At 58.4% G+C, this 115343-nt stretch carries 111 protein-coding genes and 3 pseudogenes (2 of these 114 cut by a window edge); 49 read left to right on the top strand and 65 right to left on the bottom strand.

Annotated features, from left to right (window positions below; genetic code table 11):
• The 3 genes from AB4Z25_RS14805 to AB4Z25_RS14795 form a co-directional block, all read left to right on the top strand.
• Window positions 1–369, top strand: partial view of a response regulator gene (locus AB4Z25_RS14805; protein ID WP_112386810.1) — the 3' portion only. The gene continues 30 nt to the left of window position 1, outside the view; only the last 369 of its 399 coding nucleotides appear in the window; the start codon falls outside the window, past its left edge; it ends in the stop codon at window positions 367–369.
• 723 nt (window positions 370–1092) lie between these two features.
• Complete coding sequence (locus AB4Z25_RS14800; RefSeq protein ID WP_112386811.1) at window positions 1093–1344, top strand: hypothetical protein; 252 nt, start codon at window positions 1093–1095, stop codon at window positions 1342–1344.
• Window positions 1345–1436: 92 nt separating this feature from the next.
• On the top strand, window positions 1437–1868 hold the full coding sequence (locus AB4Z25_RS14795; protein WP_442208359.1) for a hypothetical protein: 432 nt from the start codon (window positions 1437–1439) through the stop codon (window positions 1866–1868).
• Between the two features lie 916 nt (window positions 1869–2784).
• On the opposite strand, the gene AB4Z25_RS14790 is transcribed toward AB4Z25_RS14795, so the two are convergent.
• From AB4Z25_RS14790 to AB4Z25_RS14735, 12 genes are all read right to left on the bottom strand, one after another.
• A complete protein-coding gene (locus AB4Z25_RS14790; protein ID WP_112386813.1) occupies window positions 2785–3084 on the bottom strand; it encodes a PRC-barrel domain-containing protein in 300 nt (99 codons plus the stop codon).
• Window positions 3085–3246: 162 nt separating this feature from the next.
• Complete coding sequence (locus AB4Z25_RS14785; protein WP_112540854.1) at window positions 3247–4500, bottom strand: arsenic transporter; 1254 nt, start codon at window positions 4498–4500, stop codon at window positions 3247–3249.
• Between the two features lie 21 nt (window positions 4501–4521).
• Window positions 4522–7659 carry an efflux RND transporter permease subunit gene (locus AB4Z25_RS14780; RefSeq protein ID WP_442208317.1) on the bottom strand — a complete coding sequence of 1046 codons (3138 nt, stop codon included), beginning with the start codon at window positions 7657–7659 and terminating at the stop codon, window positions 4522–4524.
• Entirely contained in the window at window positions 7659–8816 is a 1158-nt protein-coding gene (locus AB4Z25_RS14775) for an efflux RND transporter periplasmic adaptor subunit (protein ID WP_112540856.1), read from the bottom strand. Before AB4Z25_RS14775 ends, AB4Z25_RS14780 begins: the two co-directional genes overlap by 1 nt.
• An 83-nt stretch (window positions 8817–8899) precedes the next feature.
• The gene (locus AB4Z25_RS14770) at window positions 8900–9406 is read right to left on the bottom strand and encodes a hypothetical protein (RefSeq protein WP_112540857.1); all 507 of its coding nucleotides are present in this window, start codon (window positions 9404–9406) and stop codon (window positions 8900–8902) included.
• 563 nt (window positions 9407–9969) lie between these two features.
• Complete coding sequence (locus AB4Z25_RS14765) at window positions 9970–11676, bottom strand: adenylate/guanylate cyclase domain-containing protein (RefSeq protein WP_112540858.1); 1707 nt, start codon at window positions 11674–11676, stop codon at window positions 9970–9972.
• A gap of 225 nt (window positions 11677–11901) precedes the next feature.
• Window positions 11902–12648, bottom strand: a complete 747-nt coding sequence (locus AB4Z25_RS14760; RefSeq protein ID WP_112386818.1) for a ribonuclease activity regulator RraA — start codon at window positions 12646–12648, stop codon at window positions 11902–11904.
• Window positions 12649–12671: 23 nt separating this feature from the next.
• Window positions 12672–13835, bottom strand: coding sequence for a mandelate racemase/muconate lactonizing enzyme family protein (locus AB4Z25_RS14755; RefSeq protein WP_112386819.1), 1164 nt, complete (start codon window positions 13833–13835; stop codon window positions 12672–12674).
• A gap of 30 nt (window positions 13836–13865) precedes the next feature.
• Window positions 13866–14963, bottom strand: coding sequence for an ABC transporter ATP-binding protein (locus AB4Z25_RS14750; RefSeq protein WP_112540859.1), 1098 nt, complete (start codon window positions 14961–14963; stop codon window positions 13866–13868).
• 10 nt (window positions 14964–14973) lie between these two features.
• Entirely contained in the window at window positions 14974–15864 is an 891-nt protein-coding gene (locus AB4Z25_RS14745; RefSeq protein WP_112386821.1) for a carbohydrate ABC transporter permease, read from the bottom strand.
• Window positions 15861–16820 (bottom strand): carbohydrate ABC transporter permease, encoded by a 960-nt coding sequence (locus AB4Z25_RS14740; protein WP_112386822.1) that lies wholly within the window; start codon window positions 16818–16820, stop codon window positions 15861–15863. The genes AB4Z25_RS14745 and AB4Z25_RS14740 overlap by 4 nt, the downstream gene beginning before the upstream one ends.
• Window positions 16821–16895: 75 nt before the next feature.
• Window positions 16896–18374, bottom strand: coding sequence for an ABC transporter substrate-binding protein (locus tag AB4Z25_RS14735; RefSeq protein WP_112386823.1), 1479 nt, complete (start codon window positions 18372–18374; stop codon window positions 16896–16898).
• 203 nt (window positions 18375–18577) lie between these two features.
• Between AB4Z25_RS14735 and AB4Z25_RS14730 the strand changes: the two genes are divergently transcribed.
• The 4 genes from AB4Z25_RS14730 (at window position 18578) to AB4Z25_RS14715 (ending at window position 23140) form a co-directional block, all read left to right on the top strand.
• Complete coding sequence (locus tag AB4Z25_RS14730; protein WP_112386891.1) at window positions 18578–19288, top strand: GntR family transcriptional regulator; 711 nt, start codon at window positions 18578–18580, stop codon at window positions 19286–19288.
• 42 nt (window positions 19289–19330) lie between these two features.
• Window positions 19331–20497 (top strand): mandelate racemase/muconate lactonizing enzyme family protein, encoded by a 1167-nt coding sequence (locus AB4Z25_RS14725; protein WP_112386824.1) that lies wholly within the window; start codon window positions 19331–19333, stop codon window positions 20495–20497.
• Between the two features lie 64 nt (window positions 20498–20561).
• Window positions 20562–21923 (top strand): mandelate racemase/muconate lactonizing enzyme family protein, encoded by a 1362-nt coding sequence (locus AB4Z25_RS14720; RefSeq protein ID WP_112446056.1) that lies wholly within the window; start codon window positions 20562–20564, stop codon window positions 21921–21923.
• A 17-nt stretch (window positions 21924–21940) separates the two neighbouring features.
• Window positions 21941–23140, top strand: a complete 1200-nt coding sequence (locus AB4Z25_RS14715) for a mandelate racemase/muconate lactonizing enzyme family protein (protein ID WP_112386826.1) — start codon at window positions 21941–21943, stop codon at window positions 23138–23140.
• 694 nt (window positions 23141–23834) lie between these two features.
• On the opposite strand, the gene AB4Z25_RS14710 is transcribed toward AB4Z25_RS14715, so the two are convergent.
• From AB4Z25_RS14710 to AB4Z25_RS14690, 5 genes are all read right to left on the bottom strand, one after another.
• On the bottom strand, window positions 23835–25019 hold the full coding sequence (locus AB4Z25_RS14710; protein ID WP_310300502.1) for a low temperature requirement protein A: 1185 nt from the start codon (window positions 25017–25019) through the stop codon (window positions 23835–23837).
• Window positions 25020–25139: 120 nt separating this feature from the next.
• Window positions 25140–26444, bottom strand: a complete 1305-nt coding sequence (locus tag AB4Z25_RS14705) for a PQQ-dependent sugar dehydrogenase (protein ID WP_442208358.1) — start codon at window positions 26442–26444, stop codon at window positions 25140–25142.
• A gap of 34 nt (window positions 26445–26478) precedes the next feature.
• A complete protein-coding gene (locus AB4Z25_RS14700) occupies window positions 26479–26916 on the bottom strand; it encodes a DUF2231 domain-containing protein (RefSeq protein ID WP_112386829.1) in 438 nt (145 codons plus the stop codon).
• A 421-nt stretch (window positions 26917–27337) separates the two neighbouring features.
• Entirely contained in the window at window positions 27338–27565 is a 228-nt protein-coding gene (locus AB4Z25_RS14695; protein WP_112386830.1) for a DUF6894 family protein, read from the bottom strand.
• 78 nt (window positions 27566–27643) lie between these two features.
• Window positions 27644–28369, bottom strand: a complete 726-nt coding sequence (locus AB4Z25_RS14690) for a Crp/Fnr family transcriptional regulator (protein ID WP_442208316.1) — start codon at window positions 28367–28369, stop codon at window positions 27644–27646.
• Window positions 28370–29557: 1188 nt separating this feature from the next.
• On the opposite strand from AB4Z25_RS14690, the gene AB4Z25_RS14685 reads away from it, so the two are divergent.
• Entirely contained in the window at window positions 29558–29851 is a 294-nt protein-coding gene (locus AB4Z25_RS14685) for a DUF982 domain-containing protein (RefSeq protein WP_112386831.1), read from the top strand.
• 197 nt (window positions 29852–30048) lie between these two features.
• Here the strand turns inward: AB4Z25_RS14685 and AB4Z25_RS14680 are convergent, their stop codons facing one another.
• From AB4Z25_RS14680 to AB4Z25_RS14665, 4 genes are all read right to left on the bottom strand, one after another.
• Window positions 30049–30381 (bottom strand): sunset domain-containing protein, encoded by a 333-nt coding sequence (locus AB4Z25_RS14680; protein ID WP_442208315.1) that lies wholly within the window; start codon window positions 30379–30381, stop codon window positions 30049–30051.
• A gap of 959 nt (window positions 30382–31340) precedes the next feature.
• Entirely contained in the window at window positions 31341–31697 is a 357-nt protein-coding gene (locus tag AB4Z25_RS14675) for a hypothetical protein (RefSeq protein WP_112386834.1), read from the bottom strand.
• Between the two features lie 727 nt (window positions 31698–32424).
• A complete protein-coding gene (locus tag AB4Z25_RS14670; RefSeq protein ID WP_112386836.1) occupies window positions 32425–32613 on the bottom strand; it encodes a hypothetical protein in 189 nt (62 codons plus the stop codon).
• A 175-nt stretch (window positions 32614–32788) separates the two neighbouring features.
• Window positions 32789–32971: a hypothetical protein gene (locus AB4Z25_RS14665; protein ID WP_112446054.1), complete on the bottom strand. Its 183-nt coding sequence runs from the start codon at window positions 32969–32971 to the stop codon at window positions 32789–32791.
• 846 nt (window positions 32972–33817) lie between these two features.
• On the opposite strand from AB4Z25_RS14665, the gene AB4Z25_RS14660 reads away from it, so the two are divergent.
• From AB4Z25_RS14660 to AB4Z25_RS14625, 8 genes and pseudogenes are all read left to right on the top strand, one after another.
• On the top strand, window positions 33818–34351 hold the full coding sequence (locus AB4Z25_RS14660) for a 2Fe-2S iron-sulfur cluster-binding protein (protein ID WP_442208314.1): 534 nt from the start codon (window positions 33818–33820) through the stop codon (window positions 34349–34351).
• A complete protein-coding gene (locus AB4Z25_RS14655; protein ID WP_112386838.1) occupies window positions 34348–35337 on the top strand; it encodes an FAD binding domain-containing protein in 990 nt (329 codons plus the stop codon). Before AB4Z25_RS14660 ends, AB4Z25_RS14655 begins: the two co-directional genes overlap by 4 nt.
• Window positions 35334–37619, top strand: a complete 2286-nt coding sequence (locus AB4Z25_RS14650) for a xanthine dehydrogenase family protein molybdopterin-binding subunit (RefSeq protein WP_112386839.1) — start codon at window positions 35334–35336, stop codon at window positions 37617–37619. Before AB4Z25_RS14655 ends, AB4Z25_RS14650 begins: the two co-directional genes overlap by 4 nt.
• Window positions 37620–38180: 561 nt before the next feature.
• Window positions 38181–38516 carry a hypothetical protein gene (locus tag AB4Z25_RS14645; protein WP_112386840.1) on the top strand — a complete coding sequence of 112 codons (336 nt, stop codon included), beginning with the start codon at window positions 38181–38183 and terminating at the stop codon, window positions 38514–38516.
• A gap of 747 nt (window positions 38517–39263) precedes the next feature.
• A complete protein-coding gene (locus tag AB4Z25_RS14640) occupies window positions 39264–39446 on the top strand; it encodes a hypothetical protein (protein WP_112386841.1) in 183 nt (60 codons plus the stop codon).
• Window positions 39443–39670 (top strand): hypothetical protein, encoded by a 228-nt coding sequence (locus AB4Z25_RS14635; RefSeq protein ID WP_112386842.1) that lies wholly within the window; start codon window positions 39443–39445, stop codon window positions 39668–39670. Before AB4Z25_RS14640 ends, AB4Z25_RS14635 begins: the two co-directional genes overlap by 4 nt.
• An 80-nt stretch (window positions 39671–39750) precedes the next feature.
• Window positions 39751–40389, top strand: a complete 639-nt coding sequence (locus AB4Z25_RS14630; RefSeq protein WP_112540863.1) for a glutathione S-transferase — start codon at window positions 39751–39753, stop codon at window positions 40387–40389.
• A gap of 147 nt (window positions 40390–40536) precedes the next feature.
• A pseudogene (locus AB4Z25_RS14625) lies at window positions 40537–41234 on the top strand (SDR family NAD(P)-dependent oxidoreductase).
• A 31-nt stretch (window positions 41235–41265) separates the two neighbouring features.
• Here the strand turns inward: AB4Z25_RS14625 and AB4Z25_RS14620 are convergent.
• Both AB4Z25_RS14620 and AB4Z25_RS14615 read right to left on the bottom strand, forming a co-directional pair.
• Entirely contained in the window at window positions 41266–41715 is a 450-nt protein-coding gene (locus tag AB4Z25_RS14620) for a hypothetical protein (protein WP_112386844.1), read from the bottom strand.
• A gap of 190 nt (window positions 41716–41905) precedes the next feature.
• Window positions 41906–42109: a cold-shock protein gene (locus AB4Z25_RS14615; protein ID WP_112386845.1), complete on the bottom strand. Its 204-nt coding sequence runs from the start codon at window positions 42107–42109 to the stop codon at window positions 41906–41908.
• A gap of 325 nt (window positions 42110–42434) precedes the next feature.
• Between AB4Z25_RS14615 and AB4Z25_RS14610 the strand changes: the two genes are divergently transcribed.
• From AB4Z25_RS14610 to AB4Z25_RS14600, 3 genes are all read left to right on the top strand, one after another.
• Window positions 42435–42698 (top strand): hypothetical protein, encoded by a 264-nt coding sequence (locus tag AB4Z25_RS14610; RefSeq protein WP_442208313.1) that lies wholly within the window; start codon window positions 42435–42437, stop codon window positions 42696–42698.
• A 28-nt stretch (window positions 42699–42726) separates the two neighbouring features.
• Window positions 42727–43071 (top strand): SDR family oxidoreductase, encoded by a 345-nt coding sequence (locus tag AB4Z25_RS14605; RefSeq protein WP_442208357.1) that lies wholly within the window; start codon window positions 42727–42729, stop codon window positions 43069–43071.
• A gap of 97 nt (window positions 43072–43168) precedes the next feature.
• A complete protein-coding gene (locus AB4Z25_RS14600) occupies window positions 43169–43921 on the top strand; it encodes a sulfite exporter TauE/SafE family protein (protein WP_442208312.1) in 753 nt (250 codons plus the stop codon).
• 20 nt (window positions 43922–43941) lie between these two features.
• Here the strand turns inward: AB4Z25_RS14600 and AB4Z25_RS14595 are convergent, their stop codons facing one another.
• The 3 genes from AB4Z25_RS14595 to AB4Z25_RS14585 all read right to left on the bottom strand — a co-directional run bounded on the left by AB4Z25_RS14595 (window position 43942) and on the right by AB4Z25_RS14585 (window position 46229).
• Window positions 43942–44565, bottom strand: a complete 624-nt coding sequence (locus AB4Z25_RS14595) for a hypothetical protein (protein ID WP_112386894.1) — start codon at window positions 44563–44565, stop codon at window positions 43942–43944.
• Window positions 44566–45115: 550 nt separating this feature from the next.
• On the bottom strand, window positions 45116–45343 hold the full coding sequence (locus AB4Z25_RS14590) for a DUF6894 family protein (protein WP_442208311.1): 228 nt from the start codon (window positions 45341–45343) through the stop codon (window positions 45116–45118).
• 532 nt (window positions 45344–45875) lie between these two features.
• On the bottom strand, window positions 45876–46229 hold the full coding sequence (locus tag AB4Z25_RS14585) for a response regulator (RefSeq protein WP_442208310.1): 354 nt from the start codon (window positions 46227–46229) through the stop codon (window positions 45876–45878).
• Between the two features lie 527 nt (window positions 46230–46756).
• Here AB4Z25_RS14585 and AB4Z25_RS14580 point away from each other — a divergent pair.
• Complete coding sequence (locus tag AB4Z25_RS14580) at window positions 46757–46924, top strand: hypothetical protein (RefSeq protein ID WP_310300447.1); 168 nt, start codon at window positions 46757–46759, stop codon at window positions 46922–46924.
• A gap of 59 nt (window positions 46925–46983) precedes the next feature.
• Here AB4Z25_RS14580 and catE read toward each other — a convergent pair whose 3' ends face one another.
• From catE to AB4Z25_RS14550, 6 genes are all read right to left on the bottom strand, one after another.
• Window positions 46984–49134, bottom strand: coding sequence for a catalase C (gene catE, locus AB4Z25_RS14575; protein ID WP_442208309.1), 2151 nt, complete (start codon window positions 49132–49134; stop codon window positions 46984–46986).
• 87 nt (window positions 49135–49221) lie between these two features.
• Window positions 49222–49725, bottom strand: coding sequence for a YciE/YciF ferroxidase family protein (locus tag AB4Z25_RS14570; RefSeq protein ID WP_442208308.1), 504 nt, complete (start codon window positions 49723–49725; stop codon window positions 49222–49224).
• A 663-nt stretch (window positions 49726–50388) separates the two neighbouring features.
• Window positions 50389–51264 carry an alpha/beta fold hydrolase gene (locus AB4Z25_RS14565; RefSeq protein WP_442208307.1) on the bottom strand — a complete coding sequence of 292 codons (876 nt, stop codon included), beginning with the start codon at window positions 51262–51264 and terminating at the stop codon, window positions 50389–50391.
• Window positions 51265–51280: 16 nt separating this feature from the next.
• A complete protein-coding gene (locus AB4Z25_RS14560; RefSeq protein ID WP_112517612.1) occupies window positions 51281–52549 on the bottom strand; it encodes a cation:proton antiporter domain-containing protein in 1269 nt (422 codons plus the stop codon).
• The gene (locus AB4Z25_RS14555; RefSeq protein ID WP_442208306.1) at window positions 52546–54939 is read right to left on the bottom strand and encodes an FdhF/YdeP family oxidoreductase; all 2394 of its coding nucleotides are present in this window, start codon (window positions 54937–54939) and stop codon (window positions 52546–52548) included. The genes AB4Z25_RS14560 and AB4Z25_RS14555 overlap by 4 nt, the downstream gene beginning before the upstream one ends.
• Before the next feature lie 77 nt (window positions 54940–55016).
• Entirely contained in the window at window positions 55017–56093 is a 1077-nt protein-coding gene (locus AB4Z25_RS14550) for a catalase family protein (protein WP_442208305.1), read from the bottom strand.
• A gap of 373 nt (window positions 56094–56466) precedes the next feature.
• Between AB4Z25_RS14550 and AB4Z25_RS14545 the strand changes: the two genes are divergently transcribed.
• The 6 genes from AB4Z25_RS14545 to AB4Z25_RS14520 all read left to right on the top strand — a co-directional run bounded on the left by AB4Z25_RS14545 (window position 56467) and on the right by AB4Z25_RS14520 (window position 61909).
• Window positions 56467–57516 (top strand): alpha/beta hydrolase, encoded by a 1050-nt coding sequence (locus tag AB4Z25_RS14545; protein ID WP_442208304.1) that lies wholly within the window; start codon window positions 56467–56469, stop codon window positions 57514–57516.
• 11 nt (window positions 57517–57527) lie between these two features.
• Window positions 57528–58055 carry a DUF4142 domain-containing protein gene (locus AB4Z25_RS14540; RefSeq protein WP_112386857.1) on the top strand — a complete coding sequence of 176 codons (528 nt, stop codon included), beginning with the start codon at window positions 57528–57530 and terminating at the stop codon, window positions 58053–58055.
• A 167-nt stretch (window positions 58056–58222) separates the two neighbouring features.
• On the top strand, window positions 58223–59098 hold the full coding sequence (locus AB4Z25_RS14535; protein WP_442208303.1) for an SDR family oxidoreductase: 876 nt from the start codon (window positions 58223–58225) through the stop codon (window positions 59096–59098).
• A gap of 43 nt (window positions 59099–59141) precedes the next feature.
• On the top strand, window positions 59142–60305 hold the full coding sequence (locus AB4Z25_RS14530; RefSeq protein ID WP_442208356.1) for a zinc-dependent alcohol dehydrogenase: 1164 nt from the start codon (window positions 59142–59144) through the stop codon (window positions 60303–60305).
• A gap of 969 nt (window positions 60306–61274) precedes the next feature.
• A complete protein-coding gene (locus AB4Z25_RS14525) occupies window positions 61275–61397 on the top strand; it encodes a hypothetical protein (protein ID WP_310300418.1) in 123 nt (40 codons plus the stop codon).
• 62 nt (window positions 61398–61459) lie between these two features.
• Entirely contained in the window at window positions 61460–61909 is a 450-nt protein-coding gene (locus AB4Z25_RS14520) for a hypothetical protein (RefSeq protein WP_442208302.1), read from the top strand.
• A 57-nt stretch (window positions 61910–61966) separates the two neighbouring features.
• On the opposite strand, the gene AB4Z25_RS14515 is transcribed toward AB4Z25_RS14520, so the two are convergent.
• The 9 genes and pseudogenes from AB4Z25_RS14515 to AB4Z25_RS14475 form a co-directional block, all read right to left on the bottom strand.
• Window positions 61967–62758 (bottom strand): SDR family NAD(P)-dependent oxidoreductase, encoded by a 792-nt coding sequence (locus AB4Z25_RS14515; protein ID WP_112386861.1) that lies wholly within the window; start codon window positions 62756–62758, stop codon window positions 61967–61969.
• Between the two features lie 28 nt (window positions 62759–62786).
• Window positions 62787–63535: pseudogene (locus AB4Z25_RS14510) on the bottom strand (SDR family oxidoreductase).
• A gap of 346 nt (window positions 63536–63881) precedes the next feature.
• Window positions 63882–64469, bottom strand: coding sequence for a DUF4143 domain-containing protein (locus AB4Z25_RS14505; protein WP_442208355.1), 588 nt, complete (start codon window positions 64467–64469; stop codon window positions 63882–63884).
• The gene (locus AB4Z25_RS14500) at window positions 64466–64819 is read right to left on the bottom strand and encodes a hypothetical protein (RefSeq protein ID WP_442208301.1); all 354 of its coding nucleotides are present in this window, start codon (window positions 64817–64819) and stop codon (window positions 64466–64468) included. Before AB4Z25_RS14500 ends, AB4Z25_RS14505 begins: the two co-directional genes overlap by 4 nt.
• A 694-nt stretch (window positions 64820–65513) precedes the next feature.
• Entirely contained in the window at window positions 65514–65924 is a 411-nt protein-coding gene (locus AB4Z25_RS14495; RefSeq protein ID WP_442208300.1) for a hypothetical protein, read from the bottom strand.
• A 7-nt stretch (window positions 65925–65931) separates the two neighbouring features.
• Window positions 65932–66819 (bottom strand): TIGR02587 family membrane protein, encoded by an 888-nt coding sequence (locus AB4Z25_RS14490; protein ID WP_442208299.1) that lies wholly within the window; start codon window positions 66817–66819, stop codon window positions 65932–65934.
• Window positions 66816–67679, bottom strand: coding sequence for an SDR family oxidoreductase (locus tag AB4Z25_RS14485; RefSeq protein WP_442208354.1), 864 nt, complete (start codon window positions 67677–67679; stop codon window positions 66816–66818). Before AB4Z25_RS14485 ends, AB4Z25_RS14490 begins: the two co-directional genes overlap by 4 nt.
• Window positions 67680–67832: 153 nt before the next feature.
• Window positions 67833–68930, bottom strand: a complete 1098-nt coding sequence (locus AB4Z25_RS14480) for a nucleotidyltransferase family protein (protein WP_442208353.1) — start codon at window positions 68928–68930, stop codon at window positions 67833–67835.
• A 214-nt stretch (window positions 68931–69144) separates the two neighbouring features.
• Complete coding sequence (locus tag AB4Z25_RS14475; RefSeq protein WP_442208298.1) at window positions 69145–69777, bottom strand: SDR family NAD(P)-dependent oxidoreductase; 633 nt, start codon at window positions 69775–69777, stop codon at window positions 69145–69147.
• Between the two features lie 452 nt (window positions 69778–70229).
• Between AB4Z25_RS14475 and AB4Z25_RS14470 the strand changes: the two genes are divergently transcribed.
• The 10 genes from AB4Z25_RS14470 to dhaL (AB4Z25_RS14425) all read left to right on the top strand — a co-directional run bounded on the left by AB4Z25_RS14470 (window position 70230) and on the right by dhaL (AB4Z25_RS14425) (window position 80201).
• The gene (locus AB4Z25_RS14470; RefSeq protein WP_112517606.1) at window positions 70230–70463 is read left to right on the top strand and encodes a BrnA antitoxin family protein; all 234 of its coding nucleotides are present in this window, start codon (window positions 70230–70232) and stop codon (window positions 70461–70463) included.
• Window positions 70399–70815, top strand: a complete 417-nt coding sequence (locus AB4Z25_RS14465; RefSeq protein WP_442208297.1) for a helix-turn-helix domain-containing protein — start codon at window positions 70399–70401, stop codon at window positions 70813–70815. Before AB4Z25_RS14470 ends, AB4Z25_RS14465 begins: the two co-directional genes overlap by 65 nt.
• A 333-nt stretch (window positions 70816–71148) precedes the next feature.
• Window positions 71149–72627 (top strand): sugar ABC transporter ATP-binding protein, encoded by a 1479-nt coding sequence (locus AB4Z25_RS14460; RefSeq protein ID WP_112517604.1) that lies wholly within the window; start codon window positions 71149–71151, stop codon window positions 72625–72627.
• 54 nt (window positions 72628–72681) lie between these two features.
• A complete protein-coding gene (locus AB4Z25_RS14455) occupies window positions 72682–73686 on the top strand; it encodes an ABC transporter permease subunit (RefSeq protein WP_112386870.1) in 1005 nt (334 codons plus the stop codon).
• A gap of 84 nt (window positions 73687–73770) precedes the next feature.
• Window positions 73771–74757, top strand: a complete 987-nt coding sequence (locus AB4Z25_RS14450) for a substrate-binding domain-containing protein (protein ID WP_442208296.1) — start codon at window positions 73771–73773, stop codon at window positions 74755–74757.
• 62 nt (window positions 74758–74819) lie between these two features.
• Window positions 74820–75593, top strand: a complete 774-nt coding sequence (locus AB4Z25_RS14445; RefSeq protein WP_442208295.1) for an SDR family oxidoreductase — start codon at window positions 74820–74822, stop codon at window positions 75591–75593.
• A 33-nt stretch (window positions 75594–75626) separates the two neighbouring features.
• Window positions 75627–76619: a dihydroxyacetone kinase subunit DhaK gene (locus tag AB4Z25_RS14440; RefSeq protein ID WP_442208294.1), complete on the top strand. Its 993-nt coding sequence runs from the start codon at window positions 75627–75629 to the stop codon at window positions 76617–76619.
• A gap of 11 nt (window positions 76620–76630) precedes the next feature.
• Window positions 76631–77278 carry a dihydroxyacetone kinase subunit DhaL gene (gene dhaL, locus AB4Z25_RS14435; RefSeq protein WP_442208293.1) on the top strand — a complete coding sequence of 216 codons (648 nt, stop codon included), beginning with the start codon at window positions 76631–76633 and terminating at the stop codon, window positions 77276–77278.
• Between the two features lie 201 nt (window positions 77279–77479).
• A complete protein-coding gene (locus tag AB4Z25_RS14430) occupies window positions 77480–79504 on the top strand; it encodes a bifunctional sugar-binding transcriptional regulator/dihydroxyacetone kinase subunit DhaK (protein WP_112386895.1) in 2025 nt (674 codons plus the stop codon).
• A 55-nt stretch (window positions 79505–79559) separates the two neighbouring features.
• A complete protein-coding gene (gene dhaL / locus AB4Z25_RS14425; RefSeq protein ID WP_442208292.1) occupies window positions 79560–80201 on the top strand; it encodes a dihydroxyacetone kinase subunit DhaL in 642 nt (213 codons plus the stop codon).
• Between the two features lie 196 nt (window positions 80202–80397).
• Here the strand turns inward: dhaL (AB4Z25_RS14425) and AB4Z25_RS14420 are convergent, their stop codons facing one another.
• From AB4Z25_RS14420 to AB4Z25_RS14385, 8 genes are all read right to left on the bottom strand, one after another.
• On the bottom strand, window positions 80398–80619 hold the full coding sequence (locus tag AB4Z25_RS14420; RefSeq protein ID WP_442208291.1) for a hypothetical protein: 222 nt from the start codon (window positions 80617–80619) through the stop codon (window positions 80398–80400).
• A 97-nt stretch (window positions 80620–80716) separates the two neighbouring features.
• Window positions 80717–80911 carry an MlrC C-terminal domain-containing protein gene (locus AB4Z25_RS14415; RefSeq protein WP_442208290.1) on the bottom strand — a complete coding sequence of 65 codons (195 nt, stop codon included), beginning with the start codon at window positions 80909–80911 and terminating at the stop codon, window positions 80717–80719.
• Between the two features lie 321 nt (window positions 80912–81232).
• The gene (rsgA, locus tag AB4Z25_RS14410; protein WP_442208288.1) at window positions 81233–82255 is read right to left on the bottom strand and encodes a ribosome small subunit-dependent GTPase A; all 1023 of its coding nucleotides are present in this window, start codon (window positions 82253–82255) and stop codon (window positions 81233–81235) included.
• 63 nt (window positions 82256–82318) lie between these two features.
• The gene (locus AB4Z25_RS14405; RefSeq protein ID WP_442208287.1) at window positions 82319–82495 is read right to left on the bottom strand and encodes a hypothetical protein; all 177 of its coding nucleotides are present in this window, start codon (window positions 82493–82495) and stop codon (window positions 82319–82321) included.
• A gap of 190 nt (window positions 82496–82685) precedes the next feature.
• Window positions 82686–83435 carry an N-formylglutamate amidohydrolase gene (locus AB4Z25_RS14400; RefSeq protein ID WP_442208286.1) on the bottom strand — a complete coding sequence of 250 codons (750 nt, stop codon included), beginning with the start codon at window positions 83433–83435 and terminating at the stop codon, window positions 82686–82688.
• Window positions 83432–84751 (bottom strand): glutamine synthetase family protein, encoded by a 1320-nt coding sequence (locus tag AB4Z25_RS14395; RefSeq protein WP_442208285.1) that lies wholly within the window; start codon window positions 84749–84751, stop codon window positions 83432–83434. The genes AB4Z25_RS14400 and AB4Z25_RS14395 overlap by 4 nt, the downstream gene beginning before the upstream one ends.
• A complete protein-coding gene (locus tag AB4Z25_RS14390; RefSeq protein ID WP_442208284.1) occupies window positions 84748–85392 on the bottom strand; it encodes an isochorismatase family cysteine hydrolase in 645 nt (214 codons plus the stop codon). Before AB4Z25_RS14390 ends, AB4Z25_RS14395 begins: the two co-directional genes overlap by 4 nt.
• The gene (locus AB4Z25_RS14385) at window positions 85385–86281 is read right to left on the bottom strand and encodes a MurR/RpiR family transcriptional regulator (RefSeq protein WP_442208283.1); all 897 of its coding nucleotides are present in this window, start codon (window positions 86279–86281) and stop codon (window positions 85385–85387) included. The genes AB4Z25_RS14390 and AB4Z25_RS14385 overlap by 8 nt, the downstream gene beginning before the upstream one ends.
• A 423-nt stretch (window positions 86282–86704) precedes the next feature.
• Between AB4Z25_RS14385 and AB4Z25_RS14380 the strand changes: the two genes are divergently transcribed.
• From AB4Z25_RS14380 to AB4Z25_RS14355, 6 genes are all read left to right on the top strand, one after another.
• The gene (locus tag AB4Z25_RS14380) at window positions 86705–87688 is read left to right on the top strand and encodes an ABC transporter permease (RefSeq protein ID WP_112540879.1); all 984 of its coding nucleotides are present in this window, start codon (window positions 86705–86707) and stop codon (window positions 87686–87688) included.
• Between the two features lie 49 nt (window positions 87689–87737).
• A complete protein-coding gene (locus AB4Z25_RS14375) occupies window positions 87738–88754 on the top strand; it encodes a sugar ABC transporter substrate-binding protein (protein WP_442208282.1) in 1017 nt (338 codons plus the stop codon).
• A gap of 73 nt (window positions 88755–88827) precedes the next feature.
• Window positions 88828–90951 carry an ABC transporter permease gene (locus AB4Z25_RS14370; RefSeq protein ID WP_112517600.1) on the top strand — a complete coding sequence of 708 codons (2124 nt, stop codon included), beginning with the start codon at window positions 88828–88830 and terminating at the stop codon, window positions 90949–90951.
• A complete protein-coding gene (locus AB4Z25_RS14365) occupies window positions 90948–91997 on the top strand; it encodes a hypothetical protein (RefSeq protein WP_442208281.1) in 1050 nt (349 codons plus the stop codon). Before AB4Z25_RS14370 ends, AB4Z25_RS14365 begins: the two co-directional genes overlap by 4 nt.
• Before the next feature lies 1 nt (window position 91998).
• The gene (locus AB4Z25_RS14360; RefSeq protein WP_112446035.1) at window positions 91999–93507 is read left to right on the top strand and encodes a sugar ABC transporter ATP-binding protein; all 1509 of its coding nucleotides are present in this window, start codon (window positions 91999–92001) and stop codon (window positions 93505–93507) included.
• Window positions 93508–93525: 18 nt separating this feature from the next.
• Entirely contained in the window at window positions 93526–93927 is a 402-nt protein-coding gene (locus tag AB4Z25_RS14355; protein ID WP_442208280.1) for a carboxymuconolactone decarboxylase family protein, read from the top strand.
• Between the two features lie 633 nt (window positions 93928–94560).
• Here AB4Z25_RS14355 and AB4Z25_RS14350 read toward each other — a convergent pair.
• The 3 genes and pseudogenes from AB4Z25_RS14350 to dnaE2 all read right to left on the bottom strand — a co-directional run.
• Window positions 94561–95103 carry a GNAT family N-acetyltransferase gene (locus AB4Z25_RS14350; protein ID WP_442208279.1) on the bottom strand — a complete coding sequence of 181 codons (543 nt, stop codon included), beginning with the start codon at window positions 95101–95103 and terminating at the stop codon, window positions 94561–94563.
• Window positions 95103–95411 carry a type II toxin-antitoxin system TacA family antitoxin gene (locus tag AB4Z25_RS14345; RefSeq protein ID WP_112386889.1) on the bottom strand — a complete coding sequence of 103 codons (309 nt, stop codon included), beginning with the start codon at window positions 95409–95411 and terminating at the stop codon, window positions 95103–95105. The genes AB4Z25_RS14350 and AB4Z25_RS14345 overlap by 1 nt, the downstream gene beginning before the upstream one ends.
• A 244-nt stretch (window positions 95412–95655) precedes the next feature.
• Window positions 95656–96184 (bottom strand): annotated as a pseudogene (gene dnaE2 / locus AB4Z25_RS14340) (error-prone DNA polymerase); the annotation flags it as partial.
• Between the two features lie 122 nt (window positions 96185–96306).
• Between dnaE2 and AB4Z25_RS14335 the strand changes: the two are divergent.
• Entirely contained in the window at window positions 96307–97680 is a 1374-nt protein-coding gene (locus AB4Z25_RS14335) for an ISNCY family transposase (protein WP_442208278.1), read from the top strand.
• Between the two features lie 267 nt (window positions 97681–97947).
• Here the strand turns inward: AB4Z25_RS14335 and AB4Z25_RS14330 are convergent, their stop codons facing one another.
• Window positions 97948–98319: a hypothetical protein gene (locus AB4Z25_RS14330; protein ID WP_112386521.1), complete on the bottom strand. Its 372-nt coding sequence runs from the start codon at window positions 98317–98319 to the stop codon at window positions 97948–97950.
• A 205-nt stretch (window positions 98320–98524) separates the two neighbouring features.
• Here AB4Z25_RS14330 and AB4Z25_RS14325 point away from each other — a divergent pair, with 205 nt between their 5' ends.
• On the top strand, window positions 98525–98791 hold the full coding sequence (locus AB4Z25_RS14325) for a hypothetical protein (protein WP_112386522.1): 267 nt from the start codon (window positions 98525–98527) through the stop codon (window positions 98789–98791).
• Complete coding sequence (locus AB4Z25_RS14320; protein WP_112446099.1) at window positions 98788–99444, top strand: nucleotidyl transferase AbiEii/AbiGii toxin family protein; 657 nt, start codon at window positions 98788–98790, stop codon at window positions 99442–99444. The genes AB4Z25_RS14325 and AB4Z25_RS14320 overlap by 4 nt, the downstream gene beginning before the upstream one ends.
• A gap of 473 nt (window positions 99445–99917) precedes the next feature.
• On the opposite strand, the gene AB4Z25_RS14315 is transcribed toward AB4Z25_RS14320, so the two are convergent.
• The 5 genes from AB4Z25_RS14315 to AB4Z25_RS14295 form a co-directional block, all read right to left on the bottom strand.
• On the bottom strand, window positions 99918–100532 hold the full coding sequence (locus AB4Z25_RS14315; RefSeq protein WP_112386524.1) for a DJ-1/PfpI family protein: 615 nt from the start codon (window positions 100530–100532) through the stop codon (window positions 99918–99920).
• 61 nt (window positions 100533–100593) lie between these two features.
• Entirely contained in the window at window positions 100594–101544 is a 951-nt protein-coding gene (locus tag AB4Z25_RS14310; RefSeq protein ID WP_112386525.1) for a substrate-binding domain-containing protein, read from the bottom strand.
• Between the two features lie 57 nt (window positions 101545–101601).
• Window positions 101602–102594: an ABC transporter permease gene (locus AB4Z25_RS14305; protein ID WP_112386526.1), complete on the bottom strand. Its 993-nt coding sequence runs from the start codon at window positions 102592–102594 to the stop codon at window positions 101602–101604.
• Window positions 102591–104168 carry a sugar ABC transporter ATP-binding protein gene (locus AB4Z25_RS14300; protein ID WP_442208277.1) on the bottom strand — a complete coding sequence of 526 codons (1578 nt, stop codon included), beginning with the start codon at window positions 104166–104168 and terminating at the stop codon, window positions 102591–102593. The genes AB4Z25_RS14305 and AB4Z25_RS14300 overlap by 4 nt, the downstream gene beginning before the upstream one ends.
• Before the next feature lie 10 nt (window positions 104169–104178).
• Window positions 104179–104880, bottom strand: a complete 702-nt coding sequence (locus AB4Z25_RS14295) for a GntR family transcriptional regulator (RefSeq protein ID WP_112386528.1) — start codon at window positions 104878–104880, stop codon at window positions 104179–104181.
• A gap of 88 nt (window positions 104881–104968) precedes the next feature.
• On the opposite strand from AB4Z25_RS14295, the gene AB4Z25_RS14290 reads away from it, so the two are divergent.
• From AB4Z25_RS14290 to AB4Z25_RS14275, 4 genes are read left to right on the top strand one after another with little or no spacing between them, the layout of a single operon-like run.
• A complete protein-coding gene (locus AB4Z25_RS14290; protein ID WP_310295946.1) occupies window positions 104969–106003 on the top strand; it encodes an Ldh family oxidoreductase in 1035 nt (344 codons plus the stop codon).
• Window positions 106000–107226, top strand: coding sequence for an iron-containing alcohol dehydrogenase (locus AB4Z25_RS14285; RefSeq protein WP_442208352.1), 1227 nt, complete (start codon window positions 106000–106002; stop codon window positions 107224–107226). The genes AB4Z25_RS14290 and AB4Z25_RS14285 overlap by 4 nt, the downstream gene beginning before the upstream one ends.
• Before the next feature lie 16 nt (window positions 107227–107242).
• The gene (locus tag AB4Z25_RS14280; RefSeq protein ID WP_442208276.1) at window positions 107243–108730 is read left to right on the top strand and encodes an NAD-dependent succinate-semialdehyde dehydrogenase; all 1488 of its coding nucleotides are present in this window, start codon (window positions 107243–107245) and stop codon (window positions 108728–108730) included.
• A gap of 16 nt (window positions 108731–108746) precedes the next feature.
• Window positions 108747–109583 (top strand): alpha/beta hydrolase, encoded by an 837-nt coding sequence (locus AB4Z25_RS14275; protein ID WP_442208275.1) that lies wholly within the window; start codon window positions 108747–108749, stop codon window positions 109581–109583.
• A gap of 154 nt (window positions 109584–109737) precedes the next feature.
• Here the strand turns inward: AB4Z25_RS14275 and AB4Z25_RS14270 are convergent, their stop codons facing one another.
• The 7 genes from AB4Z25_RS14270 to AB4Z25_RS14240 form a co-directional block, all read right to left on the bottom strand.
• Window positions 109738–110280: a hypothetical protein gene (locus AB4Z25_RS14270; protein ID WP_442208274.1), complete on the bottom strand. Its 543-nt coding sequence runs from the start codon at window positions 110278–110280 to the stop codon at window positions 109738–109740.
• 284 nt (window positions 110281–110564) lie between these two features.
• Window positions 110565–110933, bottom strand: a complete 369-nt coding sequence (locus tag AB4Z25_RS14265; RefSeq protein ID WP_442208273.1) for a DUF1330 domain-containing protein — start codon at window positions 110931–110933, stop codon at window positions 110565–110567.
• Between the two features lie 46 nt (window positions 110934–110979).
• Window positions 110980–111756: a helix-turn-helix transcriptional regulator gene (locus tag AB4Z25_RS14260; protein WP_442208272.1), complete on the bottom strand. Its 777-nt coding sequence runs from the start codon at window positions 111754–111756 to the stop codon at window positions 110980–110982.
• A gap of 500 nt (window positions 111757–112256) precedes the next feature.
• On the bottom strand, window positions 112257–112475 hold the full coding sequence (locus AB4Z25_RS14255; protein ID WP_112386536.1) for a hypothetical protein: 219 nt from the start codon (window positions 112473–112475) through the stop codon (window positions 112257–112259).
• Window positions 112476–112794: 319 nt separating this feature from the next.
• On the bottom strand, window positions 112795–114654 hold the full coding sequence (locus AB4Z25_RS14250; RefSeq protein ID WP_442208271.1) for a glycoside hydrolase family 15 protein: 1860 nt from the start codon (window positions 114652–114654) through the stop codon (window positions 112795–112797).
• Window positions 114655–114690: 36 nt separating this feature from the next.
• A complete protein-coding gene (locus AB4Z25_RS14245; protein ID WP_442208351.1) occupies window positions 114691–115158 on the bottom strand; it encodes a CBS domain-containing protein in 468 nt (155 codons plus the stop codon).
• 109 nt (window positions 115159–115267) lie between these two features.
• Window positions 115268–115343, bottom strand: the 3' portion of a protein-coding gene (locus tag AB4Z25_RS14240; protein WP_112386538.1) for a cytochrome b. 431 nt of this gene lie beyond the right edge of the window; only the last 76 of its 507 coding nucleotides appear in the window; its start codon lies off the right edge, out of view; its stop codon occupies window positions 115268–115270.

The raw sequence follows: 115343 nt of genomic DNA, 5'->3' as shown, positions 1-115343 counted from the left end.
GACGAATTTCTCATCAGGATGATGTTGGCAGACACCCTTAGGGATGAGGGTTACGACGTTGTCGAAGCCGAAAATGTCCTTGAGGCAATCGCGGCTCTCGCTCGGCGCAAGATCGACGCCGTCGTTACGGACATTGATATGCCCGGTGGACTGAGCGGGCTCGATCTGGCCGGGATGATCTCGTTGACCAGCATGCCCGTTCCAGTGATCATCGCTTCCGGAGGTCATTGCCTGCGCCCTGACGAGTTGCCTGGCGGAGCAACCTTCATCGCAAAACCCTATCGGCTGGAAACCATTGTCTCGATGGTTGGCGACATGACGGCAATCCTTGATTGCAGGGTAGGCGGAATGCGAAAACGGGCTTTCTGAAGCGCGTCAGAGTATGAGCATTGGGATTGAGCAAACCGGTGCCAATTGATAATCTATGAAATTATTTAGAACCTGAGCGTGGAATACTCTGCATGCAACCCTGAGACTGCGCACTGGGACAGCACCTGCGAGAATGGATGGATAGCCGCGTTCGGCCGGAGTTTTCAGAGCGAGTTATACCGATCGATGGCGCTATCCCTACGCGGTGGGCCCACTTACATATTCCTGATCGCCGCAATGTAGCTGATGCGATCGCCGTCCACCGCGCTCGTTCAGGGATTAGCAGTTGTGGCGCGTAACATTCAGGATTTTCAGGGAACGGTACTTGTCGGTTCGTGGCGAGCCTAAGGAACTGCCATAAAGATTTGTGAGAGGCGGCGGCAATCACAGTATAGCCCGGCTGGGATGGAGACTCGCATGCCCAATCCCCAGCATCTGCCTAGAGAGAACTGATGAATACACAAGGAGCACCCGCTCCCAACGCATCCGGTGTCACACGATCACTTCGACGGAATCGGAATGGTCTAAATCGGCGCTTGCAAGCAAGTACGCGACCTGCCAATCACGCTGGATAGCTCCTCCAGTTGCTGGCAGCCAGTCGGGTGGAAGTTCGAGGGCTGATGCATAGACGGTTGAACGGCTGGATAACCCCTAACCGCAAATCTCAGCGCGCAGCCATTTTCTCGCCGAAGTCTCTTGTGATCTTTTCCGCTGGAGGATGTCATGAAAGAATACGACCACCGATACGTCGAGCTCACGGCCCACCTCAGATCGGTCGAGGCGTTTTGCGATTTTCTTTCTCAAGGAGGCACGGTCCGCATTGCTGAGCGAGATGGCGGCCCGCTTATTGACGTGACAAATCACGTGGTCGAGAAGCATCGACGCCAAGCTGACGGCCTGCGGCAGACCCGGCGGCACTTGTTCCCCGAAAGAGCGGATGAGGATTTCCGCTCCGAGCTCTACAGCAGCCATTAACTCACGGGTCGGGACGGCTCGAGCCTCGCGGAAGGTAAAGAATGATGCCAGGATGGGTGGGCGCCTTTGCAGTGTTTACAGCAATAGCGCTGATGGTTACACAGCGTCCTGCCGCAGCAGAGAATGTGCTGGAGCGAGCGATCGGTGACGCACAGCCGTGGCGGGCGCTTAAGGTAAACGCATCGAGCTTTGGCATCAGCGTTGAAGTTGGCGTCGACAAGCTAGATTATGTGAAGATCGAGAGACTCGACGTGTCCGTGAACGGTGACCTTGCCGAGGCAAAAGCCCGGGGAACCTTGGCTTGCAAGACATCAGACAATACTTTGGTGCAAGGCGGGTTTTCGGCAACAGCTGATGTCAGCCTGCATTTCGATCTATCCACCTGCAAAACCACGGAAAGCTCGTTCGAGATCATCCGCACCAGTGGCCCGTTCGGCGATATCGTCCAAGGTTTAAAAGATGAAATCGCTCAAGCGCTGCTTCGGGGTCTCCAACGCAACGTGTCCAAACTCTGCCAAAAGTAGTTGTGACGACGATGGCGGTACGGAGCGGGGGGGATCCTCATATCGCACCGCAGATCAAGAACCTCAGGTGAGGCGTGCTAATCCCGCTGGCTCCTTTTGGACGCGTTGCGACAGAGGGCATGGCCGATCCGCAGAGGCATTGCCGAAGCTGCCCTTAAGGCCGCCGTTTCGGAGGGCCGTAAAGGCATAGCGATCAAGGGCGATTTCGCCTGGCTCGGTGGGTACCTGCAACCAGGCGCCAAGCGCAGTTGCGTGGACGATCGAGGCAGACTGGCCCCTCGAGCTTGCTATATAGATAGTGTAAAGTGCGAGATTGGTTAGCCACACGCGTCTCGGACGATGGCTAGTTTTCCAGAAGTTAACCGGGTGGATTCGCTCGAGAGGACAAAGTGCAAGATATTGAGCGGGGAGCGGCCGATTCTGGAAGATCTGCGGCGTGAGCTTCGCTAGCCGCCCAACCAAAAATCGGGAGATTAACGCGTTGAGAGCGATAGTCATCGAATGGGAACCATTGAATGCCGGCGAAATTTATGTCGCGCATTTTCCGGAGCCATTTCCCATGTCCGATGCTGACTATGCAGCGTTCGAGACCTTGTTCAAAAGCTGGCAGCGCCGACACTGGGACGGTATCGGAGAGACTAGAGTGGATGAAAAAGAGGGACCACTGGCGCTTGTCCGTGGTTTGCGGTTCCTTGGCTATAGCGTCGTCAATAGGGGCAGGCTCCCGCCCGGCCTATAAGACCCAGTCGACGTATCGTTCGCGCCTGCCTCCGTCACTTGCCCGTTAAGAAAATACAAACTCACTAAGCCGGAGGCTAGTCGCCGAACTGTCGAGCATGGCCCGAGATACAGTTAGATCGGGTGCGATCTCTCCAGCACCGCCAATTGCGGTGCTGGAGAACAGTTCGAGACGATCTCAGTCTCGGTGTTCAGGCATTTGCTTGAGCTGATCCTTGGTCCAACTGGTGACGGCGTGAACATCGCCGTCCTCGTCTCGCATAAACTCGAGATCCGAAATCGGAACTGCGACCGGCTTGGCGCCAATGCCGAGGAACCCGCCAACATCGATCACTGCGGATCCGCCGGCGCCGCCAGCAGCATGGATGTGATCGATCTTGCCGACCTTATGATCATCGACGCCATAGATCGTGGCACCTTCGAGAACGGCGGGCGTCAACTCGGATGCCGTCAGCCGTACGTGGTTTGTATGGTCCATGATTATTTCCTCCTTAGTGGAGGATAATCAAATCGGTGACCAAATGTTCCGGCATCAGTTGAAGATTGGCGACCAGCGGAGAATTCATTCTTCAAGTATCCCTGAACATAAATTTTTTTCAGAGATGCGACTGCAGCACGGTGTTGATGGGACCCCTCTCGATCAGGCCAAGAGAACGGCAAGCGACAACAACAGTGCGGGGAACATCACGACGCCGCCAATTTTCAGAAACGATAGCGCGCTGACTTCGATGCCCTCCCGGCGCAATGACGTCAGCCAAAGGATTGTCGCAAGGGAACCAGTCACCGAAAGGTTTGGGCCGAGATCCACGCCGATCAGCACCGCGCCAGCGATGCGATCGGAGACCTCCGCGGCCTGGACAGCGCTTCCGGCGAAAAGACCGGCAGGCAGATTGTTGATGAGATTCGAAAGCAGGGCGACACCGGTCCCTGCAACTGCGGTTGCTTGCACTTCGGAATGTGCGCCGAGCGTCCTGAGATGGTCCGCAAGTATGGTAGCGACGCCCGTATGATTGACCGCCTCAACGACGACGAACAATCCGCCGACCAAAGGGATGACGCCCCAACTGACATCGCGTAAGACGTTGATTGGGTTTTGCCGGATAACGGCGAGCACGGCCAGCGTCGTTATCATGCCGGCTATAAACGTAGGCCGCCCCAGGCTGACATGCATCGCTGAGGCCCACAGAAGAATGGCCGCTGTGACGACCAACCCAAATCCGGCAAGCTGTGCAGAGATGCTGAGATGCGGGCGCGCGATCGCGGTGTCCACGGTGTCAGCGACGAGCGTCCGGCGTTGCGACCAATAAAGCGTCAGATAAGTCACGACGATAGAAGCCATAGACGGGAGCATGAACGTACTCATCCAGCGAGACAGCGATGGCATGTCGCCGCCAGCGAAGATCACCAGATTTGCAGGATTGGATATCGGCAAGACGAAACTTGCGGCATTGGCAACAAAGGCACAGATCAGCAGGTAAGGTAACGGATCCCTGACCTTTGCCGCGCGGCATGCGGCGTAGACAGCGGGCGTGAGAACAACAGCCGTCGCGTCGTTGGACAGGAATGCGGTGACGAGAATGCCGACACCATAAACAAGAGCGAAGAGCCGCGTTGGCGATCCTCTTGCATAGGACGTGGCAATGGCTGCAAGCCAGTCAAACAGCCCTTCTTTCCGGGCAAGCTCGGATAGGAGCATCATGCCGATCAGAAACAGATAGACGTCGGTACCCTTTGCCACCCCGGCCCAGACTTCCATAGGGTTGAGGATGCCGGATAGAAGGATGAGCAAAGCTCCGCCAACGGCCCAGATTGCCTCAGGCAGACGAAACGGCCGGACAACAACACCGGCGGCTGTGACGCTCGCGATGGCACAGGTGTAGAAGGATGTGTTCATATCTTTCCCCGTGCTTGGAAGCTATGCGGCTGAGGCGCTGCTCTGACTGCCCGCCGTCTCTGTACGATTTTTGCGTAGCTTGTCGAGCAGCAGATAGATGACGGGTGTCGTATAGAGGGTGAGCAACTGGCTCACAAGGAGACCCCCGACAATTGCGTAGCCGAGCGGCTGCCGCAATTCGGAGCCAGATCCGTGACCGATGGCAAGAGGCAACCCTCCAAGCAATGCGGCCATCGTGGTCATCAGGATCGGACGAAACCGCATCTGTGCTGCCTTGACGATCGCGTCCTCGCTTCCGAGACCTTCTTCCCGCTCTGCCTGGATCGCGAAATCCACTAGCATGATGCCATTCTTCTTGACGATGCCGATCAGCAGGATGACCCCTATCATTGCGACGAGGCCGAAGTCGAAACCTGCCAGTTTGAGTGCAAGCAATGCCCCAAGACCCGCTGATGGCAACGTCGAGAGGATCGTCAACGGATGGATGAGGCTTTCGTACAAGACGCCGAGAATGATGTAGACAACGACGAGCGACGCCAGGATCAGCAAGGGGACGGTTCCGAGCGAATCCTTGAAAGCCTTGGCGCTTCCGGAGAAACTTGTCTGCAGCGAAGCCGGCGGATGCATGTCGGCCACTGCCGTTTCGATTGCCTGCGTCGCTTCGCCAAGCGCGACATTCGGGGCAAGGTTGAACGAGATCGTGACCGCCGGCGACTGACCCTGGTGCGATATGGAGACGGGTGAGACGCCGTCCGTCGACCACTTCGCCACCACGGAAAGCGGAACCAAGGTGCCGTTGCTGGCACGAATGGAAAGCCGGTCCAGCGTTGCAATGTCGCGCTGCAGGTTGGGAAGAACTTCGAGGATCACCCGGAACGTATCCGTTTGCGTCGAGTAGGACGCGACCTGCCGCTGACCGAAGGCATCGTAAAGCGTGTCGTCGATGCCGGAGGGCAAAACCCCGTAAAGCGTTGCTGCGGCGCGATCGATCTTGATCGACAGATTGGGCGCTTCAGCTTGCTGGTCGCTGCCAACATCCCGCAGTTGCGAGACGCCTTGAAGGCGGCTGGTAACCTTCGATGCCCAGGTACCAAGCTCCTCGATATCGGCGTCCTGAAGGGTGAACTGATATTGGGTCTTGGCAGGCCGCGCGCCGATATTGATATCCTGGGCGGACTGCATGAAAAGCTTGATGCCTTGCTGCGCATTCAAAGCCTGGCCGAGCCGTTCGATGACTTGCCTGGCGCTCACGTTCCGGCTCTCCAATGGCTTCAGTGTAATGTTCACGTGGCCCTGATTGAGCGCGTTGCCGCCATTGCCGCCGCCGATGTCCATGAACACGCTGTAGACCGCCGGATCCTTCAGGATGATGGCGCTAACCCGCTCCTGCAGTTTTGACATCTCCGAGAAGGAAATATCCGGAGAGGCTTGCGATAGCCCGCCAATGAAACCTGTATCTTGCTCCGGAAAGAAGCCCTTGGGGATAACAATGAACAGATAGGCTGTTCCTGCGATCGTCGCGATGAAGACGCCAAGCGTCAATATCCTATGGCGGATCACCGGCCTCAGGCTCGCGATATAAAGCGACGTGAGGCGATCGAAGAACGCTTCTCCGAGGCGGTAGAACCGCCCCCGTTGGCGTTCATCGATCGGGCGGATCAGCTTGGAAGCCAGCATCGGGGTCAACGTCAGCGACACGATGGCGGAAATGACGATCGCGACCGTTAAGGTGATCGCAAATTCGCGAAACAGGCGTCCAACGATGCCGCCCATCAATAGGACCGGGATGAGAACAGCGATCAGCGACAGGCTGATCGAGACGATGGTAAAACCGATCTCACGCGCGCCTCTGCGGGCGGCATCACGGGGATCGACGCCGTCTTCGATATGGCGGGTGATGTTTTCCAGCATGACGATCGCATCATCGACGACAAATCCGACAGCCACGACGAGGGCCATGAGAGACAGGTTGTCGAGACTGAAACCGAGCACCCACATCGGCGCCAACGCACCGACGAGCGCAATCGGCAGCGTCAGCACCGGAATGATCGTCGCGCGGAGGTTTCGCAGGAAAAGGAATATCACCACGACGACCAGACCAATCGTCAGCATCAGCGTGAATTGAACATCATTGACTGATGCCCTGATCGTTGTCGTGCGATCAGTGACGAGCTCGAGCTTGATCGACTTGGGCAGTGACGCCTGAAGCGCCGGGAGCTGTTCCTTCACGGCGTTTACGACAGCAATGACGTTTGCGCCCGGCTGACGGAAGACGTCGAGCGCGATACCGCGCTCGCCATTGGTCCAATGCGCCATCTTGTTGTCTTCGGCGCCATCGACCGCCTGACCGATATCGCGGATACGAACGGGACCGCCGCTGCTATACGCGATGACTGCGTCGTTCCACTGTGCGCTGCTACCGATCTGGTCATTCGTGTAGATCGGAAAGGTCCTGGTCGGATCGTCGATGTTTCCTTTGGGCGCGCTGAGACTGAGATTGCCGATCGCCGTTCGCACGTCCTCGAGTGTGATATCCGCCTGCGCCAGCCGCCCGGGATCGACCGCGATCCGGATCGCGGGCTTCTGCTTGCCGCCGATGTTTACGAAAGCGACACCCGATACCTGACCGATCTTGGATGCCACATTGCGTTCGATAAACTCATCCAGTTCAGGCAAGGTTAGAACATCGGAGCTTGCCGACAGTTGCATGATGGGGGCGTCGGCGGGGTTCGCCTTATGCACCGTGGGCAGAGACGTCATGTCCTTCGGAAGCTGACCAGCCGCTTCGCTAATTGCCGTCTGAACGTCGCTTGCGGCCGTCTGGATATCCTGGTCGAGTCCAAACTGCACCGTGATCGAGGTCGTACCGAGCGAACTGTTCGAGGTCATTTCGGATATGCCGCTGACGCGCGACAACGCGTCTTCGATCGGCTGGGCGACGCTGGCAGCCATGGTCTCAGGCGAGGCGCCGGGAAGGTTTGCTGCGATCTGGATCGTCGGGAAGTCGATCTGCGGCAAAGCCGAGACCGGCATAAACGGATAACAGATGGCCCCGAGAAGGAAGATGCCGCACATGATCAGCCCGGTCGCGACCGGATGAACGATAAAGAAATCAAAAAATCCTGCTGGTTCTCCGGGCTTACGCTCGCGATCGATCATTATGGCGTTGCCTTGTCTGCGAGCTCACCTGCCGGGGAGCCGGTCCATGGGGTGACCGAAACCAACGCGCCGTCGCCGATGCGTGACTGACCGTCCATGACGACCTGATCGCCGTCACTGATACCTTCTGTAACCAGCGCCATCGCATCGGTGACGAAGGCGGTCTTGACCGCGCGGCGGACCGCTTTTCCGCCGGCGCCGACGACGTAGGCGTAGAGTCCGTCGCGACCGCGGGCGAGCGCCTTGTCAGGAACGATGACACCAGTGCGTTTCTCGACCGTCAGCGTTGTTGCGACGGGCAGACCGGGCCAGAGCACCGCCTTGGCATTGTCGAATGTCGCCTTGAGATGGATGGAGCCGTTCGAGGCATCGACGGAGTTGTCGAGAGTGGTCAGTTTCCCGGTGGCAAGTGTGCGGCTGCCGTCGGTGCTCGTCAGTTTGACCTCTGCTATACCCTGATTCAGAGCGTCCCTGATCTCGCCAAACTTGTCGCCCGGCGCCACGAACGATACCCCGATCGGATCCATCTGCGTGATCGTCACGATGCCAGTCGTGGAGCTCGCGTTTACGACGCTGCCGACATCGACCTGCTTGAATCCGGTGCGTCCTTCAAAGGGGGCGGTGATCGTGGCAAACCCGAGCTGGGTTTCCGCGCTTTTGATAAGCGCGTCGTCATATTGGACGGCCGCCGCATATTGTTGACTCGACGCGGTCTTTTGCTCAAGCGTCGAAGCCGACGCAACGCCCTTCTCGGCGAGTGCCGCATACCGCTGTGCGTCTGTCCGGGCACTGTTTAGCTGCGCCTCGTCCTGGGCCTTTTTCGCCTTTGCAGACGCGAGAGCGGAAATCAATTCGCGATCGTCCAGCTTGAGAAGAACACTGCCTTTTTGCACCATCTGCCCTTCAGCAAAGGAGATGTCGACGACTTGCCCGTCGATCCTGGGCCTGACCGTCACAGACTGCAGGGGTGCAACGGTTCCGATGCCATTGATGACGCGGTCGATCGTTCCCGTCCGCGCAGCGATTGCGGTTACCGGCACTGCGGCGGCATCCGCTGCGATTGTTGAACTGCCTTGAAAGGCCGCGGTGACGACGCATGCCGTGAAGAAGACGGACTTGCCAGGAGAGGCAAGCAATCGAACAATAGGTTTGATCATGCGTGCCACTCCCGGAAATCCGCCAGATAACGCGCGCCGTTGATTTTGGTTCAACGGCGCGCCAGGCGTCGTTTTTGGAAGCTTCAGGGCTTCATCTCGTGCGACATATTGCCGAGCGGTCCGCCATGCGGGGGAGGTCCAGGCGGCGGGCGAAGGGCGTCGGTCTTGCCATCCTGATGAACAACGTAGCTCGCATGCAGGAACCCGTCGTCGAAGCGGCCTTGGACACTGATGGGTTCGCCGACAGCAACGAGCTTGCCGTCATCGCCGGCCGGACCGGTCTCGATCAAGGCCTTGCCGGTTTCGTCTTGAACGATGAACTTGTTACCGTAGATCTCCGTGACCTTGCCTTTGAGCGTCACCACGCCCCAATCGTCCTTGAGGCTGGAGATCGAGGTGGGTGTCAAGGGTGCAAGCTCGATGCCGGGCCGGGTGAATTTCATTGCCGCGGCACCGCCGGCCGCACCGATTGCAAGGACCGCAAAGGCCGCAATTCCAAAAGCCGCCAGATGCGTTGCCGGCCGGCGAGGGCGGCCCCTGCGGACCGGCCGCTCAGGCGAGGTGCCGGGAGCGTCGTTTTCCATGGACATGATGCTGTCTCCAGTTCGTTGTGACTGGAGGATGATAGGCGTGTCCGGATCGACGCAGGCTGAACGTCGCGGTTCAGTTTCAGTTAAGCAAACGCGCCCTAGTTCTCATGAAGACATCAGAGAAACTGGGTTCACGATGCGCATATTGCTGGTCGAAGACGACGGATGATGGGCCGGGCATCGACGCTGGCTTTGACCCCGAGGCGGTCTCACCTGGCGTGCGGCTGGATGAGACTTCCCCGGACACGGTTTCGGCCTTTCGATAGCACGGGAGCTTGTCGGGCTCTTCGGCGGACCGCTTCATCTCAAGCAGAGGGAAGGTGGGGGACTGGCAGCGACCGTTGAATTTCCGGCATCCTCTGGCCTGCTCAAGCCGTCACAGCGTTGTGTTGCCGCAACGTTCTTGGGTGCGAACGGACCGGCGCTCAGGAAGTTCGCCGGACTTGTTCAATTCGAAACAGCGGACGGCCTCCGCGGACTCCGCAAGTATGCCGCCTGGGCACGTTAACTCGGTGTCCGTGGCGACAAGATCGCATTGTTAGTGGAGTTGCTCAACTCTTCTGTCATCCCTCCGGAAGGCCTGCCTTGCGGAAACCGTCGACAAAATGGTCTCCAACAGATGGATCACGCAGCGGTTGGGAACTGAGCCAATGGTTGATCGTGAAATGGGGGTGGGCGATCAAGAACAGCTCTGCCTCGCGACGAGCCTCTTCTAGGTCGTCCAATTGTGCAAGCGAGGCAGCAAGAAATTTACGTGAGTTGGTTCGGTAGGTTTCATCCCGGCGGAGAGTGGCCTTCGCCCCGTCATAATTGCGGGTAGCGTATTGGGCCTGTCCAAGATGACAAAGATACCAGCAGGGTGGATGCGGATTGAGCCGCAGCGCCTTCTCGATCTGTGCCAGTCCGTCGGCGACCCTGCCGTCGAGAACTGACATGTCCGACATCGCAGCCCAGGTATCAGCATGGTTGGGATCCAGCTCCAAGGCCTTGGCGAAGGCCGCCTCTGATTCCTCCCATCGCCGCTCGTAAGCTAAAATGGTCCCCAGAACATAACGGCACCCGGCATCGTTTGGATCGAGGCTGACTGCTCTCTGCGCGAACGTCGTCGCTGTCCGGCGATTGAGATCTTCCGGTTCTCCAAAATGAGTCCAGGCGAGCCACCGATTATAGGCGAGCAGCCCAAGCGCCTCGGCATATGATGGCTCAAGCTCAACAGCACGTTGGAGCAGCATATAGGCCTCGCGCGCGGTATGCGGCGACTCTTCCGTCAAGCGCCGAGCGCGGACACAAAGATCGTACGCCTCAAAGTGCTTCGGCCGATTACGTTGTATCGGCACAGCCAGCCGTCCGACAAGCGCCTCAACAATCTTGGCATTAACTTCGTCCTGTAGCTCGAAGACATCTTCCATCGTTCTGTCAAAGCGATCAGCCCACAGGTGCTGGCCGGCACGGGCATCGAACAGCTGCGCATTGATGCGAACACGGCCCGCTGAGCGTCTCGCGCTCCCTTCCAGGACAAAGCGGACACCGAGGTCCTGGGCCACCACCCGCACGTCGATCTGCTTGCCCTTGTACGCGAACACCGAGCTGCGCGCGATGACGAACAGTCCAGGCCTTCGAGAGAGGTCGGTGATCAGATCCTCTGTCAAGCCGTCGACAAAATAGCCGTCCGCTTCATCCCCGGTTATATTGGTGAAAGGCAACACCGCGATCGAGGGGCCATCGGGCAGCGGGAATATGCTTTGCAACTGATCTGGCCAGTGCCAGACGTGGACCGGGCGGATAAGGTTCTTCAGGTGGCATTGGCCTGCGTCGAAGAACCGCTCGTCGATACTGCCGGCGATCTCGCCATGAACGTCCGCTGAAATGCAAATGCCGCCCGGTACGGCCGCCGTTTGAAGGCGCGCCGCGACATTTACCCCGTCGCCAAGCAGATCTGAACCGTCATGAATGACATCCCCCAGGTTCACGCCTATCCGCAAGAGGAGGCGCCGGTCTCCGAGATCCTCAACAGCAAGGGTGGCTCGTTGAATTTCCAACGCTGCTTTGACCGCATCCATTGCGCTACCGAACTCGATCAGGAATCCGTCGCCCAGAACCTTGAAGATGCGACCTTTGTGGCGCGTCGCAGCAGGCTCGATAATTCCAAAGCGCAGCTCCCTGACGTTCGCCAAGGTTGCGGCTTCATCGGCTTCCATAAGGCCCGAATATCCTACCACGTCAGCAACGACAATGGCAGCAAGGCGGCGTTGAAGAGATTGATCTGTCATATGAGGACAAGCCTAACGACCTGCCTCGTAAGGTACTGTTCACCCGCAGATCAGTCAACAAGCCGAAAAATACGATCGTTTCGCAGACCAGCGAATAGAGATCTGCGCCTTTGGAGGTCTCGGTTCACCAGGCTAGACATCGAGTTATAAAAAAAGCCCATATCTCGTTTCTTGGAGATCGCACAGGTATCACACAGATCATTGGATACCCGTCCCGCCCATTGCCTACCTTCTTCCAGGCGGATTGGTCCTGCTCCATTCCTCGTATTCACTGCGGGCATCGTCGTGCAGTGGATAATAGCGTTGCAGAGATCCGCCCTGCATGAGTTTCATCCGCGAAAATTCTTCCCAGTCGTGATGCGTTTGCGATTCTTCGATAACCTTGCGGGCCATCGCGACGGGAAGCACCACCACGCCGTCATCATCAGCCACGATGATGTCACCTGGAATTACCGTGACACCGCCACAGGCAATCGGAACATTGACAGCGTTAGGGTAGATGCTCGTCTGGACGTGATAATTTGGCGTCCAGCCGCGAAGCCACAGGGAAAGATCTAGCTTTTCGACATTGGGCCTGTCTCTCATGCATCCGTCGATGACGATGCCAGCACCGCCGCGGCCTTTGAAATAGGTCGACATCATGTCGCCGAAGACGCCGGAGCTCATGTCGCCACGTGCATCGACGACGACGACATCGCCTTCCTGGACGTGGTAGAGGACGTGGCGATGCAGCTGCGTTTCAGGATCAGCATACTCTCCTTCGCTAAAGAGATCCGGCCGCTGGGGCATGAACTGGAGCGTCAGTGCCGGTCCGACGATCGACTTGCCTCGCCTCTGTGAAGTGGGACCGACCATGTGCGGATAGCGAAACCCCATATGCCCGAGTGTGCCGGCAATCGTCGCCGCGCCAATCTCCTTTAATGCATCGATCAATTCCTTGGGCGGTCGCGTAATGTCGGGCGTCTGCGTCATGACAAGCTCCAATGTTGAGTGGATTACCAGTTGGTGACGGAACCATCACGGCGCCTGAGGTGAGGGGCTTCCCAGAAGCGGAAGCTTTGTGCCGCAATTGCATCCTCGTTTACCTCAACGCCGAGCCCAGGCAGGGCGTTGACCGGGTAGTCGGTCCCGTCGAGCCTCGGCTGCACGGGAAAGAAGTCAGAGTTATCAAAGCCAAGTTTCGTCTCAGGAGCTCTGGTCTCCAACCAAGCAAAGTTGGCTACAGCAGCCGCAAAATGGATCGTCGCGGCCGTGCATACAGGACCAAGCGGATTGTGCGGCATCAGATCGACATAATGCGCCTCACTCCAACCGGCGACCTTCATAGCTTCGGTAAGGCCGCCGACATTGCAGACGTCGATCCGGTTGAACTGGTGAAGATCTTGCTCGATGAAGGGTAGAAACTGCCATTTGCTGGCGAACTCTTCCCCTATGGCAAATGGAATGTTGGTCATCTTGCGTAAGGATTCATATGCGCTTGGGGTCTCATCCCTGATTGGCTCCTCAAGAAAATCCAGTACGCCACTCCCGAGCTTGCTGCAGAAGCTTGCAGCTTCCGCAACCGATAGCCGGTGATGATAGTCGATGCCGAGGACGACGTTGTCGCCCAGAACCTCGCGGGCCTTGTTCAGCACCGCCGCAGTCGCGCCAATCGACTCTCGTGGTTCGAAGACCTCGCGGTTGCTTTGTCCGGCCGGAAAGAAGCGGATCGCCTGCCAACCCTGTTCGCGCAGCTCGCTCGCACGGTCAATCGCAGCATCGCCCTCCGCCTCATCGCCGGTAGAGGCAAAGGTCGGTATGCGCTCGCGCTGTTTGCCACCCAGAAGGTCGTAGACCGGTACGCCCAGCGCCTTACCCTTGATGTCATGGAGGGCAATATCGATCGCGGAAATCGCTGCCTGCAAAACGCGCCCGCCTTCGAAATACTGGCTGCGATAAAGCTCTTGCCATATCCGCCCTATCTGCATCGGATCGCGGCCGATCAGGAATTCGCGATAATGTTCGATTGCGCCCGCAACTGCTTGCTCTCGTCCGCTTAAGCCGCTCTCGCCCCACCCGAAGATCCCGCAATCTGTTTCGACTTTGACCAGCATCTGATTGCGGATGCCGACCCAGATCGGATATGGCTTGATCGCCGTGATTTTAAGTTTCGTCGTCATCGACGCCTCGTGTTGCGCATGCGCGTCATCTCAATCTGCCTTGAGAGCCATTTCTGTTTCGCCGTCGAACAAGTGGATCCGCTCCTGATCGAACTCCAGCCAGATCGGTTCATCTGGAGCGACGACAACGGCTGGCGGCACGCTGATATTGACGATAGCGCCGGACAGGAAGGCCTGTACGAAAGTGACGTCTCCTGTCGGTTCAACCGTGTAGGCTTTGGCGGGGACAGTTCCTGGGATCGCAGTCTTATGCAGTTTGATGGTCGAATGACGCGCACCGAGCACGACCTTCTTGGATGCCGCTTTGGCGACCTTCCTGGCATTCTCCGGCGAAAGTTCCAGTCGCCAACCTTCCGCGCTGGTCAAGACCGTATTGCCTCCTGCGGTGGATGCTTCCAGCGGAACGAGGCTCATCGCCGGACTGCCGACGAAGCTTGCCACGAACATGTTCACGGGATTGGCAAAGACTTGTGCCGGCGTATCGTATTGCTGCAGATAGCCACCGTTCATCACCGCCATCCGGTCGGCCATCGTGACCGCTTCAAGCTGATCGTGCGTCACGTAGATGATTGTGGCTTTCAGATCTTGGTGAAAACGCTTGATCTCCGAACGCATCTGCACGCGGAGCTTGGCGTCGAGATTGGAGAGCGGCTCGTCCATCAGGAACACGGCCGGATCGCGTACGAGGGCGCGGCCGAGCGCCACGCGCTGCTGTTGGCCGCCCGAAAGCTCCCGCGGCTTGCGCTCCAGCAACTGCGTCATGTCCAGGACGCGTGCAGCTTCCCTGACTTTCCTGTCGATCTCGTCCTTTGGCAGTTTGCGCATCTGCAGCGGGAAGGCCAGGTTTTTATAGACCGACTTCTGAGGATAGAGAGCGTAGTTCTGGAACACCATCGCGATGTCCCTGTCCTTGGGGTCGAGATCATTGACCACCCGGTCGCCGATGACAATATCGCCAGACGTCACAGACGTCAGCCCCGCCACCAAGTTGAGCGTTGTCGTCTTGCCGCAGCCTGACGGGCCGACGAGTGCCACGAACTCGCCGTCGTTAACAGTCAGCGTGACGCTCTTCACAGCATTGAAGCTGCCATAATTCTTGATCAGATCTTTGAGGACCACATGGGCCACGAGCAACTCCCTAATGCTTGACTGCGCCTTCGGTGAGGGCGCGTACGAAGTATCGTTGCAGAAGCAGAAAAAGGACGACGACCGGTACGCTCATGATGAAGCTGGCCGCCATGAGACCGGGAAAGTCGGTGGTGTTCTCCGAGAAGAAACGCTGGATGCCAACGGGTAGGGTCAACTGTTCATTCTTCGACAGGAACGTGTAGGCATAAATGTATTCGTTCCATGCGCCGATAAACGAATAGATCGCTGTAGCGATGATCCCAGGCGTTGAGAGTGGCACGACAATCAGCACGAAGGCCTGGAAACGGGTCGCCCCGTCAATGCGTGCGGCCTGCTCCAGTTGGATCGGAATATTGTCGTAGAAGCCTTTGAGGAGCCAGATTGCGAGCGGCAAGCCAAATGTAAGGTAGGTCAGGACGAGGGACCCATGGGTGTTCACCAGCCCTAATGCGCGCATGAGAATAAACAGCGGCACGAGGAAGATGACTGCCGGGAACATATTGCGAAGCAAGACAGCGAAAAACAGGAAGTTCCGTCCCGGGAAGGTGAAGCGGGAAAACGCGTAAGCAGCCGGTACCGCCACGACAACCGACATTATTGTAGTCGCCGTGGACACGAAGAGGCTATTCCAAAAGAAACGCAGGAAGTCTTGGCCGACGCTGTTTTGGGGATCAAGCAGCTTTTGGTAGCTGGCAAGAGTGGGTTGGTCCGGCCACCATTGGGGCGGGAACTGCATTGCGGCAAAACCAGATTTGATTGATGTCAGCAGCATCCAGACCATCGGCAAAGCTGTGTAGAGCAGCATGAAGAGCAGGAACACCCGGCCGCCCCACCGCCATCCGTCGATGGTTGTGCGGCCGCGTGCCTGCCTGGTCTGCGCGGTCCCGGGAATTGTGCTCATTCGCTTCCTTCCTTTTGCCCATTGGCGCTTAGCGCGCGAACATAGAAGTAGCCGAAAGACATCAGTATCAAGAACAGCAGGACCGAGTAGGCCGATGCCACACCCCACCGCTGGCGTCCGAACGCGAGTTCATAGATATGCGTGATCCAGATGTGCGATGCGTTCGATGGTCCCCCGCCCGTCATGATCCATGGGATGATGAAGGAATTGAAGTTGGCCACCGCCAAGAGCAGGATCGTTACCGTGGAGACATTTCTGACATGCGGGAAGGTGACGTGCCAGAACCGCTGCCAGGCATTGGCGCCGTCAACTTTCGCCGCACGCAGCAGTTGATCGGGCACTGTTTGTAGGCCAGCCATCATCATGATCATGGCAAACGGGAACTCTCTCCAGATGTTGACGACGATAAGCGAGGGCAGCACCGTATCGACACTGTCGATGAAATTCGGTGGCCGGTCGGCAAGGCCTACGCCGACCAATACCGCGCCGATCACACCAAAGTCCGAATGGTAGATCCACTTCCAGATGTAGGATGCGGCGACTGCACTGATAACCCAGGGGATGATCAGGATGGCTCGCAGGATTGCACGGCCGGCGAAGTCACGATGGAGCGCCAAAGCACAGGCGAACCCAAGAACGAAGGAGATGAAAGTTGACCCGAGGGTCCAGATGAGGGTGTTTTTGGTCACAGTCCAAAACACCGAACTTTTAAGGATGGCAGTGTAGTTGTCGAGGCCGACGAAAATCTTGTCTTTGAGCTGTAGGCCGGGCGGCGTGTTAAAGAAAGACAGCTCGATCGTATAGTAGATCGGGTATGCTATCACGATGAGCATCACTGCGATCGACGGCAGAACGTATGCGTAGTCAGCACGATGGTCCCAGATCTTTCGCAACAAACCGGGCCTGTATTGTTCAAGCGGCCGGGAAACGTCTGCCTTTCCAGTCAAGATCGCCACTACGCTAGGCCCTCATCCTTTGAGACAAAGCCGGCTGCGGGAATCTCAGCAGCCGGTTAGATCGTCGGATCTGGGCTAGAGCCCACCGTCCATTATTTCTTTAACTTTCTTGGCGGCATCGTCGGCTGCCTGGTCGACCGTCATCGCACCAGTCAAAGCGTTCTGCAGCATGTCCGGTACGATGATGTTCATGATCTCGGGAGACTGCGGTAGTGCGGGGAACGGAATGCCAAACGGCAGCATCGATGTGGTGACGTCAAGGAATTTGATCTTGTCCAGACGGTCCTTCATCCACTTGGTCTTGAAGCCGTTGAGGTTGCCTGGGTTCGAGCCGACATAGGCCAACTTCAAGGACCATTCAGGGCTGGACCACATGCAGACGATAGCCTTCGCGGCTGGTTCGTCCACCTTGCCTCCTTCCACGTATTCGGGTTTGAGGATATGAATGTTTGAACCGCCAAAGACAACGGCACGCTTGCCGTCGGGGCCGGTCGGAATGAGTCCGTAACGCATATTGTCGATGACCGTCTGCGCCTTCTCCTTATCCGTAGCGGTCGCCTTCTTTTGCAGATCCAGCATGACGTCGTAGTCAGACGGATGAGAAACCATCATACCAAGCTGGCCAGCCAGGAAAAGCGGCTGATTGTCTGCCTGCTGGTTTGTAAGAGCTGAGACAGGTACGGATTTGTCACGAACATACATGTCATAGGAAGCCTGCAATGCGGCCTTGCTTTGAGGGCTGGCAAGTTCAACCTCTTTGTAGGTCGGATCCTTGGATGCCTCGTCAAAGACACCTCCGCCATAGGCCCAAAGCTGCGGCATAAAGCGGTAAGGCGTATTGCCGGCGTTCTTGCGAGCCACGAGGCCGTAGCCCGAGATTCCAAGCTTGTCGTGGATCTGCTTGGAATACTTGACAACATCGTCCCAGGTTGCTGGAGCCTTGTCGGGGTCGAGGCCAGCTCTTTTGAATATGTCGGCATTCCAGATGAAGGCCATCGTTTCGTTATTGGTCGGAATGCCGTAGGGCACACCGTCCCAGCTGACGGCCTTCATGGCGCCAGGCCAGAAATCATCCGTTGAATAACCAACATCCTCTGGCTTCAGAGGCTGAAGATAGCCCTTGGCAGCAAACTCGACGCCTCCCAGGATCTGCAGGCGAACCGCCATCGGAGCGGCATTGCCGAGCAGTGCGGTGCGGAATTTATCGAGCAGGTCGTTGTAAGTCAGCCCCTGTTCCTCGAGCTGAATATTCGGGTAGGTCTTGCGGAAGGTCGCAAAGAAATCCTTGTAATATTGCCGCAGCGAGTCTGGATCGCCTTCGAAGATACCCTGGTACCAGAACGTCAGACGTCCTTTGTAGTCCAGGGGCGTAACCTTGCTGCAATCGGCCGCGGTATCGAAGTCCTGTGTGCCAGCAATAGAACGAACGTAGTCCGGTGACCACTTGCTCAGGTCCACCGACGCGCCAAAAGCGGAAGTAGACAGCATAGACACCAGCATAGCAGTCGAGACGGTGCTGCGCAGGACGGCACCTCCGAGTGAAATCCTCGTCATAGGTATCCTCCAGGTTCTCCCAAGCCGCTCTGCTCAGGGCAGGCGGTCCACGCTCGTGGGACTGACCTCCTCAAGCCAGTGTATCCCATGACGCAGATTATACGTTTTCAGATCAAGGAATGTATGTCAATCGACAAAATCGTACATTGTTTGGCTGAGATTTGCATGATAATTGGGAAAATACAGTATTCATGGGGAACATTTTGACCGAGACGACTGAGTTCAGAGCCATGCCACCCGAAGGCATCGACGCAGATGGCGCATCGAGCGAGGGAGCCACCCTCTACAAACTGATCAGAGATGACATCATCGAGGGTCGGCTTGCAGCAAACGAGCGGCTGGTTGCGACCGATCTCGCCCGACGCCACGGCACATCGACCAATCCGGTTCGCGAGGCCTTGCAGCTGTTGCGTGGCGAAGGTTTCGTTACCTTCGTGCCAAACCGCGGTGCGCGTGTGCGGCCTATCGATCAGGACTTCGTTCGGGATGTCTACGAGATTGGCGTGTTGATCGAGCCGGCACTGACGCGATGGTTCGTCACCATGGCGACCGTGGAAGACATCGCAGAACTCGAGCGCATTCAGGATTTGATCGAGCAGAACAACTTCAGCGACCCATTCAAGCATAGTGAGCTGGATACCGCTTTCCACACGGTGATGTATCAGAAACACTATAACCGTCACGCCGCCGAGCTTTGGTGGAAGCATCGTGAAGTTCTGAGGGCGGTCGGCCGGCGTTTCAACTTCACGCTCGCCCGGCGCGCAGCCATCCTCAGCGAACACCGTGAACTTATTGCGCTCGTGAAGGCCGGAAATGCTGATGCGGCAGCCGAACTCATTGCGCGCCACGTCGAGGGTTCGGGCCGACATCTCCTGGAACATATGAGGGCACGTAGCGCGGCCCGCGCGGGATAGGACAAGCCGGCAAACATCTGCTCAGTTCAAAAGGTAGCCCAGATGAAAATCACAAGCGTACGGCCGTGGCTCATCAAGTCCGATGCGTCTTACTGGGGAGAATTCCTTTTCGTGGAGGTAACGACAGACGAGGGGGTGAGTGGCTGGGGCGAAATAACAACCACGACGAAGCTCGCCAATCGCGCGCTCTGCACAATCCTTCGCCAGATCGGTCAGGCTCTCAGAGGCGAAGATCCCGCCCGTATCGAATATCTGTGGCACAAAATATTCCGCAGCTTCACATACATGGGCAGCAGGGGTGCTGCGGTCGAATGCGTAAGCGCCATCGACATCGCTCTGTGGGATATCCGCGGCAAGGTCCTCGGCAAGCCGATCTACGAGTTACTTGGCGGGCCTGTGCGCGACGAGATCGCCCTCTATACCCATCCCAACCAGGCGAAATTCACCAGCAAAGAGGCTGTCATCCGCGAAATTCGGGATATTGTCGATTCCGGCCACACAGGACTGAAGTTCGATCCGTTCCCTCATCAAGGCCGCGGTGCCGATGGAATCGCGCGTGAACAGCGGGACGGTTATCTCGACGGCAGCATGACCCGCAGGGACGAACGCGAAGCCGCCGAGCTGACGGAACTGATCCGCGAGACAGCAGGCCCGGACGTCGACATTCTCATTGACGCCCACGGCCGGTTCGATGTCCCAACCGCCATCCGTCTTTGCCGCAGCCTTGAAGAAGCAGGCCAGATCGACTGGTTCGAAGAGCCTTGCCCACCCGAGAGTCTAAACGCGCTCAAACAGGTCCGGGAAAAGGTAAATGCTGCAATTTCATGGGGGGAACGTGGTCATACCAAGTGGGACTTCGTTCCCGTGCTCGAAAACAAGCTCGCCGACTACATCATGCCGGATGTCACCTGGACCGGCGGCATTACCGAGCTCAAAAAGATCTCGGCGCTGTGCGAGGCCTATTATATCCCGGTCTCCCCGCATGACGCCGCCGGCCCGATCAACGTGGTTGCGGGCGCGCAGGTGATGATGACCGTCCCGAACTTCTACAAGCTTGAGACGTCGGAATGGAACCTCGGCAAATATGATCACCTTATCGACCGGCCGCTGGATGTCTCGAACGGCAATCTCAGGCTTGCCCAAAAGCCGGGCCTCGGCGTCGAGATGAACCGCGACTACCTTCAAGACCACGAGATTGAATTGGACTGACCGACGTTTTCGGCTGTGTCGGCCGTGCGGCGACAAGCCCTATCGACTAGCGAGGAATCAAATCATGCGAGAGGTAGATGGAGCGGAAGAAGCGCTCAATCGGATAAACTTGAATTCAAAACCGTCCGAACTTCGCATCACGGATATGCGGGTCGCCGAGATCAACGGTGCCCCGTTCACCTCTGCGCTTCTCAAGATCTATACGAACCAGGGAATTGTCGGGTTCGGCGAGGTTAGAGACGGGGCTAGCGCGACCTACGCTCTTATGCTGAAAAGCCGCTTGCTGGGGGAGAACCCCTGCGACATCGATCGCCTGTTCCGGCGTATCAAGCAGTTTGGTGGACACGGGCGCCAGGGCGGTGGCGTGTCGGCGGTTGAAATTGCTTTGTGGGATCTTGCCGGCAAGGCCTATGGCGTTCCGGTCTACCAGATGCTTGGCGGACGATTTCGCGAGCAGGTGCGCGTCTATTGCGATACCGACGCCACCGTGCCGAGCGGCACGGAGACCGGAAAGCGCCTGAAGCAGCGCATGGAACTCGGTTTCACGTTCCTGAAGATGGATCTCGGGCTGATGCAGATTGCTGATGTGCCAGGAGCTGTCGTGTTTCCCGCAGGATCGCTCGAGGGATACCGCAAAAGCCCGGTGCGTGGGCCGCTGAAAACCATGGATGAGCGCCGTCTGCGCAATGCCGCCTACGATCTGCACAACGTTCAGCACCCGTTCACCGGCCTCCACTTTACAGACAAGGGCCTTGACCTGCTTGAGAAGTACATCGCCGAAGTTCGTGAAGTCATCGGCATGAATATCCCGCTGGCAATCGACCATATTGGCCATATTTCGATGCAGAACGGCATTCGCCTCGCCAGGCGGATCGAGAAATATGTCCCGGCCTGGCTCGAAGACGTGATCCCCTGGCAATATGCGCAGCAATATCGTCAGCTGCAGGATTCGACCACCGTCCCGATCTGTACCGGCGAGGACATCTACCTGAAGGAGGGGTTCAAGCCGCTTCTCGACGGCGGCGGCGTCTCCGTTATCCATCCGGATCTGCTGACCAGTGGGGGGATACTGGAAACCAAGAAAATCGGCGACATGGCACAGGAATACGGTGTCGCGATGGCAATCCACATGGCGGAGAGCCCCATCGCCGCGATGGCGGCTGCCCATGTTGCGACCGCGACCGAGAATTTCATGGCGCTCGAATATCATTCGGCCGATGTCGACTGGTGGGACGACATCGTCACCGGCCTCCCAAAGCCTCTCGTCAAAGATGGCTTCATCACCGTACCGGACAAGCCGGGCCTGGGGATAGACGACGTCGTCGATGAAGTCATCTCACGTCATCTGCAGCCGGGCGTTGCCGGGATTTGGGAGCCTACCGACCGCTGGGACAACGAGTATTCCTGGGATCGTACCTGGAGCTGAAGCGAGGAGGAACGAAGATGAAGATCACCGATCTGCGCTGCGCCGTTATCGGCAAACATCCTATCGTCCGTGTCGTGACGGATGAGGGCCTCTATGGGCTTGGCGAAGTCGAATTCACGAAGTCCTACCTAAAACCGTTTGTGCTGCATTTCCGCGATGCGCTGATTGGCGAAGACCCGACCGACGTCGAAAGAGTGATGCTGAAAATCCGCCAACGCGGGTCTTTCAAGCCATATGGGGCTGCGGTCAGCGCAATAGAGCATGCGTTGTGGGATATTGCCGGCAAGGCGGCGAGCGTCCCCGTTTACAAGCTGCTCGGTGGCAAGGTACGCGACAAGGTGCGCGTCTACAATGGCTCTATCCGCCAGAAGCGCACCGGCGATCGGCCGGAGGATTACGCTGCCGACGTCAAATGGATGATGGAGCAGCCGCAGAACTTCTTTATGGTGAAGCAAGGGATCTCGTTCCATTCGAATATGAAAGACAGCATCGAGGGCTTCCACTACGGCGTAACGCAGAAGAAGGCTGGCTATCACGGCGCAATGGATCAGGGCGTAATCAGCGAGCGCGGCTTCAACCACATGCTCGACTGCGTGATCGCGATGAAGGAGGTGCTGGGCGATAAGGTCAGTCTAGCGCTCGACTGCGGGCCGGGCTGGATGCTGCCGGATGCGATTAAGTTCGCGCGAGCGGTGGAGAAGTACAATTTGATGTGGCTCGAGGATATGTTGACCGGGGACTATGTTCCCTGGGTCAATCCCCAGGCCTATCGCGAACTGACCACCTCCACCTCGACACCGATCCATACCGGTGAGCAAATTTACCTGCGGCACAATTTCAAGGAATTGATCGAGACGCAGGCAGTGCGCGTCATCGGGCCGGATCCAGCTGACATTGGCGGCATTGCCGAACTCAAATGGGTTGCCGAGCATGCGTACATGCACTCGATCCTGATGGCGCCGCATGGCACTGCCAACGGCCTTTTGGGCCTAGGAGCGCTGATCAATGTCTGCGCCACCTTGCCGGCAAATTATGTCGCATTCGAATATCCAAGCGCCTCCGACGCCTGGTGGGAGGATCTGGTCATTGGCCTGCCGCCGAAGATCGTAAAGGACAGCATGGTGGACGTGTTAGAGGCTCCGGGCCTGGGCGTCGATATAGATGCTGAGCGTGCTAAGAAATATCTTATGGAAGAGGATGCGGATTTTTTCGCCTGAACGTCCTCGCCTGACGTGGAAGCTCCTTTCGTAGCAAAGAGATCGCCATCGCGGAGAACTTCAAACGAAGTGCGGGCGCAAGTTGGCGTCCACGCCATTGACTGCGATCGACCCGTGCGAAGGTTGGACATCGCACGTGCTGGGCCGATAACCAAGTCTTTTCAGCAGCGCGTTTTGATCGATGATCTCCGCGTTCAGCTCTGGCTGTCCTTGAGTGCCCGACTTGCTGTGGTCCCCGATATGTCTTGCGAGAGCGCGTAAGGTCGCTCTAGGCTGCTGTTGCATCATTTGTTGATTTTGCTGCCCACGTCTGATGGTCAAAGTGTCAATTCAAACCTGGAAAGCCAAAAACGCAATCAAACAACTGTCACAAGCCGCACTATAGTGCGCTATTTCGTGCCCTGAAGGGCGACTTAAAGGCCTGCAGAAGATGACCTTAGCTTGCGGGACATACAGTTAGTTCTGAGCGCAGAACCACTTTTGCGGGATTTAAAATGCAAGGTTGAACAAGATCCTGCCCCATTGCAAGGTGCCGCAATTTCATCGCGCCATTGTGGCAGCCATTGCCCTACCGACGCTCGGGAGCCTGCCCACCGGAAGTCACCAAGCTCGCGGACAAGCGATCGCGGCTTCCGCTCTAACGCCACGGATCTCTTTGCTCATCGCACGGGTGTTGCGCAGCGCGAGGCGGTTTTTATGCCGATTGCGCAGATGGCCGGCGAAGCGCAGCATACTCCCAAGCGCCTGTGGCGAGCAGTGCCGCCGTGGCGGCGATGTTCATACCGTAGAGCGGCAGCAGCGGCGTAGCGATTGCGATTGCCAGAAGTCCAACGAGGCCTGCGGCATGCGAAAACGGTATCCGCTCCGCCGCGGCCAGTTTTAGCCAAATGTTTCCACATAGGAACAGGAATGGCCCCCCGGCGATTGCTGCAGTGGCCCTCAGGTCAGCTTGCTCGTGAGGGTGCGAGAGCGCAAAGTCTTCGCCAACCGCTGTCAATATGATGCCGGCGACGATCGGCAGATGACCGTAGGTGAAAAGATTGTGCGCCACAGCTTCCGGCTTGGATGTCACCTCGGCCTTTTCCGCGGCCTCTTCTTGGCCCTGGTGAAAATAAATCCACCACATGGCGACTGTGGTTAGAAAGGCCCCACAAAATACCAAAAAAGTTAAATCTGTGCCCATGTGTTCGGCAGCGTTACGCCCGGTTGTCAAAATGGTCTCGCCGAGGCAGATAATGACGAACAAAGCGCAGCGCTCAGCAAGGTGCTCACCGTTCAGGTGCAGCGTTTCCTTTTCGGATCCTCCCAGGCCTGGAAAGCGAAACCGCAACAATGGCGCACTATATTCCAGCCCCAGAGCAATGCTCCAGATGGACAGCCGCCATTCGAATGAAGCCAGCCCGCCTCCGATCCAGAGCGTTCCGGCAGCGCATGCCCAAACGGTGATGCGAAGGAAGGTGGAAGCCGACTTGGGATCATGACGGCGAAATGCGAACCATGCAAAAAGTGACCTTCCGATCTGCATGCCAACGTAAATGACGGCAAATGGCAGAGGATGGTCACCGAAAGCTTCAGGAAGGGCGATAGCCAAGAGAATACCCGCAAACATGAGCGCGAACAAAAGTAAGCGGACAGGCTCGCTGTCGGTATTTAGAAGGTTTGTGACCCAGGTCGTATTGATCCAAAGCCACCAGATCGCCAGGATGAGCAGTAGGGCTTCTCCTGCGGTCGCTGAGGTGAAATCCTCCGCAAGAGTGTGGGACAACTGGATCAGCCCGAATACAAAGACGAGATCGAAAAACAGCTCTGGGAAGCTTGCTTTCGACTTTTCCGCGTCCTTGTCACGGAGCCAGGCCCGGCCAGATTTTCTCGCCTTCATTGAGATGTCCATCGACCAGGGTTAGCGTTGCCAGCGGCCCTCATTGTTATGTGGTTCTCCTTTGGTCGCAGCGAAACGCCAATGTGGGCAACTCTTGCCCTCGCAAACCAGTGACGCGCTTCAAGGCTTGGCCGTCACTCGCCACACCTTGTTTCCGACATCGTCGGCAATGAGTAAAGCGCCGGTTTTATCGAGCGTCACGCCGACCGGCCGGCCTTGCGCCTGTTCCTGATCGTTCAAGAACCCGGACACCACATCCTTCGGCGCGCCACTGGGCCTTCCCTCTGAAAATGGCACGAATATCACCTTGTAGCCGTTGAACGCATTGCGGTTCCAGCTGCCATGCTCGCCGACAAAGGCGCCGCTTCGATATTCTTCAGGCAAGCTCGTGCCGTTAGAAAACGCCATGCCGAGTGGGGCGACGTGGGAACTGAGCGCATAATCGGGGACAATCGCTTTGGCGACGAGGTCAGGCCGTTGCGGCATGACGCGCGGATCGACGTGCTGGCCGTAGTAACTGTAGGGCCAGCCATAAAAGCCGCCCTCTCTGACGGAAGTCATGTAATCAGGCACCAAGTTTGGTCCGAGCTCGTCACGCTCGTTGACCACCGTCCAGAGAGCCTTTGTCTGCGGTTCGATGCTCAGCCCATTTGGATTGCGCAAACCGCTTGCGAAAACGCGGTGCATTCCCGTCTGCCGATCGATTTCCCAGATCGCTGCCCGGTCTTTCTCCGCCTGGATGCCGTTTTCCGTAATGTTACTGTTTGAGCCGACACCCACGTAAAGCAGCGAACCGTCCGCGCTCGCCGTCATGCTTTTTGTCCAGTGATGGTCGATTGGCCCTCCAGGAAGATCTGTTAGTACCGTGCCAGGCTCGGTAATTTTTGTCTCGCCCGGCGTATAGGCATAGCGCACAACCGCGTCGGTATTGGCGACATATAGATCGTTTCCGACAAGAACTACGCCGAAGGGCGAGTTCAAATGATCGAGGAAAACGTCTTGAATTTCGGCCGTCCCATCGCCATCGGCGTCTCTCAGCAGCGTGATGCGGTTGCTTTTGCCGCTGCTTCCGGTTCCTCCAGTCGCGAACGACTGAACTATACCCATGATCAAGTCTTTTGGACGCTTCGCTGACACCTCGGGAGGCGCCACTGACTCCACCGCCAATATATCACCGTTGGGCAACGTATACACTGAGCGCGGATGCTGTAATCCGGAGGCAAGCGCCTTTACTTCAAGACCGCTCGCGACAGTCGGCACTTTGCCGTCCTTCCATCCTACGACCTTGGCTATATGCATTGGCGGAATCAGATATTGGGATTGATCGGGAAGCTTTGGATCTGGCCCGATCTCTGCGTTTGGATCGGGCTCATTGTCGCTGCAGGCGGAAACCAAAAGGGCAGTCGAGGCGAAAAGTGTTGCCATAACAAAAAGGCGGGAACGTTGGCGCGCCATCATATCAATATCCTCTGGCGAACCGCCGCTCGGTGATGGAGCCGCAAATCGAAACCACCACGATGAGCACAAACGCCACGATCGACAAAGCTAGACCGAGGGGAACGACCGACGTCCAGGCATCGCGGCTATGGATCAGCGCGTTTACAAATGAAATAGCGAAAATCGCGATGCCACCAAGAACGTAGAGCGCTGAGGCGAGCCCGGCGAAGCGAAACCGACCACGCGCGAGATCAACAAGACCGGCAAGGAGGGCAACACCGCCGGTGACCAGCCCGGCTGCCAGAAGCCATGCAGAGAAATTCGCCCAGGTCATTTCTGCCGTCTGCCAATACGCAGTGTCAGTGAACAACGCACCAATGAAGCACGCCGCTGAAAAATGAAGCGGGATTGAGCGAAGGGATGGTTTGTAGATGGGGATGGAGGCTTCTACGGGGATCATGGGTCTATCCTGAGGAACGTCTTCGCGTTCTTCACAAACCACCACCGGTCGCAATTGTTCCCGCCCGTCATCGAACCGAGAAGCCAGCACGCAAGTTAGCTACGGCCACATAGACACGCTGTTTCGCGTGGGGGATGTTACAGCCCGGATCTCACAGGACGCAAACCAAGCCAGACATTTCTTTATCAGGCAAAATTTATAGTTCACTGGCCGCAGCGCGTGCTGCGAGAAGTCATTTTTCAAGGTGCAATAAGATCTTGGCGATCGGCCGCAATTTGCTACTATCCGATGATAGGTTCCACGGAGCAATGTGCCGGGGCCTCATCACCGCGCAAACGCACTGCCATTGAACGGGAAGCCGCTCTGTGGCCTCGCGAGGTCGATTTAAGAACTGATCCATCCGGTGTTTAAGCGGTACCGATCAATGCAGAACATCTTTGAAGTCAATGCGGGCAACAATGTCACCTGACTCATTCGTCAATTCAAACACCTGGTCTCGAAGGGCGGCACCGGTCCTCAAGCGCTCGGCAATCATTTCCCGCGCATTTGCTTTTGCCTCATCGATCGCGGCTTCAAGCGAACCGAGGTCACTACCTTCCGGATCTGCAATAAATGTTTCGCCATCTCGAATATTAAAAAAATAGCGCATGTTCTGCTCCGCGGGTCAGTGTCTTTTCTTGGAAATATCTCTTTTCCGAATGATGTGCGCTTCAGATTGTTCCGAGTATTATTCGGTTTCCCTATGCGCGCGGCCGATCAGCCTTTCGAATTCCTGTTCAGGGATACCATAGGATCCAGCAGCGAATTCCTCCAAGCCTTTCCGATCGAGGACAATGATCAAGCCACGATTTGAGCGGATCAGCCGCTCGCCCTCAAGCACGTGCAACGCCGTCGTCACACTTGGGCGACGTGTCCCAAGCATGAAAGCGATATATTCGTGCGTGATATCGAGTTCGTCTGAGCGGAGACGGTCGTGACACATCAAGATCCACCTCGCTAGGCGCTGCTCGATCCTATAGCGGGCATTTGCGAGCGCCGTATAGGCGACCTGTGTTGCGAACACATGCATGTACTTGATGAACGGGATCTGCAGTGAGGAACTCCTTGCCGTCAACTCCCGCATTACTTTGATTGGAACACGGTAACCCAGGCCAGCAACATGCATCTCAATCAAGTAGGGGACGATGTCATCGCCGATGATCGTCGAAGTTGGAACAAAACCTTCCGATCCGAACATCCCTGCCTCCGCCGACCTGTCATTCGGTGAAACGGTCATCACCGCGCCGATGCCCGACTCCGGAAAGTAAAGATACTCAAGTCTGCTGCGCGGCCGGGCGATCTCGAAATGTGCAGGCAGCTTAACCTTCTCAAGATACGGTTGCAGAAGCGTGAAGTCCGCGGGCATCAATGCGGCGAGCATCCGGTTGCCGACTTCGTCCTGGCGAAAGGTCAATTCAAACTCCTCAAGGCGTTATCGACGAACGAACGCGGCTTAATGTTAGCAAGACGCATTGTCTCAAAAAGCCACCGCTTCTTCCGCCAGTGACCCGGAAAACGGCCCGTTGACCTTTAAGAGCGCGATGGCGCAACCAGCGAGGTCCGACTGTCTTTTCCGGCGGCGATCGATACGGGTTGCATCTGACGTGCTTCGCAATCAACGAACATCCTAATATTTCCACTGTTCTGCTTGAACACAGCAGATATTCAACGAGTAAACAGCAGGCTGCGACAAATGTTCCAGTTTCGCGGCGTTGCAATCTCCGCCCAACGCGAAGAAGGTGGACTATCGGCAAATTTCGATCATCGTAATTTCCTTATGCCAGCGTCACGATAATACCCTTGACACGCCGGGGGACATCGCTGCGGTTAAAGTATGCCCTTGATCCGGTGTTCAGAGATCCATCCGGCTTCCTCCGCGCAGTCCATCAGCGGCTTCAGGATCGACAGCGTTTTGTTGCCAAAACGATGTCCCTTTTACTCTGTCGTGCGATTGTGTACCGCCTATCGCAGATGCAGTCACCCGGCCAGCAGTCGCAGCGGAAGTAGCCGCGACCGTTACAAGCCAAGCATTTCGAAAGACGATCAGTCATTCGCGTGCTCCCCATTGATTGCAGGAAGTGCCGAACGCTCCAGCGCTAGCAAGGAAGGCATCGTACTGCAGGCCGCCGCGGGATGTCTTACTCAAGAACTGCCGCGATCTTTTCGGCCGCCGACACTAGGATCTGGTGACAATGTGGAGGCGAGGGCCGGATAGCTGAGATTGGCATATCCAAACACGCTCGCCATACCTTGGCGGATTACCTGAAAGACGCCTTAGAGGATTTGGCTGTGCATCGGGGCTTTCATCCGGGGTGTTGTCCCGGTGAACATTCTACAGTGCGTAGTGGATATTGTGGTGATTTGCACGAAGCGACCACCAAATCAGGCCGCCTTCGGGTTGTCTTTTTCGTTTCAGAGATCGGGCCGCCTTCCGTTGCAAAAATACGGTCTTGCGAAGATGAGCCTGATGGCCAAACTCGCTTGTGACCAGCGAGAACGCTGCGGCCCACCACCCATTAGGTGCGTTAAAACAGGTCTTGATTTTCCGCCGCCTTCTCCTAAATCTTGCGCCGTCAAACACGCAACGAGGAAGGAGATGGCCATGGCGAACACCTCGTTTGACGCTCCGTTGTTCCTGAGGAAGCGGCATTATATTCAGGAACTCGCTAGCCTCGAAGATGTCTTTGACTTCCTCGACGAATGGGCGGAAGAGCAAAGAGATGCCACCTATGAGGTTATTGAAAAGGCTTGCCGCATGGCGGCCCAAGGTATCTTTCCTTTGCCAGCGTTCAGGGAAAACCTTCGTCGGTTCCTGATAAAGCACCACATGCTCGCAAACATTGAAGAGGTGCCCGTTGTTGCCAAGCGCCAGAGCGATCGGAACATCGGCTCGTAGGCGCCTTCATAGACACAGCGCAAATTCCACGCCCGCCGCCCTTTCATTCCGGTGGCGGCTTTTCACATCAGGAGATGCCTAGCTTCGTCATAGGATATGGACGCAACGATAGCGGCCTCATCGCAGCGTGGACGGCGCACTAGGCTTTATGTAGTGGACATGGCGGTGATTTGCGCGAAGGGATCCTAGGTTTGCGTCTAACTGCGCGCGCGTCTCCAGCCCGCCGCGCGCGCCTCGGCCTCTGAGCAGAACCACCGTTCTCCATACTGGGGATAAATCTTGGTCTCTTCGTAATATTCCTGGCCTGGCACATGGTAAATGTGTTCTCGGCTTTGGATGCTGATGTTGCCCTTGATGTTGCAAGCACCACTGAGCGCTGATGTGGGGGTGAGAAGATTGACCGCATCGACGGCACCGTAACCAATCACGCCTGCGCCGATGACAGCCAGATAGAACGCCTTCATCGAGAAGAGCGGTGGCGCCTGCTTCACTCGGTATCGTGGGGCCGGAAATGAGCGGTGTGTCGGCATTCCAGAAGGATGCCGTGACCATGCGGGAACGCAAGGAAAAGTTGAGCTCCGGGTAAACTGAAGGTTGGCAATATCATTAAAAAGCCAAGCTTCGGGCGGCATAATCACAGAAGTGCTACGGCGCTAGATGGTAGCTCTCGGGCCGGTCAAGCACATTGCCGCGATGGTGCACCAACCGACCTACTAGGCGGTTCGCTTTCGTCTAGGCTTAACGGGCTTGACGGGCTCAAGCAGGACCGTAGCGGCTCTCTCCGCGTCGCGGGCTAAGCGCAACTCCCGCAGCTGCGATGTCTTCTTATCGCGAGCGGCATCCTGTGCAGCGATGATCGACATGGATTCCGTATGGGTGGCTTGTGCTTTGGTCGCTGGCTTGTTCATCACCTATAAGTAGTGCGCAAAATGAATCTTTCAATGGTTGGTAGGGACTAGGCGGGCGCGGGAAGCCTCACTGAGGCCATAAGGAAACGTTTCCGCCACGCCTCGTGAGCGAGGGGCGCTTACTATACGCTTCGGGGCCACCCATCAGACCCAAATGAGAGACCAGCGTCGAAAACAATTCCGAGCGCTCCCGTTAAGCCGCCCCTTTTAGCTTCGGCCTTGAAGATCGAGAAAAAGGCCCGCTCTAAGGCGGGGCGGGTGTGCGTATTGGAGTGTGTTGAGGCGATTACAACGCAGCCGTCAGAGAACACACCTGCGTTTACAGGCCAGGGATAGTGAACGGCGTCAACCTTCGCACTGCCACCATTGGGGATCTCAAAGCAATGAACCAGATGCTTGTGATGCTTGTCGCGGTGGGAAGACGCTCGGCGCGATCTGACGCTGCCTTCGTTCATGACAACTAAGAGCCCGATCAAGCAGCCATCCGATGTTCGGTGGAGCTAGAATGATGGTAGAACTAGATGCCGTGAGGCGACACTCGCCATTCGATGAGACGGACCACACTGACGCTATCCCTTGACCTACTGGATCTTCTCTGTACCCGATGGCGATGTGACCTGGGTTGGCCCGCCCCCACTGCCGCTAGGCGACGGCGATCGGTCTGTTTTTTCCGGCGGACGTGCACTGCCATCGGCCGCGTTATTATCGAATGTGCCTGCTCCGGATGGCTGTGTGTTTATAGGATCGTTCGATGTCGAGGCCGTTGGTTTGGCATCCGTGTCAATGCTTTCGCCCCATATACCGAGGCCAGCCCAGGCGATCAGCGCAAGCACAAGACCACTGATCAGCACGATCAGGACTGGCCTGCCGCGGTTTCCCTGCCTTGCTTGCGTGGCGGTTTCCGTCACATCTCTTTGGTCGCCATCGTTTCTCGTCATTCTGAAATCCTTCGAGCGAGCTGGAATTTCGCGGCCACCACATCGGAAGGCGCTATGTCCTAAGCTAGTCGTTGCCTGAAGGTTCCCGATATCGCACCAATGCTGTACGGGTTTCCGCTAGATCGGTGGGATTTCCTCCGGCGACATTATGGACCGCCCTGAATATCTAAACCGTGGGGATGGTCGGCCCGGCCGTCGAAGGTTGATCTATCCAGTGAGTCCGCGACCGGCATCGTGCGTCATACGTCGACGTAAATTGTCTTGAGTTCAAATTTTGAACGGCTAGCGTCAACGATCGCTGATGGACGGCAGGTGTACTTCAACTTGGTGCCGATCTATTTCGCTAAGCGTTAATATCTTTTCCTTCCAGAACGCCTCCGCCTCCGGAGTGTCCTTGTCCCAGGAACGGACACTAACTATGTTGTCGTCGATATTCGCAAGTCTGCGTCCGCCTAAGCGCACATATTCCTCTGCAAGTTTCCGTGATGTGCTTGTCATTAACTTTCTCCTTCACAAGGAAACACACGTGCGCATCAACAGTTCCTGCTCCGACCTATAATTGCATACCGACCACCTATCATAGCAAAGATCATGCCGGCATCGATCGGCTGTCCGAGACGCTGGACTGCGGGGTGTCTTACTCGTCGCCTGCACTCATCTTCCAATATTGATCGAAGCCGCGAAATGTTTCGCTGCCCCAACCGTTACCGAGAAGAAGTCGAGACTGTCAGCCGGAAGACGATCGGCCCGCAGCCTCACGCTGAGCTTTCAGCCGTTCGGTTTTCTCGCGGCGCGCGTCGATTTCCGCCCCGATGGTCGCCATCGCCAGATCGTTCGTGGTATCGAAGCGATCGCGGCGTTCCTGTGCCGTTAAGGTGTTCCGGCGTCGGATGTGTTCTGGATCTTGTTTGGACATGCCATCGAGCTAGGCCGCCGTCAGAAAGCGGCAAGCCGCGGGTCGGCAAGCGTCCTATACCGTACAGTTGATTAATCGGTAGTGGATAGCCGTAAGATAGTTGCCGGTCGGCGTCTAAGGGCCACGTCAACAGGCCGAGGCGAGTACGACCAGCGGCATAAGTTCGTGTGCTAGTTCACCCACTACCCGGTGACACGCTCTCATCCCCCTTATCGGGTAACGAACCTGCTCCAGGCGTCTTGGTTTCATCCTGAAGATGCGGTTTGTCATGGGGTCCGGCTGGCGGATTATCCACCCCATTGACCGGCTTCTTTCCAGTCTCCTCTATTGCCTGCTGGGCCTTCGTGTCCTTATTCATCTCGCAATCCCTTTCATCGGCCTGATTAAATCCCTGGTCGCTTGGATAGTTCCGCGCTTAGCCCGTGCGCGATCGCCACGCATTCCGCTTCGGCGTAATTTCGGATGCCGGGATTCATAGCAACCGTGAACGCGAACTTTATGATTTTAATCAGCCGATCAGCAATTTTAACAGTGAGCGCGCAACATTCTCTGGCGGCGGGAACGCTGTGCAGGAAATGCGACACCGCCGTTCACCCGTGTTCAGGCCTCCGCCCTTCAATGTCCTCCTTGCCCCGAGGTCTGGCGCGCTGGCCACACCTCGTAGGGGCCACGCTCGCAGAGTTCCAACGTCTTGGCATCGACGGCTTGGCCCGCTAGGTGCAACCGTGCCCAGTCGCTAATCCACTCGATTTTGGGACGAACGTGTTGTCTTTCGGGCAGGTCGGTGTTCGTCTTACGCTAAAGCCGTCGGCGCACCATGCCCTGGCGGCCTTGACTATTGCCTTGCTCTGAGCCTTCGTCAGGCCATGATCTGCCGTAATCTTATCGTTGTTATTTTCTCCCCATAGATCCCCCTTCAAATTCCTGCCGTCCGTCTTTCCCGCTGTCATTGACGTGCTGCGGCACGATCAGGCTCAAGCTTCAGATTTCCACAGTTTGTGAGATCAGCAGCGCGGAGCTAATCGAAACAAGGCTGTTGAGGTCTGTTCTCCTCCCTCGAGGATGGAATTGCTTTACCTAGGATTTTTTTGAGGCTGCGGCTGAAATTGAACGAAGATTGGCTGATGGCGTTTGAAACGGGCAGCGTTCCCCCTAGCTTGTACCAGCGGGGGTCGACCGAATCCGGCACAAGGGAGATGAGCCTATGCATTTCATTGTCAACGGAGAACAGATCGATGTCGAGGCAGACATCCGGACGTCGCTCCTCGATCTGCTCAGAAACTGCCTCGGACGTACAGGCACGAAAAAGGGATGCGACCAGGGCGCCTGCGGCGCATGCACCGTGCTTGTTGAAGGCGAGCGCATTAACTCCTGCCTTGCCTTGGCGGTGCAGTATCAGGGCCGCAAGATCGTCACTGTCGAGGGGTTGGCTCAAGACGGACATTTCAATCCGCTGCAGCAGGCATTCGTCGATCATGACGGGTTTCAATGCGGCTATTGCACTCCCGGTCAGCTCTGTTCCGCCATCGGCATGGCAAGCGAGATTGAGCGGGGCATGCCGAGTGCCGTTACAAAGGATCTGACGTCGCCGCGCATCGCTCTCGATCAGACGGAAATTCGTGAGCGGATGAGTGGCAACCTCTGTCGATGCGGCGCCTACAACGGGATCGTCGAGGCGATTTCCGAGACCCTTTCCGCCGGCAATCACCCTACAATCGGAGAGGGGGCCCGCGCATGAACATCTTCACCTACGAGCAGCCTGGCAATACTGCGAGCGCCATTGCGCTCGCCAAGACGAACGGTCGGGCAAAGTACCTCGGCGGCGGCACGAACCTCATTGATCTCATGCGCGAAACCGTCGAGCAACCTGATGTGCTGATCGACGTGACCGGGCTTGATGACCGGATCGAGATGCGTGCTGACGGCAGTCTCTTCGTCGGGGCGGCGGCCAAAAACTCGGCGCTCGCGGCCAACGCGCACGTTCGCGACAGATATCCGTTCTTGGCGCGCTCGATCCTTTCCGGCGCCAGCGCCCAAATCCGCAATATGGCGACCGTCGGGGGCAACATTCTGCAGCGGACGCGCTGCCGGTATTTCTACGACAACGCGGCAAGCTGCAACAAGCGCGTCCCGGGTGCCGGCTGCGATGCGCGCGATGGCTTCAATCGCTATCATGCGATACTGGGCGCTTCGCCTGCCTGCGTGGCGACCCATCCGTCCGACATGTGTGTCGCGCTTGCTGCACTGGATGCGACCGTTCATCTCGGCGGACCTCTCGGTACACGAATGCTGCCTCTGGAGTCGCTGCATCGGCTGCCAGGTGACCACCCTGAGGTGGAAACCGAACTGCTTCCGGGCGAATTGATTACGGCAGTCGAAATACCGCCGCTCGGTTTTGGTCGACGTTCGACCTACAGAAAGGTTCGGGACCGGGCAAGTTACGCCTTCGCGCTGGTTTCCGTTGCTGCCGCCCTCGATGTCGATAACGCCGGTGTCGTGCGCGATGTGCGTCTTGCTCTCGGGGGCGTTGCTCACAAGCCCTGGCGCGCCGCCATCGCCGAGGCGAGCCTGAAAGGTAATCCGGCCGGATCCGACGCTTTTCGCCGCGCCGCGGAAGCCGAACTCGCCGCAGCGGTCGGGCTCAGGGACAACGGTTTCAAGATCGAACTGGCGAAGCGCCTGATCACCGTCGTGCTTGAAGAATTGATGGGAGAGGAAAAATGAGCGCTGGTCAGGATACAAAACCGCAGAAGCCCGGATACTGGCAACCCGCCGTTACCCGCGATCCGCTCCTTCGAAAACACGGCGCCCTTGGCCAACCCGTATCGCGTATCGATGGACCGCTGAAGGTGCAGGGCGCGGCACGCTTTGCTGCCGAGTTTCCCTATGACAATATCTGCTACGCGGCCCTGGCTTTCAGCACGGTGGCCCGCGCACGCATATCGCAGCTCCATGTCGGCGATGCGGAAAAAGCGCCCGGCGTCATCCTGGTCATGACCTATCGCAATGCACCGCGCATGAAAGCGCCGTCATTGATGATGTCGTCACCCAATGCGGCTGGCGCCAGCGACCTGCCGGTAATGCAGACTGACGAGATCCACTGGAACGGCCAGCCGATTGCGTTAGTTCTGGCCGAAACGCAAGAAGCGGCAGATTATGCCGCTTCGCTGATCGACGCCGACTATGATCTCTTACCGGCCGTGACATCCTTCGCCGAGGCCAAGGCAAATCCGCGTCAGCTCGAAACCCTCCTTGGCCAGCCGCCCGTTCTTGAGATCGGCGATGCCGAGAGCGCATTGCGAGCCGCCGCAGTCCAGGTCGACAACCTCTATCGGACGCCGCGTCACAATCATAACGCCATCGAGCTTCATGCGGCAACAGTGGCCTGGAGCGGCGATAACCTCCGTGTCCATGACGCCAGCCAGCTTATCGACCTCACGACCGGCCAGCTTGCAGAGATCTTCGGGATCGATCCGGCAAACGTCCATCTTACTTCGCCCTTCGTCGGTGGCGGATTCGGGGGCAAATGCCTTTGGGATCATCAGATCCTCGCCTGCGCGGCTGCAAAGCTCGCCAGCCGCCCGGTGCGTATTATGCTATCGCGCGAAGGTGTTTTCCGTGTCGTGGGCGGACGCACGGTGACTGAGCAGCGCGTCGCCCTCGGGGCCGACGAAACGGGGAAGCTTGGCGCTCTCATCCACACTGGCATCGTCGCCATGACACCGCACAATTCCTGCCCGGAACAATTTACCTTTCCGGCACGCCACCTTTATGCTGCGGGAAGCTTCCGGCTTGCCCAGGAGGTGGCGGATATGGACATGCTCGCCAATACCTTCATGCGAGCGCCCGGCGAATCCGTTGGAACCTTCGCCCTCGAATGTGCACTGGATGAGCTCGCCGACAAATTGGGGATCGACCCAATCGAGTTGCGGCGGAGGATTGAGCCAGAAACTGACCCGACGAGCGGGAAGCCGTTCTCCTCGCGCATGTTGGTCGAAGCTTACGAGCGGGGCGCCGAGAGGTTCGGCTGGCGCCACCGTAACCGGAAACCGGGACAGGTGCGCGATGGCGAGTGGCTTATCGGCTTGGGATGCGCGACTGCGACCTACCCGTATCACCGCTTTCCAGGGGGGGCAGCGCGCATCAAACTGACAGAAGATGGTTCCGTTGCGGTCTCGACAGCCGTTCACGACATGGGCATGGGCACCGCGACCGCCCAGGCTCAACACATCTCGGCGCGTCTGGGCGTGCCACTCGACAAGGTGAGCTTCGAATACGGAGACAGCCATCTTCCGCGCGGCGTCATCGCGGGAGGCTCGACGCAGACGGCATCGATAGGAGGCGCGATCATTGCCGCCTCCGAAGTGTTCATCGAGGAGCTGCTTAAACTCGCCGGCAACGACTCTCCCCTTGCAGGCCTGTCGTTTGCAGACGTGGAAGCACGCAATTCCGGCCTTGGTCACGTGCAGGATCAGAGCCGCTTTGAAACCTATCAGTCGATCCTGCTCCGGGCGGGACGCACAGAGCTTGTCTGTCAGGCCGAAGCACCGCCGCCTGCCGAAATGGAAGCCTTTTCCATGCATTCCTATGGGGCGCAGTTCTGTGAGGTCGGTGTCAATCAGATTACCGGCGAGACCAGGGTCCGGCGGTTTCTGGGCTCGTTCGACGCTGGCCATATACTCAATGGCAAGATGGCGACCAGCCAGTTCAAGGGCGGCATCATCATGGGAATAGGGCTTGCCCTGACGGAGGAGACTAATTTTGACGAGCGTACAGGTCGCATTGTGAATGCTTCGCTGGCTGAATACCATGTTCCAGTGCAAATGGACGTTCCTCAGATCGACGTCATTTACCTCGACGAGGCCGACCCTCAAGCACCAATGGGAGCGCGCGGTATAGGCGAGATCGGAATAACTGGGGTAGGGGCGGCCATCGCCAATGCTGTCTATAACGCGACGGGCAAGAGGATCCGTGACCTGCCGATCACATTAGACAAGCTCCTCTGAACGAATGTTTCCTAGGCGGCGAAGTGCCCATCGCCGATCGGGCAGGCTGCCGCTAACGGCTCCCTTGTTTTACCCAGTTGGGTTGCAGATTGGTGTTTCGGCGAGCGGCGTGAAACGAATTAGCGAGTGATAGTAAAGATTGGATCAGTTGGCAGCTGACGAGCTTCTCCCGTTCGATCACGGGGTGATTTACTGCGCCATCTACTGGAAGCGATTGCTGCATCCGCGCCGCCGCAGCAATCGTTGCTGTTGTCGGCGACCTTGACAAGCCCGGCGCCTGAACGCTCCAGATCTTGTCTGAATGACCTCGCAGACCGGGCTCTTACCGCATTGGTATTATACGTCCGCGAGCCGCTTCCCGCGCCGGCCATGCTTCGTTCAACCCCGACGTTTACAGGCCACGGCGCGCAACCGTTACCAGCAGTTAACACGTTGAGGCGCGCATCGGCGGACAAAAAAATGACAGGAAATGCCTTGGCCCGTCATTGCAGACGAAGACCTCCGTAAGAAGGCATCTTTTGGAGATCCTGTGCGTTGTTATTGGAACGACAGGAGGATCCTATGGCAGGAACACATACACGGACGAATGCGCGCGTCGTCAAGTCTGAGCTCGATCGCTACGCGCTCGAAATGGAGGAAGCTCGCGCAGAATCTGAAATATCGGGCACGGAGCATATTGCGGAAGCCAAAACTGCAGCGGAAAAGGAGCTCGCATGGCTGAAAAGTGAAGCGACGAACCTTCGCTCACGTTTGGCGATCATCCAAGGCCGAAGCACAAGCAGCAGCGCAAGCGGCCCGAGGGCCTCCTATCGCGTGCTGAAAACGATTTCGGTATTTGCGCTCACTATGATCGTTTCCACGCTTTTACAGCACTCACGATCCGGTGGCCGCGGATAGGCAGAGAGCTCTCATGATGCTCGCCGGTCCAAGCGAAATGCTAAAGGCCGCAGGAGAGGCGGTTTTAAGGGCCTCCTCCGATTTGTATGCGGCGGTTGTAGCGATAGGCCGGTGTCACTTCTGCGCAGGGACGTCTCATCAATATCGCCGTTATTCTTGCTCATGGGGCGAGGGGCCATCGCCCTCGACCCAGTAGTGCATAGCAGGCAAAAGTCTATCTTTCTCAGATGATTGGATAGATCCTAAAGTGTCATGGTCGACATTTTTCTTCTCTGCCTATAATTGTGCGAAAGAAGCGCCCAGCGCGGCCGAAGGTTCCCGAACCTCGCCTGTCGGTAAGGTTCCCAATGCGGTGCGGGAATTAGCACCTTGCAAAAGGAAATCAATGGCAACTCAACCTACAAAGTTCGCAGCTGCGGACATGACGCTCGCCGGCCATCGGCTCGCAAAGCTCGACGATAGCGAGATCAGGACGCGGTTAAGCAGCGGTACGACGTCGAGATCCATCTGTCTTCATCGCGGGTGTAGCCATGGGCGCATAACGCCGCTGCAGCACCCTTATCGCGATGTCGCCACCGTTAAACGTCAGGTAACCATTGACCCGGCCTCAAACGTGAAATGAATCAGGTGCTGGAGATCGGATTGGCAAAGCTTTAGAAAAGTGGTGAAGCTGCCCCCCTTAAGGTAATCAAGAGAAATGAATCTGGCAGGTAAAGCGGGCATAACGGCCCTTTTTAGGAGGATATGATGGCCACGAATGACACCAATGCTACACCCGAGCAACGACGCCCGCGCGATGTAAAGCCGGTTCGCAAGAAGCCCCACATTGCCGACAAGGAATCACTGGCGCCTGCCACGGTGCAGCCTGCAGGCAGCGAGGACGAGAGCGAACGTCCAAGCATTGATCCGGTTACCGGCGTTGCACTATGACCGAGAATGCCGACCTCCAGCTCGAGGTGGAAGCTCTCGCCGTGGCCGCGGAAGCCGAGCCTGAAACGACCGTAGATCTTAGGTCGCTTGCTGTTCAGCTCTGGGCAAATTTCGATGAGTTTTCCGTTGAAGAACTGCAGGACATTTTGCGCCAAGCGTGGCGTATTCGCGGCTTGCCGTTTAACGACAACGCGGGCGGCGATGGCGCCATGCTGTTAAGCTAATCGGTCTTGCACTGATCCGTACACCTGTACTGTTCGTAACAGCGCGAGACCGCATATGGACGCGGCCCGCCGGAGGTTCAATGATCATTTTACATCATCTCAATAACAGCCGATCTCAACGTGTGATCTGGCTGTTGGAGGAGCTCGGCCTCGAATACGACGTCCGTCACTACAGGCGCAATGCCGACATGAGTGCTCCGGATGAACTGAAGCGCGTTCATCCGCTCGGAAAGTCGCCCGTGATTGAAGATGCCGGCCACGGGGACACACAACCCATACTGACCGAGACCGCGGCGATCTGCGAATACCTGGTCGCAAAAGCTGACGGCCAGATGGGCCCGCCGGAAGGCCCCTCCGGCCTGCTTCGCTACCGCATGTTTCTCCACTATGCCGAGGGTTCTGTCATGCCGGTGCTGTTTGCGCTCCTTGCAGTGTCCCGTGTACCGCTTCTGGGAAAGGTCGCCTTCAAAAGGCTTCGCCTTATGCTCGACGTGCACCTCGACTATATCGAAACTGAGCTCTCGACGCGCCCCTGGTTCGCTGGCGAGAGCATTTCGGCCGCCGACGTCATGATGAGCTTTCCTCTTGAGGCTGCAGCCAAGAATGCCCGCCTGAGCGGTTCCCGGCCTGCAATCGCCGAGTGGCTCAAACGCATTCATGCTCGCCCGGCCTATATCCGGGCGCTCGAAAAGGGCGGGCCTTACAGGTTTGCACAGTGATCGAAGATGTTATCTCGGACAACTGTCGCAAGCTGCACGGGAACAAGGATCGTCAGCGGCGCATTGTCGGTCGACGAGGCTGACGAAAGGCATATCGTCGAACTAAGGTCGCCATCGCACACCTGTCTCTATAGGTGGGGTCTGAAGATCATTGCCAGGCCTGTCGCTTTGGTTACAGGCGCCGCATCTGGAATAGGATTGGCGACGGCGTTCAGGATGGCGACCGACTTCGATCTCGCACTGGTCGATTCCGATAGTTAGGGAACCGGTCCGCTCGAAATTTTCCAGTGACCGTTGCCTCACTTTCTGTGCGGATATCGTCGTCGGACGAAGAGATTGGAGGTGCTCGCGCGGCCCTTTTGGCCAGGGTCGGCCGCCTGGATGCCATTGTCGACAACGCCAGCATTAATGGGGTGTGGGCCCCAATTGACGATCTGATGCCGAACGAGTGGGACAGGATCGTTCGCGTCAACCTGCGCGGCACGTACCTCACGCTGGCGTTCGCACTTTCACCTCACCCGGTGCGATTGCTTTACAGCGCGACAAAAGGCGCCCAGGTCGCGATGGCTCAGCAGCTGGCACTCGAACTTGGCCGTCATTCAATCCGATCAACGTTCTTTGTCCGGGCGCGATCGCTACCGAAATACAGCCTCGACGCATATCAGGCATCGCGAGGATGTGGAGGTCCCCGTCGTGTGTCCGGAAGGTAGCGTTGCTCTCACGAAAGGCGAGCCAGGAACAGCGCTGATGCAGCTGACGCTATCCATTTTCTGCTGACCGCTAGCGCGAGGAGCATAACCGGCCCGCCGCTATTTATCGACGGAGGTCAGGGACTTCTCCGGTAAAGACGGCTACGGCGGTTTTAGCCGTTCGGCCTTAGTCGTCCTGCGTTGGCCGTATCGTATCGACCGAAATCTTGCCATCGACCAAGCCACGCTCAAGATCAGTGCGTCCGTGGTCGATCTCGGTCACCGAATAAAGCTTGTCGTCGCGAAATGAGCTGGCATTCGTCGTGGTCACGCCCTCGGCCGGAGCTGAGTCGATCTCCATGAAGTCGAGCTCGCGGCTGGTCGCAACGATACGGGCGTCTCCTGAGCTGCGCGCAGCAACAACAACAGTCCCATGCCCAGGCGAATTGACCCATCTGGGATCGGTCGGCGCCGCGATTGGCTCCAGCCTGTAAAGATTCAGGGTTTCGCCACCAAAGTCGGCACCGGCCGCAGCCGCATCATCAATCTGAGCTTTGCTCTCGACAGACCTTCCGAAGCGGACCTGACTGGTCGCATTGTTGGGATCTTCTCCGCCTGCTCTCGATACATTCGACATTAATGATCTCCATCGTGCTGGTGTGTCAGTCGTAACGACGGGAGGTCCTAACGGTTCCGTGCTGATGCGCGGTTTCACCGGGCGATGGATGATCGGTCAGTCTGGAGGGGAGATTATCGTCGCTTGTTACTGCGATTCGGTGCCCGCAGCAGCCGAAACACCCCGGCCACAGAGGCCGGGGCGCAAAAGCTTAGGCAGGTCTGACATTCTCAGCCTTGGATTTTCCAGTCTTGCGATCCTGGCCAACGTCATAGCTGACCTTGTCGCCGTCGCGCAGTGAGCCCTGACCACCGAGCGCGCTGACATGAACGAAGACATCAGGTCCGCCGGCATCGGGGGTGATGAAGCCGAAACCTTTTTCCTGATTGAAGAATTTCACTGTGCCAGTTGCCATGTTTATCCTCGTGAGAATTGCGGCCTTAACTACCGCTGCCGACCTTAAGCAGCTGCCAGCCAGTCCGCAACCTTCCTGTCGCACTCGGCGGGCAGGACCTTCAAATTGATCCCCAGCGGAGGCCTGCTCCCAGTGAGTTTTTTGTCCGTCACATGTTTTCTTGCCTGAGGATCTGTCCACTGATGCGGAGGGCTCAGTCTTCATCCACGTTCCTGGGCGCCAATTGCGAACGCAATGGTTTGACTGGGAACATATGCAGCCCCTGGAACTGTTGGGCGATCCGCCGCGTTTTTCGAGGTATGCTTCATTAGTTTCGGAGACTGAAATGGATGATGAACTCATATTTTCGCGGCGTGACTGGCTCGCTACTGTCAGCGGCGTCTTGACACATAAGGCCACCGGATCAAACGTTGAAGGCGCACCCTGCAATATGCTCCTCGGCAATGCTATCCATCATCTCGCTAGCCTCGAAACTTTGAAATGCGACGAGCACGAGGCTTCGGTCGCACTGGCAGGCATCGTACTCAATTGCAAGGACTGCCGCCGTCTCGCTTCGAAGTTCGGCGAAGCATTGAGAGTAGCCGAATAGGGAAACCTCCGTTTGCTCGCGTTCAACCATTTTCGGCTCAGCCGGCAGTGATACACGGTGCAGCTATATTGCCCGCGAGGGCGTCGTCACACGCGGCCAGGACGGCATCGTCTCTGGCTCACGAAAGCACTGGAACAGGGCCGGGACCTCTCCTCGCTGTCCGGAACGGACCAGAGCGGTCTCGTCATGTCGCTTTGGTGGTAGCCAGGGGCAACACGTTGACGCGCATGCCGCGATTGCCAGCCGCTCAACTCTCAAGCGCTGGGGCACAGCCGACGATTCTGGTGGGTCCAATCTTGTTTTGTGCTCGCCGGCTGCGGCCTTTGTCACGGGTGTGACGTTGCCCGTCGATGGCGGTTATGGCGTCGGCTAGCGCTCTCCAGCCAATAACACCCACGCGGCCTCGCTTCGACGCGCTGACAATGTTAGATCGTCAGTGATGCGGTCATATGCGAACCCCGGCAGTCCCAATGAATGATATGTTGCTCCTGTTGCTCGCAGGGATGCTGGCAGGCAGCATGAACGCCTTGGCGGGCGGCGGGTCCTTCGTGTCCCTGCCGGCGTTGATCTCCGTCGGCGTGCCGTCTGTCGCGGCCAACGCGACGAGCACATTTTCTCTTTTCCCAGGTGGGTTGGCGAGCTCCTGGGTGTATCGCGATGGTTTCGGTAAAGTCTGCGGCGTGCCGGTTTTGCCGATTTCGCTTGCAACCGTCCTTGGCGGACTCTGCGGCAGCATGCTGCTGTTATTGACGCCTTCCCGTGTCTTCGACGCCATGCTGCCATGGCTGCTTCTGATTGCTACGGGCATGCTTGTCTTCGGTCGGCGCATCAGTGCGGCCTTTCGGAGCCGCGCTTCAGCCCGAACCGCGACCATCGTCCCAATCCAATTCCTTCTGGGCGTCTATGGCGGCTATTTTGGTGGAGCCGTCGGCCTGATGATGCTGGCCACCTGGAGTATTTTCGGCGGAGGCGAGATCAAGGAACTAAACCCGATGCGGATGTTGATGGTGACTGCGGCAAACGCAGTGGCTGTCATTGTTTTCGTCGCCGCCGGGGCGATTGCCTGGTTCCAATGCCTGCCCATGTTGACGGGGGCGCTTCTCGGCGGCTGGGCAGGTGCGCATGTTGGCTTGAAATTGCCAGCTTCCGCGGTCCGTGCCCTCACGATTGCGCTCGCGGTGGCGACGACGGCGCTGTTTTTTGCCCGGGCCTATTTTTCTTAGAAGCTGGCGTATAGCCAAACCTATTTCAAGAAACCGTCGCGTCCGAACTCGTCCCAGCCATCCAATTTTGAAGCGTCGGCGTCAGCCATGGTCCGGACCTTAGCGGGCTTACTCTTTTTGAGGGATCGCGTCAGCTTCGCCTGATATGCGGCGCGCCGCCGGTTTTCGGCTTTGGCAATCGCGTCTTCATCGCGCCATTCGTCCACCACACCCCGGTCCAGAATGTCCTCGACCACCTTGGGATCGAACACGTGGAAGGTGATCCGGCGTGCCCTGCCATTCAGCCGGACGGTTCGCGTACCTGCGCTCGGCAGGCGGCCGTCCGCCAGCCAGCGATGGCGTTCGCTGGTTGTGATCGTCAAGATGTCCTGGATCTCGCGCGGGATCACCGGCAATCGCTCAATGCCATCGAGTAGATTGGCGACGATCGCCGATATCGCATGAAACTCGGCCTTCTGGCTGGCAGGCATCACCAGAGTGATTTCGCCTCCATCAAGGTCAAGCGACTTCTTCGCCGGCGCTGGCACCCTGGCGCGAAGCTCCATGAGAATGCCTTTCGCACGAACCGTCGATCCCATCGTCGCTGCCGGCACGAGTCGCCATGTCTTCAGGAGTTCGACATCATTCTTCTGTTCTTTCCGCATGGTGACGAAATGGGTTGCCGCGCGCTCTTCGTCAACGAGGCGAGCGTCGCTCAACCTGCCAAAGCCACAATTCTGTCGCGCGGGTCATCGCGAAGGATCGAACTGCCAGGTCAATCCTCCATGCACCGTGGAAAATTACAGTCGGCACAGCGCGATCGCCTTAGAAACAGCACGCCGGCGGATCAGGAATTGCATCTACGCAGGCACCCTGCACCAATGACGCGTCATCCGTTGAATGACTGACGCATGATATGGGCGGAGCCACGAAACTCTGGGCAGCCGGGACTGGGTTCGCGAGTGCTTGGCGGCCGGCGCGCGACCCCTGCAGCGCCGGAGCGATTTTCGATCTGCGGAAGTCTTGGAGCATGGGTTAAGAGGCTGTGACCAGTCGTTGTGAACCCTGTGGCTCGGTGGTCGCGACCGACACTTTACGGACTTCAGATGGCATGCGCACGGAACCGCAGGATCAATAAAGCGGATCCGCCCCACAGCCAGTGACCGGTGGGCCGACCTTGATCAGCCCATCCGATCGAAGCTGAGTTTCAGGTTCTCACTTTATGACCGACAAAAAGGGTACTGTCGCGATGAGGGTGCCGCCTTCGTCGCGGACCTCAAATGTCTTTCCGTCGATAGGTTCGCCGCTTAAAACAAGCTCGGCAACCATCTCCCTTGCAGCCTTGACGGCTTCATTGCGGGCTTCCCCACCGCCCGGTAAGTCGATGCCTTCCACGTCTTCGATATATACTGCATCTTCGTGGATATGGAAGTAGTAGCGCATTTGCTTAGAACCAAGAGAAACCGCATTCGTTCCAAAAATAACAGCAACTTGTGGCCTTGATACGGTTAAGCCGGTGTTCGGCCCCTTTTAACAAAATTACAGGTCGGCGGTTCTGAGGAGACGGTCGGCGATCATGCATTCGAGCGGGCAGTTGTATGCTGAGCACGTCCCCTCCGGCGAGCTCCAGACTTCGCACCACTTCGTTCGTCCGGTACCGTCTCACGACGATAGACGGTTTCGCGCAACGTGTGCGGAACCAACTTGTTTGATCAAGGTTTTTATAGCGACACGGAAACCTCGTTCCCAATCGGGGCCACGATCGAAACCCCTCACGATAGCCTGTCGAGACTCAGCCCTCGGTTCCCTCCCTCTCGAACCGAGGGCATTTCTTTTAAAGGAATCGCGAAGTGCCAAGCCTATAGCTAACGATTGCTCTCTCCTTCGCATGCACCCGCACCAACATCCGAGCGGCTCTTTTGAACAGGCTTGCCGCCGGTATCGCGACGACATCTGTTGACGGGTGGGACGGCGTTTAGACCTGGCCAGGCCGATCTTTCAAGGCGCGGGCAACCGCAGCCACAAGGAGCTCGGGTTCGCACGGTTTCGAAAGTTGTTCCCCCTCGGCGAAGGCCGGTTCGATCTCCGGTAGGGACTCGGCCTCGCCAGAATAGACGATGAACGGTGTGCCTCTCTCAACAAGGATTCTGACAACCTCTGCGCACAGCCCGTCCGACAGCCGTGGATCAACGATCGCGGTCGATGGAGTGTTGTCGTTCAGCCATTCCTTCGCATCTGCACATGTGGAAAAGGTCACGTGATCGTGGCCATACTCGCCGAGCAGCATTTCAATGTCGAGCGCGATGAAGGGCTGGTCCTCGAGCAGCATTATTGTAGCCATGATTTTCCCTCTTGGGCAGTCTCAATCGCTACCCGAAAGCCGCCGATTTGTCACTCGTGCGGCTCGTTGCGTGCGATGCCGTACATTTGACGACCGTCTGCAACATTCTGAGAGCCGCGCGCTTTCAAACTGGCCGCCTGTGGTCACCCAAAGCGCCACCGAAACTTTGGAAAGCTCGTCTCCATTGTTGTCTCCTGCGGCTGCGACGATGACAGGTCCTATCATTGCTGAATGATCCGGGCAGGATACCTTTGAAAACAGCGCAAGGCGAGGCTGCAGCCGTCCGCCCGATATTCGACCTATCACCGACCTGTTCGGCAGCGGTCTGGCGCAGGTCGCAACGCTACTTGGAAAATAAAAGGCCCATTATTCGATCCGCCTGCTCCGCCCGACCTCAAGGTCCGGGTTGGTTGATACGAAGGAAATCACGCTTTTTGAAAACCATTCGGAACACGATCGGAAAGTGGGAGTTAAGCTTTCGAGATCATGAGGATCTCTTAAGGAGGAAAATGATAATGGCATCCACTGGCACCGACACTTCGCATTCCAAGAGCGGGTCCAAATCGAGCTCGGGTAAGAGCGCATCATCGACGACGAAAAGCGCAAGCTCGTCTGGCAAACAGGGCGGCTCGCATGAGCAGCACGTCAAAGCCGGCGCACAGAGCCACAAGAACTCGAAGTGACATCAAACCCTTTATCCGAGAAGATTAACGGGCGCGGAACACTCCGCGCCCGAACTGAATCAGGCGATTGGCGGCGATGCCTTGCCGAGCTTCACTGAAGGCTCGCGGCCCCAAACACGCAGCTTGCCGAGTTTCTCAACAAACGCTTCTATGTCCTTGCTATCTGATAACTGAATCGTTCCCTCGTCAAGCTGACCGGAAATTCCAGCTTTTTCCAGGAGCGGCATGGCAGATTGGTCGTAGCCGATGTACTTGCAGTGCTGGAAGGCGTCTGCGACGAAGTCGCGGGCGGCCGCTTCTTTGACAAGGTCGTCGATTGCCTGATGCGACGTTAAAAGCACGACTGCATCGAAAAGTACCGACGGCCCCCCGTCGATCATATGGTTCGCCTCTATGGAGCTCCCGTCGTCGGCCGTGACGCCGCCCACCTTTGGAGCGATCAACTCGATGACGGCTTTTTGGGCTGCGACTGCCTTCGTCAACGCTTTCAGCAGCTTCGCATCGACGCCGTCGGCAATCATAATTCCGAGTTTGCGCCCTTCGAACCGCATCGGTCCGCGTTCGACGATGCTCAGCGCAGGGGAAGCTTCAAGATCCTGCCTTGTCGGCATGGCGGCATCCGCCGGTTTCGGCATCGATTGAAAGCCAAGCTTCTGCGCGACCGTCGTCGCCAGCGTCTCGTCGATGTTCAAAAGGTGCGACACCATTCTCTCACGGATCGCCAACGATTCGACCTTGCTCAGTTCGAATGTCAACGCCGACGCAATATGGCGCTGTTCCGCCCCGGTCTGGCTGATGAAGAATTGCCGGGCCTGGCTATAGTGGTCCGCAAAGCTCTCAGGACGTAGCCGCGCCTTCTGACCCTGTTCGTCAGCAGGAAAGTGCCGATATCCGCGGGACGGCGATTCACGGGGGCCTTCCCCATGCGAGTTCGGTTGGTAGTTCGCCCTGCCGACGGGATTGCGCATCGCCATGTGGCCGTCCTGCTGAAAGTTGTGCATGGGACATTTCGGCGCATTAATTGGCAGATGTGTAAAGTTTGGACCGCCCAGACGCTTCAACTGAGTGTCGAGGTAGGAGAAGTTCCGGCCTTGCAGCAGCGGGTCGTTGCTGAAGTCGATGCCCGGTGGCACGTTCTGCGTCATGAACGCGACCTGCTCGGTCTCGGCGAAAAAGTTGTCCGGCATCCGGTCGAGAACCATCCGCCCGATCGGCCTAACCGGCAGGATTTCCTCAGGAATGATCTTCGTCGGGTCAAGCACATCGAAATCGAAGTTGTCCGCGAAGTCCTGATCGAAGAGCTGAACCGCGAGTTCCCATTCCGGGAAGTTGCCAGACTGGATTGCATTCCAAAGATCGCGTCGATGGAAGTCCGGGTCAGCGCCGTTGATCTTGACGGCCTCGTTCCACGCAACGGACTGCAGGCCGAGCTTCGGCTTCCAATGAAACTTGACGAAGGTCGACTTGTCCTCGGCGTTGACGAACCTGAAGGTATGGACGCCGAACCCCTCCATGAAGCGGAGCGACCGTGGGATGGTTCGGTCCGACATGATCCACATGACCATGTTCATACTTTCGGGCGTCAAACTGATGAAATCCCAAAAGTTGTCGTGCGCGGTTTGGGCCTGGGGGAAGGCGCGGTCCGGCTCCTGCTTGGCGGCATGGATGAGGTCTGGGAACTTGATCGCATCCTGGATGAAGAAGACCGGGATGTTATTGCCGACTAGGTCCCAATTGCCCTCCTTCGTATACATCTTCACCGCAAAGCCCCGAACGTCGCGCGCAAGATCAGAGGATCCTTTGTTGCCGGCGACTGTTGAAAATCGCACGAAGACGGGCGTCTTTTCGCCAGCACGCTGGAATACGTCCGCGCGTGTGACGTCCGCCAAGGATTCGTACGTCTCGAAGAAGCCGTGGGCGCCGTAGCCCCGAGCGTGTACAACACGCTCGGGGATCCGTTCGTGGTCGAAGTGGAAAATCTTCTCGCGGAAATGGAAGTCGTCAACGAGAAGCGGCCCGCGTGGACCGACGCGTAGTGAATTCTGATCGTCGGCGACGGGCGCGCCCTGCGACGTGGTTAGGATGTCCTGGCCATCCTCGGCAAACTGGTGAAGTTCGCCTCCAGTGCCTCGATGAAGCTGCTGGTCGTGGATCTTGGCGACTTCGTCAGACGAAGGAAGGGATGTGGGTTTCGCTGGGCGTTTGGCCATGTTAGTGTCCCCTTGAACTTGATCTTAATTCGGATAACTGCGAAAAGGCCGCCCTCCGGGCGGCCTTTTGCTTGACAGGTCGCGATCTTATGCGGCCTTGGTTTTACCGCCGGCGTTGGCCTGCTTTTCGGCTAGCTGTGTCAGCTTCTGGTCGGTGGCTTCTTCCTCGGAAAGCGTGGCTTCGAGGAGTGGAACGGCGTCCGTCAAGCCCAGCTGTTTCGCCCAGGCAATGAGCGTGCCGTAACGCGCGATCTCATAATGCTCGACCGCCTGCGCCGACGAGATAAGTCCGGCGTCGAGAGCAGGAGAGCCCTTGAACTCCTCCATGATCTCCTCACCCTCGGCAAGAATGCCTTGGATCGCTTCGCAGGTCTTGCCGCGGGCCGGCTTGCCGAGAATTTCGAATACTTGTTCGAGCCGCTCGATCTGGCCCTGTGTCTCGTCACGATGCTGCAGAAATCCAGCCTTGCCTTCTTCCGATTGCGCGGCGCGGGCCATCTTCGGCAGAGCCTTCAAAACCTGCTTTTCTGCAAAATAGATATCCTTGAGCGTGTCGAGAAATAGGTCGTCGAGTGTCTTGGTCGTTGCCATGATATTCTCCGTTGTTTTACTCGCTCTCAGCCGATCTCGTTTGCGTTCTGATCCTAGGTGAGAGACGCGAAGCTAACCTCCGCGCAGCTGGTTTGTTCCCCGTCCAATATCGGACAAAGAAGGAGCGGCCGTGAGCAGTCGCCAAATTTGATGGAGTCTTGTTGCGCAGTCTGTAGCCGTCATCGCTCAGTCCAACGATGATGTGTTGAGCGTACGAGCTTTCAACTTGCGGTCCGGAGGCGAGCCGGATGCGCTACACGGAAGACGGCGGAACGACCCCAAGCGTGGGTGCTAGAAATCCGACGTCTTGGGTGCGAAGATCAGCTGCGTCCGCGACTATAGACCGGACCTCATCATGTCCCACCCCGCTTTCACCGCCTACTCAATGAGTTCAGCACGCTTCTCCGTGGCGGATGCTCTCGACGTCTCGAAGCGCTGAGGGCTGTAAAGCGAGATAGAACTCTTCGTCATCGACTGCTGGCGGACCTGCGAAACGCTCTCGCCTTCAGTTCGACCGTTTCGTGTCTAGCTCTCTCAAAGTCATTGCGACGAGCCCCCACAAACATGGATGCGATGAGGGCAGTTAGCAAACATATGATTTCTCCAATTGCCACAATGAGCGCGTGAAGCAAAGTTCCGCAAGCGACCACGCAGCAGGCGGCGCTAACCTTCCAGAAAGACCACGAGTTCTCGCGCGACCGTTTCCGGATCCTCGCGCTGCGGAAAGTGTCCGACGTTCTGAAGGAGAATGCGTTGGAAAGGTCCTGAGAATTTCTGGTGGACGGCTTCCGACATCACAGCTGGGGTGACACCATCTTCTTTGCCCTGAATGAAGATCGCCGGAAGCGACAGGGACTTTGTCTCCTTCACTCTCTGCTCGAGCCACAGGCTGCGCGGATCGGGTTCTGCCTCTTCCCAGCGAACCCGATAGCTGTGAAGCGTGATCGCCACCCAGTCTAAGTTCTCGAACGATTTCGCGACTGCCCCGAAAGTCGCCTCGTCGAACCAGCCTTGGGGCGCCCAGTTTTCCCACTGGATGCGGGCGAACCCCTTAGGATCTTTGGCGATAGCTTCGGCCCCTCGCTTCGTCGCCATGAACCATTGATACCAGTAGAGCTGGGACTGCCGGAACGGCGGCGTCCGCAGACCGCCCATGCGCGGCGTCGACGAAAGCTGGGCAATCCTCTCGACACGGTCGGGCCAGCCGATCGCCAGGCATTCGGCGATATGCGATCCCCAGTCGTGACCGCCCACCGAGAACCGCTCGATGCCGAGCCCGTCCATCAGTGCAATCGCATCCATGGCGAGGACGCCGCCGTTCGCGGTCCTGAGCGCGCTGTCGCTGCGGAAGGTCGTGGGGCCGAAGCCGCGCAGATACGGAATGACAAACCTTAGATTTCGATCCTTCAAGCGCTCTGCGACCCCGTTCCATGTTGTGGGGTCGTCCGGCCAACCATGAAGAAGGAGTACAGGTTTTCCGTGCTGTGCTCCCGTCTCGAAGAAGGTGATATCGAGGTCTTGCGTTCGGACGTGCGGCATAGCTTCGCTCCTGGTGCTAACTGGAGATCGTTGTCGATTTCGAAGGATCTAGGCCGCGGCGGCGATCAATCCAGCGCATGACCGGAGTTACCGTCGCGCCATGCATGACGACTGACAGAAGGATGATGACGAACACTGTCGCCCAGACCGTCTCCACGTTTTCGAACTTCGCCTTGCCGGACGCGTAGGCGAGATAATAGATCGAACCAAGGCCTCGGATGCCGAAGACGGAAACGATCAACTTGTCCGCCCATGGCAGCCGGCAGCCGATCAAGCTCACCCATGCAGCGACCGGTCTGACGACGGCGAGCACGAGAACTGCGACCACGACAATACGCCAGTCGGTATGCGACAGAAGCGAACCCTCAGCGAGTATCGAGCCGAAGCACACAAGCAGCACCATCATCAGCAATCGCTCGATCTGCTCGCCGAAATCGTGCAGATGCCCGTGATACTCGCTCTTGCGCTCGACGCTGCGAAGGGTCAGGGCGGCCACAAAGACTCCCACGAACCCATAACCATGTACGATTTCGGTCGCGCCATAGGCGATACAGGTGAAGCCCAATGCCGCCAGCCCGTCCCCCGTTCTTGCAATGCGGCCAGCCTCCGGCATCCGGAAGGTCAGATAACCGAGAAGCCTCCCGACCACCCATCCCATTGCCACACCGGCGGCTAGTTTCCAGACGACATCAAAGGCAAACCAATGCGGGAGCCACCCGAACCCGCCGCCCGGCTGCTCACCGGCGATGGCGATTGCGGCCATGACGAAAGGAAAGCTGAGGCCGTCGTTAAAACCGGCCTCAGATGTTAGCGAGAAGCGGATGGAATCCTCCTCGCCGGTCTGCGGCGGCCCCACCTGTACGTCGGAGGCGAGAACGGGATCGGTCGGGGCGAGGGCGGCACCGAGAAGAATGGAGGAAGCCAAACCCAGGCCAAGTACGCTCCAGCCGACAAGAGCGATCGCTCCGATCGAGAGCGGCATCGCGATACCGAGAAGCCGCCACGTCGCCGACCACCGAAGCAGGCCCAGCGGTCGATCAATCTTGAGGCCGGCACCCATCAGAGCGACGATCAGCACGAATTCCGTGAGGTGCTCGGCCCATTTTATATTTTCGAGAGGGTTAATCGCGGGAAGAGGCGTAAAGGGCGACCAGGCCAGCAGCATGCCGATGGCGAGGCAGCAGATCGGCAGTGACAACGGCAGCCGGCTCAAAGCCATTGGTAGCCAGACGGTCAACAGCACGACGGCGCCGAAAATCAGGAGAGTGACGACATAAGCATTCAATCAACGCTTCCCTCTCGTTGAAAAGCTTCCCTCTTGAGCTCCCGGTCACCAGACACAAATACTGGCCGCTCCATCGCAGTCTCGATTTCCCGAGACCCGAAAGCGTTACGGTGCCCCGACACGATCCGGACGGGAATAGCTTTCGATGCCGGGGTCTTGGACAGTTCGTCATGGTGATCGATCGCGTTGAGCACGTTGCTCTCGGGGTAATATGAGGCGATCGTTCCGATCGGTAGGGCATGCGCCCGCACTTCGAGGCCGGCCAACTCCCGATGTTTGCCGTCTGAAAAATCGCTCACCAGCGTGACCCGCTGCCCTTCGAAGAGGCCTGCCGACGCTATGTCTGCCTTGCACATGAGGACGACATCGCGGGTGCCCTCAATGCCGCGGAACCGATCAGAGTAACCGTAGATCGTCGTGTTAAACTGGTCGTTTGACCGGAGCGTTACGAGCCGGAAGCGACCTTCGGCGGGCGCGAATGACAGCGCGTTCAATCGATCCGGTTTCGTGAAGACGGCCTTTTGCTCCGGTGTGTTCCAAACTCGTTCATGGGCGTCGTTTCCACGATAGAAGCCGCCCGCCTGAAACATGCGGGCATTATAGTCCCTGAAGTCTTCTGGATAGGTCTTCTCGATAAGGTCACGAACGAGGCTGTAGTCCGCTATCCAGTCGTCCCAGCGCAGCCTTGGACCGGGTTCGAGCGTCGCCTTGGCGATGCCGGCGACAATGGCAAGCTCGCTTCGCAGGCATTTTGACGCCGGTGTGCGCTTGCCCGTACTGCCGCTGATATGGGAAAAGCTGTCCTCGGTGGTGACAGATTGGTTTCCCGATACTTGCCTGTCGATTTCGGTACGAGACAGGCAGGGGAGAATATAGGCTGTCTTCGCCGGGAAGAGATGGCTGCGATTGAGCTTCGTGGAAACCATGACCGTCAGTTCCTGAGCGGCCCATACCCGTTCCATTTCCAACTGGTCGGGAACGGCGCGAACGAGGTTTCCCCCAAGACTGACGAAGGCCTTGACGGTGCCATCCATGAGGCCCTTCACTGCGTCGACGATCGTCATTCCGTCCTTCATCGGGGGATCGAAATTGAACAGCTCCTTGAGCTTGTCCATCGGGATCAGCTTGGTTTTTTCGGCGATGCCGACAGTGCGCTGGCCCTGGACGTTCGAATGGCCGCGCACCGGACAACAGCCGGCGCCTTCACGGCCTATGTTTCCGCGAAGCAGCAGAAGGTTCACGACCATCGCAACGTTCAAGGCGCCCTGCGCATGCTGGGTAAGACCCATCCCGTAGACGCCAATTACGCTTTTAGCGCCGATATAGACGTCGCCGGCATCGCGCAGCGCGACCTCGGTAAGCCCGCTCTCACGTTCGATGTCTGGCCACGGTGTTTCCCGCACCATTTCGACGAACTGATCGAAGCCCGTCGTGTGCTCCTCGATGAATTCGAAGTCGACAATACGCGGCTTGTGGTCCGCTACAGCGAGGTCATCGGCTTCGATAACATGCTTGCAAACGCCGAGGATGGCGGCGATGTCGCCGCCCGCCTTGACCTGATGATACTGATCGGAGATCTGCGTCTCGTTTCCTGTCAGCATGTCGATGGGGTTCTGCGGGTTGACGAAGGAGATCAGGCCCTGTTCCAGAACCGGATTGAACGTGACGATTCGGGCGCCTCGCCGTTTTGCGTCCTGGAGCGGATGCAAGAAGCGCGGACTGTTTGATCCTGGATTCTGCCCGAAGAAGAAAAACGCATCGGCCTTCTCGAGATCTTCCCAGACGACGGTACCTACAGGAGATCCGATAACCTTGTTCAGGCCGACGGATGTCGTCTCATGGCACATGTTGGAACTCTGCGGCAGATTGTTGTTGCCATATAAACGGGCAAGCAGCGCGTAGAGATAAGAAGCCTCCAGCCCGGCATGGCCGGACGAGTAGAATACGACACTCTCCTTCTCCAGCCGGTTGAGAATGGTCGCGATGCCTACGAAGGCTTCATCCCATGTCACTTCGACATAGCGGTCGGTGCCGGCATCGTAGCGAAGGGGATGCGTCAAGCGACCCGTCATCTCCAGATCGTGATCTTTCCACTGCCGAAGCTCGCCAACCGTGTGGTCGTTCCAGAAATCGGGCGTGCAGCGATGCGACGTCAGCTCCCATAGTGTCGCCTTCGCTCCGTTTTCGCAAAACTCGAAGGGATGATAGTTGACGGGCTTCGGCCAGGCGCAGGAGACGCACATGAAACCGCCCGGCTTGTTCTGGCGTGCAAGGGTCTCAAGCGCGGCGGGCGTGGGCGAGCTTTCGCCATAGGTACTGGCTATACCTTTCAGCGAGCCCCAGCCACCGGACGGACCTTCTGAGTTGGGGTTTGGAATGTTGTCGGCCATGAAGCTTATCCTTGGTGCGTCTCAATGCGAAAAGGCACCGCCTGAAAAGCGGCGCCGGCCGACGGCGGGATGCACGATCAGGAGGCAGGTTCGTGGATTGGGCACCTGTTGAAGCCCGCGCGGAACTTCGCCGAATGCTCATAGGTCGCCTTGCGGGCCCGGTTGATGTTTCCAAGCGGCTCGTGTGCAGCAAGGCCCGTCCAGACACTGAACCTCATTTCTTCGTCGACCTTCTGCACATTGGTTTTAGACCAGCTGTCCTGCGGCACTGCATATATGGTCGCTACCGCCACGAATGGGGCTTCGTCCTCGTCCCACTGAACCGTCGGATCCTCGACGGGTTGCTTTTCAAGATCGCGACAGAGCTGGACACAAAACTCCCACTCTCCGGACAGATGCCGCATCTCTCCTTGTACCGTCTCGCGAATAGCATCCGGCTGGTCTTTCGTGTCGATCTCCTTGCCGGTCAATTCGGTCAGGTCCTTCGAGACCGGGCGAATGCTGAACTTGGCGATATAGTCCCCATAGCGGAACGGTGTCACGCTATAGTAGGTCTCGCCAAGAGGATCGACGTCGGGCGCCCCACCCATCGATTGCACTGTCGGGCTCGAGAGGCCCGCGGCCTGCAAAGTCGCATTCACGCCCTGCAATACGTTGGACAGGACCTCCTTCGTGCCTTCCATGCGGTCTGTCGTCTTGGCGAGTATTTTCAGACTGCTGAGGAACTTCTTTGCATTCTTTGCCTGGAAGACCGGCCCGTTGACCATGACGAAGTCCTGGGTCGCTCCCTCCGCATCTGGCAGTCGTGCGCCTGTAACCTCGACGACCTTCAGAGCAAGTCCGCGCGGCAGCGAGATGTCATCTGGGAGGATGTCGCCGGCATTCGTTGAGATGCGGATGTAGGTCTTGTAGGCACCAGGGTTCGCAAACAGGCCCTGCGCTAGCTCCGGCGGCAGGCCCCCCTTGACCGTCATCGTGCCTTCAAGGATGCCATGAGCCTTCGCATGCACAGACCGCACGGCATGTCCGTAATCCGCGGCGGTCTTGTTCAAAATGATATCGAACGTCTCGTTGAGCTCCGAGACGGTTTGCTGCTCGTCGCCGTCAAAGGTTTGGACCTCTGGCGTATAAAGGATTGGCGGGTTGAAAGGCATGGGAACTCCTTGCGGGCGCGAGAGTGCTAAAGTTCGGGAACGGCGAGATGTTCCACCAATGCCTGACATCCTTTGAAAAACGTCGTCCGCTCGATGGCGCGCTGTTTCCGGATACGTCCCCTTCGGCAGGTGGAAAGAAATCTGGAGAAGCAGAGCTTTTGACGGTCGACGGAGACGGACGGCGAGCGTCTCGCGGACTTCTCCTGAACTCCGCGGCGAGGTGGCATGGTCTCCCGGTCTTGGGGATAGATCGCGGGCGTATGAAGGTGGACGGACCCGGTTCATCTTGGACCACCCGATCCTTTATTCAGGCTGAAGGGAACAATGGGCTTTCGCCGAGGTTGGGTGACGTCTTTTAATCGGAAACCAATCAATGACCCCTCGTACCGCCCGAAAGACGGCGCTGCTTTTTGGCACGCTGCTGGCAACCGCCGCCCCCGTATTTGCGCAGGATGCTCCGAAGCCTGCGCCGGAGATGCAGGCCGTGCTAGATAAGCTGGCTGCCCTCGGCTCAAAGCCGTTTTCGACCTTAACCGTGCCGGAAGCTCGTATGCAGGCGAGCCCGGCCGACGCCGCCCGCGCCGTCCAGTGGGACAAGCGCGTACCATCCAATCCCGAAGCGCAGGTGACCACCAAGGATATCGCGATACCGTCGGAGCAAGGCGGCTTGGCCGCGCGCGTCTATATTCCAGGCGGGGAAGGGCCGTTTCCGGTTGTGGTTTACTATCACGGGGGCGGCTGGGTCGTCGCCGACGTCAATGTCTATGACGGCGCGCCACGTGCGCTTTCGCTCGGCGCCCACGCGATCGTCGTATCGGTCGAATATCGCCATGCACCGGAATACAAGTTTCCGGCAGCCCATAAAGACGCTTGGACCGCCTACAAATGGGTTGTCGAGAACATTCATGAACTGAATGGTAACGCCGACAAGATCGCAGTCGCTGGCGAAAGCGTTGGCGGCAATCTTGCCGCCAACGTTGCGCTGATGGCGAAGGAGATGAAGACCAAGAACCCGGTCCACCAACTTCTGGTCTATCCGGTGGCGGGCAACGACATGGACACGCCCTCCTACAAGGAAAACGCCAACGCCAAGCCGCTCGGCAAGGCCGACATGGAGTGGTTCGTCAAGAACACCGTCACGTCGATGGACGACGCCAGGGATCCCCGCATCAATCTCAACGGACGCTCGGACCTTGCCGGCGTCGCGCCGGCGACCGTGATCCTGGCGCAGATCGATCCGCTGCGGTCCGACGGCGAAACCTATGCCGCAAAGCTCAAGGACGCTGGCGTCTCGGTCGACATCAAGACGTTCGATGGCGTCACCCACGAGTTCTTCGGCATGGCCAAGGTGGTGCCGCAGGCAAAGCAGGCCATGGACATGGCCGTTGCCGATCTGACCGCCGCATTTGACAAGGCCAAGTAAGGAAAGCCGACATGAAAAAGATGATTTCTGCCTCGCTCGTTGCGTTCTCCCTGCTGATCTCCACCGCGAGTTTCGCTGCCATGCCAAAAAGCGCCGACACCGTCGCTGCTCCGATGAACGTCGACAAGGGCTCCTTCGTGAAGGTCGTCACGAGTGCCAATGCCTTCGAGATCGAATCCAGCAAGCTCGCCGAGGAAAAGGCGAGGGATGGCGACGTCAAAGACTTCGCCAAGCAGATGATCGCAGATCATACAAAAGCGGCCGAAGGTCTGAAGAAAGCCGCCAAGCTCGGTGACGAGCCGCCGGTGCTCGCGCCGAAACACCAGGCCATGCTTGACACCCTAAAGGGTGCCTCGGGCGAGGATTTCCAGGCGCTTTACATAGAGATGCAGGCGTCCGCGCACATGGATGCGGTGACACTCTTCGCGACCTACGCGAAGGGCGGGGACGATGCTGCCGTCAAGCAATTTGCGGCAGAGACGCTGCCTAAGCTCGAGATGCACAAGATGCACGTAATGAAGCTCGTGGCCGCGCACTGAACGTTCCCAGACCGCGGGCGGCAATCCATTGTCTGTGGTCTGCATGGGAAAACAATGAAGAGCATTCTCCATTTGACGCGCCGGTCAGTTCTGCGGCGACGACCGCTACTTTTGCCGCCGCCGCGCTCCCGGCGCAATCGCAAGCCCGATCGAAGGAATCAACATCCATGGAAGACCCGACCACGAAATATCCTAAGCCGCCTTTCCAGCGCCAGTCGCAGCCTTTTCCGGGCCTTGCCGGCAAGATGGACCCAAAACCGGATCACGGCGAGACAAGTTATAAAGGCTCGGGTAGGCTCGCCGGGCGCAAGGCGTTGATCACCGGCGGCGATTCCGGAATGGGCCGGGCGGCTGCGATTGCTTATGCCCGCGAAGGCGCGGATGTTGCCATCAACTATCTTCCTGACGAAGAGTTCGACGCCAAGGAAGTTATCGCGCTCATTGAAAAAGAAGGACGAAAGGGCGTGGCATTGCCGGGCGACCTTCGCGATCAGGCTTTCTGCGAGAAGCTTATCGAGGATGCGGTGAAGGGGCTGGGCGGTCTTGATATCTTCGTCAGCAACGCGGGACGCCAGCAGCAGGCGGGAATGTTGTCGGAGATCACTTCCGATGCCTTCGACGCGACGATCAAGACCAACATCTATGCGATGTTCTGGCTGACGAAGGCCGCGCTCAAACATTTGCAGCCTGGTTCGGCCATCATTATCACGACGTCTGAGCAGGCATACGACCCCTCCGAGGACTTGGTCGACTACGCGATGACCAAGGCTGCCGGCATGAACTTCACAAAGTCGATGGCCAAGCAGCTCGGGCCGAAGGGCATCCGGGTCAACGGCGTGGCGCCGGGACCGATCTGGACACCGCTGCAAGTGGCCGGCGGCGCGACGATGGAAAAACTGGAACAGTTCGGTGGCAAGACGCCGATGGGTCGTCCAGGCCAGCCGGCCGAACTCGCCTCGATTTACGTTCAGCTTGCCGATCCCTCGGCCAGTTACGCAACGGGGCAGGTGTATGGCGCGGCCGGCGGTGGCGGCCAGCCCTAAATCCTAAACGATGATCCAAGAAAAACGCGCAGAGGAGAACGACATGAAGGCTTTAACCTGGCACGGTAGCGGAGACATCCGTTGTGAAGAAGTCGACGATCCGATTATCCAGAACGAGCGCGATGCGATCATCAAGGTGACGAGCTGCGCCATCTGCGGCTCCGACCTGCACCTGTACGGCGGTTTCGTTCCAGGCATGCATGCAGGCGACGTTATGGGCCACGAGACGATGGGCGAGGTCGTCGAGGTCGGTCGCGGCAATTCCAAACTCAAGGTTGGCGACCGCGTCGTCGTTCCCTTCACGATTTCCTGCGGCGAGTGCTCGATGTGCCAACGCAGACTGTTTTCGTTGTGCCAGCGGTCGAATCCGTCCGGCGCTAAACAGGCCGAGCAGATCGGTTATCCGACTGCAGGGCTTTTCGGCTATTCCGACATGTACGGCCGGTTCCCCGGCGGGCAGGCGCAATATCTGCGCGTGCCCTTTGCCGATGTCGGCCCTATCAAGGTGCCAGACGGTTTAAGTGATGAGCAGGTTCTCTTCCTCTCCGATATCTTCCCGACCGGCTACATGGCGGCGGAAAATTGCGACATTCAACCGGGGCAGACGGTCGCCGTTTTCGGATGCGGTCCCGTCGGCCTCTTTGCAATCAAATCGGCGTTCCTCCTGGGCGCCGAACGCGTAATTGCGGTCGACACCGTGCCCGAGCGTCTGGCGCTGGCGCGTCAGGCGGGTGCCGAAACGCTCGATTACACGGACGACGACCTTCAGCAAAAAATCGTCGAGATGAGGGGTGGGCAGGGGCCGGACGCCGTGATCGAGGCAGTCGGGCTGGAGAGCCACGGCGCCGGTGGAATGATGGAGAGCCTGCAGACCAAACTGACATCAACGGAGCGGCCTTACGCCTTGAGCCAAGCGATCCTCGCGTGCCGTCCAGGCGGCACCGTGTCGCTCCCGGGTGTCTTCGTAGGACCGGCCGTGCCCGCACCGCTCGGCGCACTCGTTGCTAAGGGCCTGACACTGAAGACCGGCCAGACCCATGTGCAACGCTATCTCGAACCGCTAATGAAGCTGATCATCGACGGAAAAATCGACCCGTCCTTCCTGATTACGCATCGCATCGGTCTTGAAGAGGGGCCGGATGCCTACAAAACCTTTCGTGATAAGCAAGACGGCTGCGTTAAGGTTGTCATTCGGCCAAACGGTTAAACTGCCGATCTTTCCCACTCCAGTGTTGGAGGCCATCGTTCGTCGACGCGTACGCCCTGTTTGTCGAGCTTCGTCAGCAGCTGGCGCCCTGAGCGCGCTCCTTCCCTGCGCTTCGGAAAGCTGTTTTTTGCCTGCTCCGTGTATGGTTTCCCTCGTTTGCACGGCTAACCGCGCTGAGCGAGTTCGAAGGCGAATACGCTGACGAGGAGAACGTACAGGGCATCAGGCTTAACCGTGTTTCGGCCGCGCGAGCTGCCTCTCGAGAAAGTCGGCGTCGTCCTTGCGTTCCTGGTCGCCGTCCAAGTACGCGCAGATCCGTAGGGCCTGCTCTTCCGTCACCACTACAGGTGGAGCAGAGCGGTCAGGAAGGCCGTGGCCGCTCTGGAGAGCGAAAATTTTTCGGCCGGTGTTGGGATACCGTCAAATCTTCTATTTGGATGTCGCCGGTCGCAGTGGAAGATGTGTGGCTCTGGCGATTTCGAACTTCCGCTCTTTCTTCTTGTCTCGACCGCGCTCGCACCGTCCGGCTACGGCGAAATCTCGTCGTCGGACTGCAGCTCGTCGATGTTCAAGCAACGGCTTCAGTCCGTGATTGTTTCACTCCCGGTTGGCCGTCTGCGGGGCGGGGATACGACTCTTGGGATCTGCACGGCCAGTCTTCGAATCGGCCTCGGTCAAGCCGTCTCCGGCTACGCGGCTGGTGCCCATGTTCACGGGCGGAGCCCGGCGGTCGTCTATGCTTGAGTGAGGAATTGCTTCGTCCTGCCTGTCTTTGTTCAAGGTCCTCGGGAGAAGCTCGTCGGAATTGGGGATCGATTTCGTGATCATTGCAGGTCTCCTTCTGAATTCTGAAGGAGAACTCCGGCAGCAAGACCAAGTTCCTCGATCAGACAGGCAAAGGCGACACGGCGCGCGGGGTGTTGGAACCAGCGAGCCTTACGACGGTTCTATTGGTATAGGAGATTCCTGATGAAGGTCGTTCTGATCGCCACTTCGATCATCGTGCTCATGCTGGCAGTCCTTGCCGCCAATTTGCTGCCTTCCCGCCACGAGGCTTCCTATCCGAGGCCGTACGACATCACGCGACGATAGATTATGCAAGCCACTCGGCATTTCGCCGCGGCCAATCCCAGACCTTTGCCAGGGAGACCTGAATGTTCCAGACAACCTCTAACCTCAAGACGCTGCGCGAGGCCCTTTCAGACCATATGGAGCTTTCCGAATATTTCCTGGGAATGCATGCCTTCTACGATGGCGAGGTCGTCTTTGCGAGAGACGTCGTCCAGGTGAACATCGAGTTCTCTCCGTTCCCGGTTGACTTCGAAAACCTTTGGGACTGGCTGCGGGAGCAGATTAGGGGTTCTCCCGCGCAGGAAACCTTCGCCTATGAGACAACCTTCGGTATCGAGGACGAAGACGACCCCGTCATGGAGAAACTCATCGAAATGACCCAAAGGTCGGCGAACACGATCTGGATGATCGATCTTGCGCACCAGGAGACGCCGGAGGCCGGCCGCCGGTTCGTCATCGTCACCGCGCCTGACGAAAAGCGAGCACAGGATTTTCGCGACGAGTTCCACGGTAGGGACGTGGCGATTTCATGACGAGAGGAAGGCTGTGCTGTTCGCAGAGGCCCTGGTTGGCTTCGGCTTGTCTGATCTTCAGAGCGTGTCGATAAGGCCGCCGTCCACGCGCACCGAAGCCCCAGTCGTAGCTGATGCCAATGGCGAGGACAGATACGTCACGATATTTGCGATCTCCTCGACGCTGGCCGCGCGCTGAATGAGGGAGCTGCTCCGGTGCTGCTTGACGAAGTCAGCAGCGACTTCCTCAATCGACTTTCCGGTCTTTTCGCGCTCAGCGGCAAGCATTGCTTCGACGCCTTCTGAAAGAGTTGGACCAGGGAGAACCGAGTTTACGGTAACTCCAGTGCCTGCCATTCGTTTGGCAAGCCCGCGCGCGACAGCGATGTCGGCCGTCTTGCTGACGCCGTAGTGGATCATTTCCACCGGAATGTTGAAGCCGGATTCCGATGCGATGAAGACGACGCGGCCCCAGTTTGCTTCTTGCATGCCTGGGAGATAGGCGCGGGACAGCCGGACAGCAGACATGACGTTCACCTGCCAGTGACGGTCCCAGACCTCGTCGGTGGTGTCGAAGAAATCGCTTGGCTGGAAGATGCCGGCATTGTTGACGAGGATGTCGACCAGCGGCACCTTTACCACGAGTTTTGCGCACCCTTCGGCGGTGGCGAGATCAGCCGCCACCCCCGTGACAATGCCCTTGGCGCCTTCGCTTCTCAGCCGTCCTGCCGCTTTCTCGGTCTTGTCTTCGGACCTGCCGTTGACAACCACGTCCGCGCCGGCTCTGGCGAGCTGACGGGCGACGGCGTAGCCTATGCCCTCCGTGGACCCCGTCACCAGGGCGGTCTTGCCTTTGAGATCGATTAGCATGTTCTGCTCCTGTGAAGTTGGATGCCGGTTAAAGATTGCTCATGCCGCCGTCGATGACGAGCTCGCTGCCGACGATATAGGAGGCTTCGTCGGATGCGAAGAAGACCACGGTCTTTGCAACCTCCGACACGTCTCCGAAACGACCGACCGGGATCTGCTTCTGCACGCCTTCGGCCATTGTCTTCATTTCCGCTTCCGATATGCCGAGCTTTCCGTAAAGCGGTGTCGCGATAGGGCCGGGGCTGACGGCGTTGACCCGAATGCCGCGGCCGACCAGCTCGCCCGACAGCGTCTTTGCCAGTGTCAGAAGCGCGCCCTTGGTTAGCGAGTAGACGCTCGAGTTCGGCATGCCGATATGGGCGTTGATTGACGTGTTTAACACGACCGAGGCGCCTTTCGAGAAGATTGGCAGAAGCGCCTGGATCAGGAAGTAGGGACCCTTGACGTTCGTGCGAACGACTTGTCGAAGTCCGCTTCCGACCAGCTCTCGACCGGACCGAACTGTGCGACGCCCGCGTTGACGAACAGGATGTCGAGCTGACCGAAGGCTGTCGTGACCTGATCGACGACTTCCTTTTGGCCAGCGACGTCGCCCGCGTCAGACTGGATGACGATGACGTCGCCGCCAAGCTCCGTGCGGGCTTTCTCGACACCGGCGGCGCTGCTGCCGGTCACGGCGACACGCGCGCCTTCGGCGACGAATTGGCGGGCCGTTTCGAAGCCGATACCACTAGTGCCCCCGGTTATGAGGGCGGTCTTGTTAGCAAGTCTGGACATGACGATTTCCTTTTGCGTTGTTGGAAGACGGCCTCGATGTCGGGGTCGATGACAATGGTTTACTGCAGGACGCACGTTCGGATTAGTCGGCAAAAAGGAATTCTGCTGTTCGGAAGTTTCGAACGATCCGCAGGCGCGGTGGCGCGGCGGCGGATTCGGCGACCCGCATAGAGGGTCGCTTTTCATGTTGGGCTATTGCTATCAATCTGCGCGAAACGTTGACCTCCAACAGGAGTCCATAAACAAAATCGGCATGGTCACCTAGACCTTCTCCCAAGTTGCTTGACGAGCGGCAGCGTTTTCAGATCCGCCAAGCTTGCCCCCGCGGTATCTGATCGGCGTTCCGCTATCGCGCAAGCAGAAGGCGACCGGCTGTCGAGAGCGGCATTGCAGTTAGGTTGTTAGGAAGAGGGAAGGCTTCTCGACCGGGATAGCCAACGATGCGTTGTGGGGGCTGGAGATCTTCGCAGGCGAGGTAAAAGCCCTTTTCGAGTTTCGGCGACAGACTCCGCTTGATCTCAATTGCCCAGGGCTTCTCGCCTGGAGGTGTCAATAGAAGATCGATTTCGGCACCGGCCGCTGTACGGTAGAACTTGGCCTCGGTACCGTCAGGTGATGCGGCGATCAGCGTTTCAATCACGAAACCCTCCCAACTTGAACCGGCAATTGGATGTCCGAGCAATTGTTCGGTGCTTCCAAGTCCAAGAAGCGCATGGGCAATGCCGCTGTCCATGACGTAAACTTTTGGCGATTTGACCAGTCGCTTGCCGACATTGGCATGCGACGGTTCAAGGCGGCGCACGAGAAGCATGTCGACGAGCAGATCCAGATAGGAAGCGATGGTTTTGCCATCGACCCCCAGAGCGCGGGCGAGTTCGGCTGCATTGAGGAGCCCGGCCTGTTGGTGTGCGAGCATGGTCCAGAACCGTCTCAGCGTTTCGGCGGGTATGCGCCGTCCGAGAAGCGGAATATCTCGTTCAAGGTAGTGCGAATGAAATCCCGTCTCCAGCGCATGCTCGCACGATCGCTGGAGGCAAGGAGACTATCGGGGGAACCACCCCGCAGCCAAAGCGTATCAAGCGCATCTGCCGGAACTTCCGTTCCGTCGACAGGCTGCATTTCGAGATAAGCGATGCGGCCGGCCAGTGTTTCGCCAGGCTGTTTGAGAAGATCGACGGAGGCTGAGCCAAGCAGCATGAACTGGTCGGCGCGCCGTCCCGCCCGGCGGTTGCGGTCGATTAAGCCGCGCAGGATCGAACACACCCGGTAGACGATGAACCTCATCTAGCATGGCCAGCTTATCGGCATGATTTTCAAGATAGAGCTCGGGTTCCGACAGTTTGGCCCGGTCTGCCTCCGTCTCAAGGTCGAGATAGATGGAGGGTCGGGTTTTGCCAATATCGATGGCGTTGTCCTGCCGACCTGACGAGGCCCGAGCAGGGCAACAGCAGGACTTTCGTCAAGGGCACCGAGGAGTCTGCTTGCAATTCTACGTATAATCAACCTTGCATTTATGGATCTCTATTCCAGAATTGCAAGGATGACTGGCGTGTAAGGCTACCGTTCCCGCCGGGTCGCATCGTTGTAACAGCTCGACGCCCCGAGCGCCCATGACCCGGCTGCTTGATAATCGCATCGACCGGCTGCGCAGGGAGCGCCCAGATCGGGGGCAATCGATCCCCGCCTTCCTTCGGGCCACGTCTTAAGAGCGTGAATCGACCTGATCGTGCGGGGGCGCTATCTTTTTGGATCACCCACCGCTGGTGGTTGGCGCAACGCCGTAGCGCTGACAAAACGCTCCCTGGAAAGCAACATTGATTCGTAAAGGCGTCGACCCGACCAGCTGATGCCGGCATCCGTGAGAGATATCGATCGGCTCGATTATCGCACGCACCAATGCCCCGAACCCCGCAAAGATCATCCCGCGTTCAGCCCTGGAACTGAGCTGAAAGCAATCGAACTTGCCGCGTGACCAGCTTCACGGCTCGTTGTAGGCCGAGGCTTTGACAACCACCGTCTTTCCGGCAGGGTTATTCTCGAAGATCAAACCGCCCCTCGTTTTGGACCGGCCTGGAACATAGGCAAGCACGGTTTCGACACTCTCGATGATGGCTTTTCCGTCCTGTAGTTCACCTCGCACCGTCACGTCGGCGGCCGTGGCGCTGGCCTTGTTGCTCATTTCGAACAAAACCTGATAGCCGGTGCTGCGTTGTTCCGTCCGGACGACAGCCGCCTCAAGGTCAGGAGAGCTGTCTTTATCCATCAGCGCGTCCTTGCCGATCCAGGTAATGAGCACGATCACGAGGGCTGCCGAGACGAGGCCGGTCAACCATTCAATCCAATGCGGTTCGGCATTTTCGATGTTTGAAGATCTCGATATCTTGGTCATGCCTGCCTCATAAAATCAGCCGCGCAGCAGCCGCGCCAATAGCGCCCGGGAAACTCAAGATCACAGTTGTCATCAACGCCTGTGTCGTAGAAGTGTCGTCGATCCGGTGAAACGTCCACAGACAAAAGCCGCTGATAGCGAGAGCGATGACATAGCCTGGCAGGGTGAAGCGGACAAAGGCGTGCCACCCAGGCGTCCCCTCGGCAAGGTCATGGCTTCCGTGGAACGACAGGGTGTAGACGAAGCCATGCATTATCGCCAGAGACGCCACGATGATAGCCAATGCGTGCCAGGGCGACATTTTGTAGGAGACGAGGATCATTTCCTCGGTCGGCGCCACGTTAAGCGCGAGGAAAAGGGCGCCGACAGCCATTAAGAACAGTTCGCCTGCATAGCTCGTCTCCCGGCTATCCACCGGGTCATCTCCGTCACCGTGATCATCAATCTCATCGGACTGCCCGCCAAGCTGGCTGCGCCCCAGCATTGCTCCGATGCTCGACGGCACTGCCTGGATGGCAATCATGCCGATGACCTCGTGCGCAGACTGGTCATTCCGGAGGATGCCCATTGCGGACAAGATAAGAGCACTGGAGACGATGCCAAGGCCGTAGGCGATGCTCGCGTCTCGGACCGCTTCGCTCCAGGTAGACGTTGTCTCGAAGCCAATGCGGTCAGACAGAAAGATGAGCAGCGGGATATTGATGACGAGGAGAAGCAGCAGTCTCGTGCGGTCCATGTAGAACCCGAGTTCCCACATCTCCATAGTCATCAGCATCGGCAGGGCAAAAAGCAGTGCGCCTGCAAAACCGCGCGCTATTCCAGCGGCGAACTCTAGACTGTCGAATTTCGGCTGGGTTTTGCCCCTGAGCTTTTCTGACGACGGTGCCGCGCTCAAATCATGATCTCGCCGCCCGTGACCGGAATAATGGCGCCGGTCATATAGCTACCCTCAGCCGAGGCCAGCAACACATATGCCCCGGCGAGTTCGGCCGGTTGGCCAGCGCGGCCAATCAGCGTCTTTTTGCCGAAATCCTGAGTCTTATCTGGCGGCATGGTCGAAGGGATAAGAGGCGTCCAGATCGGGCCGGGGGCGACCGCGTTCACGCGTATGCCCTTTTCCGCCAACATTTCGGCAAGGCCCGCGGTGAAGTTCGAAACCGCGCCTTTGGTGGAGGCATAGGCCAGAAGATGGGAGGAGGGTTGGCGCGATTGGATGGACGTGGTGTTGATGATGCTGGCGCCAGGCTTCATGTGAGGCACGGCAGCCTTTGCGAGGAAGAAAGGGGCATATATGTTCGTGCGAAATGTCTCGTCCCATTCCTCCTCGGTGATGTCGCCGAGTGCAGCGTAGGTGCGCTGGAAGGCTGCGTTGTTGACAAGAATATCGATGCCTCCGAACTCCCTGACGGTTCGTTCGACGAGAGCAATGCAGTGACTTTCTGAGGTGATGTCGCCGGCAACGGCCAAGGCACGGCTACCAGCTTCTTCGACCCATCTCGCCGTTTCCACGGCATCTTCGTCTTCGCTGAGATATGAGATCAGGACATCGGCGCCTTCACGCGCAAAGGCGATCGCCACGGCACGACCGATGCCGGAATCTGCGCCCGTAATCAGCGCTACCTTTCCCTTCAGCCTGCCGTTGCCTTTGTAGCTCTCCTCGCCGTGATCGGGCGCGGGCTTCATCAGTCTTGTCAGCCCAGGCGGCGGTTGCTGCTGCTCAGGTTGCGGCGGTATTGGGCGATTGGTTTCCGGCATGGTTGTATCCTCTCCTTGAGGTGAGAGAACGGACCGGATAGGGCTTGGTTCCACAATCCAGCGAGAGGTATCAGCGGAGTTTGGGCTCGCGCAGCCATTGTCGACCAACGGCGACATGCGTGCGTTCGACCGGGCCTTGGATGCGATCGTATGTCACGGGGAGGGACTATCACCACTCATGACGCCTTCGAGCTGCTGCGGGCCGAGCGCGGCTCTTAAAGCGGCGACGCCGCTTTCAGGTAGCCTGAGAAAGCCTTTGGAGATGCCTTCTTTCCAGGCTGCGCCGCGATCCCACGCCTCTTGCCAGGCATCTGCAACAACGTCGCCCTGTCGCGTTTCAACTAGTGCCTCAAACAGCAGGGCCGCCTGAGACAGGTCCTTGTCGGCCTTTGCTCGCCCCAGCGCATCTCCGAGCCTCCGCGAAGCGACGATGAGCTTATGGACAGCAAAACGCTCCGGAGCAGGAACCAGCACATTCACACCCTCTCGATGCAGGAGAACGGTGCGCACCGGTTCGTAGATGAGGTAGTCGAGAAACCTTAGATTTTCTGCGGAAGCCCCGCCAAGAGCGGGCATCGGCGAGGGCTTGCCCGTGTGTTCGGCTGATCCGCGATTGCCGGTGAGAAATTCCACCCGGTATCCCCTCGCATTCTGGAAGGCGACAACCTTGGCCTTGTCCCCCTGGTGGGGAACCGGGCGAAAGCCGCTATCGATTGACCGGAGGATTTCCAGGACGGGAGGCAGGCTGTCGCCCACCTCCGCCGAAATCGCGAAGTCCTGTGCAAAGTCAGCATCGCCGGTCTGCATGGCCGAGGATGGTAAGCGAACGCCGAGAATGCCTGCATAGGCGCTGAAAGCGACGGACCCTATCAGAACTGCGCGCAGGCGGAATAACCCTGCATTTGCAAGCGCCTGCGTGACGTCTCCGGCAAACGGATCGGGGCCTGGAAGACCAGCGCGGCGCAATGTGCTTACCATTCGCCTCCGGTCACGAATCGAATCCTTTAGTTCCATGTGGGCATTCACTCGGGCGGTGATCGCTTCATCGTGGTGCGGGCCGACATAGCTTCGCTTGTCTTTGCCGCCAGGAGTGGGCAGGTCGAAGTACCAGTAATTGCGATCCTTGACCGGTACGGTCACGAACCGGCCCTCCAAGGGAAAGTCTGTCTGGAATTGGGCATCGAGCGAGCGCTCGACGAGCTCTGCGAACATTGTCCGGTAGCTAATATCGACTTGTTTGATTTTCGACATGGCCGTTCCTGCTTGTAGCCTTCTCAGCACCGAACCGGAGTTATAATTTTCTGACAAAAACATTATAGCGCCGATACGAGAAGTCAACGGAGGAGTTATAATGATTCGGCAGGAACATTATAACTTGCCCGCGTACAACCTGCGATGGCGTGCACAAGACGCGCGTTGTGACTGTGCGCCTTGTTACATTTGGATATGCCGCGCCCGGACAAGCTCAGGCTGGATTCATGGCCGCGAAGATGCTGTCGAACGTCCCGTCACGCTCGGCCCAGCGGCGGGCTTGATCCCGCTCCAGGAGCAGCTCGCCACGCGGGTGCTGTCCGTTTTCAAGCATGGACATGACCTCGCAGATGTAAGAGGCGAGCGGCATGGCGCGCGGATCGGCTGCTTGAGAAAGGCCGGTCAACTCCGTCCGCACATAGGGCGGGGAAAGTTCGAGAACCTCGATCGGCAACTTCCGCAGCTGATGACGCAACGACGTCAGCCATGAATGCAGGAAGGCCTTGCTGGCGCAGTAGGTGGCAAAATCTGCCCGCGGCAGGAAGGCGAGAGCAGAGCTGGTTGCCATGATGGTGGCATTCCGCTGGGCCTTCAGAACAGGCAGGAAAGCCGCAACAGTGCTAATCACGCCGACAATGTTAGTCTGGATCATGTCCACCGACGATGAGACATTCCATGTGTCGGACGTCATGTCTTCGGTCCGCGAGATTCCGGCATTGGCGATCACCACATTGAGCGTGGGGAAGCGTTCACCACGAAGCTTACAATTGCTCCAGAGGGATGTTTCGTCGCGCGACTGGCGGATGAGCGGCGCTCGTATCCTATTAACTACCCGACTTCCAATCAACAGGAGTATGAATGTTCGAACTTTCGCGACGGCGATATTGTCTGCACGCGACCGCCTGTTTCAGTGACCACTCCCGACGCGAGCGCGCCGCTATCCGGTCGAAAGCGCCGGACAATCATTGATCGGCAATCGCATCTCGTACTCGAGAGCGTCCATGCCATAAGCCTGCGCAAAATCCGCGTAGAAACTGGCGTCCTTGGCCAGCAGACGGCTCCTCAGGATGCACGGAGCGGCTGTTCCCGTCTTCTTCGACGAGTTGTCTCGTTTTCTGCTGCGGGGCCGCCTACAATCTCTCCCGCACGGAAATCACGGCGGAACCCAGCCGATCCATGCTACATCCGTCCTATCGTGCGCTTCGCGACTGCGCCTAGACGTATCGTCTGATATTTCATGCTCATGACCGAATGTCTCGGTGAGCGAGCCCTTCTACGCAACAAATTTAAAGGAAATCCATGAACCGCACACCCCGCAGGCCGGCCAATCCGCTCGATGCTGCTGAAGCCCTGTTTAAGCCCGCCACCAAGGCCCCGCCTGCACCTGTAGAACGGCAGGCAATCCCCTCCACCCGGGAACCGGTATCGATCAGGATCGACACCGACGTGCTCGCCTTCTTCCAGGAAGATGGCCCCGGCTGGCAGGACCGCATCAACGCGGCGCTGCGCGAGACCATGGAAGCCAGCCGATGACATCGGTTTCCGCTATGATGGGCCTACCTTCCGTGTCAGGGTGACAATAGACGGCTGGACGGCGCCGGCAGCCCTGACCTATGCGCGGATCAGGCGCGTCGAATGCGCTTCTGTTGGCGAGTCTCCGTTGCGATACGCGCACGGCTGGAGGCTGGCTGTCGCTTCCAACCTGTTGCGTAAATCGAACCTGCGCATCGGCAATATCGGCTGCCACGTCGGCTACGATTCCGAGGCCGCCTTCAGCCGGGCGTTCAAGACCCTGTGCGGCCTGTCGCCAAGGCAGGCGCGTTCCACGCCGGCCCAGAGTTCTATCGCGCGCAGTTTGGAGAGCGGGCGACCCCGAAAAGACTGAAGGCGGCTGTTCTGATCTTTGTATTCACCGATCGATGTTTGATCTCAGTCAGACGACGCTAGCTTCTCCGCAAGCGTATGTGATTGCACTCATCATGTAGTCCGCAGCCGTGAAATTACGGCAACTCGTCAGCAAATGCGGTTCTCTCAGCCGGCCTTACCTGAAAGGGGAGGACGCCGCCTCCGCTCGTCTTCAAGGGATATGCACAAGGTAAATTGCTTGATTGACATTTGTCGAAATGTATTTGACACTTGTAAAAATCGCTCCATTGGAGTTGGAGCGTGATGCATGATTGGTCCATCGTGAGATGGCCCGATCGCGGGAGGAACTTGGGTGGAACATCTTCTGGAAGTCGAAGGGCTGGCAAAGTCCTTCAATGGCGTCGCGGCGATTCGCGACGGCCGGTTTCAGCTCAAGGCTGGATCCGTGCATGCGCTATGCGGTGGCAATGGCGCCGGAAAATCCACCTTCCTCAAGATTTTGATGGGTATCCACAAGCGCGACGCGGGATCTATCCGGCGACGGGGTGTGGACGTGGAATTCTCCGGTCCGGCGGCGGCTTTGGCATCAGGCATCGCGATCATTGAGCAGGAGCTCAGTCCGGTGCCGCACATGACGGTCGCCGAAAACATCTATCTCGGCCGTGAGCCGTCAGGACGTTTCGGCGGCATCGACTTCAAGACCATGAACCAGAATGCGCAGCGGCTGCTGGAGCAACTCGAGTTCAACATCCGCCCGACGCAGTTCATGAAGAATCTCTCTGTTGCGCAGATGCAGCTGGTCGAAATCGCCAAGGCGTTGAGCCATGACGCTGAAGTGATCTTCATGGACGAGCCGACCTCAGCGATCGGCGAAAAGGAAGCACAGCAACTCTTCAAGACGATCGAACGGTTGAAGGCCGCGGGCAAGGGCGTGGTCTACGTCTCGCACCGTCTGTCGGAGATTTTCCAGATCGCCGACGCCTACACCGTGTTCCGTGACGGTTCGTATATCGGTGCGGGTGACCTTGCCGATATTGATCGCGCGGGACTGATCCGGATGATCGTCGGCCGTGAACTCGGCGAGGAATATATCAAGACCAACACGCCCACCGATGTCACGGGGTTCGAGGTCGTAGGGTTGACGGCGAGCGGCAAGGTCGAGGACGTATCGTTCTCCGTGAAGAAGGGCGAGATTTTCGGCATCTATGGGCTGATGGGGTCCGGCAGATCGGAGATCTTCAACTGCCTCTTCGGTCTCGACCGGATGGATAGGGGCGAGATCAGGCTCGATGGCAAGGCGATCACCGTCAGCAAGCCTGTCGAGGCCATGGAGCAAGGGCTTGCCCTCGTCACCGAGGATCGCAAGCTGACAGGGCTCAATCTCGTCGATAGCGTCAGGGGCAACATCGCGCTTGCCAGCCTGCCGGAGTTCAGCCCGGCTTTCGTCATGCGCCGCGGCCGCGAGCAGGCGGCCAGCCAGCAGATGATCGAGCGTTTCGGCATCAAGACTGCACGCGACACCATGGCGGTCTCGGGACTATCAGGCGGCAACCAGCAGAAGGTCGTGCTGGGCAAGTGGTTCCTGCGCAACCCGAAGGTGCTTCTGCTCGACGAACCGACGCGCGGCGTCGATGTCGGCGCCAAGCGCGAAATCTACCGGATCATCTGCGAATTCGCAGCCACGGGAGGCACGGTGGTGATGATTTCATCGGAGATAGACGAGGTGCTCGGCATGTCCGACCGCATTCTCGTGATGCGCAACGGCCGCTCGGCGGGCGTCTACCCGCGGGTGGAAACCGACGCGCAAGCGCTGGTGCATCTGTCGACGTAACAGGTGCGCCGCGAATTTCTCAATACGGATCGGCATGGGAAGAGGTTAGAAACAGTGTCCCTTACAGATAACAAACCAACGACGGGCTGGTTCAACTCGGATCGCCGCAGGCTGCTCATCCAGGAATATGGCATCTTCCTCGCCTTCCTGCTCTTGTCCGTGATCCTGTCGGTGTCGAACGAGTATTTCCTGACGGCCGGCAACATCTCGAACGTGCTGCTGCAGACATCCATCAACGGCGTGCTGGCGATCGGCATGACCTTCGTCATCCTGACGCGTGGTATCGATCTGTCGGTCGGTTCGGTGGTGGCGCTTGCCGGCATCATCAGCGCCAGCTTCGTCACGACGTCGGCAACGGCCGGCATTGCGGGTGCCCCGTACCCTGCCATCGTCGCATTGATTGCCGGTATCGCGGTCGGTCTGGCCTGTGGCGCTGTCGTCGGCTTCATCGTCTCGCGCTTTGCCGTCCCGGCCTTCGTCGCCACGCTCGGCATGTTGTCGGCAGCACGCGGCATGACGCTGATCTATGGTGGCGGCAAGCCTGTCCCGGCGCTGATCCCCGAGTTCCGCTGGATAGGTACCGGAAACATTCTCGGCGTGCCGATGCCGGTGGTAATCCTGGCCGTCGTCTTCATCGTGTCCTGGTGGGTTCTGACTCGCACACGCTTTGGCCGCTACATCTACGCGGTCGGCGGCAATCCGCATGCGGCGATTACCTCCGGGATCAACGTCACCCGCATCCGTTTCACGGTCTACTGCATCTCGGGCTCGCTCGCCGGTCTCGCCGGAATGATGCTCTCGGCCCGCACGGGATCTGCGCTGCCGCAAGCCGGTATCGCCTACGAGCTCGATGCCATCGCGGCCGTCGTCATTGGCGGCACCAGCCTCTCGGGCGGTGTTGGCCGGGTGACGGGAACGCTGATCGGGGCGCTGATCATCGGCGTCATGAACAACGGTCTCGATCTGCTCGGTATCCAATCCTACTACCAGCAGGTGCTCAAGGGCGCGCTTATCGTCGGCGCCGTCATGCTGGATCAGAAGCGAAATCAAGGTCTCTGACCTCATCATTCGGATCGCATCCGCGGTCCGTCGACCAACCGCGCGTCATAACGGCGACCGGATATCTCTATGGAGGAGAAAAACATGAAGAAACTGATGCTCGCCCTCGTCGCCAGCGCTGCGATCCTTGCCGCGCCAGCGATGGCGCAGGACAAGAAGCTGAAGATCGGTGCAACGACCTACGGCCTCAATGCCGAATTCATGCAGATCTGGTCGGCCGCGCTGAAGCAGCATCCGGCGGTCAAGAGCGGCCAGGTTGAGCTGACGGTATTCGACGGCCGCTATGATGCGCTGGTCCAGCAGGAACAGTTCAACACCATGATCACCCAGAAGTTCGACGCGATCATCTTTGTGCCGATGGACGTCGAGGCGGGTGCCGCAGCTGTTCAGGCCGCCCACGATGCCGGCATCCCGGTTGTCGGGTCCAACGCCCGCGTCAACTCCGATCTCCTGACCTCCTACGTCGGATCGAACGACGTCGAGGCCGGTGAACTGGAAGCCAAGGCCGTTCTCGACAAGATGGGTTGCAAGGGTAACCTCGTCATCCTAGAGGGCCCGATCGGCCAGTCCGGTCAGATCCAGCGCCTCGAAGGCAACGAGAAGGCGCTGAAGGCTTGCCCTGACGTCAAGGTTCTCGAAAAGCAGACAGCCAATTGGTCGCGTGCGGAAGCCCAGACCCTGATGGAGAACTGGCTGACATCGCATCCCGGCCAGATCAACGGCGTCATCGGCCAGAACGACGAAATGGCGCTCGGCGCTATTGAAGCGATCAAGGCCGCCAACCTGAAGGTCGAAGACTTCGCGATCGCTGGCGTCGATGGCGTTACCGATGCAATCAATGCCGTCAAGCGTGGCGAGATGGCGTCGATCCTGCAGGACGCCAACGCACAGGCACAGGGTGCTCTCGACGTGGCCATCAAGGCTGCGAACAAGGACGCCAAGCCGGAATCGGCGATCTGGACCCAGTATCCTGACATGAAGTGGGAAGATGGCGCATCCAAGGACTACCTCGTCCCGTGGACGCCGGTCACCAAGGAAAATGCCGACAAGCTGCTCGAATCCCGCAAGTAAAAAATGCACCGCCGGGGCGGCGTCGCCCCGCCCCGGCATCCACATCGCAAAGGCTTGAAGAGATGACAGACACTGCTCCCCAGATTGACCTTAATTTCCCTCTGACCGGCAAGATCGCGGTCGTGACGGGTGCCGCGTCCGGGATCGGCTCGGCGATATCCGATGCATTGACGGTAAAGGGCGCCACGGTCGCTGTCCTGGATATCAATGCCGATATCGCCAGCGCCAAGGCGGCTTCGCTTGGTCATGGGGCCAAATCCTTCGTCTGTGACGTCTCGCAGCCTGACTCCGTCAATCGCGCCATGTCAGACGTGGTCGCCGCCTTCGGCCAGATAGACATTGCCGTCAACAGCGCCGGCGTCGTGTTCCTGGCGCCTGCTGAAGACCTGTCGCTCGACTATTGGGACAAGACGATCAACATCAATCTCAAGGGCAGCTTTCTTGTCACGCAGGCTGCCGGCCGCGCCATGATCGCCGCCGGTAAAGGCGGCAAGATCATCAATCTTGCGTCGCAGGCTGGCACCGTGGCCATTGAAGAGCACGTGGCTTATTGCGCCTCGAAATTCGGCGTCATCGGTATGTCGAAGACCTTTGCCGCCGAATGGGGCAAGTACGGCATAACCGTCAACACTATCTCGCCAACTGTGGTCCTGACCGAACTCGGCAAGAAGGCCTGGGCGGGCGAAAAGGGGGAGGCCGCCAAGAAGCGGATCCCCACCGGCCGCTTCGCTTATCCCGAGGAAATCGCTGCCGCTGCAGTCTTTCTGGTTTCGGATGGCGCGAACATGATCAACGGCGCCGATCTTCTGATCGACGGCGGCTACACCATTCTCTGAGCCGGAGCGCCAGGACATTTTTAAGGAGATCCCATGCAGCGGTTCGTCAACAATCCCGATCTCGTCGTCGAGGATACAGTCAAGGGCTTCATCAAGGCCCACTCCGATATCGTGCGGCTTGCCGAAAACCCGCGTGTTGTCGTCGCCAAGAACGCGCCTGTGAAAGGCAAGGTTGGCGTGATCACGGGTGGCGGTTCTGGCCACGAGCCCGGTTTCATGGGCTACACTGGCAAGAACATGCTGGACGCCGTCGCCGTGGGCGAGCTGTTCTCGTCGCCGACCGCCAAGAGCTTCCACGATGCAATTCGCGAAGCCAATGGCGGCGCGGGCGTCGTCTGCCTCTATGGAAACTATGCTGGCGACAATATGAACGTGAAGATGGCGACCAAACTTGCCGCCAAGGACGGCATCGAGGTCGCGACCGTCGTTGCCAATGACGACGTCTGCTCGGCACCGCTGTCCGAACGCGAAAAGCGCCGGGGCGTTGCGGGCGAGATCTTCATGTGGAAGATCGGCAGTGCCAAGGCGACCAAGGGCGGCAGCCTCGAAGAGGTTCGCGCCGCGGCGCAGAAGGCGATCGACAATTGCCGCTCGATCGGCGTCGGTCTCGGTCCTTGCACCCTGCCGGCCGTCGGTCATCCGAATTTCCAGATCGAGCCGGGTACGATGGAAGTCGGCATCGGCCACCACGGCGAGCCTGGCGTGCGCGTCGAGCCGCTCAAGACTGCGGTCGAGGTGGCCAAGGACATGTGCAAGATCGTGCTCGACGATCACAATCTTCCGGAAGGCACCGAGGTTGCTGTTCTTGTCTCTGGCCTGGGCGCCACGCCGCTCAATGAACTCTACATTCTCAACGACACGATCGAGAGCGAGATCAGCGGCCGAGGTCTCGTTGTCTACAAAACCTATGTCGGCAATTACTTCACGTCGCTTGAGATGGTCGGCGCGACGCTGACGGTCTTTGCGCTCGATGACGAGACGAAGCCGCTGCTCGACCTCGAAACGTCCTGCACAATCTTGCTTTAGGGAACGGTGACATGCAAAGTTTCAAGAATCCCTCGGCGGGCGCCATCGTTCTTTCAGTGGCCGGCCGTATCGTTGAAAACCGGGCCTATCTCAGCGAGATCGATGGCAAAATTGGCGACGGCGACCATGGGGTCAACATGGCCAAGGGGTTCGGCATGGCGGCCGAGCGTCTGAAAGGGCAGGACTCATCGCTCAGTGGCGCGTTCGAGACGCTGGGCACGTTGCTGATGACCGAAATCGGCGGCTCAATGGGCCCGCTCTATGGCATCATGTTCACCGAATTCGGTGAGACGATCGAGGGCAGGGATATCGTCGATGCCAAGCTATTCAGCCAGATGCTGCATGCTGGCCTGGATGGCATTCAGTCGATCGGCTCGGCCAAAGTCGGGGACAAGACGCTGATTGATGCCTTTGTCCCGGCGGTCAATGCTTTCGACGAGGCGACAGCATCCGGAAAGTCTTTCGCCGATGCGCTCGCGGCTTTGGCGGAAGCAGCCGAAAAGGGGCGCGATTCGACGATCGATCTGGTCGCCAAGATCGGCCGCGCCAGCCGCCTGGGCGAACGCTCTCGCGGCGTTCTGGATGCGGGCGCGACCTCCTGCGCCCTCATACTTAACGAAATTTCAATCGGCGTTGCCAGCCGGCTTGAGGGCGGCTGATCAGACGGTTTGTCTCCCAAGACAGCGCGGCCTCGTCCCATGGCGGCGGGCCGCGCGCCGCGCGGTTGCAATGCGTTGGTATTGGCGGCATCTTCCCGGCAGATCTAAGCGGGAGTTCATTCCAGAGTGGCAGCGGTTAAGACCCAGCAGGCGCGAAAAGCAGGCGCAGGCAAGAACGACCTCGCACAGGCGCCGGACGCCATGCCGTTGCGCTACGGCGACGACCCCTATGTCTGGGCATGCTGGCTCTACTACGAAGACGGATTAACTCAAGGCGATATCGCCGAGGTGATGGGCATATCCCGCGCAACGGTGAACAGCTATCTCGCCGACGCACGTGATCGCGGCATCGTCAACATTGCTATCGAACCGGCACGGCTTGCATCGCTCACCGTTGCGCAAGCGCTCAAGCGGCATTTTGGCCTTGCCGACTGCCTCGTCGTTCCGAGCGAGGACACCGCCAGGCCGCTGATCGACAGGATCGGCGTTGCCGGCGGCCAAGCGCTACATCGATTGATCAAATCGGGCGATACCGTCGCAGTGTCGTGGGGCCGCACGGTGCTGGCGATCAGCGAGCGCGCCGAGGTTCCAGGATTGCAGGATGTCACCGTTGTGCAGGCAACGGGCGGCACGCGCGCAAGCTTCGCCTATACGCCTGAACTCTGCGCCGCGGCGCTGGCCACCGCCGTCAACGGCAAGCTGATCAACATCTCCGCACCCGCCATCGTCTCGGCGAACGCCGTGCGGGAGTCGTTTATGCAAGAGCCGCTGATCGAGAGCCAATTCGGTGCTCTTGCTGGTGCCAACAAGGCGCTTTTTGGCATTTCGTCGCTGCGCCCCAATTCCACCATTCATACCAGTGGCTTCTTCGAATCTGTTCCACTGCAGGATTATCTAGCCAAGGGCGCTGTCGGAGTTGTGGCGGGCCGCTTTATCGACGGCCAAGGCCGCGCGATCGCAGGACCGCTCGACGACAGAACGATCGGCATTTCACTTGAGATGCTGAAGAACATCGATCTGCGCATTGCCGCCGCCGGCGGCTTCGACAAGGTGCCGTCCATTCTTGCGGCGTTGCGCGGCGGCTATGTCAACGTGCTGATTACCGACGCGGCGACCGGCCGCGGCATTCTCAACGCCGATGGCGTGACCGATATCGATCAGCGATCGCCCCAGCGCCTGCGGCCGGAAAGCCAGACGCCTCTACCGCCGGCCGCGCGAACGCGCGTGAAGAAATTTCTCAACGATCCCGACAATGTCGTCGAAGAGATGCTGGATGGCGTGGTGCGCGCCCATCGCAAGTATCTTTCGCCGATCGAAAAATCGCACCGCGCGCTGGTTGCGCGCGACGGACCAAGACCGGGCAAGGTAGGGCTGGTCATCGGTGGTGGATCCGGACATGAGCCGGGATTCCTGGGCTATGTCGGCAAAGGTTTGGCGGATGCCGTCGCGATCGGCAACATCTTCTCGTCACCGCCTCCCATACCCATCCTGCATTGCGCGAAAGCTGCATCCGGCGGCGCCGGCGTTCTTTTCGTTTATGGCAACTACGCCGGCGATGTGATGAATTTCGAAATGGCGGCGGAGATGGCAGAGGCTGCGGGAATTCCCGTGCGAACGGTTCTTACCACCGACGACATCACCTCTTCGCCGATCGAAGACCGGGATGGGCGGCGCGGCGTGGCGGGCAATTTTTTCACCTTCAAGATAGCTGGTGCGGCCTGCGATCGCGGTCTGCCGCTCAATGCCTGCGAAGCCGTGACCCGCAAGGCGAATTTACAGACCTATACGGTCGGCGTGGCGCTTGAGCCATGCTCCATGCCGCAGACGCAACGGCCCAATTTCGAGATCGGCGCCGAAGATATCGAGTTCGGCATGGGCATCCATGGGGAGCCGGGCGTCATTCGCGAAAAGATGATCAGCGCCGATGAGATCGTCGACAGGGTGATGGATCGGATATTCCTGGAGATGAGGGCGGCCAAAGGCAGCCGCGTCGCCGTGCTCGTCAACTCGTTCGGCGGGACGCCGATGATGGAGCTCTATATCCTGTTCAGACGTGTCGAGCAGCGGTTGAGTGCCAAGGGCATTGCGATCGAAGCCAATTGGGTCGGGCACTACTGTACGTCGCTCGACATGGTCGGGGCGTCCATCTCGATCATGGAGCTGGATCAGGAACTGACGGAACTCTTGCACCATCCCTGCGACACCGCGGTGCTGAAGATAACGTAAGATCGGCATGCACCGGCCTCATCATCGGGCGTCTTGTGCACATGGGAGGGAAACAATGGCAGAGAACGATGCGCGCAGGCTCAACCGGATGTTCAATCGGATATCCAGCTTGATCGCGGCAGAAAAAGACTACCTCACCGAGCTTGACGGCGCGATTGGCGATGCCGACCATGGGATAACGATGTCTCTTGGCTTTGGCGCCGTCGCTGGTGAATTGGCACGGTCCGATCTCGACGAGATGCCGCCGTCGGTTGTGATGACAACCGCAGCATCGGTGTTTCTCAACGCCGTCGGCGCCTCGACAGGCCCTCTTTATGCGACAGCGTTTTTACGTTCCGCAAAGGCACTGGAAGGCCGGCAGTCTCTGGACGCTGCGGGCCAAGTCGCCATGTTGGAGGCGATAACGCTTGGCATACAGGAACGCGGGAAGGGCCAGCGTGGCGACAAGACGATGCTTGACGCCTGGATTCCGGCCGCCGAGGCGGCTCGTGCAGCACTCGTGCGCAAAAGCGGGGTAAGGGAACTGTGGCGTGACGTGGTGGTGGCAGGCGAGGGTGGGGCGGAGGCCACACGTTCAATGGTGGCGGTGCGCGGACGAGCGGCGCGGCTTGGCGAGCGATCCCTCGGCCATGTCGACCCGGGCGCGGCTTCTGCGGTTCTGGTTTTGAAAGCGATGATGGAAGTATTCGCGGATTGAGTTGATCAGAGCGGCATTTGTCGCGTGACATCCGATAGCAATGCTCCATCCGATTGGACCGGGAACACAGCTTCAGCGGCTGGAGGCAAAGGGCTTTGTGCGACGGGCTTGCGCGAGAACATACGCCAAATGACCGATTGCAGAGGAAAGCGGGCCAGAGCAAGATTGTCGCCGGTTCGGACGCACCAGCACGATGTCAGGCCAGCGGCTTAATCAGCCGAAGCCTGTTGCCAGGTGCAAACTCAACGATACGGTCCTGCTCCAGGGCTTCGAGCACCGCCGTGATCTCATCCTGCGTAAACCCCGCTGCATTCAAGGGAACCCCGAGTTCGAAAAGGTTGATCGTCACATCCGGATTTCCTTTCATCGCACGGAGCCGTTCGGTTATTGCGGCTTCGGTATCTTCAAACCGGCCCATCTCAACTCTCTGCCCGCTTCATCTCCGGCGGGAACGTAGAGGAAACTGCAGCAATTGTCGCGCTATGGCTTCACATTGCTTCGAGAGCGATGAGGCTTCAGGTGCGATCCAGCGGCCAGATCGGCCGCTTTACATTGACGTAGGGCCGCAACTCCGCGCGCGGCGTGGCCAGAGCGCCGCTGTAGCAGACGACGACCTGGCCGGCGAGTGGCTCGAAGGCGGCGCGGAAATGCTGCATCGACTTCAATACCAGGAATTTCAGCGATGCAGGGTCGCGCCGCGGGACGGCCATGGGACCAATGCACGCGAGTTCGCGTGCCACCTGCCGTTAACAGCACGTTTGACGATTCCGATCTCCTTTCGCTACGCGGTGGTCTGCAGGAGGCATTTTCGTGCGGTCTGGAGATCGTTGCCTTCGATCCCAACCGGAACGATTATCTGCTGCTGCCGATCTTGCGTGGCCCTGCCGAGAAATAAGCCGTGCCGGCGGGGCATGACGGTGGGAAAGATGCGCTGATAAACTTTTGCCCTGCAGCCGCCGAAATACGAATCGAGGCCGGGTCCTGCCAACGCCGCTTACGCGACGCCCGCGATTGCCGCCCGCCACAGGCGTTCAATATTTCTTCTTGCGAACGATCTTGTTGCCGCGTGGTCCGCTCACGACAGGTGTTCGCTCACGGTTTTCCGCAAGCAGGCTGCGCCAGCGTTCCAAGCGATCGGCGGACAGGGCGCCACTTGCAACAGCTGCCTGGACGGCGCATCCGGGTTCATGGGCATGGGTGCAGTCGCGAAAACGGCAAAGCGGCGCCAGCTCGGTGATTTCAGCAAAGAGTGTATCTATGCCGTCGGCAACATCGCTTACGTAAAGTGTTCTTATTCCTGGCGTATCAATGACCCAGCCGCCGCCTGAAATTGCGTGCAGGGATCGAGCCGTGGTGGTGTGCCGGCCCTGTGAATCATATTCCCGGATCGCGCCCGTCTTTTGCTTCGCGTCAGATTCCGACCCCGTCATTGTGTTCACAAGCGTCGATTTTCCGACACCGGAGGATCCCACCAGCGCGACGGTCTGACCTGCGCCGCACCAAGGTCTCAACTGCGACACTGCATCGGCAGAGCGCCCGTTCAGGGCGACGACAGGCACATCCCGTTGTAGCGCCCCGGCTTCCGCCATGAACCTGCCGGCGTCTTCAGTGACGTCGGCCTTTGTCAGTACAATCACCGGGCTACTGCCGGCTTGGATCGCCATGATCAGGTAGCGTTCCAGCCGGGCGAGATTGAAATCCGCATTGCAGGAGGTGACGATGAACAGCGTGTCGATGTTGGCGGCAACAAGTTGCTGGCCACGTCCACCTTCCGGGCATCGTTGAAAGACACTCTTCCGATCGAGACGGCGGACAAGCATACCGGTCAGGGGATCGGCAAGAATCCAGTCGCCCACCGCATATTCAGCGGTGTTGGCGTGGGCTGGAAGTTCAATTCCGGCCGGTCCAGTGACGTCGATTGCCTCAAGACGTGCGCGGTGAACTGAAGCAATCCGTCTGGGGATCAAGTCCGCCTCGCCGGGCTGGACCTGTTTCGCGAAGAACTCAGACCACCCAAGCAGTTTAAGCGGTGACGAAAGGGGGAAGCTGGTCAATCTTGCACCGCATCGGGTAAGGTTGTCACATTCGTTTCTCAATGCTGTTTCGCGGTTTATCGCCTAACGGCGTGGCTGATCCCGCTTTGGCAGAGAGGTTGCGTAAGCTGCAGCCTCGCCGGGATAGGGGAAATCCTCCCCAAGCTGACGGTCACCGTCATAGACCTTGAAGGCAGGCCCATCAATTTCAACGATCTTATAACCGTTCACGTATTCAAACTTCGGTGTTTTCCAACCCAAAAAGTTCTCCAGTACCGTTTCACAGTTTTGAGAATGATACACAACAGCTCATGCCCCGTCGGCTGTCATCTACCACTTGCTGACACAAAATGCGATCAATCATCGCGGCAACGAAGATGAACATTTCAAGTAAGCGCTCTGCCAGGCACTCACATGACCCGGCTGTCCAAGGGTCGGCAACACGCCGGTTTCAGCTCAAAGCCCCGGCGAGATAGGTTGCCCAGCGCGATTGACCATCGGCGGATCCGATCAGGTCTTGGCGGATCTCGACCAGCACGGCATCCAGCCCCCGGTCTTCGCCATGGACAGGGATGGCGTAGTCGCTGATCCGTTCGATCACGTAGGGGACATTCGCTCCTATCCTCAACTTGGTGATCTCCGTCAGGCGGTCGATGATCTGCCGTCCCAGTCCGAACGACTTACCAAACAGGATGCCGGCGTGCCAGGGACGCTGCTCTCCCAGGAACACTGGGGTGAACGAATGGATCGCAATGATCTTCGTTGGCCGTCCTTGCTGCTGGCGCAGGTCGAGATGCCGCGAAATTGCGGCCTGGAACGGCGTGAATATTCTTTCTGTTCTGAGTTGCCTGTCTTCGGCCCCAAGCAGGAAATTGCCGGGAATATCGGTTGCTTCGGATCGCTCGGGAATGCTTGTCGGGCTTCCGGGCGGCCTGTTGAGGTCGATGAGAAGCCGCGAATACTTGCCGATGAAACACGGGGCGTCGAGATGCAATGAAAGCGCGCGGCTTACGGCTTCTGCTCCGATATCCCAGGCGATATGGCGAACCAGGTCTTCGGGCGGTAACCCGAGGCCGTCAAACACCTCCGGAATGTAATTCGAGGCGTGCTCGCAAATCAGCACGATCTCGGACTGGCCTTCGGCGTTGAGCACCTCGACCGGATCTGGCCACGCGTGAAAATCTGATGTGCGGCTGTTCAATAGACCGCCCTGTAGCTGGCGCAGATCGCCCCCTCGTCGAGGCCTTCAAGCGACTTGATTTCGAACGCCTTCATTCCCGCAAAAGTGTCCAGAAATATCTTCGGGAACCATGAGGTGACGACCTGATCGCCTTGCAGTGCATTGAGGGCGTCCTCAAGCGTTTCCGGGAGCCGTCGAAGACCCAGCTCTGCGCGGTCTGCTTCCATCAGTTCGTCGGGGTCGCCGGAGTGAACGGGCGGACAGGGCAGCCGCGCCTTCAGGCCTTCCAGACCGGCGCGAACAATGGCCGCCAGCGCCAGATAGGGATTTGCCGTCGCGTCGGCAGCACGATATTCGACGTTGAAGCTTTTCGCCGGATCGTTGCCGCCGATCGTCACCGTCGGGCATATCCTGAGGGTCGCTTCCCGGTCCTTGTCGCCGAGCCAAGTGTAGGAAGAGCTCCAGTTGTGCGGCTTCAGACGATAGTAGGAGGAGACGCTCGACGCCGTTAATGCGGTGATCGCTGGAAGATGCTTGAGGATGCCGGCGCAGAAGGCGCCAGCCGCTTCCGACAGTCCCGATGGCCCTGAAGCGTCATAGGAGGCCGGTTGTCCATCGGCCCCGACGAGACTGAAATGAATATGGACACCGTTTCCGACCGATGACGGCGATGTCTTCGGGGCAAATGACGCCTTCCAGCCGCGGTTACGGGCGATTTCGCGGATGATCTCTCGCAGAGCGACGGCACGGTCGGCGGCTGCAAGTCCGTTTGACGGTGCATTCGTCACCTCGAACTGGTCTTCCCCATATTCCGAGATGATGACTTCAGGTTTGAGACCGGCTTCGTCGAGCGCCTCCATCACCTGCGAGGCGAAGCCATCCACGCGCCGCAAGCCGGCAAAGGACATCACATGTTCGCGTGGCAGGCCGGCGTCCAGCAGTTTGAACTCGTGTTCGAAAGCGGCAACGATCGTCAGTCCGGTCTGTGCCTTCAGGTCATCGAGAGCATTGGCCAGGATGGTTCTGGTGCAGCATGCCCAGGGCTGGCCGTCCAGTTCCACAAGGTTGCCCGGCACCATATCGAATGGCGTGTCCGCGCCGGTCTTTGCGGTGCGGAATCGGGCTGTCGCGTCCGGCAGCAATCGCAGATCGCCCGAAGAGCCCCACGGATTGGGATGCGCAATGACGTTGAACGGCGTCAGCGAAAGGTTCGCCTGCAGCCAGCCGACGCCGCCCGTAAGCATCTTTTCAAACGCGCTGCTGGCGACAAAGCGGCCCCGGGTCACCGCAGCAATGTCGGTCGTGACGATCCCGGTCAGAGCCCCGGCGCCGGTCATGCAGCCGACCTCGCAGCCAGGCGGTTGACGACCGTATCGGTGTCGGTGACCCAGCAATAGCCACCGAATGCCTTCAAGGCGATGTCATGGCGTTCCTGGGACGCGGCGGCGCAGGCGTCGGATACGCAGGTCACGTAGTAACCGCGATCTGCCGCGTCTCTGACGGCCATGTCGACGCATTGGTCGGTCATGATGCCAGAGATGATCAGGTAGCGGATACCGAGATTCTTGAGAACGTAGTCGATGTTGGTCGAGTTGAAGACGCCGGACGACGTCTTCGGGATGAGGATCTCGTCATTCCTCGGGCCGAGATTTTCAGGAGGAAAGCCCTCAGGGCTGCTTGGCGGGATATGGATTGGCGTCAGCTTGTGATCGAGCGATCTGTCACGGCCATCATCCGTCAAGCTCTGGATGATCGTGTGCAACACCTCGATGCCGTTCGCTCTTGCCGCTGCAAGCAGGCGCTCGTTGTTCGGAATGGTGACCGATGCCGTCTGGCGGTAGAAATAGTGATCGGGACCACGCTCCGGATGATCGGGATCGAGCCCCGGTTCCAGCCAGATGCGCTGCATGTCGACGAGCAAGATCGCCGTTTCGCCTGGGACGTAAGGGGCATCCCGCCTCAGAAGTGGGCTAGGCATCGCTTGTGGTACCTTTCGTGCGCTTGGGGCCGGGTTGGGTGGAGCTGACATTGTCGGCGCCATCGAGCGTGACGGCATTGTAGGCACGCACAGCTTCGAGGCTTTCAACGCGCCTGCGCGTCGCATCGTCGAGCGAGGCGAGAATTTGTGCTACCAGCGCCTCGATCTGGGCCACGGCCGGTGCCAGCGTGTCGTAGGGCGAAGGGACGTCCAGAGGACAGATGATCGTGACTTCGGCATGTTCGGCAATCGGCGAGAGCCACTGATCGGTAAACAGGATGACGGATGTTCCGCGATCGGCGGCCTGCGAGGCAAAGGCGATGACGTCGTTCTGATATCGCCTGTAGTCGAAGGCGATCAGCACATCGCGCTTGCCATAGTCGACCAGAATGTCGAACGACTGTGCGGAAAGCGTGCCGATATCCTGCACGTTCGGCCGAAACTGCGACAGATATCCGGACAGCATTCCGGCGATGTGGCGGCTGAAGCGGCCGCCGACCAGGCCGACGCGTCCCTTGGCCGCCATGATGATCTTGGCGACCTTATCATAGGTATTGCTGGGCGTCGCGCCGATCGTCTTGTCGATGGTCTCGGAGACAGCGTGAAGATAGGCCTCTGCAATGCCCTGGACCGCGCCATCGTGCCTCTTTGCCTCCATCATCAGCAATGGAGAATGGAGACGGGCCTCGACTTCCGACAGCAACCGCTTCTGCAAATCGGGAAAACCCTCAAAGCCAAGCTTGACCGCAAGACGAACGACAGTCGCATCGCTGACGCCTGCCTTTTTGGCGAGATTTCCGGCCGTACCAAGGCCGGACGCCGGATAGTCGGCCAGCAGAATCTGCACGATCCGTTCTTCCGACGGCGTCAGCACCAGCTTTTGATCCAACAGCAATGTCCTGACGTCCGTCACGGCTGCTTCCCCCTGAAGTTCAATCTGCGAAATACAGTAAAATGGCAAAATGTGAAAGGAATTTTTCAGATTGTCCTTTCTGCGGCGCCGTCCCCGTTTCTTGTCGATCTCATTTCAAGCCTTTGCGCTTCATCGCATCATGAAATGATATTGACATCGCGGCGGGCAGAGGCCTAACGTTCTCGCAACGCAGCAACAGACTGCGTGGGAACAAGTCGAATAGCACCGTACAGCATGCACCGCTCCGCGCATTGGCGTGGAGGAGCGCCGAGAATTTGATTTCGCGCGAAAGCCTCTTTGCGTCGAAATTCCTTCTCCAACTCCGGCTGTATTTGGGGGCTTCAAACTTTGACGATCTTCCCGCGCACCGGCAGGCTTCGCGTGATTTGGGGACGTGGAATGAAACGTAGCGGACTGCATCTGACGGCGTTGAGCCAGGAGACGATCGTGGCCGCGATCGCCGTCATCATCTTTATCGTGGCGTCGGCTACTCTGCCTGGTTTCTTCACGGCCGAAAACGTCGTCTCGATCATCCGCTCGGTATCCGTGCTCGGCATCCTGGCGCTTGGAATGGCCGTCGTCATCATCGGGCGTGGCATCGATCTGTCGGCCGTCGCCGTCATGGCGATGTCCGTCGCGTGGTATCTCCAGCTGCTCAACGATGGAAGCTCCGGCTGGCAAGCGCTCGCCCTTGTGCTCGCAGGGGTCGTCGGTATCGGCCTGCTCAACGGCTTTCTGGTCGCTTATGCCGATGTGCCGGCGATCTTCGTCACCCTTGCCAGCGGTTCGTTCGTCTTCGGCTTCGTGCGCTCGCAGCTGATCGCCCAGGATGCCGTGCCGGTTCCGCCCGACAACTGGCTGCAGCTGTTCGGCGGCCTGCGCTTTCTCGACATCCCGATCGAGGTCTTCATTTTCGCCGCTCTCGCGTTCGTTATCTTCCTGTTCCTTCGCTACACCAAATGGGGACGCTACGTGTATTATGCCGGGGACAATCCGGTCGCCGCCCGCAACGCGGGCATGCCCGTCCGGCCGATGCTGGTCTTTCGTTACGTCCTCTCCGCGCTCGTCGCGTTTCTTGCCGGCCTGCTGACGGCCGCCAGCCTTCACTCGATCAATACGCGCGTCGTCAACTCGACGCTCCTCTATGACATCGTGCTGGTCGCGGTGATTGGCGGGATCGGCCTTTCGGGGGGAAAGGGGAGCGTTCGCAACGTGCTGTTCGGGTCGGCGCTGATCGGCATCATGCTGAACGCGATGACCATCATCGACATCCCGCTGATCTACCAGAACCTGATCAAATCCACGATCCTGCTCGTCGCCATCGTAATCGACGGGCTTCTCAATCCGCGTGACGAGCAGACGGCCCAGCAGGGGGACATCTGAACGTGGCGCGGGACGAACGAATTCATCCGTCAACTCATCGGGGGACCCCATGAAATACGTGAAGGCACTCTTTGCCGCAGCGACTTTGTCGCTGTCGGTTTTCGTAACCGCCGCTCCAGCGCAGGAAGATCCGGGTCCGGCAGCTTATTCCCAGGCCCTCATAGGCAAGCGGGTGATGCTCGTTCCGATGGCCATGGGCTTCGACCTCGCGCAGGGCTGGGCTCATTATCTCCAGACCGAAGTTGAGGCCTTCGGCGGCGTGTTCGAGACCCGCGACCCCAACTGGAGCGTCGAGGCCGGCGCTCAGGCGATCACCGAGGCGATCTCCTCGGACACCCGGCCGGATGTCCTCATCGTCCATTCGCCGGACCTGAACTCCTACGCGCGTCTGCTCAAGAAGGCGCAAGCCGCCGGCACATACGTCATCCTGATCGACAATCCTGCAAACTTCGCCGCTGACGCTTTCGTCGGCAGCGATTGGGACCGCCTTGGCCAGCTGGAAGCCGAAGCGGTGATCAAGGGCTGCGGGCCCAATTCCTCGAAGAAGATCGGCCTCGTCCAGGGCGACCAGGTCAATGCCTCCAGCCTCTACCAATATGCAGGCATCACCAAGGTTCTGGCGAAGAACCCGGATTTCCAGGTGGTCGCGAAACCCGATTCCAACTGGGATGCGACGACCTCCCGCAACGTCACCACGACGATGCTCCAACAGCACCCCGATATTTGCGGCATCATCGATTTCTGGGATGGCGACGCCTCGGGTGCAGCTGCGGCCATTCGCGATGCCAAGCTGCAGGACAAGGTGTTCCTCGTCACCACCGGCGGCGGTGAAAAGGCTGCCGACTGCGATAATCTGGAAAACGGCACCTACGGCGCTGTCGTGATGACCGAACTTCATCACCAGTCGCGCGACATCAACGCCATCATCAAATTCCTGTTGCAGAGCGGCCAGCCTGCCGGCACCTCCAAGGCTTATATCTACACCCTGGAAAAGGCGACGACCAAGGCGGACCTGAAGCCCGACAGCTGCTGGGACCTCAAGGCACTGAAGACGGCTGCGAAGTAAGCACCTGTCTGCAAATGGAGCCCCTCGGCCGAGGGGCTTCGCACGTCTTCCCCATCTCATCCGGTCCATACACATGACATTCAGAGAACGCTTGCAGGCGTGGCGATACAATTTGATCCCGGATCACCTCGCCGGCGAGATCCTGACCAAGCGCTGGACCGACAATGCAATACCATTCCTTGCCCTGGTGATCGTCGTCGCCGGATTTGGCTCGGCAATCCCGGGTTTCTTCAAGATCAATTCGCTCCAGGATTCGACCCGTCAGCTCGGCGAGTTCTCGATCGTCGTCACCGGGCTGACCGTCGTCATGCTGGGGGGCGGGATCGATCTTTCGGTCGGTTCGATTTTTGCGCTGTCCTGCTTTGCGGCCGTCTCCACCTTCTTCATCTTCGAGCAGCCCGTCTGGGTCGCCCTGCTGGCCTCGATCGCGACCGGTGTCGCTTTCGGTGCGATCAACGGCTATCTGGTCGGTTTTCTCAGGCTCCGGGCATTTCTGACGACGCTGGTGACCTTCATCATCGGCAGAGCGGTCTACGACATCCTCGTCGTCAATTTCGCCGCCCAGATCCAGATGTCCTCGGCCATGTCCGACGTCTGGGATTTCGTCGGCGATGGCACGGTGCTCGGCATATCTGTGTCCGTCCTGACGGCGATCGTCTTCATCGTCCTGACGCATATTGCCCTGACGCGGTCGCGCCCAGGCTGGCATATTCTCGCCGTCGGCGGCTCGCGCCGCTCGGCGCATAATGCCGGCATCAAGGTCAAGCGGACCGTGTTCCTGACCTATGTATTCTCTGGGCTTTGCTCCTCGATCGCAGGCTTCCTGATTGCCTGCCGGCTGAGCGGGGCAGGGCCCGGCACGGGCCTCAACCTCGAGATTCTGGCGCTTACGGCGGCGGTCGTCGGCGGCAATAGTCTTGGCGGCGGAAGAGGGTCGGTCATCAAGGGCCTGATGGGCGCAATCATCGTCCTCGTCATGACCAACGGTCTTATCCGGCTGGGTTACGGAACCGGCACCAACCAGATGGTACTCGGCCTGATGCTGGCAGTCGCCGTCACGATCGATATCAGATGGCTGAAGAACCGTCACAAGGTCTTGAACGAAGTCTATGTCGCTCCCGTCTACCTGCGCATGGGGGAAGCGCAATCCGCCGTCCCCGGTTCGGGCACGCCCTATGCGCTGGACGACCGGTTGTCGCAGACGCAATATATCGGCCTTGGCGAGCTCGAAGGTCCCGAGGATGTCATCCTTGATGATGACGACAATCTCTATTGCGGCACGCGTCACGGCGAGATCGTCCGCTTCTTCGCCCCTGATTACCAGCGCTCGGAAGTCTTTGCCCATGTCGGCGGCTTCCCGCTGGGCCTCGCCTTCGACAAGGGCCGCAACCTGATCAGCTGTGTCGGTGCGATGGGTCTCTATTCGATCGCGCCGGACCGTACGGTGACCAAGCTGACGGCCGAGACATCGAGGTCCTGGACTTCCGTCGTCGACGACGCGCGGCTGCGCGACCCGAACGACTGCGACATCGCGCCCGACGGCCGGATCTACTTCACCGACTCGACGAAGCGATACGACGCGCATGACTGGGCGCTGGACTCGATCGAAAACCGCGCGACGGGCCGCTTGCTGGTCTACGATCCAAAGACTGGCAAGACCAAGACCCTGCTGGATGGGTATCGCTACACCAACGGCGTTTGCGTCGCCCATGACGGCAACTCAATCTTCTTTGCCGAAAGCTGGGCCTGCCGTGTTCACCGCTACTGGCTGGAGGGGCCGAAGGCCGGGACCGCCGAATGCGTGATCGCCGACATGCCCGGCTATCCCGACAATATCAATCGCGCCTCGGACGGCACCTATTGGATGGCCTGGCTCGGCATGCGAACACCAAGCTTCGACCTGTCGCTTCGCCACCCAGGCATGCGCAAGCGCATGACCCGGCGCCTCCCTCAGGACGACTGGCTGTTTCCGAACATCAACACCGGCGGCATCGTCAAATTCGACGAGACCGGAACCATCCGCGATGCCATGGCCGATCTTTCCGGCGTCTCACACCCGATGGTCACATCGATGCGCGAGCACAAGGGCTATCTCTACGTCGGGGGCATCCTGAATAACCGCGTCGGCCGCTACAAGCTCTCGAGCGCCAGTCAGACATGGACCGGGCCGTCCTCCTATTGGGGGAGCGCTCGATGATTTTCGATCCGATCCTCGATCTGTTTCGCGGCAAGGCCGTGACCATCCCGCCGCTCGACGGTGCATTTCGTCCGAACCAGGCGCTCGACGATGCGCCGCTGATCGCGACACTTCCTGACGTCGACAATGCGCTCGTGCACGATGGCCGGCTCGTCGTCTCGTCCGGACGAAAACTGCTTTCTATCTCGTCCACAGGGCAACAAGAGGTGTTGCAGGAGTTCGATGCGGAAATCTGCGCAACGGCGGCGTCGGCGTCGGGGACGCTGGCGATCGCTCTAGTGTCCGGCTCACTCGTTCTCGATCGCGAAGCGCTGCCGCTCCCTAAAGAGATCAGGTGCATCACCGCGCTTGCCTTCGCCCCCGATGGGGCATTGTGGCTGGCAAATGGTGCAGATCGCATCGCGCCGGATCAATGGGCACGGGATCTCATGTCAAAAGGGCGCTCAGGAAGCGTCTGGAAGATCGAACCCGGCAGCCGGGCGCCGCGCAAGGTCGCCGGCGGCCTGGCATTCCCCTATGGGCTTCTGGCAAATTCCGATGGCGTTGCCGTCAGCGAAGCCTGGCATCACCGGATCGTCAGGATCTCGGCATCAGGCCCCATAGAGACAGTGGTCGACAATCTTCCCGGATACCCAGCGCGGCTTTCTCAGACCGCCGATGGGGGAGCGTGGCTCTCGATCTTTGCTCCGCGTAACCGCCTGATCGAATTTGTTCTTCAGGAGCAGCGGTATCGTGAAGACATGATGGCAAGCGTCCCGCCCGAATTCTGGATCGCGCCATCGCTCTCATCGGGAACGAGTTTTCTCGAGCCGCTGCAGTGCGGCGGCATCAAGACCATGGGAATCCACAAGCCTTGGTCACCGAGCCGCTCCTACGGTCTGGTCGTCAAGCTTGATGCCCGGCTGCAACCGCTATCAAGCCTGCACAGCCGCGCCGATGGCATCAGGCACGGCACCACCAGCGTTGCCGAACACGAGGGCAGGCTATTCATCACCTGCAAGGGCGCCGGCATGCTCGTATCCATGGATGTGGCGGAGGTCAGATAGAATGGCGGCAGCAAACGAGATCATCGTCCACCTGGAGAACGTCACCAAGGAGTATCGCGGCGTTCCCGCGGTCAAGAATGTCAGCTTCGATTTGCGCAAGGGCGAAGTCCACGCGCTGCTGGGCGAAAACGGCGCCGGCAAGTCGACGCTGACGAAGATCATCGCCGGTGTCGTCGAACGGACGTCCGGTACCATGACCCACCATGGCAAGGAGGTCAGCTACGGCTCGCCGTACCAGGCGCTGGACGCCGGCATCGCAATGGTCTTCCAGGAGACCAGTCTCGTACCGTCCATGACGGTGGCACAAAATCTCTATCTGGGGACGGAAGGCTTTCTGAACCGCCTGCGCGGCATCTACATCTCCGCTCAGCAGTTTTTGCAGTCACTCAACTTCCCTGTCGATCCGACGGCTATGGTCGAAACCCTGGGTGCCGCCAAGAAGCAGATGGTCGAGATTGCCCGCGCCGTTCACCACAATGCCGAGATCATCATTTTCGACGAGCCGACTGCAACGCTGACCCCTGAAGAGAAGCGCCACTTTTTTGCACTCGTGAGGCGGTTGAAGGCGAGGGGAGTGTCGATCGTCTTCATCAGCCATGCGCTCGAGGAAGCGTTGGCGATCGCCGATCGCATCACCATCCTTCGTGATGGTGAACTCGTCGCATCGGGAGACACGTCGGAGTTCGACCGGGAAAAGATCATCGCGGCGATGGTCGGCAGAACGCTCACCGGAGAGCTTTATCGCAAGCGTGATTCATCCACCATCCGTAAGCCCGGCAAGAAGGTGCTCTCGGTTCAGGACCTGTCGATGAGCAATGTTGTGCGCAACAACTCGTTCTCGATTTTCGAAGGACAGATCACCGGCGTCTTCGGGCTTATCGGATCGGGCCGGACCGAAACCTTCAAGGTCGTCTCCGGCATCTACAAGCGCGACTTCAAGCGCGGCGGCTCTGTCGAGCTCGATGACAAGCCCGTCCGCTATTACGTTCCCCGCGAGGCGGTGAAGGACGGCATCGTCTACGTCACCGAGGATCGAAAGAGCGAGGGTTTTTTCGAAACGATGTCGATTGCCGAGAATATCTTCGGCGGTCTTCTGTCCGCCGACCGCGAGAAGAGCAGCATCATCAGCAAGAGCGAGATGCACAAGCTTGCCGTCGAGTGGACGAGCAAGCTGAACATCCGCGCGATCAACGACAACGCGCGCGTCGTTGAACTGTCAGGCGGCAACCAGCAGAAAGTCGTGATTGGCAAGGGTCTCGTTCAGGAGCCGCGGGTGGTGATCTTTGACGAGCCGACCCGCGGCGTCGATGTCGGCGCCATCGCTGAAATCCATCAGATCATCAATGAGCTCGCCGATCGCGGATTGGCGGTCGTGGTGATTTCATCCTATCTGCCAGAGATCATGAACCTGTCGGACCGCATCCTTGTCTGCAGGCAGGGCCGGATCGTCGAGGAATTTTCGCCAGGCGATTCCACCGAGGCAAAGATCATGTACGCTGCCGTCCACTGACGAGCGAAAGGAACGACAATGGCGACCGTGAAACTCCTGACCGATGCCGAAATCGAAGTGATCCCGGCTGCGAAGGCCGTTTTCGACGATATCCGGGCGACCCGAAAGTCGGATTTCATCAACAACTTCTGGCGTGGCCTAGCCAATGATCCGCCCTTGCTGAAGCGAACCTGGGAAGGCCTCAAGGCCGTCATGGCTGTCGAAGGCGTTCTCGATCCGCTGACGCGCGAGATGATCTACATTGCGGTCTCCACCGCAAATGGCTGTTCCTATTGCGTTCATTCGCACACGGCCGCAGCGAGGGCGCGTGGCATGACTGAAGCTCAGCATGCGGAACTGCTGGCGGTGATAGGGCTCGCAGGGCAAACAAATCATCTTGTCACCGCGATGCAAATTCCGGTCGATGAGGCGTTTCTCTAGAGAAGCTAACCCAAGCGCATGATGGCCGCCTTGGAGGGTAGGGCATCAGCCACTTTCTCGCAGATAGGCAGCAAAGGCTTGGCGCCAAGTCGCTCAACCGTTGCTGGGTGACATTGGCAAGATCCGTGTCCCCAGGCATGAAGCGTCGGATGCGTTTGTTGGTGTTCGACGCTTTGGAACGATATCGAGACCTTCGGCATTCTTCATCACCTGCGCGACGAGACGATCCTCACGTTCGAACGTGAGATCGCCTATCCGGCTGGGATGACGGCCTGGGGCACCGCCCTCACGGTGGAGCAGGAATACCAAGGCACCAAACCGGCCGTTTATTCAGCTTCCGCCGTCGCCAAGGATTTCTTCGCCGATCTGGCCAGACAGGCTGAGGAATACCTTCAGGAAGTAGAGGCACTCACACGCAATCGATAGCGGTGCAAACCAGCTTTTCGGTCAGCCGACGCTACGGCGACAGCAGCTTTTGCCAGCGTAGAGAATGAGCGCAACGAAATCAGGTAGCACTAGCGTGGCATGGTGCTCCGGTTTACGACGCGGTGGTTCGGGCGCCCTGCCTCACATTATAAACTGGCATTGAATCTTTACGGGAAAATCGTCGAAGGACGTCTGAGCGGCAGGGCGTTAGTCGAACATCTTCTTGATCGTTGCGACGGCGAGGAACATCCGCATCGCGTTGGTGGCCAAGGGCTGAAAGCCGTATCGCTTGTAAAGCTTCACCCGCCTCTCGGTTCGCGCTGCATCACCGCAATCAAGGACATCGAGCATGACGATAGCCGTCCCTATCTCATCGGAGATCCGCGCTATTCTCATGAGACAGTCGATCAGCAAATCGCCGCCGTATCCGCTGCCCGCGAGTTTCAGGTCGCGACCGATCATCGAGATGTAGGCGGCCGGAATTGAGCCGTGTCCGGGGCGGTCACGGGCAAACTTCTTCGGAAGCTCGGTATAGTCTACGGCATGGTTGTTGATGGCGTAGAAGCCCATCACTAGGCCTCCGTCTCGAGTCATCACGAAAACACGAAGATTGTCGCTCTTTTGAAGCTTGTTTGCCGTCTTCTGGAAAAAGTTATCGACCTGCTCAATCCCGCAAGAAAACGCCGCCCGATCGTGCTTCGAAGGATCGAACGGCTCGATGATCGGCTTTGGTGCCTCACTCTGCGGCATTATTTTGAGACGACAGTCGCGCTATGGCGCTTGAAAGCTGCCTTAAGGCTATCTGTCGGCTCTGGCGGATTGTCCAGCGCCGCAAAAAAGGCAGCATGATCGGCCGGCTGCAAAAGGGTCCGTTCATGAGCGGCAATCGTGGTCATAGCCGCTTGATAAGCCGCGTTGATGGTAAAAGCCGAATCGTCCACACCGGACAGCGCAGCAGCACGTTGGATTGCTGTCTTGATCCGCGCCTTCGTACGAAAGCCCATACGTGCGTCGCTTGGCTCATCGATCTCTGCGGTCATATCTTTGAAAGCAACCATCATCGCCTCCTGGTCAGGATAATATTGTCATTATGTACGTCTAAACGACGTACGCGTCAAGTTAGCAGATGGATCATTGTACGTCATATATACGTACAATGACGATCGAACTGCGTCCATGATTCTTTTGATCGGCTGTTCCGGCAGCGCTGCTGTTGTCGTCGAAGAAACAGAACCATCGACTTCGACGTTCAGCAATCGTGAAAAACAGCAGGGGTCCTTAATTCACGCAACCGCACCGCTATCAGTGAAAATTCCGCGCCTTGATCTTCAGTGTGTCGATATGAGTTCCGGAACGAACATATCGCGCGGAGCGATGACCGGCTTCGGTGTATCCCGCGGATCCGGCCCTCAGGCAAACGCGTCGCCGCGGCCGGCCGGCAATCTGAAGGCCTCGTCGCGATCGGCGAGGTCGAGATCGCCAGACAGGTCGAAAAGCTGATGGGCAACGAGATGACCGACCTGCCAGCGCTTCTCGAACAGCGTCGGCCAGACGACAGGGTTGGCGGGCCGGTTTCGTCCTCGATGGTGATGAACATGAAGCCTTTTGCGGATCCCGGCTTTTGGCGCACAAGGACAAGGCCGGTCGTATAGACCCATCGCCCGTCGCGAGCGCTCACCGCATCGGCGCAGGTGATGATGTTGCGCGCCGAAAGATCCTCGCGGAGGAAGGCAATCGGATGCCGCCGCAGGGGCAGCCCGGTATCGCTGCAATCCTAGATGACGTTATGGCCATCCGTCATCTCCCGACGTGCCACCGCCGGGTCCTGCTGCAGTGAGTTCCATAATGTTGATTATGCGATTTTGATGTGTAGCCGCAAAGTTAGAATGTCCTGTTTCTGCAAAGTTGGAATGTCACACTCCCCGGGTCTGAATGACGTCTGGGAGATTGCAGATGGGATTGATTGCGATGAGCGAACGCGATCTGCAGCGGATCGAGATTTTGTCGAAGGTGGTTGCCCAGCGGATGACCACGGTGTCAGCGGCGCATGTGCTTGATCTGAGCGAGCGCCAGGTGCGCCGGCTGCTGGAGCGTATGCGGACTGGCGGCGCGGCTTCGATCCGGCACAAGGCGATCGGCCGACCGTCGAACAACCGGATCAGCGACGGGGTTCGCGATTATGCGATGACGCTGGTTCGCGAACGCTATGCGGATTTCGGGCCGACGTTGGCGACGGAGAAGCTGGCTGAACGCGATGGTTTGCGGGTGTCGCGCGAGACGGTGCGCAACTGGATGGCGGATGCCGGCCTCTGGCTGTCGCGCAAGCAGCGGCGGACGTTTCATCAGCCGCGGCTGCGGCGCGAAGCCTATGGCGAGCTGGTGCAGATCGACGGGTCGGAGCATCGCTGGTTCGAGGATCGCGGACCGCCTTGCTCGCTACTGGTGTTTGTCGATGATGCGACCGGCAGGTTGATGCAATTGCGCTTTGTACGCTCGGAAAGTGCCTTTACTTACTTTGAGGCGCTCAAGCTCTATCTGCAGGCGCATGGTGCTCCCGTCGCCTTTTATTCCGACAAGCATTCGGTGTTTCGGGTGGCGAAGAAGGAAGCCAGGGGTGGCCAGGGCATGACCCAGTTCGGGCGTGCGCTCTGCGAGCTAAACATCGAGATTCTTTGTGCAAATTCGAGCCAGGCCATGGGTCGGGTCGAGCGCATGAACCGGACGCTGCAGGACCGGCTGGTCAAGGAGCTCAGGCTTTCTGGCATCGACACCATGGAGGCTGGCAATGCGTTCTTGCCGGGCTTCATGAAGGACTACAATGCGCGATTTGCAATCGTCCCTGCCCGCCCGGACAACCTGCACCGGCCACTGAATCTGGCGCCGGATCGGTTGACGGAGATCCTGTGCAAGCGCGAGCAGCGTTATGTCGGATCGCAGCTGACGTTTTCGTTCGAGCGCCAGCGGATCATGCTGGAGGAGACCGAGGTGACGCGCGGTCTGGTGGGTCGCTATGTCGAGACCTATGCTTATGCGGACGGTCGGCTGGAGGTGCGTTGGAAGGGATATTCCCTGCCCTACACCGTGTTCGACAAGGATCAGCGGGTGACGCATGCGGCGATCACCGAGAACAAGCGGTTGGGTGATGTTCTTGCCTATATCAAGGAGCGCCAGGAGCAGCAGGACAAGCCGAAGGTGAAGAGCAACAGCGACAAGAATGGCTATGTCAAACGTGCTCGCGGGCCGGGCCGGCGGAAGGATTTTGTGAACGATCCGGCGGTGATTGCTCGGCGAAAGAAAGCACTGTCGCGGCAGCAGGCTGCTGAGTGAGGCGTCTCAAAGCTAAAGCCGAAGAGGTGTATTTACCACCCGCCCCGATCTGATCTTGCAACCGGGATCAGCCGGTCAGATCGGGGCTGGCCGGTGTGCCGTATGGTGGCCTTGCGGACATTTTAACTTTGCAAACCGGCGGACATTTCAACTCTCACGCCACATGATGTGTAGCCGGGTACATTCTATTTCCAAGTGCGACATGCCAGTAATTTCAATGGCTTCACTTTGGAGATTCCACGTGCGCGTTAAACCGTTGCTTGGATTTCATTCGCGAACCATCCGCCGTCTGATCATCGTTACTGGCTTTTTCGCTGCATCGATCACTCCATGATATCTCACCCGCCCATTCTCGAGAAGTTTGTATCCCTCGGCACCGTACGTTTCCAATTGCCGGAGATGTTGGGCAACCGATGAACTAATCGGCTTGGCTTCTTTAGCGACGACGCCCGCCTTGGAGGAAATACCCAGCAAGCCTGCGCTCGCGCCCGTAAAATCGAGGGAAGATACAGAATCAATCGTGGTGGCTGCCGGATCTCCTGCTGCCTGCACCTGCTGATGCGTCAGGCGCCCCTGCTGGTCATAGGCAAGCGTGGTGACGGCAGCATCCGTCTGGCTGGTGACCGTTAGCGCCGTCATAGCTTTAGGACCAGCGGCCGAGATCGGGATCGGAGGCTGTATATCGCCTCGAGCGAGACTTTAATTTTCGCGCTGGCACGCACTAGCATTGCGCTTACTGAGCGAGAGCCGGCGCCATGTGGCCGCGCTGACGCTTGACTGCCCACCTATCTTGCACCATGTATATTGGAACCCGGAAAGAGATGGCCGGAGATGGTGGCGTCACATGATCACGAATGCAGCAGAACTGGTTCTCGCAACCGTCAACGCTCCTTATTCGAAGCCGCTTGACGAAATGATGCTTGTTGCCTGCATTTTGGATTTTACCAAGGCCAAGTCTGCAGCAGGTCCCGTCTCGTCGTTTTTTGGGGACGTTTCGCCCTCCCTGCAAATGCAATTCGCGTCTGAAAACGGTATCTCGGCCGATGTGCTTGCAATGGCGGCAAAGCAGTTTGGTTCCTGGTCGGGGCAGACTTACGCTCTGGCCGCATGACATCCCGTTGGGACGAGCTTTTTGCGATTGCCTACAAGCTCATCGATGACGTCAATCGACCCCATGTGTTGGTGACCGATTGGTCCTTCGGCGGCGGTACTGCAATGATGCTGCAGATCAACCATCGCGAAAGCCATGACGTCGATATTTTCCTGGACGATCCGCAGCTCCTCCCGCTCTTCAATCCAACGACCAACGATTTGATTTTCGAAACGCCGCCGGCCGCCTATGAAGGCGATGGGTCTCATTTCCAGAAAATGGTTTTCACTGGCATCGGCGAAATCGACTTCATCGTGGCAGGACTGAAATCGGAGCCCGGCGTAATCAAGAAGGAAATTCTCGGCCGGCAGATCAATCTGGAAACGGTCGAAGAAATCGTTTGCAAGAAAATCTTCTACCGCGGCGCCAGCATCACGCCACGCGACATCTTCGACATCGCAGCAGCCAGCGAAAGTGGTCGGAAAGCCGAACTCTGTACTGCATTGGCTGGCTATCCTGATAAATGTTCAGCAGCCATCGATGCCGTCAACAGGCTCGGAGACGAGTTCCTTCAAAGCGCGATCGACGCGCTCATGATCACCCCGGACTTTCTGCCCTTGCGACAGAATGCGAAGTCGCTTTGCCTGGATGTCCTCGTGGCAAGTGCCGGCTGACCAAGCCGTCTGCGTCTGCTAGTTACAGGTGGTGGCGCTTCGGTTGGCGTCTCTGCCGCAAAGTTGGAATGTCCTGTTTCTGCAAAGTTGGAATGTCACACTCCCCGGGTCTGAATGACGTCTGGGAGATTGCAGATGGATTGCTAGCGATGAGCGAACGCGATCTGCAGCGGATCGAGATTTTGTCGAAGGTGGTTGCCCAGCGGATGACCCCTTCATCGACAATTGCTATCCAATGTCTGAGCTAGAGATGATAGAGGCGCCCGCCGGGATCGAAACACTGCTGCGTTCCCAGGCTGCCTCCAACGAGATCGAGATCGCGCGAGGCACTCCGATTGAACCTTGCGGATTCGGCCTGAGATTCCGGTTTTAAACATCGTTGGTACTCTTTGGCGACGGCTCCAGTCCTAGGCAAGAACTCCCTGTCCGCCCGCAGGCGGACAGGGGTTCGAGTATTTTGTGCAAGGTTTGGTCTAAGCAGCCCGAGCCACATCATCCCGGTGATGGATCTCGGTGCCAAGCACCTTCAAGCACTCGCGGATGAAAGCGGCAAGCGCTGTCCAGCCTTTTGCGGAGACCATTGTACCATCGACATACGCCTCGGTCGGCGAGAGATCGACATACGTTCCACCCGCCAAGGTAACCTCCGGTTCACAGGCGCCCAGTGCACCAACTTTCTTACCCCGCACCACACCATCGACAGCCACGAGGATCTGCACGCCGTGGCAGATTGTGAAGATCGGCTTCTGCTTCTCATGGAAATGGCGAACCATTGCCTGAACGCGCTTGTCGGTACGGATGTATTCCGGACCACGACCACCGGCAGCGTAGACAGCGTGATACTGATCAAGCTGCGTCTCGGCCTCGGAGAAGGTCTTGTTGATCGTAAAAAAGTGTCCGAGCTTTTCGGTATAGGTCTGGTCGCCCTCGAAGTCGTGCAGAGAGGTCTTGATTAGGTCGCCGGCCTTCTTGTCTGGGCAAACGACGTGCACCGTATGGCCAACGGCTTCCATTGCCTGCTGGTAAACGAAAATCTCGTATTCCTCTGTGAACTCGCCTGTCAGCATCAGTATCTTCTTGCCTGGCATGATTTTACTCCTCTTGCTCATGCGATGGGGCGGCGCTCGCCGCCCCGGTTGACGTGGATAATCAGAAGGGAGAATCCGGGAAGTAGTATTCCTTGGCGTTCTCCTGGGTAATCAGCGGTGCGTCCAGCTTGACCGTCCCACGAACCGGCGCTTGGCCGACCAGGTTTGCGACCGTCATGTATATTGCGGTCTTGATCATCGCAGGCGGGTACGGTGTTTCGACAGGGGTCATTGCATCACCGTCAATGACCTTCTTGACGATGTCTTTCATGCCATTGCCGCCGAGTGCTAGCTTGATGTCCTTGCGCCCGGATTCCTTGACCGCTTCCAGAACACCGAGCAGCATATCGTCGTCGTTTGCCCATACAGCGTCGATCTGCGGATACTTCGCAAGGTAATCCTGCATGAGTTTAAACGCTTCGTCGCTGTTCCAGTTGGCGTACTGGATGTCGAGCACCTTCAGCTCCGTGCCTTTTATGGCATCCTGAAAGCCTTGAATGCGCTCGTCGTCGATCACGGTCGGGATGCCGCGCAGCACGACGAGATTGCCCTTGCCGCCGAGTTTGTCGATCATGAATTTTGCCGTATTGCGGCCGACAGCAATGTTGTCTCCTGCCAGGTAGAGGTCCTGTATCGTCGGGTCGTTAAGACCGCGATCGACAACCGTGATGAATGTCCCTGAATCCTTGACGGCTTTCACAGGAGTGGTCAGCTCTTCCGATGTATAGGGCAAGATGACCAGCGCATCGAGCTTGCGGCCCGCCGAGAGATCCTCAAGCGCGCTCACCTGAGCGGTGGCCGACGGCGAGGTTTTGACGACGACTTCGACATTCGGGAATGCGGCGTTGATTTCCTTCGCGGCCGCCTGTGCATGGTAGACAATCCCTGCCGTCCAGCCGTGGTCTGCAGCCGGTATCGACACGGCGACGACTTTCTTGTCGGCGGCGAGCGCGTGCCCTGCGGTGAGCAACGTCGTAACGGCCGCAGCCGCAATCCATTTCTTCGTAGACATTCCATTCCTCCCAGAATTTGGACCTAAGATCGTGAACCCGTGTGGTCCTGACACGGGCTATTTCGAGAACCGTTGGATGAGCATGGCGATGATGATGATGACGCCCTGTACACCGGCCACCAGGTACTCCGAGACGAAGTCGGACAGCACCATGAGATTGGCGATCAATTCGAGAATGACCGCGCCTGCCACTGTTCCCCAGACGTGTCCCTTGCCGCCGCGCAACGCCGTGCCGCCGATCACTACAGCGGTGATGACCTGCAGTTCCCAGAGGACACCCGTTGTCGGCGTCGCCGCACCGAGCCGTGGAACGTAGCAGATGGCAGCAATCGCGACGCACGCACCCTGGATGGCATAGGCGATCGTGCGTGTCTTGATGATGGAGATACCGGAGTAGCGAGCGACGTCTTCGTTGGCTCCGACGGCGGCACATTTTCGGCCGTACTTCATTTTGTAGAGAATGAACGACGCTACCGCCGCAACCGCGATCGATATCAGGATGGGATACGGGATGCCCCCGAACGTGCCGAAATACACTGGTCGATAGGCGTCACGCAGGCTGCGATCGATTGGGATCGTGCCGCCGTCCGACATGTAGGTGATCAGGGCCCTGAAAATCCCCATCGTGCCGAGCGTTGCAATGAAGGGTTCGATTTTCCCGATCGTGACGATAAGGCCGTTCATTAAGCCGCAGAACAGACCGACGCCGACAGCCACCACCATCCCCGCGGGGATTGCAGACACGCCCCACTCTGGTGCCATCCGATTCATAAACATGATGGTGATCCCGGTGATGAACGCCGCCATCGAGCCGACCGAAAGATCAAGGCCACCAGAAGAAATAACGAATGTCGCACCGACAGCAATAATGGCTATGAAGGCGCTTCGCGTGATCACATTCGCAAGATTGGTCGCCGACAGGAAGTCCTGATTGATTGCGAAGCCGATGACCATCAGCGCCGCAAGTGCGAGGAACGGACCAATATCAGACCATCTGATATTCCACTCCCGGTCCGGCTTAACCGCCGTGGTGCCCGTAATAACCGTCATCTTCTACCTCCCTCGTTGCTTGCCGCAGTGTCGCTCGTTGCCAGAAGCGCGACAGCGTGTTCGGTCATAGCCTCCCCGGACACTTCACCTGCGATACTCCCTTCCCTCATCACCACGATGCGATCGCAGATGCCGATGAGTTCCTGCATCTCCGACGAGACGACGATGCAAGTCTTCCCCTGTGACACGAGCTGCTGGATGAAGGCGTAGATTTGCGCCTTGTTAGCGATATCGATTCCGCGCGTCGGTTCATCGATGACGACCACCGAAGGGTTCGTGAGCAAGACTTTTGCAAGAAGAAGCTTTTGCTGGTTTCCGCCGGACAGCTGGCCAGCATTGACCCCGATGTCCTTCACGCGAATGTCATATTGGTTGACCGCCTCTGTAAGGGCCTCCTGTTCGCGGCGACGTCGCACGAGAAGGCCAGGATGGAAACGGCCGAGCGCCGAGAGCGTCAGGTTCGGGGCGAGTCGCTCATGCAGGAGAAGCCCCTTGCCCTTGCGGTCCTCGGTCAGGTAGCCGATGCCAGCGTCGAGCGCGGCACGCGGCGAATGAATATCAATTGACTTGCCCAACAATTCGACCGAGCCAGAGGCTGGACGCAGGCCCATAATTCCTTCGAAGAGCTCCGTTCGACCAGCGCCGATCATTCCGGCGAAGCCGAGGATTTCTGATTTGCGGACGTCAAATGAAACGTCCCTCGCAAATCCCGGGACCGTGAGATTGCGCACCGCCAGGATCGTCCCGGTTAAGGCATGTGCCCGCTTTGGGGGATAGAGGGCTGAGAGATCGCGGCCGACCATCAAACGCGCCATGTCCATTTGGCTGAGCGTCTGCCCGGGGTAGGTCCCTACCATCTTGCCGTCGCGCAGAACCGTGACCTTGTCAGCAAGTCGCTGCACTTCGTCGAGCCTATGGCTGATATAAAGGATGGCAGCGCCTTGCGCCCTCAGGCGTAGGATGATGACGAGAAGCCGGTCTACTTCCTCTCCGGTGAGAACAGCTGTCGGTTCATCGAAGATGACCAGCTTGTAATCGTCAAGGAGGGCACGGGCGATCTGCACAAGCTGACGGTCCGCGAGCGAAATGTCGCGAACGAGTGCGTTGGGCGACGCGACGCAGCCAAGCTCGGCGAGCTTCTCTGCTGTCAGGCGGCGCATGGTTTTGTCATCGACAACACCATTTCGCATCATCTCCCTGCCGAGAAACACGTTCTCGGCAACCGTCAGCCCATCGGCAAGCAGGATCTCTTGATGAACAAGAACAATACCGGCTTCCTGGGCCTGTTCAGGCTTGGCGAACCTGACTTCGCCAGTCCCCATCGATAGCGATCCACCGGTCGGCTCGGCGTATCCCGACAGCAAGCGCATGAAAGTGGATTTTCCTGCGCCGTTTTCGCCGATAATGGCGTGGATTTCGCCAGGCAGAATATCCAACGTGATATCGGACAAGACCGTGACCGGGCCGTATTGCTTCGACAGAGCCGACGCGCGCAGAACCGGATGCCGAACAGCTTCGCCGATCTCCCTCACATCTTCCCTCCCCCGCCTCTCGATGCTGACGACGTTCGGCATTCGGCTCTCCTCAGTCGAATGCCGGCAGGAGCCGGTCGCGAGAATGCTCCAGATGCTCGCGCATCGCGCGCTCCGCTGCAGACGAGTCACCCGCCTCCAGTGCACCCAGGAGCGCCTCGTGTTCGTCCAGCGCTTCCTCGGTCACCCGCGAATGGAACATCAAACGAAAGATGTGGAAATGGGTGTGCTGATGATTGAGGGTCTCGCGAATGAGCTCGTTGCCGGCGATCTCCAAGATCTTGTCGTGGAACATTGCGTCTTGCCGCGCGAAGGTCGAGTAGCGCAGGCGTTCATCACCGCCTTCACGACGGCCCATGAGGCCAGCTGCCGCCCGTAGCGATGCGAGCTTGCCCTCATCCATGGCAGTGGCCGCCCTGGCCGCACTATCGGGCTCAAGAAGCAGTCGGAGCTGATAAAGTTCATCAAAACGGCGTCGGGTGATTTGCGGCGCGGCACTAAAGCCGATGAGATGGGTCTTGATGACAAGACCCTCACCCTCTAGTCGTCCTAGCGCTTCGCGAATAGGCGTCTGCGAGACGTTCAGCTCTTTAACGAGGTTATCGACCGTGATCCTGGCTCCGGGCGCAATTTTTAACGACATCAACTGCGCGAAAATCGCCTCGTAGACGCTCCCTGCAAGACTGTTTGCGCGCGGGATAAATCCACTCGTATCGAACACTTCAGGTGCGGCAGTCTGATTTCTTTGTTGCATGTTTTTGCCTCTTGACATGACCTACCGCTACCACGATGCTCCGCTATATGCAATCCCATATCCTATAGGATTTTAAATTGGAGCGGACGTGAAGGTTGATCCGGAGAAAGCTTTAGAGCTGGCTGGGCGGCTCCTGGTCGAGCGCGGCGCACCCTCAAAATGCGCCGATCTTCAGGCGTGCGTGCTTATCGAGGGCGAGCTCAAAGGCCACCCATCGCACGGGCTGCAACGCCTTCCTCGTATTCTGACCCGCATCGAGCGCGACCTAATCGACCCAGCCACCGAGGGCAATGCGCATTGGCGCTCATCATCATTTTTGGAGGTCGATGGGTTGAAAGGACTTGGCCCAGTCGTCGCTATCTCCGCGCTAGAACGAATTGCGGAGCAAGCTCATAAGACTGGTATCGCCGTTGCTGGCATCCGCAACTCCAACCATCTCGGTATGCTCGCTTATTACGTCGAGCGCTTTGCCGAGAAGGGCTTGATCGGGCTTGCCATGTCCTCCAGCGAGGCACTCGTGCACCCCTACCGTGGGACGCGGGCTCTCTTAGGAACCAACCCGTTGGCAATCGCAGTACCGACGGCAGGCAGGCCACTGGTGGTCGACCTCGCTACCGCCATCGTTTCAATGGGCAAGATACACCATCATGCCGCAAACGGTTTGCCAATACCTGAAGGCTGGGCATGCGATGCCAACGGGAGACCGACAACTAATGCGGCGGCCGCCATGACGGGCTCGATCGCACCCTTCGGCGAAGCCAAGGGCTATGCTCTCGGCATGGCGCTGGAGCTGATGGTGGCGTCGATTGCGAGATCCGCAATCGCGCCAGACGTCCGAGGGACGCTCGACGCCGACGCCATATGCAACAAAGGCGATGTGCTCATTGCCATTGATGTCGGTGAACAACCCGAGTTCCTAGCCTGCTTCAGCGCCTATCTCGACAGCGTACGCAGTTCCCGCCCGTCGGATCCAGGCATGCGCGTGACCGTTCCAGGCGACGGCGCGTCGGCTCGACGCGAAGGTGCACTTTCCGATGGCATCGAGATTTCGGCCAGGCTTTGGGACGAACTGAACGCCCTCTCTCACTCCAGCAAATCGCTTGTCAAAGGACATGGACAATGACCCTTTTCGCCGCTCTTCGGCTTCCCCAAGAAATTCTGTTTGGCAAAGGGCAACGTCACGCTTTGCCAACCGTCGCAGCTAGGCTTGGACGGCGTGCCTTGATCTGCACCGACGAGCGGCTCGCCGGCACCGGCGTGTTTGCCGAGTTGGTGAAGGCCCTCGAAGCCGCATCCATCGATTTCCTGATCCATGATGGGGTCCAACCGGACGTCCCTGCTGATAGCGTATCGGTCTGCGTCGAATATGCCCGCGATTTTGATCCTGAGATGGTGATCGGCATTGGCGGGGGAAGCTGCTTGGATATGGCAAAGTGCGCCGCCCTATTGCTGACCCACGGCGGTAAACTGAAGGACTACTACGGCGAATACAAAGTTCCAGGCCCGACGATCCCTGTCATTGCTATTCCGACGACGGCAGGTACCGGCTCGGAGGTAACGCCCGTGGCAGTGATCTCGGACGCCGAACGCACTTTGAAGGTCGGGATATCGAGCCCCTACTTGATTGCCACGGCGGCGATCTGCGACCCGGAACTGACGATGACCTGCCCACCGGGTTTAACGGCGGTCGCAGGGGCCGACGCCCTCACCCACGCGATCGAAGCCTTTACCGCCGCTCGCCGCGGGACGGATCACGCACTGGCGCAAAACCACGTCTTTATCGGCAAAAGCGCGCTGACTGACCATTTCGCCCTTTTGGCTATCAAGCTTCTCGGCCGCAGTCTTGAGAAAGCCTGCAAGGATGGCTCCGACGAAGATGCGCGTGCAGAGGTGATGATGGGGGCGCTTGCAGCAGGCTGCGCGTTCGGGACAGCCGGTACCGCCGCGGCTCATGCCATTCAATATCCCGCGGGTGCTCTTACGCATACCGCCCATGGCCTCGGTGTTGCAACCATGATGCCCTACGTCATGAACTACAATCTGTCTGCGTCAATTTCCGAAATGTCCGAGATCGGAACCGCGCTCGGTCTGGCGACACCGGACCTCGACGAAAAGCAGCTAGCGATCGCCGCAATCGAGGAAATTGGCAGACTGTTTGCGGCGATCGGTATCACCCGCACGCTCGCCGATCTCGGGCTGGCCCAAGACAAGCTCGACTGGACGGCCGAACAGGCCTTCGGAATTGACCGGCTCATCAAGAACAATCCACGGCCCTTCGACCTCGAGGCGATGAAGCGTCTCGTCAAAGCGGCCTATGACGGCGATCTGGCCGCATCCGCCATCTAGTTATCGAGGAAACATCATGACCATTGCCCAGCAGATCTCTAATTCCAATCATCAAGTCCCGGACATCGCAGCCGCCGCTCGCGGGCTCTACATCGACGGAGAATGGCGACAGTCTCGGTCCGGACAACAGATCGATGTCATCGATCCCTCTACAGGTAGAGTTCTGACATCCGTGCCAGATGCCACGATCGATGATGCACGCAGGAGCATTGATGCCGCCGCGGCAGCGGCACCTGCGTGGCGCGCAACGCCTCCCCGCAGGCGCTCCGAAATTTTGCGCCGATGCTTCGAACTGATGCTTGAACGCTCGGAGATGCTCGCGTCGTTGATCTCGATGGAGAACGGCAAGGCGTTGCGAGACGCGCGGGGCGAGGTGGCTTACGCTGCCGAATTCTTTCGCTGGAATGCCGAGGAAGCCGTTCGCATCACCGGCGAATTCGGCATTGCGCCATCTGGCACCAACCGCATTATCGTCGATTATCAGCCAATTGGCATTTGCCTGCTGATTACGCCGTGGAATTTTCCGGCGGCGATGGCCACCCGCAAAATAGCTCCGGCACTAGCGGCTGGCTGTACGGTAATCCTGAAACCGGCAAGCGAGACGCCGCTGACAGCCTATGCTCTGGCCGCAATATATGAAGAGGCCGGCGTACCGAAGGGCGTCGTCAACGTACTGACGACAACGACCCCTGGCCCGATGACCGAGGTGGTTCTGGCCGACCCACGGGTCAGGAAGCTTTCCTTCACGGGGTCAACAGATGTCGGCCGCCAGCTGCTCGCTGAAGCGGCCAAGCATGTCATATCTTGCTCGATGGAGCTTGGTGGCAATGCACCGTTCCTGGTTTTCGATGACGCGGATCTCGATGCGGCGCTCGAGGGCGCGATGATTGCCAAGATGCGCAATGCGGGAGAGGCCTGCACGGCGGCAAACCGCTTCTACGTGCAGTCCGGGATCTACGACCAGTTCGCTGAAGGTCTCACGAAGCGTATGGTTGCGCTCAAAGTCGGGGCGGGCGTTGAGGCTGACACCGAATGCGGCCCGATGATAACCCGAAAGGCGGTAGAAAAGATCAGCCGCCTGGTCGAAGATTCCAAGGCGAAAGGTGCGCGCGTCCTGTGCGGCGGTGATGCGACAACAGGTGATGGGTTCTTTTACCCGCCAACGGTGCTTGCAGACGTTTCTGACGATTCAGAGATGAAGGCAGGGGAAATTTTTGGACCGGTCGCGCCTCTGTACCGGTTCGAATCCGAACACGAGGCCATCGAACGCGCAAACGACACCGAATACGGGCTTGCCGCTTACGTTTACACGCGTGATATCGCGCGTGGGCTACGCGTCTCTTCCGGCATCGAAGCGGGTATGATCGCGCTCAATCGGGGGCTCGTCTCTGATCCGGCCGCGCCCTTCGGCGGAGTAAAGCAGAGCGGTCTTGGGCGCGAAGGCGGTCAGCACCATGGCATTGCTGAATTCATGGAAGCCAAATATATCGCCACGAGTTTCTAATCCTGGAGGAGTGATTTTGGAGACCGACCCATTTCGGATCCGCGACCATGTCGCGGATTTCGATGTCATCGTCGAAGAGATCGTCGCGGCCAGTGCCAAGGCGCGGGAAACGTTACCCATGATAGCGGACGTCGCCTATGGCGATGGCCCGAGTGAATCGTTGGACATCTTTTTCCCAGAAGGGCCGCGTCAAAATCTTCCGGTTCACATGTTCATCCACGGCGGATACTGGCGGATGTGGTCAAAGCGTGAATACTCCTGCATTGCCAATACGGTCACACGCGCTGGCGCGATCGCGGTGATTGTAGACTACGCGTTGATGCCGGGTGTGAGGATGAAGGTCCTGGTAGATCAGGTCGTTCGTGCCAAGCAATGGGTCATTCTTCACATAGCAGAGCACGGTGGCGACCCTTCATTGCTCACGATCAGTGGTCATTCTGCAGGAGCCCATCTTTCAACATTCCTTTTTCAAAGCAGCACCACGGGTTCCTCTGTCAATGGCGCCCTGTTGCTGGGCGGCCTCTACGATCTCCTTCCCTTACAGCAGTCCTTTTTAAAGGCCGAGATTGCTCTTACGGATGACGAGGTCGCGGCCTTCACGCCACTAGGCCATTCGTACGATCCCTCTTGCCGCGCGATCTTGGCGGTAGGCGAAAATGAAACAAGGCCGTTTCACGTGCAATTGGACGCCTTCGCCAATGTGTTGCGGGAACAGGGTGTTCCCGTTTCGATACGGGTCATTCGCAATCGAAATCACATGGATGCTGTGCGAGATCTCGGTGTGGTTGGCAGCGAAACGAGCGACAGTCTGTTCGGCCTAATCCAATACGTCGCGCGTGGAGGCAGGCGTTAAGTCCCAACCAAAGGGATATAGTGCGAACGGAACAAGAGTTAGACCAGTGACCAGCGTCGCCTGGTTGATGAGGATCACGCCGCTTGAGCGTATGCAGCTCGCGCTTGCGAATATGCTGACAACCAAAGCGAGTACAACACTGAGGTGGGGTCGATCAGGGAACGGCAACGAGCTTCCAAGCTGCGTCGGAGGCAAAGGTTATGACCGCATTCTTCATTTCGTCGCGATCTCGTCGAGCTTGGGCTCGACCAATTGAACACGGGAGCCATTTTTCGGTCATCGCGACGAACATGTATCCTGCGCCGTGGCGCTCCACGAAACCGGCGCCGGCGTAGATCCAGGGGTAGCCGAACATAAGGAGCTTTTCATTCGCGGCCTTGTCGAGTAGCGCAGCGCGGCTCGCGAGAGCGATTTTCTGTTCGGTGTGAAGCCGAAATGCCATTTCGGATTGCCAAAGGAGACGATGTCGTTTGGGATGACGTCGCCCCGCTTTCGGCAGGTTGCCGTCGCCGCCCTGTACCAGCGAGATGTGACCTCGCGTGCTTACGACGTTCAAACCTGACACGATTTCGTCGCCTATCTCGACGTACGTCAGCCAATCCTTCACGGCAAAGAGGTCGCGCTGTGCCCCACGGGCGAAGGCGTAAAGCGGCTCCGGCTGGACGTCTCGTAGTTCGGATTCGTACAGAAAGACCACTTGGCTTCGCTGATTTGATATCGGCGTTTGGAAACGGCAAAGCCCCGTCCGGCAGCGTCGTTTCGCCCGAATGATCCGGGTACGCGTGGGTGAAGATGATCTTTGTAAGGGACGCAGGATCGACACCGAGGAAAGTCAAGTTCGCCGCCAGACGGACGATGAGGATTTTGAACCGAGAACCCACACCCCGCTTGAACGGAAACCCCACTTCCCCTCCGGTGTGAACGTGCGGAGCAAATGCGGGCTGCTGCGGTACTACGGCGCGGCAGCCGATGGTGGTTTATTCAAAGTCCTTTCGAGATCTGCAAAGGTTGCAGGACCATATCTGCAAGGGCCGACTTTCCTACTTCAAAGGCCTTCTGATACTCGGCGTCTTCCACCATTTCTCTGAATGCCGTCCGCCGCGGGTACTGCACTAGCATCACTGCGTCCCAGCCTTCCACCGGCCCGGTCGTAAGGACATCGAGGCCGTCGCCACGGAACAATATCCGTGCACCAAAGCGGGCTAGAATGGGTTCCGCCATTCTGAGGTATTCCAGATGCCGTTCCCGGCCGCCCTCGGGGACGAACCGTAGAAGGTTCAGCATCACGACAGGGGCGTCGTCCTCTTCAGAGAGGAACTTTTCAAAGACGTCGGGTGAAAACGCGACCATAAGCTATCCTTTCATTCAGAGCGTCCTTGGGGACGCTTCGGAAAGTCTAACCTCTTGCACCGTCAGAAACTGTCAGGAACGAACGCCAGTCCCGATCCTGCTCGCGCCAGCGCCGCATGAGCAGAGACCGTCGTTCCGGATACCGGTCGTCGAGGATCGACGCGGACCGAACACGGTCGACGCGGAAGTGACGGAATGCCGACTTGGCTTCGCACCACGCAGCGAGAACACGCACGTCATCGAAATATACGATCGTGATCGGCCAGACGACACGTTCAGACATAGCGCCGCCAGCATCCTCGTATGCGATCGCGACCTTTCGCAGGCGACGGATCGCATCACGTATCACTCCCACCTGCGCCGGATCGGATCGCTGCGAGATGGAAGCTGCCGAAACGAGTGCCGGCGCGTGTTCGTCGTGGAGCCGGTCGGTCCGACTTGAGAGTATTTTCGCCAGAGCGCTGTCGCTGCTCTGAGAAAGAGCCGGATCGGCTCTCTGCTGCACCCAGGTCAGCCCAAGGATTAGAGCTTCAACCTCTTCGGCCGAAAATGCAAATTGCGGCAGGAAGAAACCGTCGCGCAGCAGAAACCCGACGCCCGCCTGCCCGTCGAGAGGTGCTCCGAGCAGACGAAGCGTTTCGATATCCCGATAAACGCTCCTTTCGGAGACCCCGAGTTCCTGCGCCAGCTCCAGCGCGGTTACCGGCGTTCGTCGTGTGCGAAGCATGCCCAGCATTTCGAAGAGGCGGCTCGTTCTCGACATTAAGCGAATGGTCCTGTCTTTCGGTCTGAGATATCTAGTGCTTTCGCGGGCGGCGTCCAAGAAGGGACATCTATTGGAAATTCCGCGCCTTCACTTTAAGGGTATCGATGTGACGATCGCGTACGTACATGTCCCAGACCTTGGGCGACGTCATGTCCCCCAGTATCGGTAAGATGTCGTTATTCCGCCGCCGCCCGAGACGCACGAGTCGTACGCCGCGATGGCATCGTGTTCGATACAGGAGACCCTTTAGGAGCTTTTCGATGACGACCATCGTCGCCATGCGACAGGCAAAACGACCCGGTCGTCAGACGTCGCCTCGTGCAGTTGCTACATCAGGCGTGTCTAGTTACTAGCCGCAACGCACCTCGTGTTCTTTTTGGCTGCTCCGCAACATAGAAATCATCGTCGACGAAGCGATGGACGACCCGGCCTTTCGTGCGAGGCCGTCAAAGCACACGACGCGTTGCTCGAATGGAGAAAGGCGCCGGATTCCGCGGTCTGGTTTGGCATGTCGTGGGCCGACGGGGTTCGCCTAGCGTGGCCTGGGCCGCCTGCCCTTAAGGCAGCGCGCCGGGCCATTCGTTCGAAGGTTCCTCGGCCTCCACACCCGGCCTGTCTTCGGCCGGGTCTGGATCGCGGTCGTATGCCTTCTGGAGGCTTCCGATTTCATCGACGATCGCGTCATAGACGTCGGACTGCTTGGCACCCTTCACGACTAGAGAGTCGACCAAGTCTTCGAGCTGGTCACGTAAACCGTCTTTCCAGTCGCCGCTCATTTGCGATCCTCGGGCTGCAGTCTAACGCCCGTGCAGAGCATCCCACATGTCGAGTAGCGAGTGGAACTTCTTGAGATCGGCGCCCCGCCATCGTCCGGTTCCGGATCCGGAAGCGGCTCTTCGCCCGGAATTCGATAGGGGTCCGGCGGATTGTCGAGCGGGGGCACTTTCGGTGGCGGCGCGACTGGCTCGAATGGGACTGACATTTGGCATTCCTCCTCGTTTTATGAGAACGCGGAGGATGAAGGCAAGTTCCGGCGGCGATCGAGCCCGACCATCACCTGTGCTCAGTCAAAGCAAAACGCACCAGAGGCCTATTTTACGGACGCCATTCTTGGCTGTTTCGATCATCAAGCTCCCGGTCGAGATAGAATGCAGCGCTGATCAAGGCCAAATGGGTAAAGGCTTGCGGGAAATTGCCGGCTAGTCGCGCCTGGGCGTCGAACTCCTCGGCGTAAAGTCCGAGATGGTTGGCGTAGTTCAAGGCCGCTTCGAAAACCCTGCGAGCTTTCTGACTCTTCCCTGCCCGAGCCAGGCACTCGGCATACCAGAACGAGCAGGCGGAGAAGGCGCCCTCTTCCCCGTCGAGGCCATCGTCGCTTCTGTACCGGTGAACGACGCCGTCGTCAGCCAACTGTGCGCCAATAGCCTCCAGCGTTGAAAGCCACCGCGGATCGGTTGCGCTAACGAACCTCACAAGCGGCATCAGGAGAAGCGAGGCGTCGAGCATTTCGCCGCCCTTGGTCTGGACAAAGTGACCCCTGTCTTTATTCCAGAAGTTGGTCCAGATATCGTTATAGATATCGTTCCTCACGTCTTGCCACTTGACGAAAGGCGCGGCTAGCGATCGTTTCGTCGCCAGACGGATTCCGCGGTCGACCGCCACCCAGCACATGAGCCGCGAATGAAGGAATTCCTGGGGCTCTCGGCGCATCTCCCAGATCCCAGCATCAGGATCCTGCCAGTGGTCGCAGACGTACTCGATCACCTCGCGGACGCCCTCCCAGTGATCGTGAGAGATCGCATGCCCATATTTGTTGCTCAAATAAATTGAATCGAGGAGCTCGCCGTATATGTCGAGCTGGGACTGCTCGGACGCCTTGTTGCCAACGCGCACAGGTGTGGCGCCGCCATATCCTCGTAGATGATCGAGGTTGATCTCGTCTGGTACCTCTCCACCATCTACCGCGTACATGATCTTCAGGCGGCCGCCAGCGTCGCATGCGGCTGCACGCTGCCCGATCCAGTTGTTAAATGCCATCGCCTCCTGTCGATAGCCAAGCCTCATCAGCGCGTAGACCGTGAAGGATGCGTCTCTGATCCAAGTGGCACGGTAATCCCAATTGCGGCTGCCGCCCGGCGCCTCAGGCAAACCGAACGTTGCCGCAGCGATCACTGAACCGTGTTTGCGCGACGTCATGAGCTTCAACGTCAGCGCGGAACGGTTGACCATTTCGCGCCACCGCCCGCGGTAGGTCGACTGCCTTGCCCAGTCCTGCCAAAAGGCGACGGTCTGGTCCTCCATCTTTTGAGGTGTCTCATCGAACTCGTCGTCGCCGTCGTCGAGTATGAAATCGACGACCTCGCCCGCGCGGAGCGTGATCTGCCCGGTGACGGCGCCGTCGATCTCGCCGAGTGGTGCGCCCGCCACCAGCCGCACCACCTCGCCATTGGGATGTCGCCAGATGGCTGTGACGCCATCAAGCTGCGGGGATATTCGTTTGGAGGCGTAATCGAATCTCGGGGAGCAGGTCGCGCGGATCGTCATCGTGCCTCGGGTCGCTCTGAACCGTCGGACCAGCATGCTGGACCCATCGCTACGCCGGTTCTTCACATACATGAAGTCCGTAAGCTCTCCGCTGGCCTCGTCCGCCATCCATCGTGTCAGCAAGACGTTCGTGTCCGGAAGGTATTGTTGGGTTACGCGGGCATTGGGAAGGTCCGGTGCGATCTGAAACATTCCGCCGCGCTCCGGATCGAGCAATGCAGCGAATATCGACGGGCTGTCGAAGTCAGGCCAACACAGGAAGTCGATCGTACCGTCTGTCGCGACGAGCGCGATCGTCGCAAGATCGCCGATGACGCCGTGGCTCTCTATTGTTCGCGGAATATTCGCCACGGCGCGCGCCGTGACATCCGCGTCCATCGCACTCCCCGTCACCTCGATTTTGTTATCCATCGCGTCCTCTTTCTCGTCTGTGATGCACCGTGCCCGCTACTTGGCGATCTGGCGCACCTGACATAAACGACAAGGAAGAGCATGCTGAAGGCCGCTATAGGGAGTGCCGGCCCTTGTACAATCGGTGCTTCTATTGGGTAATCCGCGCAATCGGGGTGCAGGCGCCGACATCCGCGACCGTCGTGCGAACCGACCACGAACGGCGGATTCCATTCTGAACGTGAGCGTGGCGCTGATGACGGGTGACGACATGACATCCTTGACGCGCCAGCTCCTGGCTTTGAGATAGTCCGCAAGCGCGTCCGCCCGGTCACGCGTGTGTGGGACGGAACGTCTTGTCCAGGAAGATGCCACGCGCCGGATCAGGTCGCTCTCGGTCACGATTCCGGTCAGCCGTCCCTCTGCGTCAACGACGGGCACGGCCCCTATCTTATTGGCGTTGACGATCTCGATCGCTTGTCTGACGTTGTGCCCCTCGTCTATTGTCGTGACGGGGGACGTCATTATGTCTTTGGCCAGCATGACCTTACCTCCTGGTCTGTGGAGGCGATTGAAGCTTATATTTCGACAGGACGCTTTGATCGGGATCAATCGGGGCCCTTCTGCAGCAAGCTCATCCGACCGTCATTCGCCTCAAGACGTTCGTCTTCCAATAGAATTGATGAGCAAGCGCGCCAAGGATATGGGCG

The organism is Rhizobium sp. RAF36, assembly GCF_052114105.1.
Lineage (GTDB): Bacteria > Pseudomonadota > Alphaproteobacteria > Rhizobiales > Rhizobiaceae > Rhizobium.
The sequence above is the reverse complement of the archived record's forward strand: the minus strand, read 5'-3'. Positions and strand labels throughout refer to the sequence as shown.

Coding starts and splice junctions, on each gene's coding strand:
- AB4Z25_RS14545 (WP_442208304.1), top strand. CDS start 56,467: ATGACCCCTCGTACCGCCCGAAAGACGGCGCTGCTTTTTGGCACGCTG.
- AB4Z25_RS14555 (WP_442208306.1), bottom strand. CDS start 54,939: ATGGCCGACAACATTCCAAACCCCAACTCAGAAGGTCCGTCCGGTGGC.
- AB4Z25_RS14675 (WP_112386834.1), bottom strand. CDS start 31,697: ATGACGAGAAACGATGGCGACCAAAGAGATGTGACGGAAACCGCCACG.
- AB4Z25_RS14315 (WP_112386524.1), bottom strand. CDS start 100,532: ATGCCAGGCAAGAAGATACTGATGCTGACAGGCGAGTTCACAGAGGAA.
- AB4Z25_RS14500 (WP_442208301.1), bottom strand. CDS start 64,819: ATGAGGTTCATCGTCTACCGGGTGTGTTCGATCCTGCGCGGCTTAATC.
- AB4Z25_RS14390 (WP_442208284.1), bottom strand. CDS start 85,392: ATGCCTAGCCCACTTCTGAGGCGGGATGCCCCTTACGTCCCAGGCGAA.
- AB4Z25_RS14800 (WP_112386811.1), top strand. CDS start 1,093: ATGAAAGAATACGACCACCGATACGTCGAGCTCACGGCCCACCTCAGA.
- AB4Z25_RS14655 (WP_112386838.1), top strand. CDS start 34,348: ATGAACATCTTCACCTACGAGCAGCCTGGCAATACTGCGAGCGCCATT.
- AB4Z25_RS14285 (WP_442208352.1), top strand. CDS start 106,000: ATGACCCTTTTCGCCGCTCTTCGGCTTCCCCAAGAAATTCTGTTTGGC.
- AB4Z25_RS14535 (WP_442208303.1), top strand. CDS start 58,223: ATGGAAGACCCGACCACGAAATATCCTAAGCCGCCTTTCCAGCGCCAG.
- AB4Z25_RS14250 (WP_442208271.1), bottom strand. CDS start 114,654: ATGGATAACAAAATCGAGGTGACGGGGAGTGCGATGGACGCGGATGTC.
- AB4Z25_RS14470 (WP_112517606.1), top strand. CDS start 70,230: ATGAACCGCACACCCCGCAGGCCGGCCAATCCGCTCGATGCTGCTGAA.
- AB4Z25_RS14720 (WP_112446056.1), top strand. CDS start 20,562: ATGCGAGAGGTAGATGGAGCGGAAGAAGCGCTCAATCGGATAAACTTG.
- catE (WP_442208309.1), bottom strand. CDS start 49,134: ATGGCCAAACGCCCAGCGAAACCCACATCCCTTCCTTCGTCTGACGAA.
- AB4Z25_RS14670 (WP_112386836.1), bottom strand. CDS start 32,613: ATGTCCAAACAAGATCCAGAACACATCCGACGCCGGAACACCTTAACG.
- AB4Z25_RS14780 (WP_442208317.1), bottom strand. CDS start 7,659: ATGATCGATCGCGAGCGTAAGCCCGGAGAACCAGCAGGATTTTTTGAT.
- AB4Z25_RS14570 (WP_442208308.1), bottom strand. CDS start 49,725: ATGGCAACGACCAAGACACTCGACGACCTATTTCTCGACACGCTCAAG.
- AB4Z25_RS14445 (WP_442208295.1), top strand. CDS start 74,820: ATGACAGACACTGCTCCCCAGATTGACCTTAATTTCCCTCTGACCGGC.
- AB4Z25_RS14590 (WP_442208311.1), bottom strand. CDS start 45,343: ATGCGCTACTACTTCCATATCCACGAAGATGCAGTATATATCGAAGAC.
- AB4Z25_RS14365 (WP_442208281.1), top strand. CDS start 90,948: ATGATTTTCGATCCGATCCTCGATCTGTTTCGCGGCAAGGCCGTGACC.
- AB4Z25_RS14465 (WP_442208297.1), top strand. CDS start 70,399: ATGGCCCCGGCTGGCAGGACCGCATCAACGCGGCGCTGCGCGAGACCA.
- AB4Z25_RS14635 (WP_112386842.1), top strand. CDS start 39,443: ATGACCGAGAATGCCGACCTCCAGCTCGAGGTGGAAGCTCTCGCCGTG.
- AB4Z25_RS14595 (WP_112386894.1), bottom strand. CDS start 44,565: ATGCGGAAAGAACAGAAGAATGATGTCGAACTCCTGAAGACATGGCGA.
- AB4Z25_RS14680 (WP_442208315.1), bottom strand. CDS start 30,381: ATGCCGACACACCGCTCATTTCCGGCCCCACGATACCGAGTGAAGCAG.
- AB4Z25_RS14335 (WP_442208278.1), top strand. CDS start 96,307: ATGGGATTGATTGCGATGAGCGAACGCGATCTGCAGCGGATCGAGATT.
- AB4Z25_RS14665 (WP_112446054.1), bottom strand. CDS start 32,971: ATGAATAAGGACACGAAGGCCCAGCAGGCAATAGAGGAGACTGGAAAG.
- AB4Z25_RS14645 (WP_112386840.1), top strand. CDS start 38,181: ATGGCAGGAACACATACACGGACGAATGCGCGCGTCGTCAAGTCTGAG.
- AB4Z25_RS14765 (WP_112540858.1), bottom strand. CDS start 11,676: ATGACAGATCAATCTCTTCAACGCCGCCTTGCTGCCATTGTCGTTGCT.
- AB4Z25_RS14280 (WP_442208276.1), top strand. CDS start 107,243: ATGACCATTGCCCAGCAGATCTCTAATTCCAATCATCAAGTCCCGGAC.
- AB4Z25_RS14610 (WP_442208313.1), top strand. CDS start 42,435: ATGGATGATGAACTCATATTTTCGCGGCGTGACTGGCTCGCTACTGTC.
- AB4Z25_RS14345 (WP_112386889.1), bottom strand. CDS start 95,411: ATGGTTGCTTTCAAAGATATGACCGCAGAGATCGATGAGCCAAGCGAC.
- AB4Z25_RS14380 (WP_112540879.1), top strand. CDS start 86,705: ATGAAACGTAGCGGACTGCATCTGACGGCGTTGAGCCAGGAGACGATC.
- AB4Z25_RS14695 (WP_112386830.1), bottom strand. CDS start 27,565: ATGCGCTATTTTTTTAATATTCGAGATGGCGAAACATTTATTGCAGAT.
- AB4Z25_RS14525 (WP_310300418.1), top strand. CDS start 61,275: ATGAAGGTCGTTCTGATCGCCACTTCGATCATCGTGCTCATGCTGGCA.
- AB4Z25_RS14395 (WP_442208285.1), bottom strand. CDS start 84,751: ATGACCGGCGCCGGGGCTCTGACCGGGATCGTCACGACCGACATTGCT.
- dhaL (WP_442208293.1), top strand. CDS start 76,631: ATGCAAAGTTTCAAGAATCCCTCGGCGGGCGCCATCGTTCTTTCAGTG.
- AB4Z25_RS14355 (WP_442208280.1), top strand. CDS start 93,526: ATGGCGACCGTGAAACTCCTGACCGATGCCGAAATCGAAGTGATCCCG.
- AB4Z25_RS14725 (WP_112386824.1), top strand. CDS start 19,331: ATGAAAATCACAAGCGTACGGCCGTGGCTCATCAAGTCCGATGCGTCT.
- AB4Z25_RS14620 (WP_112386844.1), bottom strand. CDS start 41,715: ATGTCGAATGTATCGAGAGCAGGCGGAGAAGATCCCAACAATGCGACC.
- AB4Z25_RS14615 (WP_112386845.1), bottom strand. CDS start 42,109: ATGGCAACTGGCACAGTGAAATTCTTCAATCAGGAAAAAGGTTTCGGC.
- AB4Z25_RS14550 (WP_442208305.1), bottom strand. CDS start 56,093: ATGCCTTTCAACCCGCCAATCCTTTATACGCCAGAGGTCCAAACCTTT.
- AB4Z25_RS14450 (WP_442208296.1), top strand. CDS start 73,771: ATGAAGAAACTGATGCTCGCCCTCGTCGCCAGCGCTGCGATCCTTGCC.
- AB4Z25_RS14735 (WP_112386823.1), bottom strand. CDS start 18,374: ATGACGAGGATTTCACTCGGAGGTGCCGTCCTGCGCAGCACCGTCTCG.
- AB4Z25_RS14265 (WP_442208273.1), bottom strand. CDS start 110,933: ATGGTCGCGTTTTCACCCGACGTCTTTGAAAAGTTCCTCTCTGAAGAG.
- AB4Z25_RS14370 (WP_112517600.1), top strand. CDS start 88,828: ATGACATTCAGAGAACGCTTGCAGGCGTGGCGATACAATTTGATCCCG.
- AB4Z25_RS14650 (WP_112386839.1), top strand. CDS start 35,334: ATGAGCGCTGGTCAGGATACAAAACCGCAGAAGCCCGGATACTGGCAA.
- AB4Z25_RS14790 (WP_112386813.1), bottom strand. CDS start 3,084: ATGGACCATACAAACCACGTACGGCTGACGGCATCCGAGTTGACGCCC.
- AB4Z25_RS14710 (WP_310300502.1), bottom strand. CDS start 25,019: ATGAAGGCGAGAAAATCTGGCCGGGCCTGGCTCCGTGACAAGGACGCG.
- AB4Z25_RS14530 (WP_442208356.1), top strand. CDS start 59,142: ATGAAGGCTTTAACCTGGCACGGTAGCGGAGACATCCGTTGTGAAGAA.
- AB4Z25_RS14430 (WP_112386895.1), top strand. CDS start 77,480: ATGCCGTTGCGCTACGGCGACGACCCCTATGTCTGGGCATGCTGGCTC.
- AB4Z25_RS14320 (WP_112446099.1), top strand. CDS start 98,788: ATGACATCCCGTTGGGACGAGCTTTTTGCGATTGCCTACAAGCTCATC.
- AB4Z25_RS14520 (WP_442208302.1), top strand. CDS start 61,460: ATGTTCCAGACAACCTCTAACCTCAAGACGCTGCGCGAGGCCCTTTCA.
- AB4Z25_RS14715 (WP_112386826.1), top strand. CDS start 21,941: ATGAAGATCACCGATCTGCGCTGCGCCGTTATCGGCAAACATCCTATC.
- AB4Z25_RS14375 (WP_442208282.1), top strand. CDS start 87,738: ATGAAATACGTGAAGGCACTCTTTGCCGCAGCGACTTTGTCGCTGTCG.
- AB4Z25_RS14700 (WP_112386829.1), bottom strand. CDS start 26,916: ATGATCCCCGTAGAAGCCTCCATCCCCATCTACAAACCATCCCTTCGC.
- AB4Z25_RS14760 (WP_112386818.1), bottom strand. CDS start 12,648: ATGACGCAGACGCCCGACATTACGCGACCGCCCAAGGAATTGATCGAT.
- AB4Z25_RS14415 (WP_442208290.1), bottom strand. CDS start 80,911: ATGGCCGTCCCGCGGCGCGACCCTGCATCGCTGAAATTCCTGGTATTG.
- AB4Z25_RS14795 (WP_442208359.1), top strand. CDS start 1,437: ATGGTTACACAGCGTCCTGCCGCAGCAGAGAATGTGCTGGAGCGAGCG.
- AB4Z25_RS14485 (WP_442208354.1), bottom strand. CDS start 67,679: ATGCCGGAAACCAATCGCCCAATACCGCCGCAACCTGAGCAGCAGCAA.
- AB4Z25_RS14330 (WP_112386521.1), bottom strand. CDS start 98,319: ATGACGGCGCTAACGGTCACCAGCCAGACGGATGCTGCCGTCACCACG.
- dhaL (WP_442208292.1), top strand. CDS start 79,560: ATGGCAGAGAACGATGCGCGCAGGCTCAACCGGATGTTCAATCGGATA.
- AB4Z25_RS14360 (WP_112446035.1), top strand. CDS start 91,999: ATGGCGGCAGCAAACGAGATCATCGTCCACCTGGAGAACGTCACCAAG.
- AB4Z25_RS14495 (WP_442208300.1), bottom strand. CDS start 65,924: ATGACCAAGATATCGAGATCTTCAAACATCGAAAATGCCGAACCGCAT.
- AB4Z25_RS14305 (WP_112386526.1), bottom strand. CDS start 102,594: ATGACGGTTATTACGGGCACCACGGCGGTTAAGCCGGACCGGGAGTGG.
- AB4Z25_RS14515 (WP_112386861.1), bottom strand. CDS start 62,758: ATGCTAATCGATCTCAAAGGCAAGACCGCCCTGGTGACGGGGTCCACG.
- AB4Z25_RS14565 (WP_442208307.1), bottom strand. CDS start 51,264: ATGCCGCACGTCCGAACGCAAGACCTCGATATCACCTTCTTCGAGACG.
- AB4Z25_RS14255 (WP_112386536.1), bottom strand. CDS start 112,475: ATGAGCGGCGACTGGAAAGACGGTTTACGTGACCAGCTCGAAGACTTG.
- AB4Z25_RS14310 (WP_112386525.1), bottom strand. CDS start 101,544: ATGTCTACGAAGAAATGGATTGCGGCTGCGGCCGTTACGACGTTGCTC.
- AB4Z25_RS14745 (WP_112386821.1), bottom strand. CDS start 15,864: ATGAGCACAATTCCCGGGACCGCGCAGACCAGGCAGGCACGCGGCCGC.
- AB4Z25_RS14785 (WP_112540854.1), bottom strand. CDS start 4,500: ATGAACACATCCTTCTACACCTGTGCCATCGCGAGCGTCACAGCCGCC.
- AB4Z25_RS14585 (WP_442208310.1), bottom strand. CDS start 46,229: ATGCTGCTCGAGGACCAGCCCTTCATCGCGCTCGACATTGAAATGCTG.
- AB4Z25_RS14350 (WP_442208279.1), bottom strand. CDS start 95,103: ATGCCGCAGAGTGAGGCACCAAAGCCGATCATCGAGCCGTTCGATCCT.
- AB4Z25_RS14640 (WP_112386841.1), top strand. CDS start 39,264: ATGGCCACGAATGACACCAATGCTACACCCGAGCAACGACGCCCGCGC.
- AB4Z25_RS14325 (WP_112386522.1), top strand. CDS start 98,525: ATGATCACGAATGCAGCAGAACTGGTTCTCGCAACCGTCAACGCTCCT.
- AB4Z25_RS14705 (WP_442208358.1), bottom strand. CDS start 26,444: ATGGCAACACTTTTCGCCTCGACTGCCCTTTTGGTTTCCGCCTGCAGC.
- AB4Z25_RS14630 (WP_112540863.1), top strand. CDS start 39,751: ATGATCATTTTACATCATCTCAATAACAGCCGATCTCAACGTGTGATC.
- AB4Z25_RS14600 (WP_442208312.1), top strand. CDS start 43,169: ATGAATGATATGTTGCTCCTGTTGCTCGCAGGGATGCTGGCAGGCAGC.
- AB4Z25_RS14770 (WP_112540857.1), bottom strand. CDS start 9,406: ATGTCCATGGAAAACGACGCTCCCGGCACCTCGCCTGAGCGGCCGGTC.
- AB4Z25_RS14480 (WP_442208353.1), bottom strand. CDS start 68,930: ATGTCGAAAATCAAACAAGTCGATATTAGCTACCGGACAATGTTCGCA.
- AB4Z25_RS14755 (WP_112386819.1), bottom strand. CDS start 13,835: ATGACGACGAAACTTAAAATCACGGCGATCAAGCCATATCCGATCTGG.
- AB4Z25_RS14440 (WP_442208294.1), top strand. CDS start 75,627: ATGCAGCGGTTCGTCAACAATCCCGATCTCGTCGTCGAGGATACAGTC.
- AB4Z25_RS14300 (WP_442208277.1), bottom strand. CDS start 104,168: ATGCCGAACGTCGTCAGCATCGAGAGGCGGGGGAGGGAAGATGTGAGG.
- AB4Z25_RS14245 (WP_442208351.1), bottom strand. CDS start 115,158: ATGACGTCCCCCGTCACGACAATAGACGAGGGGCACAACGTCAGACAA.
- AB4Z25_RS14660 (WP_442208314.1), top strand. CDS start 33,818: ATGCATTTCATTGTCAACGGAGAACAGATCGATGTCGAGGCAGACATC.
- AB4Z25_RS14420 (WP_442208291.1), bottom strand. CDS start 80,619: ATGGGCCGGTTTGAAGATACCGAAGCCGCAATAACCGAACGGCTCCGT.
- AB4Z25_RS14295 (WP_112386528.1), bottom strand. CDS start 104,880: ATGCAACAAAGAAATCAGACTGCCGCACCTGAAGTGTTCGATACGAGT.
- AB4Z25_RS14580 (WP_310300447.1), top strand. CDS start 46,757: ATGGCATCCACTGGCACCGACACTTCGCATTCCAAGAGCGGGTCCAAA.
- AB4Z25_RS14540 (WP_112386857.1), top strand. CDS start 57,528: ATGAAAAAGATGATTTCTGCCTCGCTCGTTGCGTTCTCCCTGCTGATC.
- AB4Z25_RS14685 (WP_112386831.1), top strand. CDS start 29,558: ATGGCGAACACCTCGTTTGACGCTCCGTTGTTCCTGAGGAAGCGGCAT.
- AB4Z25_RS14775 (WP_112540856.1), bottom strand. CDS start 8,816: ATGATCAAACCTATTGTTCGATTGCTTGCCTCTCCTGGCAAGTCCGTC.